Source organism: Pseudorhodoferax sp. Leaf274 (assembly GCF_001422445.1).
Classification (GTDB): domain Bacteria; phylum Pseudomonadota; class Gammaproteobacteria; order Burkholderiales; family Burkholderiaceae_C; genus Pseudorhodoferax.
In genome coordinates, this window is the sequence record NZ_LMNA01000008.1 from 1 (window position 1) to 113,021 (window position 113,021).

The window sequence follows — 113,021 nt, forward strand, 5'->3', positions numbered from 1 at the left end:
GTGGTTGGCCACCTTGACCTTGTACAGGTCCTTGAGCAGCGCGCTCATCAGCGACAGGTTGTCCGGCGTGTCGTCCACGACCAGCACGGTGGGCTTGGCCAGCCCCGGGGAAGCAGTTTCCATGGATCGTCCAGACGCGCCTACAGGATCAGCAGGGCGCGAAAATCGTTGACATTGGTGTGCGTGGGCCCGGTCACCACCAGGTCGCCCAGCGCGTCGAAATAGCCGTAGGCATCGTTGCGGTCCAGGTGGGCCGCCACCTTGAGGCCGGCCGCCTCGGCACGCGCCAGCGTATCCGGTTGCACGCACGCGCCCGCGTTGTCTTCCACGCCGTCGATGCCGTCGGTGTCGGCCGCCAGCGCAAACACGTCCGGCTGTCCTTGCAAAGCCTGGGCCAGGCCCAGGCAGAACTCGCCGGCCCGGCCGCCCCGCCCGCGCGGCGTGCCCTCGGGCTGGCGCCGCACGGTGACCGTGGTCTCGCCGCCCGACAGGATGACGCAGGGCCGCGCGAACGGCTGGCCGCGCTGGGCCACGGCGCGCGCCAGCGCCGCATGCACCTTGCCGACCTCGCGCGACTCGCCCTCGATCTCGTCCGACAGGATGTGCGGCGTGACACCGGCCGCGCGCGCCGCGGCGGCCGCGGCCTCCAGCGATTGCTGCGGCGTGGCGATCATGCGCACGGCATGGCCCTCGAAGCGGGCGTCGCCGGGCTTGGGTGTCTCAAGCAGGCCGGCGCGCAATGCGGCGGCAATGGAATCCGGCACGGCGATGCCATAGCGCGCCAGGATCGCCAGCGCGTCTGCGCAGGTCGTCGCGTCAGGCACGGTCGGCCCGCTGCCGATGACGGAGGGGTCGTCGCCCGGCACGTCGCTGATGGTCAGCGTCAGCACCTGGGCCGGCGCGCAGGCCGCGGCCAGCCGCCCACCCTTGATGCGCGAGAGGTGCTTGCGCACGCAGTTCATCTCGTGGATGCCGGCGCCCGAGGCCAGCAGCTCGCGGTTGATGCGCTGCTTGTCCTCCAGCGCCAGGCCCTCGGCCGGCAAGGTCAGCAGAGCCGACGCGCCGCCGGACATCAGGCACAGCACGAGGTCGTCGGCCGTCAGGCCTTCGGTCAGCGCCAGCATGCGCTGCGCGGCCGCCAGGCCAGCCGCATCGGGCACGGGATGCGCGGCCTCCACCACCTCGATGCGCTGGGCAAGGCCTGCGGGCCGCGGCGGAATGTGGTGGTAGCGCGTGACCACCAGGCCCTCCAGCGGCGCGTCGGCCGGCCACAGTGCTTCCAGCGCCTGCGCCATGGCGCCGCCGGCCTTGCCTGCGCCCAGCACCAGCGTGCGGCCACGCGGCGGCGCGGGCAGGTGCGCGGCCATGTTGTGCAGCGGCAAGGCGCGCTCCACCGCGGCACGGTACAGGTGCAGCAGGAAGTCGCGCGGTGCCCGCGCGGGATCGGGTGCGGCGGTGGCGGTCATGTGCAAGGGTCTCCGGCGCGCATTGTGCCGCCCCTGCGCAGACATTCCGCGCCACAACGCGTGCCGCAACGCGCGTCCTTCGCCGCGCCCGGCACCAGTGGCACTCAGGTCTGGCCCAGGAAGTCCCGCTTGCCGATCGCCACGCCCTGGTGGCGCAGGATGTCGTAGGCCGTCGTCACGTGGAAGAAGAAGTTGGGCAGCACGAAGCCCAGCAGGTAGGGCTGGCCTTCGAACGGCATCTCGCGGCCGCCCACCTTGAGCACGATGGCCCTGCTTTCGCTGCCGTCGATCTGCTCGGGCCGCACCGTGGCCAGGAACTCCAGCGTTTTGGCGATGCGCGCCTGCAGCTCGTCGAACGTGGCCTCGTTGTCCTCGAAGCGCGGCGGCACGATGCCGCCAAGCCGGGCGGCGCCGAACTTGGCCGCGTCGCTGGCGCTCTGCACCTGGCCGGTCAAGGGAAACATGTCTGGCGCCAGCCGCGCCTGCAGCAACACGGCCGGATCCTGGCCCTGAGCCTGCGCATGGGCCAGGCCCTTGTGCAGCAGTTGGGACAGCACGCCAAGCTGGCGCTGGAACACCGGCACCGAGGCCTGGTACATGGATAAAGGCATGGGACGTCTCGCTCCTGGTGAACCCGCAAAGGGGAGCGCGACGATACGCCAAAGCCCGCTGGCCTGCTGGCCAGCTGGTGCCTTCAGTTCGTCTTGGCGCCGTCCTGGAACCAGCGGCCGATCAGTGCGCGGTCGGCCTCGGTCATGCCGGTGGCGTTGCCCATGGGCATGATCTTGGTCACAGAGACCTGCTGGTAGATCGCCTGGGCATGCTTGGCGATCAGTTCGGGCGAATCGAGCCGCACGTTCTTCATCTGCACCTGCGCACCGTGGCAGGCCAGGCAGTGCTGCTGCACCAGCGGCTGCACCTGCGCGAAGCTCACGGCCGGCGCAGCCGCCACCGGGGCTGCGGGCTGCGGCTTCAGCATCACGATGACACCGACCAGGATCGCCACGCCGACCAGCGCGTACGGCAGCGGATGCGAGGCGCGGCCCAGCTTCCAGTGGTGGCGCACCACGAAGAACTGCCGGATCAGCGCGCCGCCCAGCATGATGGCCACGAGCACCATCCAGTTCTGCGGATGCGTGTAGGTGAAGCTGTAGTGCCCGCTCAGCATGGCGAACAGCACCGGCAGCGTGAAGTAGGTGTTGTGCACGCTGCGCTGCTTGCCGCGGATGCCATGGACCGGATCGACCGGCTGGCCCGCACGCAGCGCCGCCACGTTCTTGCGCTGGCCGGGGATGATCCAGAAGAACACGTTGGCGCTCATCGTGGTGGCCAGCATGGCGCCGACCAGCAGGAAGGCTGCGCGCCCGGCGAACCAGTGGCAGGCCAGCCACGACGCGAAGCAGATGAACACGAACAGCAGGAAGCCGACGATGGCGTCGCCGTTCTTGCGCCGGCCGAACAGCTGGCAGATGGCGTCGTAGACCATCCAGAACACGACGAAGAAGGCCAGCGCCACGCCGATGGCGGCACCGGGTGACCAATCCATCTTGGACTTGTCGATCAGGTAGGTGCTGGCGTTCCAGAGATAGGACACCGAGAACAGCGCGAAGCCGCTGAGCCAGGTGGAGTAGCTCTCCCAGTACGACCAATGCAGGTGGTCGGGCAGCTTCTTGGGGGAGACGGTGTACTTCTGCGCGTTGTAGAAGCCGCCGCCGTGCACGGCCCATTGTTCGCCGCCCACGCCCTTGTCCAGCGATTCCTGGTCCTTGGGTTTTTCGAGGCTGCTGTCCAGCATCACGAAGTAGAACGATGCGCCGATCCAGGCGATCGCGGTGATGACATGCAGCCAACGCAGCAGCAGGTTGGCCCAATCCAGGTAGTAGCTTTCCATCTCAAACCTCGGGGTGCGCGATGGCACCGTGGGGAAAGCTGCTCACCACTGCGGGCGCTCTGAGCAAGCGGGGGGCCGCGCTGAGGTGTCCGTGAACCGGGCACCGCGCCGCTGCGACCGGGCGGGATTTTAGGCAGAAAGAATCGAACATGTCATGTGGCTTTCTCGTGCTTGTGGTCGCGTCGCCACGCGCCCGGACAGTGCTGGGATTTCGCAAGGAATATGCCGCCGCGGCTGCGCATGGCGCCCTTCGGTAGACTCCGCCGCTCTTTCCAGCTTCGTGAGCAGACATGCCCTTGTCCACCCTGCAGCGCCGTTTGTGGACGAGCGCCCTTGTGGGCGCTTCGGCCGCCTTGTTGATCGGCTGTGCGCCGCTGGCCACACCACCGGCCGCATCGGCCTCGCCGGCCGCGCAACCCGGTGCGCCCGACGGCGGCAGCCGTCCCGGCCCGTCGGGCAGCGCGCCCGGCCCGGCCAGCCGCCCCGCCGCGCCGCGCGTGTCCAGCGCAGGCACGCCACGCGACTACCGCCAGGACGCCGCCACCCACCTGTACGCCGCCAATGCCGAGCGCATCTACGCTGGCCGGCTGCCACCCAACCTGTACGCCATCGGCGTGCTGGAGGTCGAACTGGACCGCCAGGGCCAGGTACAGCGTCTGCACTGGATGCGCGCGCCCAGCCACGCGCCCGAAGTGGTGCGCGAGATCGAGCGCACCGTGCGCGCTGCGGCGCCGTTCCCGCAGCCGGCCAGGCTCGGCCGCGTGCGCTACGTGGACACCTGGCTGTGGGACCGCAGCGGGCGCTTCCAGCTGGACACGTTGTCGGAGGGACAGGACTGACGCATTCTTCGTTCACAAATGAAACACTTGTGTATACGAATACGAATGCAGCTATGATGGTGCAATGGACAATACCGGCACCAACACCACAACCATCGTCGACGCGCTCACAAAAGCCATCGTGGAGCATCGACTGCATCCCGGCACAAAGCTGGCGGAGCAGAAACTGGCCGACCACTTCGGTGTCTCGCGCACCCTGGTGCGCCAGGCGCTGTTCCAGCTCTCGCAGAACCGCCTGATCCGGCTCGAGCCGGCGCGTGGCGCCTTCGTGGCCGCACCTTCGGTGAACGAGGCGCGCCAGGTGTTCGCGGTGCGCCGCATGCTGGAGGCCGAGATGACGCGCGCCTTCGTGCGCGAGGCCACGCCGTCGCGCATCAAGTCGCTGCGCGAGCACCTGGCGCGGCAGAAGGCCGTGATCAAGGACAGCAAGGATGCGGCCCAGCGCATCGAACTGGCTGGTGACTTCCACCTGCAGATGGCGCGCTTGCTCGACAACGAGGTGCTGGCGCAGATGATGGTCGAGCTGCTGTCGCGCTGCTCGCTGATCACGCTGATGTACCAAAAGGACACCGGCCCCGAGTTCGCCGAGGACGAGCACGAGGCCCTGCTCGACGCGATCTCCGCACGCGAGGAAGACCGCGCCGTTCAGCTGATGGACCAGCACCTGCAGCGCCTGGAGTCTTCGCTGACCTTCGACCGCAAGATCCCGAGCAACGACATCTCGATGGCCCTGGCCTGACGACCGGCTACTTTGGCGCCTGCTCCACCGCCTCTCAGGCGGTGAAGACATGCTCCACCAGCCGGTCGTCGCCCAGCACGATCAGCGCGAACAGCAGTTCTTCCAGGCTGTCGGCCAGCGCGGTCTTGCGCGCCAGCAGCGGCGTGGCCGCGGGGTTCAGCACCACGAAGTCCGCCTCCGTGCCGGCCTGCAGCGTGCCCACCACGCCTTCCAGGCCCAGGGCCTGGGCCGCACCGCCCGTGTGGTTCCACCACAGGCGCGACGGCGCCAGGCTCAGCCCGGGCTTGGTCTGGCCCTCGCGCCCCACGTAGTAGGCCGCCAGCATGGTCTGGAAGGGGCTGAAGCTCGTGCCGCCGCCCACGTCGCTGGCCAGGCCGTGGCGCATGCCGATGCGCTCAGCCCCTTCGTAGTCGAAGAAGCCGCTGCCCAGGAACAGGTTGCTGGTCGGGCTCACCGCGGCCGCCGTCTTGGTCTCCCGCATCAACGCGCGGTCGGCATCGTCGAAGTGGATGCAGTGCGCATAGACGGCACGCTCGCGCATCAGGCCGAAGCCCGTGTAGACATCCAGGTAGGAGCGCGCCTTGGGAAACAGTTCGCGCGCCCACTTCACCTCGTCCTTGTTCTCGGCCACATGCGAGTGGATCCAGGTGTCGGGATACCTGGCCGCCAGTTCGCCGGCGCCGCGCAGCTGCGCATCGGTGCTGGTGGGCGCGAAGCGCGGCGTGATGGCATAGCCCAGGCGGCCGCTGTTGTGCCACTTGCGGATCAACGCCTCGGAGTCGATGAGGCTCTGCTCCGTCTCGTCGCGCACGCCGTCGGGCGAATGCCGGTCCTGCAGCACCTTGCCGCCCATCATGCGCAGGCCACGGTGCTGCGCCTCGCCGAAGAACGCGTCGACCGAGGCCGGGTGCGAGGTGCAGAAGGTCAGCGCCGTGGTCACGCCGTTGCGCTGCAGCTCGTCGAAGAAGAAGGCCGCGACCTCGGCGGCATGCGCGGCGTCGGCAAAGCGCGTCTCGGCCGGGAAGGTGTAGTTCTCCAGCCAGGGCAGGAGGCCTTCGGCTGGCGCACCGATGATGTCGGTCTGCGGGAAATGCACATGCATGTCCAGGAAGCCCGGCGCGATGATGCGGTCGGGCCAGCACGTGACCGGCACCTGCGCATGGCGCGCGGCCAGGTCGCGGTACGGGCCGGCATCGTGCACGCGCTGCACGCCATCGGCGTCGGTGCCGACCACCAGCAGGCCGTCCTCCTCGAACAGGGCCTCGCCCTCGGGCGAGAAACGCAGCAGGCGCGCGCGGTAGGCTTTCGTGGACGCAGTCATGTGGCTCAATGGCCTCCGATGTAGATGAACTTGAACAGGAACACACCGCCGATCACCCACACCATCCAGTGCACGTCGCGCGCGCGGCCGGTGAACAGCTTGAGCGCAGCGTAGGTGATGAAGCCGAAGGCCAGGCCGTTGGCGATGGAATAGGTGAAGGGCATGGTCAGCGCAGTGACCGCGGCCGGGATCACCTCGGTGGTGTCGTCCCAGTCCAGCTCGGTCAGCTCGCGCAGCATCAGGCAGGCGACGAAGAACAGCGCCGGCGCCGTGGCGTAGGCCGGCACCACGCCGGCCAGCGGCGCGATGAACAGGCAGGCCAGGAACAGCACGGCCACGGTCACCGCCGTGAGGCCCGTGCGGCCGCCGGCCTGCACGCCAGCCGCGCTCTCCACGTAGGCGGTGGTGCTGGAGGTGCCCAGCAGCGAGCCCGCGAAGATGGCGCCGCTGTCGGCCAGCAGCGACTTGTTGAGGCGGTCCATCTTGCCCGGCACCAGCAGGCCGGCGCGCTTGGCCACGCCCATCAGCGTGCCGGTGGCGTCGAACAGCTCGACCAGGAAGAACACCATCACCACGTTCAGCAGCCCGCCCGTCAGCGCGCCCTTGATGTCCAGCTGCAGGAAGGTCGGGGCGATCGAGGGCGGCGCCGAGAAGACACCGCGGAACTGGTTGCCGCCGAAGAAGAACGAGGCCACCGTCACCGCCACGATGCCGATCAGGATGGCCCCCGGCACCCTGAGCTTGTCCAGCACCACGATCAGCACGAAGCCGATCACGGCCAGCACCACCGGCGCCGTGTGCAGGTCGCCCAGCGTCACGAAGGTGGCCGGCGAGGCCGCCACGATGCCCGCGCTCTTGAGCGCGATGAGTGCCAGGAACAGCCCGATGCCCACGGTGATGGCATAGCGCAGCGACAGCGGGATGCCGCGGATGATCAGCCCACGCAGTCCGAACAGCGTGACCAGCAGGAACAGGCAGCCCGAGACGAACACCGCGCCCAGCGCGGCCTGCCAGGTGAAGCCCATCTTGAGCACCACCACGTAGGCGAAATAGGCGTTCAGCCCCATGCCCGGCGCCAGCGCGATCGGGTAGTTGGCGTACAGGCCCATGATGGTGGTGCCCAGTGCCGCGATCAGGCAGGTGGCGACGAACACCGCGTCCTTGGGCATGCCGGCATCGCCCAGGATCGAGGGGTTCACGAAGATGATGTAGGCCATCGTCAGGAAGGTGGTGAGCCCGGCCATCAGCTCGGTGCGCACCGTGGTCTCGTGTTCCTTCAGCTTGAACACGCGTTCTGTCCAGTTCATGGGGTCTCCGCTCTCTCGGTTGGATGTTGTGTTGGGAATTCAGCGGTCGGCGGACATGCGCAGCGCGGCAGCGACGTCCTTGGTGCGCGCACGCAGCCAGCGTGCGGCGATGGAACTGTGGCTGCGCGCATGCCAGAGCTGGTAGTACAGCAGGCGCGGCAACGCGGCGGGGCATTCGAGGATCGCCAGCGGCAGCCGCATGGCCGCGCGCTCGCAGTACTGGCGGCCGGTGGTCAGCACCAGCAGGCTGTTGGCCACCATGTCGGGGATCAGGCCGAAGTAGGCGCAGCGGGCCACCACGTTGCGCCGGTGGCCCTGGTGGTCCAGCATCTGGTCGATGATGCCGCGCGCGCCCGGGTGCGTGGGCATGGGCGCGATGTGCTCGGCCGCCAGCCAGGTGTCCAGGTCCCAGCCGCGCCGCGCCGCCGGATGGTCGCGGCTGACCATGGACACCACCTCGTCGCCGAACAGCCGGGCCATGTGCAGGTCCTCGGGCGGCTCCATCCAGTTGCCGATCACGAGGTCCACATGGCCCTGGGCCAGGTGGGCCTGGTAGTCGGAATCGGCCGACAGCGTGTGGATCTCGATCTGCACGCCAGGCGCCTGGCGCTTGATGTCGGCCACCAGCGTGGGCAGGAACAGCGGGTCCAGGTAGTCGCTCGCGGCGACGCGGAAGGTGTCGGTGGCGGTCTGCGGGTCGAAGCTGCGCGCGTCGGCGAACAGCATCTCGGCGGCCCGCAGGATGCTGGCCGCCGGCTCCACCATGCGCAGCGCGGCATCAGTGGGCACCATGCGCCCGCCAGTGCGCACCAGCAGCGGGTCGCCGGACAGCACGCGCAGCCGCTTGAGCGACGCCGACACCGCCGGCTGGTGCATGCCCAGCCGGATCGCCGCGCGCGACACGCTGCGCTCGGTCAGCACCACGTGCAGCACGCGGATCAGGTGCAGGTCGATGCGGTCGAACAGCGCCTGGCCGGGCGCTGCAGCGCCCTTGGCCGTGCCACCGGGCGCGGCAGCCCTCTGGATCGGAACGACGTCGGCCATGGCCTGCCTCCGGTGGGTCGGGCCTCAGGCGGCCTGCACGGCGCCCAGCGCGCGCAGGATGGACTCGCCCGTGGCGGGCGCGGTCAGCGGCGGATCGGTGCGGTGGCCGCCCGCGGCCGAGACCGCATCGCGGATCGCGAAGAACACCGAGAACGGCAGCAGCAGCGGCGGCTCGCCCACCGCCTTGCTGCGGTGGATGGAGTCCTCCACGTTCTCGCGGTCGAACAGCCGCACGTTGAACACCGGCGGGCAATCGTTGGCCGTGGGGATCTTGTAGGTGCTGGGCGCGTGCGTGGTCAGCTTGCCGCTCTCGGGGTGCCAGACCAGCTCCTCGGTCGTGAGCCAGCCCATGCCCTGGATGAAGGCGCCCTCGACCTGGCCGATGTCCACGGCCGGGTTCAGCGACTTGCCGGCGTCGTGCAGGATGTCGGCCTGCAGCAGCTTCCATTCGCCCGTCAAGGTGTCGATGACGACCTCGGCAACTGCCGCGCCGTAGGCGAAGTAGTAGAAGGGCCGACCGGTCATGGTCTCGCGGTCCCAGGACAGGCCCGGCGTGGCGTAGAACCCGTCGGACCACAACTGCACGCGGTCCAGGTAGGCCTCGCCGACCACCACGTCGAAGCCGAGCTCGCGTCCGTTGACGAACACCTTGTCGTTGGCAAAGCGCACCTGCTCGGCCGTGCCGCCGTGGCGTGCGGCGGCGCAGGCGGCCAGCCGCTCGCGGATCTGGCGCGCCGCGTCCTGCGCGGCCTTGCCGTTCAGGTCGGCGCCCGTGGACGCCGCCGTGGCCGAGGTGTTGGCCACCTTGGTGGTGTCGGTGGCCGTGGCGCGCACGCGCTCGAAGGCCACGCCCAGCTCGTGCGCCACGACCTGGCAGACCTTGGTGTTCAGGCCCTGGCCCATCTCGGTGCCGCCGTGGTTCACGAGGATGGAACCGTCGGTGTAGACATGGACCAGCGCACCGGCCTGGTTGAAGTGCTTGACGTTGAAGCTGATGCCGAACTTGAGCGGTGTCAGCGCCAGGCCGCGCTTGAGCACCGGGCTCGCGGCGTTGTAGGCCGCCACGGCGGCGCGCCGCGCGGCGTAGTCGCTGCTGGCCTCCAGTTCGCCGACCAATGCCTCCAGGATGTTGTCCTGCACGGTCTGCTGGTAAGGCGTGACGTTGCGCTCTTCGACGCCGTAGAAGTTGGCGCGGCGCACGGCCAGTGGATCGCGGCCGAGCCGGCGCGCGATGCTGTCCAGGATGTTCTCGATGGCGATGGCACCCTGCGGGCCGCCGAAGCCGCGGAACGCGGTGTTGCTTTGCGTGTTGGTGCGGCCGGAGTAGCCGTGCATGGCCACTTCGGGCAGCCAGTAGGCGTTGTCGAAGTGGCACAGCGCGCGTGTCATCACGGGCGCCGACAGGTCGGCCGAATGGCCGGCCCGCGAGACCATGCTGATCTCCGCGCCCAGAATGCGGCCTTCGTCGTCGTAGCCGATGTCGTACTCGTACCAGAAGCAGTGGCGCCGGCCCGTGACCATGAAGTCGTCGTCGCGGTCCAGCCGCAGCTTGACGGGCTTGCGCAGCGCGCGCGCCGCCACCGCCGCGACGCAGGCGAACAGGCCCGACTGCGACTCCTTGCCGCCGAAGCCGCCGCCCATGCGCCGGCACTCCACGTGCACCGCATGGGCCGGCAGGTGCAGCGCATGCGCCACCAGGTGCTGCATCTCGCTGGGGTGCTGCGTGGAGCAGTGCACGTGCACAGCCCCGCCCTCCTTCGGGATCGCGTAGCTGATCTGGCCTTCGAGGTAGAACTGCTCCTGGCCGCCCACGTCCAGGCTGTCGGTCAGGCGGTGCGGCGCGGCCGCGATGGCGGCGCGGATGCCCTCGGCATCGCGCCCGCTGGCGCTGCGCACCAGGTGCATGGGCGGCACCACGTAGTGCCCGCCCGCATGGGCGTCGCGCGGCGTCAGCACGGGCTTGGCCGGCTCGACCTGCAGCACCTTCTTGGCCAATGCCGCGGCACGGCGTGCGGCGTCACGCGTGCTGGCCACCACGGCGAACACGGGCTGGCCGAGGTAGCGGATCTCGCCGTCGCACAGGATCGGGTCGTCGTGCACGATGGAGCCGCAATCGTTGCTGCCCGGGATGTCGGCGGCCACCAGCACGCGCACCACGCCCGGCATGGCTTGCACCGCCGCGAGGTCGATGCCCAGCAGCCGGCCGGCCGCCACCGGCGACAGCCCGAGCGCGCAGTGCAGCGTGCCGGCCAGCTCGGGGATGTCGTCGATGTAGGTGGCGCCACCTGCCACGTGCAGCGCGGCCGATTCGTGCGGGCGGCTGATGCCCACGCGCGCGCCGGCATCGTGCGCACGCGCCTCGGCCGCGGGATCGATGCGCGCGGCGGTGTTGTCCTGGTAGCTGGCGAAGGCCGTGGCCGCCTCCAGCAGATGCTCGGGGATGGGCTTGTTCATCGTGGGCTCCTGTCCTGGTGTGCCGGTGTCGGTCAGGCGGCAGCGTGCGGCAGCACGCTGAACACGCTGGTGGCGCTGGCCGGCAGCGGATCGCCTGGCCGGGTTTCCAGCCACAGGCGCTGCAGCAGGTTCTGCGCGACCTGCAGGCGGAAGGCCGCGCTCGCACGCATGTCCGACAGCGGCTTGAAGTCCAGCGCCAGCGCGGCCTGCGCGGCGCGCACCGTGGCCTGCGTCCAGGGCTTGCCCAGCAGCGCGGCCTCGGCCTGGGCCGCCCGCCTGACGGTGGCGGCCATGCCGCCGTAGGCCAGGCGCACGCTGGCCACCGTGTCGCCGTCCAATGCGATGGCCATGCCGGCGCACAGGGCCGAGATGTCGCAGTCGAAGCGCTTGCTGATCTTGTAGCCGCGCACCTGGCGCGCGAACGCGGCCAGCGGCACCGCCAGGCCCTGCACGAACTCGCCGGGCTCCAGCGCGTTCTTCATGTAGTCGAGGTAGAACTCGGTGAGCGGCATGCGCCGCACGCGGGCGCCGCGGCGCAGCTCGATCTCGGCGTCCAGCGCCATCAGGATCGGCGGCGCATCTCCGATCGGCGAGCCGTTGGCCACGTTGCCGCCCATGGTGCCGGCATGGCGGATCGGCGGCGAGGCGAAGCGCAGCCAGACATCAGCCAAGGCCGGCGCGCGCTGCACGAGCGCGCGCCAGGCGTCTTCCAGCAAGGCGCCGGCGCCGATGTAGAGCTGGTCGCCGCGCTGCTCGACGCGGCGCAATTCCGCCACGCCGCCCAGGTAGATCAGCTCGCCGACATCGCGGAACTGCTTGTTGACCCACAGCCCGATGTCGGTGGAGCCGGCCAGCAGGCGCGCCTGCGGTCTCGCCTCGCGCAGCGCCGCCAGCGCCTCCAGCGTGGCGGGGGCGTGGAAATGGTCCAGCCGCGGGCCTTCCGGCAGCGCCACGGGCGCGGCGTACGCCAAGCCCTGCGCGCGGCGCAGGCCCTGCAGCGCCTGCACTACGGCCGCGCGGTCCAGCCGCACGGCCGGCAGGTCGAACATGCGCTGGCCGGCGTCCAGGATGGGCCGGTAGCCCGTGCAGCGGCACAGGTTGCCCGACAGGTCGTCGGCCAGCTGCTGGCGCGAGGGCCGCGTGCCGGCCTGCTGGTGCAGCTCGTAGCTGGACCACAGCGACATCACGAAGCCCGGCGTGCAGAAGCCGCATTGCGAGCCGTGGCACTCCACCATGGCCTGCTGCACCGGGTGCAGCGCCGCATCGCCGTGCTTGGTGCAGGCCGTGGCGCACTGCGGCTGCAGGTCTTCCACGGTGAACAGCGCCTTGCCGTCCAGCGTCGGCAGGAACTGGATGCAGGCATTGACGCTGGCCAGCTGCAGCGCGCCCTGGCCGTCGAGTTCGCCGATGACCACCGTGCAGGCGCCGCAGTCGCCCTCGTTGCAGCCTTCCTTGGTGCCGGTACAGTGCGCGTCCTCGCGCAGCCAGTCCAGCACCGATCGCGTGGTGCGCACGCCGTCGACCGAGACGACCTCGCCGCGGTGGTAAAAGCGGATCGGCTCGCTGGGGGCCTGCTGCGCGCTGTGGGGGCTGTTCATGTGCATGCTCGTGGGATGGTTTCGGCGGCAATCGTCGCTGGCATTGGCCGGTACAGGATGGTCACGGTTCATACGCGTTGCGGCATACCAACATCACCATAGTGCATATGCGCAGCGCGTTATGAACGCCCCGGGTAAACCCTGGAAGCCCGCTGCAACACTTGTGCCAATGCCAGAACGGGCCCCCGCGCCCAACTTGTGAGAACCATGCAAGCACTCCTCGACGCCATCGCACGGATGGCGCCCTGCACCGATGTCCAGCGCATCTTCCACGGCCGCGGAGCACGCCAGCCGGGCTGCGAGCACCTGGTGCTCGACGCCTACCCGCCCGTGCTGCTGCTGACCAGCTTCGCGCCGCTGCCGCAGTTCGACGTGGACACCATCGGCGACGCGCTGGCGCAGCGCTGGCGCGCCATCGCACCCGACCAGCCCCTCAACTGGGTGCTGCAGATCCGCCCGTCCAGCGGCCCGGCCGAGACCCAGCGCATGGCCGGCGCGGTGCCGCAGCCCCATGTCGTCACCGAAGACGGCGCGCGCTACCTCGTGCACCTGCTGCGCGGGCAGAACCATGGCCTGTTTCCCGACATGGCCGCCGGCCGCGCCTGGGTGCGCCGCACCGTGGCCGCGCACGCGCAGCCGCAGCGCATGCGCGTGCTGAACCTGTTCGCCTACACCTGCGCGTTCTCGGTGGTGGCGCGGCTGGCGGGCGCCGGGCAGGTGCTCAACATGGACATGAGCCGCGCTGCGCTGGCCATCGGCCAGCAGAACCACCAGCTCAACGGCGTGGCGGCCGGCGCCAGCTTTGCGGCGCACGACGTCTTCAGCAGCTGGGGCAAGATCAACCGGGGCGGCGCCTACGAGCTCATCATCGTCGACCCGCCGAGCTACCAGAAGGGCAGCTTCGTGGCGACCAAGGACTACGCGCGCGTGATGCGCCGGCTGCCCGAGTTGCTGATGCCGGGCGGCCATGCGCTGCTGTGCCTGAACGCACCGGAACTGGGCGTGGACTTCCTGACCGGCCACATGGCCGAGCAGGCGCCTGCACTGCAGCTGGTGGAACGCGTGGCCAATCCGCCGGCCTTCGCCGATGCCGACGAACAGCGCAGCCTCAAGGTGCTGGCCTACCGCGCGCCGGCCACCTGAACCGGCCCACCGGCCGGCGGCACGGCCAGCGGCGGCGCCACCTGCAGCAGTTGCGCCGCCACGGCCACCGCGATCACCTCGGGCTCCTTGCCCGTGATGCCGGGCACGCCGATGGGGCAGGTGATGCGTGCCAGCTCGTCGGCCGTGAAGCCGCGTGCCTCCAGGCGGCGCCGGAACGTGGCCCACTTGGTCTTGCTGCCGATCAGGCCCACGAACGGCAGGTCGCCGCGGGCGCGCAGGCGCTGCAGGCAGGCGACCACGATGTCCAGGTCCTCGGCATGGCTGAAGCTCATGACGAGCACGCGCGCGCCCGTGGGCAGCGTGGCAACGGCATCCTGCACGGGCTCGCTGTGCTCGGTCTCCACCTGGGCCGGCAGTGCCGGCGGGAAGACACCGTCGCGGCTGTCGATCCAGCGCACCGCATAGGGCAGGCCGGACAGCAGGCGCACGATGGCGCCGCCCACGTGCCCGCCGCCGAACAGCGCCACGGGCGCCAGTGCCGCGGTCAGCTCGGCGCGCAAGGCGGGCGCGTCGGCGGCCGCGATGCGCCGGTAGCGCAGGAAGACCACGCCGCCGCAGCACTGCCCCAGCGTCGGCCCCAGCGGATAGCGCACCACTGCGCCATGCGCGGGCGAGCCGGCCTCGCCAGCCAGCAGCGCACGTGCGGCGGCGACGGCCTGGTACTCCAGCTGGCCGCCGCCGATGGTGCCGGTCAACGCACCGCGCCACACCGCCATCCAGGTGCCGGCCTCGCGCGGCGCCGAACCCTGGGTGCCGGTCACCTGCACCAGCACGCCGCCCTCGCCCGCCAGGCGGGCCAGGGCATCGTCGAGTGCGGGCATCGTGTGCATGCGGTGCATTCTGCACGGCGCCACGCCGCGCGCCATCACGCTGCGCATATAGGGTCAACTGGTAATTCCCTATAACGCGGCGCCTGCAGCGGCGCGCGCTAGGGGTAGGCTAGCCCCCCGCGTACCGGCAGGACACCGCGCCCCGGCACCGGCCAGTGTGATCCATCGAGGAGTTGTCCGTGAGCAAAGAACTGTCCCCTGCCGAGCAGGCCCTGCGCGACGCCGCGCGTGAATACCACCGCGCCCCGACCAAGGGCAAGATCTCGGTCACGCCCACCAAGCCGTTGCTGAACCAGCGCGACCTGTCGCTGGCCTACTCGCCCGGCGTGGCCTATCCCTGCCTGGACATCGAGGCCGACCCCAGCCTGGCGGCCGAGTACACCTCGCGCGGCAACCTGGTCGGCGTGATCACCAACGGCACGGCCGTGCTGGGCCTGGGCGACATCGGTCCGCTGGCCTCCAAGCCGGTCATGGAAGGCAAGGGCTGCCTGTTCAAGAAGTTCGCCGGCGTCGATGTGTTCGACATCGAGCTGGCCGAGCGCGACCCCGACAAGATCGTCGAGATCGTCGCCGCGCTGGAGCCCACGCTGGGCGGCGTGAACCTGGAGGACATCAAGGCGCCCGAGTGCTTCTACATCGAGAAGAAGCTGCGCGAGCGCATGAACATCCCGGTGTTCCACGACGACCAGCACGGCACGGCCATCATCTCGGCCGCGGCCCTGCTCAACGGCCTGGAACTGGTGGGCAAGGACATCGGCAAGGTCAAGATCGCGGTGTCGGGCGCCGGCGCCGCCGCCATCGCCTGCCTGGACGTGATGGTGGGCTTGGGCGTCAAGCGCGAGAACGTCTACGCGGTCGACTCCAAGGGCGTGATCTACCAGGGCCGCCCGGGCGGCTTCGACGCCTCCAAGGCCACCTACGCGCAGGACACCTCCGCCCGCACGCTGGCCGACGTGGTCGATGGTGCCGACGTGTTCCTGGGCTGCTCGGCCGCCGGCGTGCTCACGCAGGACATGGTCAAGACCATGGCCGACAAGCCCATCATCCTGGCGCTGGCCAACCCCGAGCCCGAGATCCGACCCGAGCTGGCCAAGGCCGTGCGGCCCGACGTGATCATCGCCACCGGCCGTTCGGACTACCCGAACCAGGTCAACAACGTCCTCTGTTTCCCCTACATCTTCCGCGGCGCGCTCGACTGTGGCGCGACCAAGATCACCGAGGAGATGAAGCTGGCCTGCGTGCGCGAGATCGCCGAACTCGCCAAGGCCGACATCAGCGAGGAAGTGGCCACGGCCTATGCCGGCAAGGAACTCTCGTTCGGCCCCGACTACATCATCCCCACCCCGTTCGACTCGCGCCTGATCCTGCGCATCGCGCCGGCCGTGGCCAAGGCCGCCGCCGCGTCCGGCGTGGCCACGCGCCCCATCGAGGACCTGGAGGCCTACGCCCAGCACCTGCAGCGCTTCGTCTACCACACGGGCATGTTCATGCGCCCGGTGTTCACGGCCGCCAAGCTGGCCACGAAGAAGCGCGTGGCCTATGCCGAGGGCGAAGACGACCGCGTGCTGCGCGCCGCCCAGCTGGCGGTGGACGAAGGCCTGGCCAAGCCCATCCTGATCGGCCGCCCGGACATCATCGCCAGCCGCGTGAAGAAGGCCGGCCTGCACCTGGACCTGGCGCGCGACGCCGAGATCGTCGACCCCGAGAACGACCCGCGCTTCCGCCAGTACTGGGAGGCCTACCACGCGCTGATGGGCCGGCGCGGCATCACGCCCGAGGCCGCGAAGGCCATGGTGCGCCGCTCCAACACCACCATCGCCGCGCTCATGGTGCACCTGGGCGACGCCGACGCCATGCTGTGCGGCCTGGTCGGCCGTTTCGACAGCCACTTGAAGATCCTCGAGCAGCTGCTGGGCACACAGAAGGGCGGCCCGGGCTTCGCCACCGTCAACGCGCTCACGCTGGACAAGTACACCCTCTTCGTGGCGGACACCAGCGTGCACGACGACCCCACGGCCGAGCAGCTGGCCCACATCGCGCTGATGGCCGCCGAAGAGGTGCGCCGCTTCGGCCTGCCGCCCAAGGTGGCCTTCCTGTCGCACTCGAACTTCGGCACCTCCGAGCGCGCCTCGGCGCGCAAGATGCGCGAGGCGCGCGAGCTGTTCGCCAAGCTGGCACCGGACATCGAGTCCGAAGGCGAGATGCATGGCGACTCGGCCCTGTCCGAAGAGGTGCGCCGCAACGTGCTGCCCGACAGCAAGCTGACCGGCGAAGCCAATCTGCTGATCTGCCCGAACCTGGATGCGGCCAACATCCTGTTCAACGTGCTCAAGATGACCGGCGCCAATGGCGTGACGGTGGGCCCGATCCTGCTGGGCGCCGCCAAGCCCGCGCACGTGCTGACGCCCTCGGCCACGGTGCGCCGCGTGGTCAACATGACGGCGCTGGCCGTCGCTGACGCCAACATCGACAAGTAACGCACCACCACGGCGCACGACGCCCCACCATGGGACCCCATGGTGGGGCGTTTGCATTGGCGAGCTCCGGAATGGCACCAATGGCGTGCAGGCACCCAACTTGCTTAAATCCCGGACTTTTCACTCCGAGACACCGATGAACAAGCGCCACCTGCTCCAGTCCTTCCTCGCCGCCTCCGCCCTCGCGTTCGGCCTTCCGGCCGCACAGGCGCAGACCACGCCGATCAAGTTCCAGCTCGACTGGCGCTTCGAGGGACCGGCCGCGCTGTTCCTGCAGCCCGCTGCCAAGGGTTACTTCAAGGCCGCCGGCCTGGACGTGAGCATCGACGCCGGCAACGGCTCGGGCGGCACCGTCACGCGCGTGGCCTCGGGCGCGTACGACATGGGCTTCGCCGACCTGGCCGCGCTCATGGAATTCCACGCCAACAACCCCGACGCGCCGAACAAGCCGGTCGCGGTGATGATGGTCTACAACGACACGCCGGCCTCGGTCATGGCGCTCAAGAAGAGCGGCATCAAGACCCCGGCCGACCTGACCGGCAAGAAGCTGGGCGCGCCCGTGTTCGACGCCGGCCGCCGCGCCTTCCCGATCTTCGCCAAGGCCAACAACGTGGGCAACGTGCAGTGGACCGCGATGGACCCGCCGCTGCGCGAGACCATGCTGGTGCGCGGCGACATCGACGCCATCACGGGCTTCACCTTCACGTCGCTGTTGAACCTGGAGGCGCGCGGCGCCAAGGTCGAGGACGTGGTGGTGCTGCCCTACCCGCAGTACGGCGTGAAGCTGTACGGCAACGTCGTCATCGCCTCGCCCAAGATGGTCAAGGAGAACCCGGCCGCCATCAAGGCGTTCCTCGTGGCCTTCGCCAAGGGCGCCAAGGAGGTCATGGCCAACCCGCCCGCCGCCATCGAGTACGTGAAGGCGCGCGACGGCATCGTCAACGTGGCGCTGGAAACGCGCCGCCTGCAGCTGGCCATCGACACCGTGGTCGCCAGCCCCAACGCGCGGGCCGAAGGCTTCGGCCAGGTCAACCCGGGCCGGCTGTCGCTGATGGCCTCGCAGGTGTCGGACGCCTTCGGCACCAAGACCCGCGTGAACCCCGAGGCGGTGTGGAACGGCAGCTTCCTGCCCAGCGCCGCCGAACTCAACGTGCTGCCTCCCGCGAAGAAGTGATGGCAGAAGAGACCCCCTTCGTCGACTTCCGCGACGTCTGGCTCGCCTACAACGAGCAGCTGCTGCGCGAGAACCACTTTGCCGTCGAGGCCATCGACCTGAAGGTGCGCAAGGGCGAGTTCATCGCCATCGTCGGGCCCTCGGGCTGCGGCAAGTCGACCTTCATGAAGCTGACCACGGGCCTGAAGATGCCCTCCATGGGCAAGATCTTCATCGATGGCCAGCCCGTCACGGGGCCGCTCAAGATCTCGGGCATGGCCTTCCAGGCTTCGTCGCTGCTGCCCTGGCGCACCACGGTGGACAACGTGCTGCTGCCGCTGGAGATCGTCGAGCCCTACCGCTCCACCTTCAAGCAAAAGCGCAAGGAGTACGAGGAACGCGCGCGCCGGCTGCTGCAGAAGGTCGGCCTGGCGGGCTACGAGGACAAGTACCCCTGGCAGCTGTCGGGCGGCATGCAGCAGCGCGCGAGCATCTGCCGTGCGCTGATCCACGAGCCCAAGATGCTGCTGCTCGACGAGCCCTTCGGCGCGCTCGACGCGTTCACGCGCGAGGAGCTGTGGTGCATCCTGCGCGACCTGTGGACCGAGCAGCAGTTCAACGTGATCCTGGTCACGCACGACCTGCGCGAGTCGGTGTTCCTGGCCGACACGGTCTACGTGATGAGCAAGAGCCCGGGCCGCTTCGTGATCAAGCGCGAGATCGAATTGCCGCGCCCGCGCGAGCTCGAGGTGACCTACACCAAGGAATTCACCGACATCGTGCTGGAACTGCGCAGCCACATCGGCGCCATCCGCAATCCCAACGCGGGGAGCGCCGCCAAACCATCCGAGAACGCCCTGCCGCAATGAACAAGAAATACGTCGAAGCCTGGTCGCCCTGGCTGCTGCTGTTCGTCGTCATCGCGCTGTGGCAGATCCTCTGCGCGGCCTTCAACGTGTCCGAGTTCATCTTCCCGAGCCCGATGCGGATCTGGGAGCAGTTCTGGGAGTTCAAGGCCATCATCGCCGGCCACGCCTGGCGCACCTTCTGGGTCACGATGGCGGGCTTTGGCATCGCCATCGTGGTCGGCGTGCTGCTGGGCTTCGTGATCGGCTCCTCGCGCCTGGCGTATGCGGCGGTCTACCCGCTCATGACGGCCTTCAACGCGCTGCCCAAGGCCGCCTTCGTGCCCATCCTCGTGGTGTGGTTCGGCATCGGCATCGGGCCGGCGATCCTCACGGCCTTCCTGATCAGCTTCTTCCCCATCATGGTCAACATCGCCACCGGCCTGGCGACGCTGGAGCCCGAGCTGGAGGATGTGCTGCGCGTGCTGGGCGCCAAGCGCTGGGACGTGCTGGTCAAGGTCGGCCTGCCGCGCTCGCTGCCGTACTTCTACGGCTCGCTCAAGGTCGCGATCACGCTGGCCTTCGTCGGCACCACGGTGTCGGAGATGACGGCCGCCAACGAGGGCATCGGCTACCTGCTGATCTCGGCCGGCTCGTCCATGCAGATGGGCCTGGCCTTCGCCGGGCTGCTGGTGGTGGGCGCGATGGCCATGGTCATGTACGAGTTGTTCAGCTTCATCGAGAAGCACACGACGGGCTGGGCGCACCGCGGCAGCCAGAACGCGTGAACACCGACCAGGCGATCCGCCAACTGCGCCGCGCCGACCAGGTCGCGCGGCGCGCCATGGCCATGGGCCGGCACCCCTTCGGCGCGCTGCTGGTGGCGCCCGACGGCGAGACCGTGCTGGCCGAGCAGGGCAACATCGACACCGTGAACCACGCCGAGTCCACGCTCGCGCGGCACGCGGCGGCGAACTACCCCGGCGCCTACCTCGCGCAGTGCACGCTGGTCACCACCTTCGAGCCCTGCGCCATGTGCGCGGGCACGGTCTACTGGGCCGGCATCGGCCAGGTGGTCTACGGCGCAGAGGAAACCGACCTGCTCGCACTGACCGGCGACCATCCCGAGAATCCCACGCTGGCCCTGCCCTGCCGCGAGGTCTTCGCGCGCGGGCAGCGCCCGGTCGTGGTGACCGGTCCGGTCCCCGAGGTCGCGGCAGAGATGGTGGCCACGCACCAGGGTTTCTGGCAGCAGCGCTGAGCCGGACGTTGCCGCATTTGCACCATGGTTTAGCCAAGTGTCCGGCAGGGTCGTTACACAAAATAATCCCGGGGCGGGGACTGCCTCGCCACAATGAGCTGACGTCGTGCTTACGGAGTAACCCATGCCGCTGGACTATCTCGCCCGGCTCGAGCGGGCCCGCTTCCCTTTGCTGGTGCGCAAGGCCAGCGATGTCGACAAGGTGCGCGTGCTCAAGGCGGCCGAATACATCACCGCCTCGGTGCCGCTCGGGCCTTTGAACACGGCCTTCGGCGACGACGGCGAGGCTGTCATCTTCGGCCTGACCGAGCGCGGCGAGTCGGCCCTGCGCAGTGCCGCGCCACCGCCCGAGGCCCCGCTGCAGCGCGGCCGCCGCGACACTCTCGAAGACTGACCGGCCGCTGTGCCATAGTCGGTCGCCGGCCGTGTGGCCGGTCCAACGCGGGAGGCATGCATGGCAATGGAAGGATGGTTCGTGGTGGCATTGGCCGTGGTCGCGGCCCTGTGGGCCGGCCGGGTCTACAACCGGCTCGTGCAGAACCGCAACCGCATCGCCAACGCCTTCGGCCAGATCGATGTGCAGCTCAAGCGCCGCCACGATCTGGTGCCCAACCTCGTCGAGGTGGCCAGGCGCTACCTGGCCCATGAAGCGGCCACGCTGCAGGCCGTCACGCAGGCCCGCGGCGCTGCACTGGGCGCCGCAGACGCGGCACGCGCCGCGCCCACCAGCGCCGCCGCCATCGGCGCGCTGACGGCCGCCGAGCAGGCCCTGGGCGGCAGCCTGGGCCGGTTGTTCGTGGTGGCCGAGGACTACCCCGACCTCAAGGCCGACGCCAGCATGCGCGCGCTCAGCGAGGAACTGACCAGCACCGAGAACCGCATCGGCTTCGCGCGCCAGGCCTACAACGACCAGGTGCTGGCCTTCAACGACGCGGCCACGCGCTTTCCAGACCTGCTGGTGGCACGGCTGACGGGCTTTGCGCCGGCCGAGATGCTGCTGTCCACCCAATCGGCGGCCGAGCGCGCCGCACCCAAGGTCGCGTTCTAGACCGGCGCGCGCGTGCGCTTCTTCGAGCACCAGGACGAGGCCAGGCGCGCCACGCGCAAGCTGGTCGCCGGCTTCGTGCTCGCGGTGCTGGCCACCGTGGCCGGCGTGCACACCGCGCTGGCCCTGGGCTGGCTCGCGCTGCGCCTGCTGCTGGGCGGCGACCTGCCCTTCCCGGCCTACTTCTTCAGCGTCAACGTAGGCGTCACGCTGCTGCTGGTGCTGGGCGGCTGGTGGATCGAGACCTCCAGCCTGCACGCAGCCGGCGCGGCCCAGCGCCTGGCGCGCCGCGCCGGTGCGCGCGAGGCCCGGCCCGGCCTCTCGCATGCCGAGCAACGCCTGTGCAACGTGGTCGACGAGATGGCGATCGCCGCCAGCATGCCGCGCCCGCAGGCCATGGTGCTCACGCGTGCGCAAGGCATCAACGCCTTCGCCACGGGCTGGCACGAGGACGACGCCGTCGTCGCCGTGACGCAGGGCGCGCTGGACAAGCTCACGCGCGAGGAACTGCAGGGCATGGTGGCGCACGAGTGCAGCCACATCCACGAGGGCGACACGCACCTGAACATGCAGCTGGCCGGCATGGTCGGCGGGCTGGAACTTGTGCACCACTTCGGCATGACCCTGTGCGAGCACGGCGGGCTCGGGCAGTTGGTCGGCTGGCCCGTGCGGCTGATGGGCTCCTCCGGCTGGCTGGCCGGCCGCATGCTGCAGGCCGCCGTGTCGCGCCAGCGCGAATTCCTGGCCGACGCACGCACGGTGCAGTGGACACGCAGCCGCGACGGCCTGGGCGGCGTGCTGCGCAAGGCCATGACCGAGCAGCGCCTGGCCCGCGAACAGCGCGAGCGCCAGCGCCCGCTGCATCCGGCGCTGCACCACCTGCTGCTGGTCAGCGATGGCGGCCGCGGGTCGATGTGGTTGGACGCGCACCCGCCGCTGGCCGAACGCGTGCGGCGCATCTACGGCCGTCCGATGCCGGCGATGCCGCTGGCCTGCATCGACGAGGGGCCCGAGCCTGCCGCCGCGCACTGTCCCGCGCCACACGTCGAAGGACCGTTCACGTTGGTGTAGGCGCAGGCCGGCACTGTCCGTCTCCCAATGGCCCATGTGGGGCAGGCCCTTGGGACAGGCCTTGCGGCTCCGGTACATTCGGCCCGATGTTGCACCGCAGAACCCTTCTGACCGCCGGCGGCACCACCGCCGCGCTGGCCGCACTGGGGCTGTCGCCCCAAGCCATGGCGCAAGCCGGCCTGAAGCTTGGCCCGGCCACGCCGTTCTCCTTCGAAGACCTGGTCACGCGTGCCCGGGCACTGGCCGCCAAGCCTCATGCGCCGCCGCCGCCCCTGCCCAGCGATGTGCTCGAGCGCATCGACTACGACGCGCACGGCAAGCTCAAGTACAAGACCGATTTCGCGCTGTTCAAGGACGGGCCCGGGCCGTTCCCGGTGACCTTCTTCCACATGGGCCGCTATTTCCAGACGCCCGTGCACATGCATGTGCTGAACAAGGCCGGCAATGGCGCGCAGGGCCGCGAGATCCTCTACGACCCGGCCTACTTCGAGATGCCGGCCGACAGCCCGGCCAAGGCACTGCCGCAGGGCGCCGGCTTCGCGGGCTTCCGCTTCCAGGAGAGCCGGCTCGGCGACCAGGCCAAGCTGCCCTGGCAGGGCAACGACTGGGTGGCCTTCCTGGGCGCCTCGTACTTCCGCGCCATCGGCGGCCTGTACCAGTACGGGCTGTCGGCGCGCGGCGTGGCGCTGGACGTGGCCGTGAACGGCAAGAACGAAGAGTTCCCCGCGTTCACGCAGGTCTGGTTCGAACCGCCGGCCGACGGCGGCGACACCGTGGTGGTCTACGCGCTGCTCGAAGGCCCCAGCATCGCCGGCGCCTACCGCTTCGCGATGCGGCGCGACCAGGCCGTGACGATGGACATCGACTGCAAGCTCTTCCTGCGCCAGGACGTGGCACGCCTGGGGCTGGTGCCACTGACCTCGATGTACTGGTACTCGGACAAGCTCAAGCCGACCGGCATCGACTGGCGGCCCGAGGTGCACGACTCCGACGGCCTGGCGCTGTGGACGGGCGGCGGCGAACGCATCTGGCGTCCGCTCAACAACCCCGCGTTCACGGGCATCTCGGCCTTCGGCGACAAGTCGCCCAAGGGCTTCGGCCTGATGCAGCGCGACCGCAACTTCGACCACTACCTGGACGGCGTGAACTACGACAAGCGGCCCAGCCTGTGGGTGGAGCCGCTCACCGATTTCGGCGAGGGCGCGGTCGAGCTCGTCGAGATCCCGACCGACGACGAGATCCACGACAACATCGGCGCCTTCTGGGTGCCCAAGGCCCCCGCCAAGGCCGGCGCCAGCTACGACCTGCGCTACCGGCTGCACTGGGTGGCCGACGAACCTTTCCCCTCGCCGCTGGCGCGCTGCGTGGCCACGCGCATCGGCCGCGGCGGCGTGCCGGGCCAGCCGCGGCCGCAGGGCGTGCGCAAGTTCATGGTCGAGTTCCTGGGCGGGCCGCTGGCCAACCTGCCCTTCGGCGTGAAGCCCGAGGCGGTGCTGAGCGCGTCGCGCGGCAGCTTCTCGTACGTGTTCACCGAGGCCGTGCCCAACAACGTGGCGGGCCACTGGCGCGCCCAGTTCGACTACACGCCCGAGGGCAACGGCCCGGTCGATCTGCGGCTGTTCCTGAAGAACGGCAACGAGACCCTGTCCGAGACCTGGCTCTACCAACTGCTGCTGTAGCGCCATGGCCTGGCATGCCAGCCTGGCGCTGGACTACCGCCTCGAAGCGGGCCGCAGCGTGGCGCGCCACCGCCACCAGGGTCCGCTGCGGGTGCTGCAGAGCCTGTACCCCGAGAGCGAGGGCATCTGCCACAACGTGCTCGTGCACCCGCCCGGCGGGCTGGTGGGCGGCGACGTGCTGGACATCCGCGTCGACGTGGGCGAAGGCGCGCACGGCCTCGTGACCACGCCCGGCGCCGCGCGCTTTTACCGCAGCGCGGGCGAGACCGCCGCACAGCACACGCAGCTGGCGCTAGCCCCGGGCGCGCGCTTCGAATGGCTGCCGGCCGAGACGCTGTGCTATGACCAATGCCTGGCCGAGAACCGGCTGAGCCTGCAGCTGGCGCCCGGTGCCGAACTCATCGGCTGGGACATCACGGCACTGGGCCTGCCGCACGCCGGCAAGCCCTTCACGCAAGGCACGCTGCGCCAGCACCTGGAGTTGCCCGGCGTGTGGCTGGAGCGCGCGCGCATCGCGGCCGACGACGCACTGCTGCTGGACGGTCCGCTCGGCATGGCCGGCCAGCGCTGCATCGCCACGCTGTTCTTCGCCTGCGGCGACCGGCTCCCCCGGGGCCGGCGCGAGCAGGTGCTGGACGCCGCGCGCGCTGTGGTCGACAGCCATGCGCTGCGCGCCACGGCCGGCGCCACCAGCCCCCACGCGCAGGTCGTCGTGGTGCGCGCACTGGCGCCCGTGGTGGAGCCGGCCATGGCCCTCATGAAGCAGGTCTGGGCCGCCTGGCGCGGCGCCTGCTGGCAGCTGCCGGCCACGCCGCCACGCATCTGGGCCATGTAGCGCGGGCCGGCTGAAAACCCGGAGGGCATGCGCGGGGCGACCGTCTCAAAATGGTCCATCGCAACACTGGAGACATGCATGCCCTTCACCCGCGCCATCCCTGCCCTGGCCACCACCGCCCTGGCCGTCGCAGCCATCGCGGCGACCGCCGGCGCCGCCCAGGCCCAGGGCGTCGTCAACGCGCTGTGCAGCACCGACGCCCCCTGGTGCGAGGCCGCGGCGGCCGAGTTCACGCGCCAGACCGGCATCAAGGTGAACCAGGCGCACAAGGGCACGGGCGAGATCGGGGCCCAGTTGCGCGCCGAGGCGCAGAACCCCAAGACCGACATCTGGTGGGGCGGCACGGGCGACCCCTTCCTGCAGGCCGCCGAGGCCGGCCTGCTGGACGCCTACCGGCCGGCCTACATCAACGACCTGCACGAATGGGCCGTGCGCCAGTACGCCATGAGCGGCAACCAGGTCGGCGGCTTCTACACCAGCACCATCGGCTTCGGCTACAACACCGAACTGCTCAAGAAGAAGGGCCTGCCAGAGCCCAGGTGCTGGGCCGACCTCGTCAAGCCCGCATACAAGGGCGAGATCGAGATCTCGCACCCGGCCTCCAGCGGCACGGCCTACACCGTGATCGCCGGCCTGGTGCAGCAGATGGGCGAGGACGCCGCCTTCGACTACCTCAAGAAGCTGCACCGCAACGTGACCCAGTACACGCGCAGCGGCCAGGCGCAGGCGCCCAACGTGGCCAAGGGCGAGGTGGCCATCGGCGTGACCTTCGCCTTCAACTTCGAGAAATGGAAGCTCGACAAATACCCCGTGAAGACCGCCGCGCCCTGCGAAGGCACGAGCTACGAGATCGGCGGCATCGCGCTCGTGAAGGGTGCGCGCAACAAGGCCAATGCGCAGAAGTACTACGACTGGCTCATGGGCCCGGCCGGCCAGGCCGTGGGCGCCCAGGTCGGCAGCTACCAGACGCCGGCCAACCGCACCTTCAAGCCCGACCCGCGCATCCCGGCCATCGACAGCGTCAAGCTGATCAAGTACGACTTCGAGAAGTACGGCAAGTCGGCCGAGCGCAGGCGGCTGATCGACCGCTGGACGAAGGAGGTGGAAGCCCTGCCGAAGTGAGGGGCGGGACCGGAACGACGCACCGGGCGGTGATGGCGGGTCGCGATCTTGGGAGCAGCAGGCCTGGGTTGGTCGGCGAAGGGCCGACGCTCTCGGCCGGCAGCGGACCTTCGCAAGTGACCGCTTGGTGCACGTCCATGGACGGCGCGCGTCAGTAGCTCAGCTCCAGCACCGACACGTGGTTGTCGGCCAGCGGCCAGCTGCGTCCGACGACACGTTCGCCGTTGAATTCGGCCACCAGGGTACGCGGCAGCCCGACGGGCTTGATGCGCGACACCGCGACCCCCGCGCCCAGCACCGCGCCCGGCGGTGGCGACTGGCCGTCGAAGGCCATCTTGTCGCGCCCTGGATCCAGGTAGCCGCGTGGCCGCGTCATCAGGGCAAGCGTTGGCGCGTTCCTGTCGGCCTCGGGCACGCGCTCGGGCCGCAGATGGAGCACCGTGGTCGAGCGCGGGAACGGGCTGCGGTAGAAGTGCGTGGTGGCATAGCCAGGCGCGCTGACCACGAACTCGTGGCGCGCCTGCGGGTCGGTCGCCAGGGGGCCCCAGTCCCCTCCAGCGGACACCACCGCGGTGTAGAGGGCCGGGCCAAGACGCTCGCCCGTGAGGGGGTCGATGGTGAAGACCTCGATGCGTGCGCCTGCCAAGCCGATGTTGGTGCCAGCGCCACTCACCTTGCCGGCCAACGACACACGCGGCTCGGGGGCGATGTCGCTGCGCGCGGGTGCGCGCCCGGTGATGAAGCGGTAAGCCGCCTCGAAGGCTGCAGCGGAGAACGAGGTCTCCCGGTGGTCGATGCGCGGGATGACGAGGTTGGTGGCGCCTTTCAGTTCGGGTCCAGCCGCCGTGACGCCGGTGGCCACTCCGCGCTTGCCGATCCACAGGCCATCCGGTTGGGCGAACTTGTCGTTGCCGTCGGAGCGGACCGTCATCCAGCGCACCGGGCCGGTGACCTCGTCGCCATCGGCGTTCTTGGGCGCGTTCAGCGCGCGGAGAAAGGGGCCGTGGCCCGCGAACTCGCTGCGGTCCGACAGGCCCTCGATCGGAACGGCCCAGACACCGTGGTTGGGGGTGCCACCCAGGATGGCGTGCGAGACCGTTCTCTCGCCACCGCCATTGGCGATGTAGTTGCGGATGGCGTTGCCGCCGCGCGAGTTGCCCATCAACACGACCTGACGCGCGCCGGTGCGGGCCAGCACCTTGTCGACCTCTGCGCGCAGGTAGTCCCGGTGCTCGGCGGTGGACGAGCGACCGGGCTGTTCGCGCGCGTCGTCGTCGCGCGCGGTGGGCAGCGGCATGTCGATGGCGTGCAGCCGCTCGCGCGGCCAGCCGTTGGACTCGAAGCGCCACATCGTCGTCAACCACACCCCGGCGTTGTCGCCGTTGCCGTGCACGAAGACGATGGGGGGGCGTGTGTCGGCGTCGTTGGGGGCAGGGGCGGTGGCGCAGGAGGACAGCAGCACCGCCGCTGCGGCCAGCACGAGGCGCCGGGTCAGATGGGACATCGAATCTCCAGGAACGCTTGAGGTGAGGGACGGGACTTCAGCGGGCTGAGGAGGATACGCTGCCGAGGCAGTGTCCGTACCAGGGACGTGTCCCATGCGGCACGCGATGGATCGAGGTGGGGGCTGGCCGCGCGCGTGGATGGCGATCGCAATCGGCGGCCAGGCAGCCGCACCGCTGCCCGCAGACTCAAATCCGCTCCGGCACCGGCAGCGCCACCCCCACCCCCGAGCACTTGCCGTCGAAAGCCTGCAGGAACACGCGCCCATGCAGGCGCCGCGCGATCTGCGCGACGATGGCCAGGCCCAGCCCGCAGTGGCCGATGCCCACGCGCCCGGCCTGCAGCCGCACGAAGGGCTGCTGTGCCTCCTCGAAGCGCTCGGCGCTGATGCCCTGCCCGCAGTCCAGCACCAGCAGCTGGCATTCGCGCGCCACGCTGCGGATGCGCAGCACCACCGGCGCCACGCCGTGGGCGGCGGCGTTGTCGATGAGGTTGGTCAGCACACGGTGCAGCGCGATGTCGGGCACCTGCAGTTCGCCGGCCGCGGTGTCCTCGATCTCGACCTGCACCCTGCCCTCGCCATGGCTGCGCGCGATGCGCTGCGCCAGCACGCCCAGCGGCTCGGGCGAGCCGGGCGCCACGTCGGCCTCGCCCTGGGCATAGGCCAGGAACTGGTCGACGATGTGGGCCAGCGCCTGGAAGTCGTGCTCCATGCTTTCCAGCTGGTCGTCGGGGCACATGCATTCCATGCGCAGGCGCAGCCGCGCCAGCGGCGTGCGCAGGTCGTGCGACAGGCCGGCCAGCAGCTGCTGGCGCGTGGCGTCGGCCGTGGTCACGGCGCCGACCAGGCCGTTGAAGGCCTCCACCAGCGGGCGCAGTTCGGCCGCCACGGGCTGGGCATGGTCGATGGGCCGCAGCTCGCGCTGGCGCGCCGCCACCTCGTCGGCCAGCCGCGCCATGGGCCGCGTGATCCAGCGCACGCCCGCCACGGTCGCCACGGCGGCGGCCAGCCCCACGCCCACCATCAGCAGCAACGCCAGCAGCAGCGGCGCGATGGGCGGACGGCCGCCACCCACCAGGTCGATGACCCAGCCATCCTGGTCGACGACGAAGCCCACCCGCAACAGGGCCGGCCCCGGCTCGGCCGGGTGCAGCCAGGTCATGGTGATGTGGAAGTCGAGCTTGCTGCGCAGTTGCTCGGGCCAGGTGAGCCGTGCCGGCGGCGGGCCTTCGCGCAACGGCCCGGGGCCCGGGCCGTGCCAGCCGTCCGGCCGGGGCCGGCCACCGTCGACCCAGGGCCCGGGTGCCCGCGGCGGGCCGAACATGGGGGGGCCGTCGCGCATCGACGGCTGGCTCAGGAAGGGCAGCGGGTCGAACGGCGGCTGCGCCTGCGTCAGCGGCGGCGCGTTCGCGGCGCGGTGCACCATGAAGCCGCCGAACCGCAAGGCCTTGGCCATGGCGTCGCGCTGGCCCGCGGGCGCCTGCTGCAAGGCCGTGCGCACCAGCAGGATGCTGCGCGCCAGCGTGCTGGCCAGCTGCGCGTTCAGCGGCTGGGTGGCCCGCACGAACAGGTAGGCGTTCAGGCACAGGATCAGCAGGCTGACCATCACCACCAGGATGGTCAGCCGCCGGACGATGGAGAACGGGCGGCGCACGGAGGGGTCAGGCGAGCAGCGCGTCCATCGGCACGAACATGTAGCCGTGGCTGCGCACGGTCTGGATGAAGCGCGGCGAGGCCGGCTCGGGCTCGATCAGCTTGCGCAGCCGCATGATGGCGGCGTCCACCGCGCGCAGCATGACCTCGTCGCCGCGGCTGTGCGAGACGGCCAGCAGGCGCTCGCGCGAGACCGGCACCGAGGGGTTGGCCGTGAGCTCGGCCAGCAGCGCGTACTCCACCGTGTTGAGCACGCGCACCTCGTCGCCGCGGTGCAGGCTGCGCGAGTCCAGCGCGAAGAGGAAGGGGCCCACGCGCACGGTGCGGCGCGCCTCGATCGGCGCACCGGGGATGAACGAGGCCCGCCGCATCACGGCATTGATGCGGGCCAGCAGCTCGCGCGCGGAGAACGGCTTGCCCAGGTAGTCGTCGGCGCCCATCTCCAGGCCGATGATGCGGTCGACCTCTTCGCTGAAGGCGGTCAGCAGGATGATGGGCACGCGGTCGCCCTCGGCGCGCATGCGCTGGCAGGCCTGCAGGCCCGACATGCCGGGCAGGCCCACGTCCAGCACGATGAGGTCGGGGCGCTGGCGGTGCATGCGCTGCAGCAGTTCTTCGGCACTGCGCATGGCGGTGACTTCCAGGCCGTGGCGGCCGAGGTAGCCGCACAGCATGTCGCGCAGCGCATCGTCGTCCTCCACGATGTAGGCATGGAAGGGCTTGGCGGACTCCACGGATGGCATGGGTTGGATCTGGGTGTGTTGTTCGGAATGGCGCCGGCCTGGCCCGCGAGGGCGGATTTTCGCGGAGCGCAGTCAGGCCATGCGGATCTTCGCCGCGGCGCTTGTCCCGTTGATGAAGCAGGCCACCCGTTGTGTGACGCCGCATGCGATTGGCGCCCCAAGCTCACACGGTGTCACGATTCTCCTGCCCGCGCGCAGCACCGAGAAAAGCGCCGCCCATTCTCCTGGACCGAATGGCCACAAAAATCCGCCGCGTCATTTCGGATCACGCCTGCATCACGTTGAACCATTGAAAATCAAATACATAGAAAATAAATATTCAAGACGGAATATGACAAAATATCGCGTCAAACGATAATCCCCAACTGGCGCCAATTCACACTCTTTATTCAAAAAAGAAAATCCAAGCACACGCCTAGCATTCATCCACTTCAAACCACTCGACCCAAGGAGTCACGGATGAATCCCATCACATCGGCCAAGGCGGCGGGCCTGGCGGCCCCGGCCCAGGCGGTACAGCGCGTCGGCAGCCAGCTTGCCAACGCCCGGCCCGTCGCGGCTGCCAGCACGGTCGTCTCGCTGAGCGCCCAGGGGCTCGACCGCCTGGGCAAGGAAGTCCAGGGCGCCGCCGGTGCGGCCCGCCAGCTTGCCGACAGCGCCGGCACCGCCGCCACGGCCGCGGTGCGCGGCGTGTCGGGCACGGTCGGCAGCGTGGTCGACAACGGCGTCTCCGTGGTGCACGCGGTGCAGGACGGGCTGCAAGCCGCCTGGGACGCCGGCGAGGACGCCGTCGAAGCCGTGGTCGACACCGTGGCCGATGCCGGCGCGGCCGTCTACGACGCGGCCGCCTCCGTGGTCAACGGTGTGGGCTCGGCCATCGGCAGCGCGGCCGACGCGGTGGGCGATGCCGCATCGGACGTGGCCAGCGGCATTTCCTCCACGGTCGGGCGGGTCGGCCTGTACGCCGCCCAGGGCATCAACGCCGTGCGCCGGGGCATCGATGAGATCGTCTGAGCCCCGCCGGCCCCGCGCGGCGTTGGCCTGCGCCTGCGCCGCGGCGCTGCTGGGTGGCTGCAGCATCATCAGCCCCTGGCCGGCCTGGGAGGTCGTCAAGGGCGCGGGGGCGGTGGCCAGCCTGGCCCTCGAGCAGGCCGACAGCCAGGCCAGCAACACCGTCTACCACCTGCATGCGCCCACGCCGCAGCTGTGCATCGCGTTCAACCCGCAGGCCGAGGTCGCCGACCTGGTGCCGGCACTGCAGCTCTCGCTGCGCCGCCACCGCGTGGACAGCCGCGTCTACACCGACCTGCAGCAGGTGCCCGGCTGCAAGGTCTGGCTGCACTACGCGGCCTGGATCGATTGGGACACCCCGCCGCTGACGCCGGCGCCGCGGCCCTTCATCAGTGCCGCCGCGCTCACGCTGCGCACCAGCGAAGGCCAGGTGCTCTCGTCCAGCCACTACGTGATGGCCGACGGCATGCGCACCGACAAATGGGCCACGACGCGCGAGAAGATCGCGCCCGTCGTGACCGCCCTGGTCACCGGTGCAGAGAACGTCGGCTTCCTCAAATGCCTGAACGTCGCGCAGCGCGCGCAAGAGGAGTTCCCCCATGCACCGACCAACTGCTGAACGGCCGCGCGGGCCGGCCTGGGCCGCCCTGCTCTGCACCGCGCTGGCCCTGCCCGGCTGCGCGCTGTTCCAGGCGCTGCCGGCCACGCCGGTGCAGCCCAGCTACGCCGCGCCCATCCCCAAGCCGCCGAACGTGGAGCGCGTGAACAACGGTGCCATCTACCAGCTCGGCCAGCCCATGGTGTTCTCCTATGCCGGGCGGGCCAAGCCACGGCGCATCGGCGACACGCTCAAGGTCGACATCGCCGAGAACCTGGCCAGCACCAACAAGATCGCCAACAGCACCAGCCGCGAGAACGCGGTCGCCAGCAAGGGGCCGGGCACCAGCGACGACAGCTGGAGCATCCTCAAGGGCATCCTGAACCTGGACGTCACGGCCTCGGGCAGCGATTCGTACAAGGGCAGCGGCAGCGCCGAGAACAGCAGCAGCTTTACGGGCCAGCTGGCCGCCTCGGTCATCAACGTGCTGCCCAACGGCAACCTGCTGGTGGCCGGCGAGCGCAGCGTGCTGGTGCGCGGCGACTACACCATGCTGCGCTTCTCCGGCATCGTCGACCCCAAGGACCTGCGCGACGGCAACGTCGTGGCCTCGGTCGACGTGGCGCAGGCGCGCGTGGAGGTTGGCGGCAAGGGCGACATCTCCGAGGCGGCCTCGCGCAGCTGGCTGCAGCGCGTGCTCACGAGCACGCTGTCGGTCTGGTAGCCGCGCCGGGAGCACGACATGGCACTGCCCCGCTTTCGCAGGTTCCTGGCCACGGCCTGCGCCACGGCCGGCGCCATCGCCTGCCTGCCCGCGCTGCCGGCGGTCGACCTCGGCGACGTGACGCTGGAGGAATCGACCCAGGTCGGCGGCCACGACCTGAAGCTCAATGGCGCGGGCATCGGCAAACGGCTGGTGTTCAAGCTCTACGCCATGGGCCTGTACCTGCCCGCCCGCCAGCACCACGCCAACGAGGTGCTGGCCAGCGAGGGAGCGCGCCGCATGACCATCGTGCCGCTGCGCGACATCAGCGGCGACGATTTCTCCGATGCCGTGATGCGCGACCTGTCGCCCGAACGCTTCGCCAGCCCCGAGGTGCTGCAGCAATTGGTCGGCCTGGCCGACGCCATCGGCCAGCGGCCCGGCGGCCTGCGCCGTGGCGACGTGCTGACGCTGGACTGGGTGCCCGGCACCGGCGCCGTGGTGGCGCTCAACCGCAAGCCGCTGGCGCCGCCGATGCGCAACGTGGCCGTCTACAACGCGCTGCTCATGGTCTGGCTGGGCGAGAAGCCGACCGACCCGGCGCTCAAGGCCAAGCTGCTCGGCGGCGCGTCGGCTGACGTGCGCGAGGCGCGGCTGTAGGTCAGCCCGCTCCCACCAGCAGCTGCACGAACATCTGGATCTTGGCGTTGGTCTCCACGCCGATGTGCGTGAACTCCAGGCCGGCCAGCAGGCGGCCCTCCTCGTGCTTGACCTTGGTCACGCGGGCGCGCACGTCGCCCACGTGGTAGTCCACCAGCGTCAGGTCGAAGGCCAGGGCCACCTCGTCCTGGGGGGCCAGCGGGCGCTCCAACTCGAGCAGCAGGCCGTGGTAGCCGACGTCGCGGATCAGCGCGCGCTGCGCGTCGCCCAGGGGCTGCTCGCCGTCGAGCCGGCGCAGGGTGCAGGGCACACGCACTTCCACGCGGTGGCTGCGGCGGAATTCCTGGCGCGGCACCTTCAGCCGCCGCGCCGCGATGGCGATCAGTTCGCGCACCTTGACCGGCAGGCTCTTGCCGGCCACGAACACCTCCTTGGGCTCGGTGGCCGAGGCCACGCCGTTGCAGCGCGCGTAGGTGTTCTCGCTGATCAGCACCTGGCCGCGCAGGCTGAACGATTCGATGCGCGAGGCCAGGCTGACCTCGTTGCCGATGACGGCGTACTCCGAATAGGCCTGGCTGCCGAAGCGCCCGGCCATCACCATGCCGGTGTTCACGCCGATGCCCAGGTGCAGCTCGGGCATCTGGCGGCGCAGGTAGTGGTTGTTGAGGTCGCGCATGGCCAGCTGCATCTCCACCGCGCAGCACAGCGCGCGCAGCACGTCGTCCTCGCGCGCGGTGGGGGCGCCGAACAGCACGGTCAGCGAATCGCCGTTGAACTTGTCGATCACGCCCTCGTAGCGGAACACCACCTCCGAGAGCCTGGACAGGCACAGGTTCAGCATGGTCACGATGGTGCCGGCCGGCTGCGTGGCCGTCAGCGCCGTGAAGCCGCGCAGGTCGGCCACCAGGATGGTCACCTCGCGCTGTTCCACCGCCAGTTCGGTCGGCACGCCGCTGCGTTCGGCGCCGAGGATGGCGGCCAGTTCCGCCTGCACGGCCGGGGTCACCGGCGCCCGCGTCTCGCGCGCCAGCAGGGCCAGCACGCGGGCCAGTGCGGGGGGTTGTTCCGATGGGGTCATGCCGGGCCGTCCTTGCAGAGCTGCGTTGGGTGGCTCGCGGCAGGGCTGCCGGGCCGCGGCGCAGTATAGAGGCGCGACCGGCCGTTCCGCGCCCCCGCTTCACCCGGCCGCTGCGGGCGCGCGCCGCCGCTCTCCGACACCCGGCATAGGACGGGTCCTACACGAAGGCGGCGTGTCGATTTCTAGAATCACGGGCTTCATGCCTTCGATATCCCTCCTCCAACCGCGCCGCTCTTCCTCGCGTGCCCTCGCCGGCAGCGCAAGGCAACGGCCGTGACCGACATCCAGGCCCTCGGCGCGGCGCGCGCCCGGTCCCGCTGGCCCTTGCCGGTGCCCAGCATGGTGGGCTTCGGCGTTGCCATCGTCGCGGTGGCCCTGATCGCGTGGTTCTCGTTCCAGGCCATGGAGACGCGGGCCACCACCGCCGGCCGCGTGACCCAGGCCACGCAGGCCATCGAGCAGATCAACGCCCTGCTCTCGCACATGAAGGACGCCGAGACCGGCCAGCGCGGCTACCTCATCGTGGGCCAGGAGCCCTACCTGCGCCCCTACACCGATGCGCGCGTGAACCTGGCCGCCACCTTCGCGCAGCTGGAGAAACTCTTCGCCGACGCACCCCAGCAGCTCGAGCGCGTGCACCGGCTGCAGCGCTACGCCGACCTCAAGCTGGAAGAGCTGGCGCAGACGATCGCGCTGCGCCGCGCCGGCGACGGCCCCGGCGCGCTGGCCATCGTGGTCAGCGACCGCGGCAAGGACGCCATGGACGGCCTGCGCACGCTGGCCGAGGAAACCCTGCGCGAGGAACAGGCGCGCCGCGCCGCACGCCAGGCCGACTGGCAGGAGGCGGTGGACTACTCCTCTCACGTGCAGGGCGCGGGCGCCGCCACGCTGCTGGTGCTGATCCTGGTCTCGGCCGGCATCGCCGTGCGCGAGCACCGCTCGCGCGAGGACGAGATCTGGCTGCGTGCCGGCCAGGCCGGCATGGCCGAACGCGTGCAGGGCGAGCACCGCCTCGAAGCCCTGGGCGAGACCGTGCTGGGCTACCTGGCCCAGTACCTGGACGCCCAGGTCGGGGCGCTGTACCTGGCCGAGCGCGATGGCAGCTTCCGGCGCCTGGCAGCGTTCGCCGTGCCCGCCGGCAGCCCCCAGGTGCGGCCGGGCGAAGGCCTGCTGGGCCAGGCCGCCAAGGCGCGGCGCGCGCTGCGCGTGACCGAGGTGCCGGCCGGCTACCTGCCGATCAGTTCCACGCTGGGCAGTGCCGACCCGCGCGAGCTGGTGGTGGCACCGGCGCAGGTCGACGGGCGCGTGCACGCCCTGGTCGAACTTGGCTTTGCGCGCAAGCTGCAGCCGGTGGACGAGCTGCTGCTCTCGCGCATGTCCGAGACGCTGGCCATCGCCGTGCGCACCTCGCACGACCGCACCCGTCTGGAGGAACTGCTGGAGGAGACCCAGCGCCAGGCCGAGGAGCTGCAGGCCCAGCAGGAAGAGCTGCGCGTGTCCAACGAGGAGCTCGAGGAGCAAGGGCGCGCGCTGCGCGAATCGCAGGCGCAGCTGGAGGTGCAGCAGGCCGAGCTCGAGCAGAGCAACGCCCAGCTGGAGGAGCAGGCCCAGCAGATGGAAGTGCAGAAGGACGAGCTGGTGCGCTCCCAGGAAGTGCTCAGCACCAAGGCCGGCGAGCTGGAGCGCTCCAACCAGTACAAGAGCGAGTTCCTGGCCAACATGAGCCACGAGCTGCGCACGCCGCTGAACTCCACGCTGATCCTGGCCAAGCTGCTGGCCGACAACAAGGGTGGCAACCTCACGGACGAGCAGATCAAGTACGCGCAGACCATCTCGTCCGCCGGCAACGACCTGCTGACGCTGATCAACGACATCCTGGACCTGTCCAAGATCGAGGCCGGCAAGGTCGAGGTGCATGCCGAGACCGTGCGCCTGGCCGGCCTGCTCGAAGGCCTGGCCAAGAGCCTGCAGCCTGCGGCCGAGCAGAAGGGCCTGCGCCTGTCGGTGCACGTGGCACCGGACGCGCCACGCCAGATCCTGACCGACGCGCAGCGCCTGGGCCAGATCGTCAAGAACCTGCTGTCCAACGCCATCAAGTTCACCAACACCGGCGAGGTGCAGCTGCTGCTGGGCGCCGGTGCCGACGGCGGCGTGCAGCTGGCGGTGCGCGACACCGGCATCGGCATCGCGCCCGAGCAGCAGGAACTCATCTTCGAGGCCTTCCGCCAGGCCGACGGCAGCACCCACCGCCGCTACGGCGGCACGGGCCTGGGGCTGTCGATCTCGCGCGACCTGGCCCACCTGCTGGGCGGCACGCTCACCGTGCAGAGCCAGAGCGGCGAAGGCAGCACCTTCGTGCTGTCCCTGCCGGCCCGTCACATGCCGCGCAACACTGCACAGGCCGCACCCACGCCGGAGCCAGCACCCGTGCCCGCGTTGGCGCCGCAGCGCGTGCAGCGCAGCGTGGCACCGGCCCCCGCGCCGGTGGCCGTCAAGGCACACCAGCCGCTCGAAGACGACCGCGACGTGCTGCGCCCCGGCGCGCGGCTGATCCTCGTGGTCGAGGACGACCACCGCTTCGCCGCCATCCTGCGCGACCTCGCGCACGAGATGCAGTTCCAGTGCGTGCTGACCCACACCGCATCGGACGGCCTGGCCGCCGCGCTGCAGTACCGGCCCAGCGCCATCCTGCTCGACATGAACCTGCCCGACCACTCGGGCCTGGGCGTGCTGGACCAGCTCAAGCACGATGGGCGCACGCGCCACATCCCGGTGCACGTGGTCTCGGTGGCCGACTACACGCAAGAAGCCATGGAGCGCGGTGCCGTGGGCTACGACCTGAAGCCCGTCAAGCGCACCCAGCTGGTCGATGCGCTGCAGCGGCTGGAGGCCAAGTTCTCGCAGGGCATCCGCCGCGTGCTGGTGGTCGAGGACGATGCGCGCCAGCGCGAAAGCATCGGCCAGCTGCTGGCCGGGCCCGACGTGGAGATCCGCGGCGCCGCCAACGCGGCCGACGCACTGCAGGCGCTGGCCGGCCAGACCTTCGACTGCATGATCATGGACCTGAACCTGCCCGACCTGTCCGGCTACGAGCTGCTCGAACAGATGTCCGCGCAGGAGGGCACGGCCTTCCCGCCCGTGATCGTCTACACCGGCCGCTCGCTCACGCATGCCGAGGAGCAGCAGCTGCGGCGCTTCTCCAAGTCCATCATCATCAAGGACGCCCGCTCGCCCGAGCGGCTGCTCGACGAGGTCACGCTGTTCCTGCACCAGGTGGAGTCGCAGCTGCCAGCCGAAGCCCAGCGCCTGCTGCGTTTGGCGCGCGACCGCGACGCCACGCTGGAAGGCCGCCGCATCCTGGTGGTGGAAGACGACGTGCGCAACATCTTCGCGCTGACCAGCGTGCTGGAGCCCAAGGGGGCGCAGATCGTGCTGGCGCGCAACGGCCTGGAGGCGCTGGCCGCGCTGGACCGCGCCCGCGCCAGCGACGATGCGCGCGTCGACCTGGTGCTGATGGACATCATGATGCCGGAGATGGACGGCCTGACCGCCATGCGCGAGATCCGCAAGCAGCCCGACTGGAAGAAGCTGCCCATCATCGCGCTCACCGCCAAGGCCATGCGCGACGACCAGGAGAAGTGCCTGGCCGCCGGCGCCAACGACTACATCGCCAAGCCGCTGGACGTGGAGCGCCTCTTGTCGCTCCTGCGCGTCTGGATGCCGAAGTGACCCATGTCCGACAGCACCTTCGACATCGAGATGGGCCTGCTCGTGGACGCCATCTACCTGCGTTGGCACTTCGACTTCCGCGGCTACGCGCAGGCCTCGCTCCGGCGCCGGCTCAAGGCGGCGATGGGGCGCTTCTCGTGCACCACGCTGTCGCAGCTGCAGGACAAGGTGCTGCACGAGCCGGAATTCTTCCCCGCGCTGATGGACTACCTCACGGTGCAGGTCAGCGAGATGTTCCGCGACCCGGACTACTTCCTCGCGCTGCGGCGCGAGGTGGTGCCGCTGCTGCGCACCTACCCTTCGCTCAAGGTCTGGGTGGCCGGCTGCAGCACGGGCGAGGAGGTGTACTCGCTGGCCATCCTGCTGCGCGAGGAAGGACTGCTCGAACGCACGCTGATCTACGCCACCGACATCAACCCGCAGGCGCTGCAGCAGGCCGAGGCCGGCGTGTACGAGCAGGACCGCATCGCGGGCTTCACGCTCAACCACCAGCGCGCCGGCGGCAAGACATCGCTGTCGGACTACTACACGGCCGCCTACGGCCGCGCGGTGTTCGACAAGAGCCTGCGCCGCAACGTGGTGTTCTCCGACCACAGCCTGGCGACGGACTCGGTGTTCGCCGAGATGCAGCTGGTCTCGTGCCGCAACGTGCTGATCTACTTCGACCGCGCGCTGCAGGACCGTGCGCTCGGCCTGTTCCGCGACGCGCTGTGCCGCAAGGGCTTCCTCGGCCTGGGCAGCAAGGAGTCGCTGCGCTTCTCGGCCTGCGCCAGCGCGTTCACGGACTTCGTGCGCGAGCAGCGCATCTTCCAGAAGATCGGCGGATGATGGACTCCCTGGCCCAACGTGTGGACGCCGTCGTCATCGGCGCCTCTGCCGGCGGCATCGAGGCGCTGTCGATCCTGTTGCCTGCGCTGCCGCCCGGCCTGCGCGCCGCGGTGTTCGTGGTGCAGCACCTGCCGCGCGACCGCGCCAGCCTGCTGGTCGACATCTTCGCGCCACGCTGCGCGGTGACGTTGCAGGAGGCGCAGGACAAGCTGCCCATCGAGCCCGGCAACGTCTACTTCGCGCCGCCCGACTACCACCTGCTGCTGGACGCCGGCCCGCAGCTCGCGCTGTCCGTGGACGCGCCGGTGCACTACTCGCGCCCGGCCATCGACGTGCTGTTCCAGTCGGCCGCGGAACTGTATGGCCCGCGCCTGCTGGGCATCGTGCTGACGGGCGGCAACCAGGATGGCGCCGAGGGCCTGGCCGCCGTGCGCGCGGCCGGCGGCCTCACGGCCGTGCAGGACCCGGCCGATGCCCAGATGCCGCTGATGCCCGAATGCGCGCTGGCCAAGGGCCCGGCCGACTTCGTGCTGCCGCTGCGCGCGCTGGCCCACCTGCTGGGTACGCTGGACGCCGCCTCGCGCCAGGCCACCTCCGCGCGGAGCGCCGCATGAACCCGCCCCGCCCCTTCGCCGCCCGCGACGCGCACCCGGCCGAGCGCGCGGAGCCGATCAAGTGCCTGATCGTCGACGACCTCGACGAGAACCTGCTCGCGCTGGCCGCGCTGCTGCAGAGCGAGGACGTCGAGGTGCTGCAGGCCCGCTCGGGCACCGAGGCACTGGAGCTGCTGCTGCAGCACGAGGTGGCGCTGGCGCTGGTCGACGTGCAGATGCCCGAGATGGATGGCTTCGAGCTGGCCGAGATGATGCGCGGCATCGAGCGCACGCGGCACGTGCCCATCATCTTCGTGACCGCCGGCACGCGCGATGCGCAGCGCATGTTCCGCGGCTACGAGGCCGGCGCGGTGGACTTCCTCTACAAGCCGGTGGAGCCGCACGTGCTGTGCGGCAAGGCCGGCGTGTTCTTCCAGCTCTACCGGCAAAAGCAGCAGCTGGCCCGCCACCTGCAGGAACGCACCGAGACGCTGCGCCTGCAGGAGCTGTTCACCGCCGTGCTGGGGCATGACCTGCGCGGCCCGCTGTCGGCCATCACCACCGCGGCCGAGCTGCTCATGCGCCGGCCCGATGAGGCCACGCGCACGGTGGCCCAGCGCCTGTTCCGCAGCGGCCAGTGGATGGGCCGCATGATCGAAGACATGCTGGACCTCACGCGCACGCGCCAGGGCGGCGGCATGCCCATGGACAGCGAGCGCTTCGACCTCGGCGCGCTGGCCGAACGCGTGGTGCAGGAGCGCCAGAGCACCTGGCCCGACAAGCAGGTGCTGCTGGAGCGCCAGGGCGACCTGCAAGGCGACTGGGACGAGGACCGGCTCACGCAGGTGCTGTCCAACCTGGTCGGCAACGCGCTGCGCCATGGCAACGATGCGCCCGTGCAGGTGGAGCTCGACGGCCGCCAAGCCACCAGCGTGCGCCTGTCGGTGCGCAACGGCGGCGAGATCCCGGCCGACGTGCTGCCGCACATCTTCGACCCCTTCCGCAGCGGCCGTGCGCGTGCCGAGGAAGCCCCCTCGCGGCGCGCCGGCACGCGCAACGAAGGCCTGGGGCTGGGCCTGTACATCGTGCGCGAGATCGTGCGCGCGCATGGCGGGCAGCTGCAGGTGGAATCGTCCGCGGGCCGCACCAGCTTCAACGTGGCCCTGCCGCGCGCACCGCAGGCCGTGGCCAGCGCACCCGGGCTGGGCACGCTGCCCTAGCAGGCCGGCGGCCTGCCGTGCGCAGGCCGGCCCCACGCCGGCAGGACGCGGCGCGCCTGTCCTACAGCGCGCAGCGCGTGCGGCCCCAAGCTTGGAGGCTTCACCCAATCGGAGACACCATGACCCTGTTCCGCCACCGCCACGGCCTGCATGCCGCAGGCGCCATCGCCCTCGTCGCCCTGCTGGCCGCCTGCCAGCGCAACGAAGCGCCCACTCCGGGCGTGTCGGGCAACACCGCCAATCCACCCGCCACCAGCGCGAGCGCGCCGCCGGCCATGCCCAGCGCACCCGACAGCACCAGCGGCACGGGCAAGAGCCCGGGCATGGACACGCCATCGGGCAGCAGCGGCGCGGGCGGCACCATGCCCGCACCCACGCCGGACGCCGCGCAGAGCCCGGCTTCGGCCATGCCGGCCATCCCGCCGGCCAGCGCGCCGGGCACCTCGGCACCCATGCCGTCCGCCTCGACGCCAGGGGGCTGAAGCCGGTCGGAAGCGTCCTACCGGTGCTTGGCGCCGATGCCGGCCCGCAGCGCGCGGCCGGCGCCGCAACCTGATGTCCACGGCCCCGGCAGTTGAAAAGCGCGCAGCACGCACTGCCGGTTTCCTCCACCGCAATGCACAGGAGCACAGCAAGATGGCAAACCGCGACCAACGCCACCGCCAGCAGGATGCGTGGCATGACGACAACCGCAGCGACAACCGCAGCCAGATGGGACAGTACGCCGACCCGCAGCGCCAGTTCGGCAGCGAGCGCGACCAGGACAGCCGGCACGATGCCCGCCACTGGGGCGCCCGCCATGAGGGGAGCGACCTGCACCGCCACGACCCGGCGCAGGCCAGCTACGGCCGGGCCGGCGCGCCCGATGTGCACGGCGGCCCGAGCGGCGGCTACCAGCGCGACTGGCGCGCCGACCCGGGCTACAACCAGCCCGGCTACATGCGCAACCCGAGCCACCAGGGCTATGGCAGCCGCGACGAACGCGGCGCCGGCGAATACGGCGGTTACCGGGGCGATGGCGGCTACGGCAGCCACGGCCAGCGCGACGACGGCTACCGCAACCAGAGCTACCGCGACGGGGGCTACGACCCGGGCCGCGATTGGAACCGCGGCTACCGCGGCGACGACGAGCGCCAGGGCCATGCGCCTTCGCACGAGCGTTTCCAGGGCGGCGCGGGCGGCTACCGCTCCAACACCGGGCCCTACGCGGGCAGCCAGACCTACGGCGGCTATGGCGACCAGCTCGGCTACGGCTCCTACCAGGGCGGCCGCGAGCAGCACCACGACCCCGACTACCAACAGTGGCGCGAGCAGCAGCTGCGCAGCCTGGACGACGACTACCACTCGTGGCGTGGCGAGCGCTACAAGAAGTTCTCCGAAGAGTTCGACAGCTGGCGCAAGAACCGCCAGGGCGCCGAGCAGAAGAACGACCTTCCTGGCAGCGCAGGCAACGCGGGCAACACCGGCAAGGCCAGCGGCACGAAGTGATGCCGCCGGATGGAACAAGGGCGCCGCAAGGCGCCCTTTGTCCGTCTACAGCGCCAGCGTGGCAGACAGGCCCACGAGCCAGTTGCGGCCCGGCGCAGGCTCGAAGAAACGGCTGTTGCCCTCGTTGACGATGACCGAGCCGGCGTAGCGCTTGTCCAGCAGGTTGTCGACACGCACGAAGCCTTCGAGCTGCCAGCCGCCCAGGCGCGCGGCGTAGCCCGTGTACAGCCCCAGCACACCGTAGCCCGCAGCGGCGTCGCTGTTGGCGTCGTTGACATACACGCGGCTCAGCACGCGCCAGTCGGCGCCCGCGCGCCAGCCCTGCGGCGGCACCCAGCCGGCGCTGGCATAGACACTGGTCTTCGCCAGGCCCGGCATGCGCGCCCCGGCGCTGGCGCCGTCGCGGTAGCGTGCGTCGAGCACGGTGGCCGCCACCTGCGTGCGCAGGTGCTGCAGGTGCCGCTGCTCCCAGGACAGTTCCAGGCCATTGCGGCGGGTGCGTCCGGCGTTGCTGGCGGTGGAGCGGCCGTTGATGGTGCTGGTGACGATCTCGTCCTCCGTGCCGGTGCGGAACACCGCAGCCGTCCATTCGCCCCAGCCCGCGCTGCGGTGCTTCAGGCCCGCCTCCACGCTCTTGCTGCGCGCGGGGTTGAGGCCGAAGTTCAGGCCCGGCAGCTGGTCCGGGCGGTACGACAGCTCGTTGAGCGTGGGCGTCTCGAAGCCCTTGCCCGCCGAGGCGTACACGCGCAGGCTCTCGGTGATGGCGAAGCTGGCGCCGACCACCGGCAAGGTGGCACCGTAGCGCGCCTGGCCGCTATCGTCTGGGTTCACGCCCACGATATAGCGGTCCTGCGAATCGAAGCGCACCTGGCTGTGGCGCAAGCCGGCGTTCAGCGTCCAGCGTTGGGTGACGCGCCAGTCGGCCTGCAGGTACTGGTCGAAGCTGTTCACGCGGTTGCGCTCGTCGCGGCGCAGCGCGCCCTGCACGCCCAGCGTGCGGCTGGCGGCAGGCCCCACGAAGTTCTCGTAGCCGCGCCGGTCCTCGCGCAGGCCGTCGTAGGCCAAACCGGCGACCACGGTCAACGGGGCGCCGGCCAGCGCGGTGCGCCAGGTCCAGCGCAGGTCGGCGCCAGCGTAGTCGCGGTCCAGGTCGATCACGCCGCCGGGATGGCGCGGATTGTTTTGCACCGCGACCGGGATCGACTGGAACTGCGTGGTGCCGCGCTGGCCGCCGTACAGCGTGGCCTGCAGGGCATGGGCCTCGCTCAGGAAGTGCTCGTAGACCAGGCCCGCCTGGGTCTGGTCCATGTTCTTGCGCGTGTCGAAGCCCAAAGCGGCGGGGTCGACGCCGCGCGGGTTGGCCTGCCACTGCGCACGCGAGAGCCCCAGCGGATCGTCGGCCTTGGGCAGCACCACCCGGTTCGCCACCAGCGTGAGCTTGCCGTCCTCGTGCGGCCGCAGCGTGAGCTTGGCATTGGCCAGCGTGCGCCGCGCCGCGCTGTGCTCGCGGTAGCCGTCGGTGGCGAAGCGGCTGGCCGAGACCACGTAGCCCACGCCGCTGTCGTTGGCGCCCGTGTTGCCGCTGGCCTTGGCGCCGAAGCGCAGCAGGTCGTCGCTGCCGGCGGCCGTGTCCAGCCGCAGCTGCGGCGCGCCGCGCCCCTCCTCGGTGAACACCTGCAGCACGCCTCCGGAGGAGTTGCCGTACAGGGCGGAGAACGGGCCGCGCATCACCTCGATGCGTTCGGCCGAGGCCAAATCCACGTGCGACAGCTGGCCCTGGCCGTCGGGCTGCGTGGCGGGGATGCCGTCCACGTACAGGCGCAGGCCGCGGATGCCGAAGGTGGCGCGCGTGCCAAAGCCGCGCATGGAGATCTGCACGTCCTGCGCGTAGTTCTGGCGCTCGCGGGCCTGCAGGCCCGGGACGCTGCCCAGGGCCTCGGAGATGTTCACCTGGGCACGGCCCTGGCGCAGCTGGTCGCCGGCCACGCTGCTGATCGAAGCCGGCACGTCCTGCGGATCGGCCTCGGTGCGCGTGGCGGTGACCACCACGGCGCCCAGCGCTGCCGGTGCGGTGGTCTGGGCGATCGACGGCAGGCCACTGGCACACCAGGCCAGCAGGGGCAGCAAACGCAAGGAGGGATTCATGCAGCACGCCTTGGGCAAAAAGAGCCGGCCATTGTCACCATTTGCAGTCTGCGCTGTAGGACGACTGCGCGAACGGTGTCGCGCCGCCGCGTCGCCCTGCCCGCCACGCCGCCGGGCACGGCGATGGCGGGTATAACCCCCGCCATCGCCCCGACCACGCAACGCCGGAGAAAACCGTGCCAGATCTGTCCCCGCCCGCCCCCGACGCGACCGACCCCGTACTGCAGATCGGCGTGCCCGGCCTGGACGACGTTCTGGGCGGCGGCCTCACCGCCAACCGGCTGTACCTGCTCGAAGGCACGCCCGGCGCGGGCAAGACCACGATTGCGATGCAGTTCCTGACCGAGGGCGCGCGGCGCGGCGAATCGGTGATGTACGTGACGCTGTCGGAAACCGCGAACGAACTGGCCGGCGTGGCGCGCTCGCATGGTTGGGACCTGAGCGGCGTGCACGTGCGCGAGATGCTGCCCAACAACGATGCGCTCGAGCCCGAGGAGCAATACACCATGTTCCACCCCTCCGAGGTGGAACTCAGCGAGACCACGCTGAAGATCCTGGCCGACGTGGAGCAGCTGCGCCCGAACCGCGTGGTGTTCGACTCGCTGTCGGAGCTACGGCTGCTGGCCGGCAACTCGCTGCGCTACCGGCGCCAGATCCTCGCGCTCAAGCAGTTCTTCGCGGGGCGCAACTGCACCGTGCTGCTGCTGGACGACATGACGGCCATGGAACACGACCTGCAGGTGCAGAGCATCTCGCACGCGGTGATCCGGCTCGACCAGCTCAACTCCGATTTCGGCTCCACGCGCCGGCGCCTGATCGTCACCAAGTACCGCGGCAAGCACTTCCGCACCGGCTACCACGACTACACGATCGCCCACGGCGGCCTGCAGGTGTTCCCGCGCCTGGTGGCGTCGGAGCATGTCATGCCGCTGGAGCAGGTGCGCATGCCCAGCGGCCTGCCGGCACTGGACGCGCTGCTGGGCGGCGGCATCGAGCGCGGCACCAGCACCCTGTTCGTGGGCGCGCCCGGCACCGGCAAGTCCACGCTGGGCGTGCAGTTCGCGCTGGCGGCGGCGCAGCGCGGCGAGCGGTCGGCGCTGTTCGTGTTCGACGAGAGCATCAACACGCTGCGCACGCGCTGCGCCGGCATGGGCATGGAGCTGGGGCCCTTCATCGACCAGGGGCTGATCCGCCTGCGCCAGGTCGACCCGGCCGAACTCTCGCCGGGCGAGTTCGTGCACCTGGTGCGCGAGGCGGTCACCGTGCACGAGGCCAAGGTGCTGCTCATCGACAGCCTGAACGGCTACCTGAACGCCATGCCGGACGAGCGCTTCCTGATCGTGCAGCTGCACGAGCTGCTGACCTACCTGGGCCAGCACGGCGTGGCCACGCTGATGGTGGGCGCGCACCATGGCCTGATCGGCGGCAACATGACCTCGGCCGTGGACGCCAGCTACCTGGCCGATGCGGTGGTGCTGCTGCGCTACTTCGAGCTGGCCGGCGAGGTGCGCCAGGCCATCTCGGTCGTCAAGAAGCGCGGCGGCCAGCACGAGCGCACCATCCGCGACTTCTCGCTGACCGAGGACGGCATCCAGATCGGCGAGCCGCTGCGCCACTTCCGCGGCATCCTCACCGGCGTGCCGGTGCCCATCGAAGTCGGACAAGGCACGGCGTGAGCGACAGCACCGCCGCCCTGCAGCGGCGCATCCTCCTGCGCGCCGCCACGGCGAAGGACGCGCTGATGGCCAGCGCCGTGCTCGACCGCGCCGGCGTGCCGGTGCACACCTGCACGACGCTGGACGCGCTGGTGCAGGAGATGGCCCGGGGCGCCGGCGCCATCGTGCTGGCCGAGGAGGCGCTCGTCGGTCCGGCCGCCTCGCTGCTGACGCAGGCGCTGCAGGCGCAGCCGAGCTGGTCCGATCTGCCGGTGCTGGTGCTGGCGCGCCAGGGCGCCGATTCGCGCACCGTGGGCGAGGCCGTGGACAGCGTGGCCAACATGACCGTGATCGAGCGGCCCGTGCGCGTGGCCGCCTTCGTGAGTTCCGTGCGTTCGGCGCTGCGTGCGCGCGCACGCCAGTACGACCTGCGGGCCACGCTCGAGGGCCTGCGCCTGGCCGACCAGCGCAAGACCGAGTTCCTGGCCACGCTGGCGCACGAGCTGCGCAACCCGCTGGCGCCGCTGCAGACCGCGCTGACGCTGCTCAAGCGCAAGCGCCCGGGCCCCGACGAGGCCGCGCGCCACTACGACATGATGCGGCGCCAGATCGACCACATGGTGCGCCTGGTGAACGACCTCATGGAGATCTCGCGCATCACGCGCGGCAAGATCGAGCTGAACACCGCCGCCATCGACCTGCAGCAGGTGCTGCGCGATGCGCTGGAACTCAGCCGCCCGCTCGTCGACGCCTCCGAGCACCGGCTCGAGCTGCAGCTGCCCGAAGGCCCGCTGCCGGTGCAGGGCGACAGCGTGCGGCTGGCACAGGTGTTTTCCAACCTGCTGAACAACGCCGCCAAGTACACGCCGGGGCCGGGGCACATCGTGCTGTCCGCGCAGGTCGCCGGCGGCGATGTGGTGGTGACGGTGCGCGACAACGGCATCGGCATCGCGCCGGAGATGCTGGACACGGTGTTCGACATGTTCGTGCAGGCCAGCGGCGCGTCCAAGGCCGCGCAGGGCGGGCTGGGCATCGGTCTCACGCTGGCGCGCACCCTGGTCGAGCTGCAGGGCGGCAGCATCGCGGCGCACAGCGCGGGGCTGGGCCAGGGCAGCACCTTCACCGTCCGGCTGCCGTTGCAGGCACCGGCCGCCCCTGCGGCCCACAGCGACGTGCAGCTGCCCGAGGCCAGCGCGCTGAAGGCCCTGGTGGTGGACGACAACCGCGACGCCGCCGACAGCCTGGCCGAGTTCCTGCAGGAGCTGGGCATGGCCACGGGCGTGGCCTACAGCGGCGCGCAGGCGCTGGCGCTGCTGCCCACGCTCCAGCCCGACCTGGCGGTGCTGGACATCGGCATGCCGGGCATGGACGGCTACGAGCTCGCGCGCCGCCTGCGCGCGCACCCGGTGGCGCGCAACACCCTGCTGGTGGCGCTGACCGGCTGGGGCCAGCAGCGCGACCGCGAGGCCACGGCGGCGGCCGGCTTCGACCACCACCTCGTCAAGCCGCTGGACCCGGACCAGCTCATCGCCATCCTCGACGGCCTCAATCGCTGAGCAGTTCGCCGACGGGCTGCAGGTCTTCCACGTGGTCGCAGATGGCCTTGATGACCATCATGATCGGGATGCCCAGCAGCAGGCCGGGCACGCCCCACAGCCAGCCCCAGAAGATCACGCCCACGAACACGGCCACCGGGTTCATGCGGCTGGTGCGGCTGGTGAGCCAGGGCACCAGCAGCTGGCCCACCAGGGTATGGATGGCGAGCGAGCTGCCGGCGATCAGCAGGGCCATCTCGTAGCTGTCGAACTGCAGCAGCGCCAGCAGGCCGGCGCCCACCATCACCAGCAGCGAGCCGATGTAGGGGATCAGATTGGTGACGCCGGCCACGATGCCCCAGACCGCCGCGTTCTCCAGCCCGAAGGCCCAGAACGCCAGGCCCGTGGCCACGCCGACGACGACGCTGGTGAGGATCTGCACCAGCAGGTAGCGCTCGACATGGCCGACGATGTCGTCCAGCACCTGCACGGTGATCTTCTTCCTGCTGAACTTGGCGCCGCTGATGCGCACCAGCTTGCGCCGAAACATGGTGCCCGAGGCCAGCGCGAAGTAGGCCAGGAAGGTCACGAGCGTGAGCTGCAGCGCCATGCTGACCAGGCCCATGGTGCCGCTCCAGAGGTAGTCGCGCACGTTGAAGCGCGGCCGCTCGATGGTCACGCGCGTCACGCCGCGGCGCGGCGGCTCGGCCTCGCCCTCGGCCACCTGCTCCAGGTGCGCCGCCGCCTTCTGCACGGTGGTCAGCGCGCTCACGTCGCCGGCCCGGCGGCTGGCCTGCATGTGCAGCCGCAGTTTCTGCGCCGCCACCGGCAGCGCGTCGAGCAGCGCGCCGGCGTTGCCGGCCAGCCGGTAGCCCGTGAAGCCGATCGCGCCCAGCAGCGCCAGCAGCACGAGCGCCGCGCCGATCCAGCGCGACACGTGCCAGCGCGCCAGCCGCTCCACAGCCGGCGACAGCGCGTAGGTGAGCAGCAGGCTCATCATGAGCGGGATGAACACCGGTGCGGCCCAGCGCAGCGCGAACACGCTTGCCAGCACGGCGATGACGCCCAGCGCAGCGCTGCGCATGTCCACCGCACCGTCGGGCAGCGCATGGCCGCCCTCTGGCGCCGGTGCGGCGACAGCCGTGGCCGTGCTCCCCTCGGCCTCCTCGTGTGCATCCATGGACGCGTCCTTTTCTTGGTCTGTTCTCGGTCGGGGCCGCGCGGCTGGCCGCCTCGCGGGCGGACCGATGCTCCGGGCGAAGCGCAGCCGCGCCAGAAAGGCGGCGCGCCCCATCGGTGCAGGACAACGCCGCGTCTTGGGGTGCCCCCGCCGTATGCCCCTACGCCACCCCTAGAATTTGTGTGTCAACATCACTGGCGAGCCCCCCAGTGCGCCGCCGGCACTACAACAACTACCGAGGACCTCCATGGCTTCCCATGCCCAGACACTGCTTGCCCTGTTGCAGGACGAGCGCACCGCCCTGCTCAAGGCCTGGACGGCCGCCACCCACGGCGGGCGCGCCAGCACCGCCACGCGGCAGGAGGCCGAGGAACTGTTCGACGCGCTGCAGGAAGCCCTGCAGAGCGGCACGCCCGACGACATGCAGGCCGATGGCTGGGCCGGCGCGCGCCAGCTGCTCGAGGCGCTGTCGGCCTCGCGCGCCGCGCAGGGCCAGTCCGCCGGCGACACCAGCGCCTTCGTGCTGGCGCTCAAGCTGCCGATCTTCACCGCGCTGCAGCAGCGCCTGGGCAAGGACACCCAGACGCTGCTGGAAGCGGTGCTGAGCGTGACCACCAAGCTCGACACCATGGCGCAGTGGACGGCCACGGCCTTCCAGCGCACGCGCGAGGAGCTGATCAACCGCCAGCAGGAGGAGCTGCTGGAGCTGTCCACGCCGGTCATCAAGCTGTGGGAAGGCGTGCTGGCCGTGCCGATGATCGGCACGCTGGACTCCAGCCGCACGCAGATGGTGATGGAAGCGCTGCTGCAAAAGATCGTCGACACCGAATCGGAGCTGGCCATCATCGACATCACCGGCGTGCCGACCGTGGACACGCTGGTTGCGCAGCACCTGCTCAAGACCGTGACGGCAATCCGCCTGATGGGCGCGGACTGCATCATCAGCGGCGTGCGCCCGCAGATCGCGCAGACCATCGTGCACCTGGGCGTAGACCTGCAGGGCGTGACCACCAAGTCCAGCCTCGCGGCGGCGCTGGCGCTGGCGCTCAAGCGCGGCGGCTGGAACGTGGCGCGCACCGCCTAGGCCGCGCCATGTACCGCATCCCGATCCTGCAGATGGGCAGCGCGCTGCTGGTCACCATCCAGGTCGACCTGGAGGACCAGACCGCGCTGCAGCTGCAGGATGACCTGGCGTCCCGGATCGAGACGACCGGCGCCGACGGCGTGCTGATCGACATCTCGGCGCTGGAGATCGTCGACTCCTTCGTCGGCCGCATGCTGGCCTCGATCTCGGGCATCGCGCGCGTGCTCGACGCCAACACCGTCGTGGTGGGCATGCAGCCGGCCGTGGCCATCACGCTGGTGGAGCTGGGCCTGTCCCTGGACGGCGTGAAGACGGCGCTGAACGTGCGGCGCGGCATGCAGCTGCTGGCGCACGCCGTCGACGGAGACCAGCGTGACCCCGGTTGATCCGAGCGGCCTGCTGGCCCTGCGCAGCGAGCCTGACATCGTGGCCAGCCGCCAGCTGGTGCGCAAGCTCACGCAGCAGCTGGGCTTCTCGCTGGTCGACCAGACCAAGATGATCACGGCGGCCAGCGAGCTGTCGCGCAACACCGTGACCTACGGCGGCGGCGGCGAGATGGCCTGGGACATCGTGGAACAGGGCATCAAGCGCGGCCTGCGCCTGCGCTTCGTCGACCAGGGCCCGGGCATCGCCGACATCGCGCAGGCGCTGACCGACGGCTGGACATCGGGCAAGGGCATGGGCCTGGGCCTGTCGGGCAGCCGGCGGCTGGTGCACGAGTTCGACATCCAGTCCAGCGTGGGGGCGGGCACCTGCGTGAGCGTGACACGATGGAAGTGATCCAGGCCGGCACGCCGCATACCCTGTTCCCGATGGGCGACGCCAGCCGAGTCGGCGAGGCGCGCCGCCATGCGGCGCTGCTGGCGCAGCGCCTGGGCCTGGACGACACCGCGGCCGGCCGCCTCGCGCTGGTGGTCACCGAGATGGGCAACAACCTCGTGCGCCATGCCAAGGCCGGCCGGCTGCTGATCGCCCAGCGCCAGCAGGGCCAGCCCGAGGTCGAGGTGCTGGCACTGGACGACGGCCCCGGCATCGCCGACACGGCGCGCGCGCTGGCCGACGGCTTTTCCACCGGCGGCACGCCGGGCACGGGCCTGGGCGCCGTGCGGCGGCTGGCCAGCGACTTCGACCTGCACTCCGAGCCCGGCGTGGGCACCGTGGTGCTGGCGCGTGTGCGGCCCGAGGGGCTGCGGCGGCCGCCCGCGGCCTTCCGCTGGGGGGCGCTGACGCTGTGCGCGCCCGGCGAGCTGGTGTGCGGCGATGCCTGGGCGCTGGCGCTGGACGGCGCGCGCGCGGCCGTGCTGCTGGCCGATGGACTGGGCCACGGCCCCCATGCGGCCGAGGCGGCGCAGGCCGCGGTGGCGCAGTTCGCCAACGCGCCGTTCGCGGCGCTGGCGGGCCAGCTCGAACGAATGCACGCGGCACTGCGCATCACGCGCGGCGCCGCCGCCTCGCTGGCCTTGCTGGAGGCCGGCAGCCTGCAGCTGGCCGGCGCCGGCAACATCGCATCGAGGCTGGTCTCGGGCACGCACAGCAAGACCCTGGCGCCGCAGAACGGCACGCTGGGCGTGCAGGTGCGCCGCTTCGAGCCGGTGCGCGCCGACTGGCCACCGCACGCGGTGGCCGTGCTGCACAGCGACGGCCTGCAAACCCGCTGGCAGGCCGAGCCGCTGGCGCCGCTGGTGGCGCGCGACCCTTCGCTGATGGCCGGCTGGCTGCTGCGCGGCAACCTGCGCGGCCGCGACGATGCCACCGTGGTCGTGCTGCAAAGGAATACCCATGGCCGATGACGCCGACCTGGCCGGGCAGCTGGCCGCCGCGCAGGCGCAGGTGGCCCAGCTGTCCGAAGAGCTGGAAGAGACCAACCGCGGCGTGCTGGCGCTGTACGCCGAGCTGGACACCCAGGCCGAAGAACTGCGCCACGCCAACGAGCTCAAGAGCCGCTTCCTGGCCTACATGAGCCACGAGTTCCGCACGCCGCTGGGCGCGATCCAGAGCATGACGCGGCTGCTGCTGGACCGGCTGGACGGGCCGCTGACGACCGAGCAGGAACGCCAGGTGCAGTTCATCCACCAGAACGCGCAGGAGTTCTCCGAGATCGTCAACGACCTGCTGGACCTGGCCAAGGTGGAGGCCGGCCGGATCGACGTGTCGCCGGGCTGGTTCGACATGGTCGACCTGTTCGCGGCGCTGCGCGGCATGTTCAAGCCGGTGCTGACCAACCCCGCCGTCTCGCTGATCTTCGAGGACCCGGTGGACGTGCCGCAGATCTTCAGCGACGACCGCAAGCTGGCGCAGATCCTGCGCAACTACATCAGCAACGCGCTCAAGTTCACGCAGCGCGGCGAGGTGCGCGTGTCGGCGCAGCGCCTGGCGCACGACGGCCAGGACTGGGTGCAGTTCGCCGTGGCGGACACCGGCATCGGCATCGCCGCCGAGTACCACGGCGCCATCTTCCAGGACTTCTCGCAGATCGATTCGCCGATCCAGAAGAGCCTGCGCGGCACCGGCCTGGGCCTGTCGCTCTCCAAGCGGCTGGCCGAGCTGCTGGGCGGCAGCGTGGGCATGGAGAGCGCACCGGACCAGGGCTCGACCTTCCACGTGCGCATTCCGCTGGGGGCCGCGCCCCCGGCCGGCGACGCCTCTTCCTGAAGGAACGCTGCATGCACAAGCTCAGCAGCACCATCGACCGCGCCGAACACCTGGTGCTGGTGGTGGACGACACGCCCGCCACGCGCTATTCCACCTGCCGCATCCTGCACGCGGCGGGCTTCAAGACGGTGGAGGCGATGACCGGCGCAGAGGGCCTGGACCGGGCCCGCGCCGGCGGCATCTCGGCCGTGGTGCTGGACGTGCACCTGCCCGACATCGACGGCTTCACCGTCTGCCGCATGCTGCGCGAGTTGCCCGAGACGGTGGTGCTGCCGGTGCTGCACCTGTCGGCCACCTACGTCGAGAGTTCGGACAAGGTGGCGGGCCTGAACTCGGGCGCCGACGCCTACCTGGAGCACCCGGTGGAGCCGGCCATCCTGGTGGCCACGCTGCAGGCGCTGATCCGCGCGCGCATCGCCGAGGAGCAGCTGCGCGAGACCGAGCAGCGCTACAAGCAGCTGCTGCTGGAGCGCGAGCAGGTGGCGCGCGCCAACGCCGAGCGCCACAGCCGCACCAAGGACGACTTCGTCGCCGTGCTCTCGCACGAGCTGCGCAACCCGCTCAACGCGATCCTCATGAACGTGCACGTGCTGCTGCGCAAGGCGCAGGCGCCGGACATCGCCAAGGGGCTGGACGCGATCCGCCGCAACGCGCAGACGCAGGCGCGCATCATCTCGGACATCCTGGACGTCTCGCGCATCAACTCGGGCAAGCTGGCGCTGCAGCGCGAGGCGACCGACCCGGCCGCGCTGGTGCAGTCGTCCATCGACGCGATGCGCCAGCAGCTCGACAGCCGCCAGCTGCGGCTGGTGCTGGACGCGCAGGCCACCGGCCCGGTGCTGCTGGACCCGGCGCGCTTCCAACAGATCTTCTGGAACATCTTCAACAACGCGATCAAGTTCTCGCACCCGGGCGGCAGCGTGCGTGTGGCCCTGCAGCGCAACGCGGAGCTGCTGGAACTGACGGTGGAGGACACGGGCAGGGGCATCGCCCCGGCCTTCATCGACCGCGTGTTCGAGAAGTTCACGCAGAGCGAGGCCCCGGGCAAGCGTGCCAACGGCGGGCTGGGGCTGGGACTGTCCATCGTCAAGCACCTGGCCGAGCTGCATGGCGGCGGTGTCGCGCTGACCAGCCCGGGCCTGGACGCCGGGACCACGGTGCGCGTGTGGCTGCCGGTGGAAGTGCCGGCGGCCGAAGGCGAAGCCGCGCCCGATTCGATGCTCGGCGCGCTGGACGACGCCGCACTGGCCGGCCTGAGCGGCCGGCAGGTGCTGGTGGTGGAGGACGACCGCGACGCGGCCGAGATGCTGGGCCACATCCTGGAGGACCGCGGCGCCCAGGTGGCCATCGCCGGCGACTACGACAGCGGCCTGGCGGCACTGCAGGCGCACCGCCCCGACCTGCTGCTGAGCGACATCGGGCTGCCCGGCAAGGACGGCTACGCGCTGATCGGCCAGTGGCGCGCGCTGGAGGCCCGGCAGGACCTGCCACGGCTGCCCGCCATCGCGCTGACGGCCTTCGGCCGCCCGGACGACCGCGCCATGGCGCTGCAGGCCGGCTTCGACGTGCACGTGGCCAAGCCGTTCGAGCCGCAGGTGCTGCTCAACGCGATCCGCCGGCTGCTGGGCTGACCTGCGCGCGGCGGACTACAGCGCGCCTGCCTGCACACCGGCAGACCGCGGCGGGCGCAGCGGTGAACCTCGCGCCATGCCATCGTCTCACCACAACACCTTCACCCTGCCGGCGCCGCACCGGCGCGCCACCCTTCCTGCACTCTGCGCGATCGGCGCTCTGGCCCTGCTGACCGGCTGCGGCGAGACCTCGCGTCTGCCCGAGACCGGCGTGGCCGGCACCGCGCCGCAGTTGCCCACGCCCAGCACCAGCCTGATCCCCACCGTCAAGGTGGCACCGGTGCAGGGCTGGCCTGCAGACGCCACGCCCAAGCCGGCACCGGGCATGGTGGTCACCGCCTTCGCGCGGGGCCTGGACCACCCGCGCTGGATCACCACCCTGCCCAACGGCGACGTGCTGGTGGCCGAGAGCAACAAGCCCGCCAACGCAGGCGAAGGCAAGACGCCCTCCATCCGCGACTGGGTGCAGGGCCTGTTCATGAAACGCGCCGGCGCCGCCGTGCCCAGCGCCGACCGCATCACGCTGCTGCGCGATGCCGATGGCGACGGCGTGGCCGAGGTGCGCAGCGTGCTGCTGCAGGGCCTGACCTCGCCCTTCGGCATGGCGCTGGTGGGCGAGACGCTGTTCATCGCCAACGCCGATGCCGTGGTCAAGGTGCCCTACCAGCTGGGCCAGATGCAGATCACCGCCACGCCGACCCGGCTCGTCGAACTGCCCTCGAAGATCAACCACCACTGGACGAAGAACCTGATCGCCAGCGCCGACGGCAGCAAGCTCTACGTGACGGTGGGCTCGAACAGCAACATCGGCGAGAACGGCCTGGAGAACGAGGAAGGCCGCGCCGCCATCTGGGAGGTGGATGCCAGGACGGGCCAGCACCGCGTCTTCGCCTCCGGCCTGCGCAACCCGAACGGCCTGGCCTGGGAGCCCGGCAGCGGCAAGCTGTGGACCGTGGTGAACGAGCGCGACGAGCTGGGCAACGACCTGGTGCCCGACTACCTGACGTCGGTGGAAGATGGCGCCTTCTACGGCTGGCCCTGGAGCTACTTCGGCCAGCATGTGGACGAGCGCGTGCAACCGCCGCGGCCCGACATGGTGGCCAAGGCCAAGGCGCCCGACTACGCGATCGGCGCGCACGTGGCGCCGCTGGGGCTGGCCATGGCCGACAAGACCGCGCTGGCCGGCAACTTCGGCACCGGCGCCTTCATCGGCAACCACGGCTCGTGGAACCGCAAGCCGCCGAGCGGCTACAAGGTGGTCTTCGTGTCCTTCGTCGACGGCCGGCCGCAAGGGCTGCCACGCGACGTGCTGACGGGTTTCCTGAGCGCCGACGGCAAGGCGCTGGGGCGCCCGGTGGGGGTGGCGCTGGACCAGCGCGGCGGGCTGCTGGTGGCCGACGACGTGGGCAATGCGGTGTGGCGGGTGGGGGCGACGGGGCCCTGAACGCGCAGCCTGGGCCTGCCGGCGCGCGGCCGGCAGGTGAAGGGGCTCAGAAGTCGACCTGGGCCGACAGCATCAGCGTGCGAGGGGCGCCGACGGTGGCGTAACCCGTGGTGGTGACCCAGTAGGCCTTGTCCGCAACGTTTTCCAGGTTGGCGCGGAACACCACTGGCTTGTTGGCCAGCTTGGTCGCGTAGCGGGCGCCGATGTCCACGCGCGTCCAACCAGGCATGCGCAGCAGGTTGGCAGCGTCGTAGTACAGCGAAGACGTGTTGATCACCCGACCGTTCAGGCTCAGGCCCGGTACCCAGGGGGTGTCCCAGTCGAGTCCGAAGTTGAAGGTACGGTCCGGCACGCCGTTGGCGTCGTTGCCCTGGTTCAATCCACCCTGCGTCTTGGTGAGCTTGGCATCGTTGAACGATGCGCTGGCCATCGCACGCAGGCCCTTCAACACCTCGCCGTAGGCGGTGAGCTCCAGGCCACGGTTGCGTTGCTCGCCGCCAAAGCTGTAGACGTTGGTGACCGGATCGGTCACGGAGTTTGGCCGAGTGATCTGGTAGACCGCGACCTGCGTGAACAAACGGCCCCAGTCCGCCTTGGCGCCGACTTCGTACTGCTTGGACTTCTGTGGCGCGAAGACCTGGCCGGCATTGGCCGTGGATGCACCCGCAACGCCGCCGGGCTGCAGGCCGGCCGTGTAGTTGGCGTACACCGACACGTTCTGCTGAACCTTGAACACCAGGCCGACCAGCGGTGTGATGGCGCTCTCGTCATAGGTGGAGACGCCGGTGGCGCTCTTCTGGTTCACGTTCTGGTTGCGAACGCCCAGCGTGGCCAGGACGCGGTCGCCGAAGAACGCCATGGTGTCGGCGACCGCGAGGCTCGATTGCTCCAGTTCACCAGTTTTGCTCGGCGCGTTGCGCGGGAACGTGATCGTCGGCAGGGGCGACGGGTTGTAGATGTTGGAAGGAGCCGCGGTGGCGACGGGAGTCAGCTGGTAGAAGTAGCCGCTCTCGCGCTCCATGCGGTTGGCGGCCAGCACCAGCGTGTGGCCGACGGCGCCGGTCTTGAACCGCGTGCGCAGGCCGATGTCACCGGAGGTCGTCTTGTTGTATTCGTCGTAGTAGCCGTTGCGAACGGTGAAGTCACCCTGCGCGTTGATGCGCGATGCTGCGGTCGGGAAGTTTTGATCGCTGGACACATCGCTGTAGCCGATACCGGCATAGAACGTGGTGGTGTCGTTGATGTCGTAGTCGAGCCGCGAAATGACGGTCTTGGCCTTGTCTGTCAACTGCGCGCCCGGGTAGAAGCTCTGGCGCGCATCCGGGACGGACGGTACCTGCGTGATGCCTGCAAGGAACGCACTCTGCGGGCGGAACTCGTTGGTCCGGCCGCTGGTGGCCAGCGCGTCAAACGACCAACGCAGGCGCGAACCGGCGTAGTCGATCCCCAACGAGCCCAGGCCCAGGCGCTGGCGGCCGTCATCGATGTTGCCTTCGCCGTTGCGCCAGACGGCGTTGGCCCGTACGCCCCATTGGTTTTCTTCGCCAAAGCGTCGGCCCACGTCCAGGTGCGTACCGAACTGCGCCTTGCCCATGTAGGTGGCGGTCAGGCGTGTGAGCGGCACGTCGCCCGCGCGCTTGGTCACCACGTTGATTCCCCCGCCGATGCTGCCACTGGGGCCCGTGCCGTTCGTGAAGGCGCCAGGGCCCTTGAGCACCTCGACACGTTCGATCATTTCCAGCGGCATGCGGGTCGATGGCGACAGGCCGTAGAGGCCGTTCATGGCGACGTCGCGAACGGAGACGGAAAAACCGCGGATCTGGAAGTCATCGCCGTAACCGCCACGCGCCTGCAGCGTCCGCACCGAGGCGTCGTTCATGACGACGTCCGAGATGGTCAACGCCTGCTGGTTCTCGATCAGTTCCGACGTGTAATTCGTCGTGCTGAACGGCACGTTCATGAGGTCGGTGCGGCCCAGGATGCCCAGGTCGCCGCCGCGGGCCAGCTGCCCGCCGGAATAGGTCTTCTGCAGGTTGCCGATGGCCTGCGCCTGGTCGGTCACGGTCACCTGCTCCAGCGTCGAACCCGGTGTGGCCTGTGCAGCAGCGCCCACTGCGGCAATGGCAAAGCCAGCACCCACGCATTGACGGATCAGGCGGGCGAGAGGAGTGGGCGCGAAGCAATGCTCGGCGCGGGAGGAGCGACCAATGGAGGAGTACATGTTCACCGGAGAAGAAAAGACTGACCGCGAGAAGCGGTCGCGCTGCAAGAATCCTGGATCGCAAAAACAATGCGAACCATTCACATTTGCAATTTTGGCATGCCATCTGCGCATGCCCTGCGCATCGTGCCGAAAAAACAACGCTCTATTCGTTCTACCGGATGCAACGCGTTGCGCCCACCCGCTCAGTCCGCCCGCCGTGGCGGCCAGCGCCACCAGGCCCCGACCACCGCGAGCGCGAACACCGTGTAGGCCAGCGTGAACACCCAGGCGGGCGCGTCCCAGTACAGCAGCCGGTGCAGCCAATGCTGCAGGAAGCCGCCGGCATAGGCGTCCTGCCCGGCCGCCACGCGCAGTGCGATCTCCCAGGTCGTCAGCGGGCAGGTGATGCCCAGCCAGGCCTCGGCAACCACGAAAGCGATGGCGCCCAGGTGCAGCAGCCGCAGCCACCAGTGGTTGACCCAGCGCCAGCCCGCCAGGTTGCCGGCGACCACGAGCAGCAGCCCGCCGACCACGAACAGCACGATGGCCACGTGCAGCACCAGCACCGCATCTGCGAGCAGACCATAGCTCATAGGATCGCCCCGCTCATGGATGCATCTCGTCCACAGGCGCAGGCGCCCGGTGCGCCGAGATGCACGAGAGCACGGCGGCCGTCACCAGCACCATGGCGGCCCACTCCCAGGCCGTGGGCCAGCGCTTCTCCCACAGGAAGCCGTAGAGCAGCGCGAACAGCGTCTCGAACACCACCATCTGGCCGACCAGCGTGAGCGGCAGCAGCCGGCTGGCCTGGTTCCACAGCGCGTTGCCCAGCACCGAGGCCAGCAGCGCCACGCCGGCCGACACGCCGACGAAGCGCCACCACGCCGCGCCCGGCTGCAGCGCGAGGTCGGCCAGCACGAAGGCCGGCACCGCCAGCACCAGCGCCTGCGCGCCCGTGACCACGCCCGTCAACAGGCTCCAGTCGTGCGCCGACACGCCCTGCAGCCGCGCCAGCTGCCGGCTGTTGCCCACGGCGTAGCTGGACCACGACACCAGCGCGCCGACCGCGCAGGCGAAGCCCAGCCAGCGCTGCGCCTGCGGCACGTCCGACGCGCGCGCGAGCGATTCCCAGGCGATGCAGGCCACGCCCGCCAGGCCCAGCAACAAGGCCGGCGCCAGCCGCCGCAGCGCCACGGCATCGGGCCCGCGGCTGCCGACCCAGGTCACGGCCACGGGCAGGAAGCCGATCACCAGCGAGGTCATGGCCATGCCACCCAGCTGCACGGCGCTTGCCAGCAGCACGTAGTACAGGCTGTTGCCCAGCAGGCTCAGCCAGAACAGCGCACGCCAGTCGCGCCGGCCCACATGCGGGCGCAGCGCCGGCCAGCGCGGCAGCAGCAGCACGCCCGCGATCAGCCCGTAGGCCAGGTAGCGCGCAGCAGACAGCTGCAGCGGGTTGAATTCGGGCGCCAGCTCGGGCGCCAGGAACACCAGGCCCCAGGCGGCGCCAGCGGCCATGCCGCAGGCCACGCCGAGCCAGGTGCCCGTCAGGGACGGCATGCCAATGTCTCCATGGTTGCAGCTTGCAAAAGGATGCAGAGCTTAGCGGCTTGCCCCAGCGGCCATTGTTGTCGGCGCCGTCTGACAGCAGCTCCCGCCCTGCACTGCCGCGATGGCGCCGCCGGGGCCGCCGCCCGTGCAGGCGTGCGGGCCGTAGGCTAGTCCCCATGCGTGGTTTCTCTCCCGGTCGCGGCACGAAGATCCTGTTGGCCCTGCTGGGCGCGATCGTGGTGTTCGTGCTGCTGTTCGACTGGGACTGGCTGCGCGGGCCGATGAACCGCGCCATCACCGAGAAGACGCAGCGCCGCTTCGACAGTTCGCACCTGGACGTGAAGCTGGGCTGGAACCCGGTGATCCAGCTGGACGACGTGTACTTCGCCAACGCCGGATGGGCCGATGCCACGGGCGACAAGCCCATGGCGCGCATCGGCAGGCTGGAGTTTTCCGTGTCGCTGCGCGACCTGTGGGACGGCAAGGTGTTCGTTCCCCGCGTGGCGCTCGACCGGGCCGAATTGAACTTCGAGAAGGCCAAGGACGAGCGGCGCAACTGGGTGCTCACCGAGCCGTCGCAGGCCAGCGAGCCGAGCCGCCTGCGCATCTCCAGCCTGTCGGTCACCCAGGGCCAGCTGAAGTACGTGGACCGCGCCATCCCGCTGGAGCTGGGCATCGACGTGGACACCTTCGACCCCGCCGCCGCGGCCAAGGCCGACGACGCCAAGGCCCAGCCGCTCAGTTCCGGAACCGCCGGCAACGCGCGCTACACCACCCGCTACCGCTTTGCCGGCACCTACCACGACGCCAAGTTCAGCGGCCAGGCCCAGACCGGCGATGTGCTGAGCTTCCAGGAGTCCAACATCCCGTTCCCGATCCAGGGCCGGCTCGTGGCCGGCACCACGCGGCTGGATGTCGAGGGCACGGTCGCCGACGCCGCCAGCATCAGCGGCATCGACGTGCGGCTGAACATCGCCGGCAGCACGCTGGCCAACCTCTACCCCTTTCTGCTGCTGCCGTTGCCGGCCTCGCCGCCCTACCGGCTGTCGGGCCACCTGAAGCTCGAGGGCAACCGCTACGCCATGCAGGACATCCAGGGCCGCATCGGCAAGACCGACGTCGCCGGCGAAGCCGCCTACGTGCAGCGCGAACCCCGTCCGCTGTTGACGACCAAGCTGCACAGCAAGCTGCTGTACCTGCCCGACCTGGGCCCGCTGGTGGGCCTGACGACCAAGGAGACCAAGGACGCGCGCCCGCTCACGCAGGCCGAGACGCAGACGCGCGCCCAGGCCCAGGCCAAGGAGAAGCAGACCAGCGGCGGCCGCGCGCTGCCCACGGGCACGGTGCAGGGCGAGCGGCTGCTGCCCTCGGGCAAGTTCGAGGGCGGGCGCTTCAAGGCCATCGACGCCGAGGCCGAGTTGCGCGTGGACCACATCGACGCGCCCGACTTCATCGCGCTGCAGAACCTGCGCGTGGGCCTGAACCTGACGGACGCCGTGCTCAAGCTGCAGCCCTTCGACGTGGACCTGGCCGATGGCGAAGTGCGCTCGACCATGCTGCTCAACGCGCAGCAGCCCACGCTGCGTGCCGAGGTGGACATCACGGCGCGCCGGCTCAAGCTGGCGCGGCTGGTGCCGCCCTCGCCGCGGCTGGCGCCGTCCAGCGGCGCCATGGGCGCACGCGCCAAGCTCAGCGCCAGCGGCAACTCCATCGCCGACCTGGCCGCCAAGGCCGACGGCCAGGTGCAGGCAGCGCTGTCGCAGGGCCAGGTGTCCAACCTGCTCGACGCCGTCTCGGGCTTGAACGGCGGCAAGATCCTCACGCTGCTGATGGGCGGCGACAAGCCCATCCCGATCAACTGCGGCGCCGTCTCGTTCAACGTCAAGGACGGCCAGGGCAAGTCGGACGTGTTCGTGATCGACACGGCCGACACGCGCATCGAGGGCGACGGCACCTTCGACCTGGACCGCGAGCGCTTCGACCTGACCATCGCACCGAAGCCCAAGAAAGCCGGCATCCTGTCGCTGCGCACGCCGGTGCGCGTGTACGGCAGCCTGCGCTCGCCCGACTACGCGCTCGACAAGGCCGGCCTGGCCCTGCGCGGCGGCGGCGCCGTGGCGCTGGCGCTGGTCAACCCGCTGGCCGCCCTGCTACCCTTGATCGAGACCGGCCCGGGCCAGGACACCGACTGCCAGCAGCTGCTGGCCGCCGCCGGCCCGGCCGCCAAGGCTGCCGCACCGTCCACCCGCGCCAAGCCCTGAACACCTCCACGCGAGCACCCCCATGAGCACCGTTCCCAACGCCTCCCCTGCCACGCACCGCCCGGTGCCCGACCGTCCCATCCTGCCCACCTTCAAGCAATGGCTGGCGCTGTGCAAGCAGGCGGTGCAGTCCTGGTCCGACGACTATGCGCCCAGCATGGGGGCCGCCCTGTCGTACTACAGCGTGTTCTCGATGGCGCCGCTGCTGCTGATCGTGATCTCTGTAGCCGGACTCGTGTTCGGCGAGGAAGCCGCGCGCGGCGAGCTGTTCGGCCAGCTGGCCGGCCTCATGGGCGCGGACGCCGCCAAGACGCTGGAGACGCTGCTGGCCAGCGTCAACAAGCCCGCGCAGGGCATCGTCTCCACGCTGATCGGCCTGGGCGTGCTGCTGATCGGCGCCACCACCGTGTTCGGCGAGCTGCAGAACGCGCTCGACCGCATCTGGCGCGCGCCCGCGCGCAACGACTCGGGCGGCCTGTGGAACCTGCTGCACACGCGGCTGCTGTCCTTCGGCATGGTGCTGGGCATCGCTTTCCTGCTGATGGTCTCGCTGGTGCTGGGCGCCGTGGTCTCGGCGCTGGGCAAGTGGTGGGGCGATGCCTTCATGGGCTGGGAGGTGCTGGCCCAGCTCATCAACATCGTGCTGGGCTTCGCGCTCACCACGGGCGTGTTCGCGATGATCTACAAGATCATGCCGCGCGTGCACGTGCGCTGGTACGACGTGTGGATCGGCGCGGCCGCCACGGCGCTGCTGTTCACGGTCGGCCGCTTCCTGATCGGGCTGTACATCGGCAAGAGCGGCGTGGCGTCCAGCTTCGGCGCGGCCGGCTCGCTGATCGTGATCTTCGTCTGGGTCTACTACTCGGCCCAGGTGTTCCTGATGGGGGCCGAGTTCACCTGGCTGTACGCCAAGCAGTACGGCTCGATGCGCAACCTGCCGGGCTCGCCCACGGAGCCGGCCCCCACCTCGGTCAAGGGCTAGCCGGCGCCACCGCGGCACCCTGGATGCCGTGGCGCCGCAGCGCCTCGGCCACGAAGCCGCCGGCCTTCATCTCTTCCACGAAAGCCGCCAGCGTGGCCTGCGCCGCGGCGCCGCGGTCCGCCGGCACGCCCATGGCCTGCTGGATCACCATGAAGCAGCCGGGCAGCAGGCGCAGGCCGCCCAGCCGTGCGGCGTCGGCCTCGAGCTGCTGCTTCACGCCGGCCGCCACCTCGGCGTCCTCGTCCAGGAAGCTCTGCACCACGGCCGGCGAACTCGGTGCGCGCAGGATGGTCGCGGCCTTCAGCTCGCGCGTGAGGAACAGGTCGTAGGCGCTGCCCTTGCCCACCATGACGGTGCGGCCCGCTGCGTCCACCTCTTCGTTGCGCTGCAGTTCCGAGCCGGCGCGCACCAGGTAGCAGCCCTCGATCAGCACATAGGGCGCCGTGAAACGGATGCCCTCGCCGCGCAACGGGTCGATGGCGAAGAAGCCGATGTCGGCCTCGCCGGCCTTGACCGCATCGACCGACTTGCCGGCCGTGTCGAACACCATGAGGTCCAGCGCCACGCCCAGCCGCTGCGCGAACGCGCGTGCCAGGTCGACCGACACGCCCTTGGCCTGGCCTTCGGCGTCGCGGCCGGCCAGGATGGGATTGCCCAGGTTGATGGACGCGCGCAGGCGGCCGGTGGGGGTGAAGGCGCGGACGATGTCGGCGCCGGGGGCGGGATGGTTCATGGGCAGGGTCCTTCCAGAAGAATCACGGGGCCGGGCTGACGCAGGGGCCATGCCCGCGGTCCAAGGGCGCAAGCATGCCAGCACCGGCGGGGCGCCGGTCCAGCGGCACTGGCCTCGTGCCGGTGCCTGGGCGATACTGGCCCGGCCCCGCGCCGGACTCGGCGCCCCTGGGCGGGACAGCACATCGCACCCCATGGCCGTGTTGGTGCACCCCGCAACGCGCGTCCAGGCGTGCCGCGCAGCACAGACAGGAGGTGTTCCATTTCAGTCCTGGAGCCAGCGCTGTACCTGGTGACCGGCTTCTGCGCGTTCGGCGCGCTGAGCCACTTTGCCGAGAACAACCTGCCGCGCCTGCGGCTCGCGCAGTTCCTGCTGGCCTTGCTGTGCCTGTTCATCGTCGCCGGCAACTTGGGCTACGTCCGCATGGCGGCCTCGCGCGACGTGCAGTCCTTCCTGGCCGTGTCGCGCTTCAACCTGGCCATGGTCGGCGCGGTGTACCTGTGCCTGCTGTGGTTCATCGCCATCTACACCGGCGTGCGGCCGCGCTGGGTGCTGTGGCCCACCAGCGCCGTGTTCATCGCGTCCTGGTGCATGAACTGGGTGCAGCCCTACACCATCGTGCACTCGGCCCTGCCGGAGCTGCAGGACATGGTGCTGCCCTGGGGCGAGCGCTGGACACGGGCCGTCGGCCCGCCCAGCCTGTGGGCGCTGCCCGGCACGCTGGCGATCTTCGTCGTCGTCGGCTATGGCGCGTTCGCCCTGCGCAAGATGGAGCCGCGGCCCGGCGCGCCCTGGATCCGCCTGGGACTGGCGCTGTTCGCCTGCAGCACCGCGGTGGCCGTGCTCGCACGCTTCGGCACGCTGGACATCCCGCCACCGGGCGTGTTCGTGCTCCCGCTGATGCTCATGGTGTTCAGCCTGGGCGTGCAGACCGAGGCGCGGGCCTTGCTCAAGCTCAACCAGATGCTGATCGACCAGCTGCCCGCCACCGTCTACGCGCGCGACCTGGCCGGCCGCTTCATGTTCGTCAACCGCGCGTACGCGCGTGCGGTCGGCATGGCGCCCGGGCAGCTGCAGGGCAAGACACCCGCGCAGGTGTGGCCCGGCGCGGCGCCCGACCTGCTGCAGCAGGACCGCGATGTCATGGAGTCGCTGCAGCTGCGCGAGTCCGAGGAATCGCGCGATGCCGACGGGCGCACGCAGGTGCTGCTCACGCGGCGCTTCCCGATCCGCCGGCCCGATGGCAGCGTCGCGGGCGTGGCCAGCATCGCCAGCGACATCACCGAGCGCAAGGCCATGGAACAGGCGCTGCGCGAGCTGTCGGCGGACCTGGAGCGCCAGGTGGGCGAGCGCACCCGCGCACTGCACGAACAGGCGCACGCGCTGCGCCAGGCCAAGGAACGCGCGGAGGATGCCGCGGCCAGCAAGGGCCAGTTCCTGGCCAACATGAGCCACGAGATCCGCACGCCCATCAACGCCATCATGGGCATGGGCTACCTGGCCATGAAATCGGCGACCGACGCGCGCCAGCGCGAGCAACTGCACAAGGTCCAGGACGCGGCGCGGCACCTGCTCGGCATCCTCAACGACATCCTGGACTTCTCCAAGGTGGAGGCCGGCCAGCTGCGCATCGAGCACACCGATGTCGACCTCGACCAGGTCCTGCAGGACCTGTCCACCGTGGTGGGCGGCAAGGCGGCCGGCAAGGGCCTGGAGCTGGTCGTGGCGGTGGACCCGGACGTTCCGCTGCAGCTGCGCGGCGACCCGCTGCGCCTGGGCCAGGTGCTCATCAACTACACGACCAACGCCATCAAGTTCACCGAGCGCGGCGAGGTGCGCGTGCGCGTGCGGGTGGCCGAGCGGGGAGAAGGCCAGGTGTTGCTGCACTTCGACGTGCACGACACCGGCATCGGCCTCGCGCCGGCGCAGATCGCCCAGCTGTTCCAGAGTTTCTCGCAGGGGGACCAGTCGACCACGCGCCGCTTCGGCGGCACGGGGCTGGGCCTGGCCATCAGCAAGAGCCTGGCCGAACTCATGGGCGGTGCGGTCGGCGTCGAGAGCCTGCCGGGCGCCGGCTCGCGGTTCTGGTTCACGGCGCGGCTGGACGTGGGCACGCCACTTGCACCAGCCATCCCGCAGGCGCTGGCGCAGCGCTGCCGCGTGCTGCTGGTCGACGACAACGCGCACGCGCGCAGCGCGTTGCGCGACCGGCTGCACCGGCTGGGCTTCGTGGCCGACCCGGCCGGCAGCGGCCAGGCGGCGCTGGCGGCACTGCGCACGGCAGCCGCCGCGGGCGTTCCGTACGCCGTCGTGCTGGCGGACTGGCAGATGCCGCAGATGGACGGCCTGGCGCTGCTGCGCGCCATCGCGGGCCTGGACCTGCGGCCGCCACCGCACTGCGCGGTGCTGACCGACCATGACGACGACGGGGTGCAGGCCGCCGTGGCAGCCCTCGGTGTACACGAGATCCTGCACAAGCCCGTCGCCGGCTCCGCGTTGCAGGACACGATGCTGCGCCTGGTCGGCGGCCCCGCGCGAACCGCCGGCCGCCTCGATGCAGCCGATGCAGACGACGCGGCAGCCTTCGCGGCCCTGCGCAGCTTCCACGCGCTGCTGGCCGAGGACAACCCGCTGAACCAGGAGATCGCCTGCGCGCTGCTGCACGAGGTCGGCATGACGGTCGAGGTGGCACCGGACGGCCGGGCCGCCGTGGCGCTGGCCGCCACCGGGCGCTTCGACCTCGTGCTGATGGACATGCAGATGCCGGTGATGGACGGCATCGACGCCACGCGCGCGATCCGGTCGCTGCCCGCGCACGGCCGGCTGCCCATCGTCGCCATGACGGCCAACGCCATGGCCGCGGACCGCGCCAGCTGCATGGAAGCCGGCATGGACGATTTCCTGTCCAAGCCGATCCGCCCCGTCGACCTGTGGCGGTGCCTGCTGCGCTGGCTGGTCGGCCCGGGGGCGCGCGTGGCCGCCGCAGGCCAGGTGCTGCCGACGGCCGCCGCGGGCGAGGACGCCGCGCAGCCCAGCTTCGAGCAACTGGCCGCGCTGCTGGACAGGCGCGACAGCGCGGCCGTGGGTTATTTCGAGGCGCACCGCGCGGCACTGGAAGCCATGCTGGGGCAGGACCTCGGTGCACTGGGCCGCGACATCGCCGCGCACCGCTTCGACGCGGCGATCCGGACGCTGCGCCCGTGGCGGCAAGAGCGGCAATGGCAGGTCGCCGATCCGCGCACCGTGTGGTGACGGGCCGTCCGCACGGCCCGCGCAAGGCGGCGCACGGAGGCCGCGCGCCACAATGCGGCATGCCCGCCGCACACCGCCCCAGCGTCCTCTTCATCTGCACCGGCAACATCTGCCGCTCGCCCACGGCACAGGCGCTGCTGGTCCACAAGGCCGGCGCTGCCGGCCTGCAATTGGAGGTGGACAGCGCTGCCATTTCCGACGAGGAGCGCGGCAACCCGTTCGACCGCCGCGCCGCGGCGGAATTGAAGCGGCGCGGCGTGCCCGCCCATGCGCATTGCGCACGCCAGGTGCGGCGCGACGACTTCGCGCACTTCGACTGGATCGTCGGCATGACGCAGGCGCATTGCGCCGCGCTGCGCCGCCAGGCACCCGCCGGCGCGCATGCGCAGATCGCGCTGATGCTGGACTTCGCCGCGGGCCATGCGGGCGAGGACGTGCCCGACCCCTGGTATGGCGGCGCGCAGGACTTCGTCCACGCCTTCGACCTCATCGACCGCGGCGTGGACGGCCTGCTGGCGCGGATCAGCCGACCGAGCCCGTGATGGGCAGCACGATGCCGCTGATGTAGCTGGAGCAGCACGGCGCGGCCAGGAACACGAAGGCCGGCGAGATCTCCTCGGGCTGCGCCGGGCGGCCCATGTCGGTGCCGGCGCCGAACTGTTCGATCTCGTCGGCCGGCTTGTCGGCCGGGTTCAGCGGCGTCCACACCGGGCCCGGCGCCACCGCGTTCACGCGGATGCCCTTGTCCATGAGGTTGGCCGCCAGCGACATCGTGAACGCGTGGATCGCGCCCTTGGTCGCCGAATAGTCCAGCAGGTGCTTGCTGCCCTTGAGCCCCGTCACCGAGCCGCAGTTGACGATGCTGGCACCGCGCCGCAGGTGCGGCACGGCCGCCTTGGCCATGTGGAAGTAGCCATACACGTTGGTGCGCAGCGTCTCGTCGAAGCGCTCCTCGCTCAGGTCCTCGATGGCCAGCGCATGCTCCTGGAAGGCCGCGTTGTTGACCAGCACGTCGAGCTTGCCGAAGGCGTGCACGGTCTTGGCGACCGCGTCGCGGCAGAACTGCGGGTCCTTCACGTCGCCGGGGATCAGCAGGCAGCGCCCGCCCTCGGCCTCGACCAGTTGGCGCGTGCGCACGGCGTCATCGTGCTCGTTGAGGTAGACGATGGCCACGTCCGCGCCTTCGCGCGCGTACAGCACCGCCACGGCGCGGCCGATGCCCGAGTCGCCGCCCGTCACCAGCGTGGCGAAGCCAGACAGCTTGCCGCTGCCCTGGTAGTGCGGCGCATCGAAGCGCGGCTTTTGCGCCATCTCGGCCTCATGGCCGGGCTTGGCCAGGTGCTGGCGCGGCATGGGCGGCGCCGGTTCCTCGCGGTGCGGTCCGGGCGCCACGGCCTTGCGCTGCTTCGCCGCGCCGCTGGAGGGCTGGCCCTTGGCTTGCGCGCGCGCCTCGGCGTCGGCATGGTCCTGCTCGCGCTGGATGCGCTGCTGCTTGCGCGCGGTGTCGTCGGCTGGGCGGGCGTCGGTCTTGCGGGGCATGCGGTTCTCCTGTGGATGGGGTGGCTTGCTCCGATGCTGGCGTGGGCGGCGCGACGGCGGCTTCGGACGGCGCCGCGCGCGCCCGTCGGCCCAGGTGCCACCCCACAACGCCGTGCCCACAAGCCGCGCCCTTCCTACGTCCGCTCACGCCACCACCTACAGCGAGGCGCACCGGGCGGCACTAGGCTGTGGGCACGCAAACTAGGAGCAATACCATGGCACGCAGCAGCATCATGGGCGGAGAGACGCCCGCCACCCGACCCAGCGGCGCCGACGTCGACATGCTGGGCCCGAGCGACACGTCCGACAGCGGCAGCGATGTGCAGGGCGAACGCCCGATGGCCACGGGTGCCGACAACCCCGCCGAATGGGGCGCGGTGGTGACCGACCACGATTCCGACAGCGACTCGACCGGCACTGGCGAGCGCGCATCGGCCACCGGCGATGACGGCCGCGCCAACGCCGACATCCTGCCCGACCGCATCGTCACGCCCGGCCTGGGCGGCAGCCAGGATGCGCTGGACGAGGTGCCCACCCTGGCCGACGAGGACGGCGAGAGCGACGACGACCCCATCGAAGGCACCGGCGACGACGACGCCATCTGAAGAAGCGCCCTGCGCGCGCGGGCTCAGCCCTGCGGCGCCTCGCGCTGTGCATCCAGCTCGCGCAGCGCGCGCTTGAGCACCTTGCCGTAGCTGTTCTTGGGCAGCGCGTCGACGAAGACATAGCGCTTGGGCCGCTTGAACCGCGCGATGTGCGCCAGGCAGTGGGCGTCGAGCGCCGCCGCGTCCTGCGGCAGGCCAGGCGCCACGACGACATAGGCCACCACCACCTCGCCCCACTGCGCATCCGGCGCGCCGACCACGCAGGCCTCGGCCACGCCCGGGTGCGTGAGCAGCACCTCTTCCACCTCGCGCGGGTAGATGTTGGAGCCGCCGCTGATCACCACGTCCTTGGAACGGTCGCGCAGGCTGAGCCGGCCGCCGTGGTCCAGCACGCCGATGTCGCCCGTCCACAGCCAGCCGCCAGCGCCCTGCGGCAGCGCCTGTGCGGTGGCTTCGGGGTTGCGCCAGTAGCCGGCCATGACCGTGGCGCCACGCACGGCGATCTCGCCGGGCTCGCCGGCCGGCAGCGGCGCCCCCTGCGCACCGAGGATGGCCACCTCCGTGCCGCTGCGCGGCCAGCCGACCGAAGCCAGCTGCTGCGCGTCGGCGCTGCCGTGGTCTGCGCGCGTGAGGCCGGTGATGGTCATCGGCGTCTCGCCCTGGCCATAGATCTGCGCGAACACGGGGCCGAACGCGTCCATCGCGCGGCGCAACTCCTGCAGGTACATGGGCCCGCCGCCGTAGACGATGCAGCGCAGCTGCCGCGGCCGCCGGCCACCGCGCGCGGCCAGCGCCTCGCGCAGGCGCTGCACCATGGTCGGCGCCAGGAACGCGCCGCTGCCGGGGTGCGTGTCGCACAGGGCCAGGAACTCGTCGGGCTCGAAGCCATGGGACGCCGGCACCACCTGGCGCGCGCCGCGCGCCAGCGAGGGCAGCAGGTACAGGCCCGAGCCGTGCGACATCGGCGCGCCATGCAACTGGCTGCACTGCGGGCCGAGTTCGGGCTCGATGTCGGCCAGGTGCGCCACCGCCATGGCCAGGAGGTTGCCATGCGTGAGCATCGCGCCCTTGGACCGGCCGGTGGTGCCGCTGGTGTAGAACAGCCAGGCCAGCGCATCGGCCGCCACCGGCGCGATCTGCAGCGGGGCCGGCGCCAGCAGCGCGCGGTAGGCCGCGCCGTCCAGCGCGATCACCGGGCACGGCAGGGCCTGCTGCAGGTCCGGTGCCAGCCCGGGCGAGGCGAACGCCAGCGCGGCCCCGGCGTCCTCGACGATCTGCCGCACCTCGCGCGCATGCAGCTTGTAGTTGACGGGCACCGCCACCAGGCCTGCGGCCCAGATGCCGAACAGCAGCTCCACATACTCAGGCCGGTTCTCCGAACACAGCGCGATGCGCGCACCGGGCGCATGGTCGGCGCGCAGCGCCGCGGCGATCGCGCCCACGCGCGCATGCAACTGCGCGAAGGTCCACAGCGTCTCGGTGCCCAGGCACACGGCGGGCAGGCCGGCGTGGCGGGTGGCGGCTTGGTCGAGCAGGACGGCAAGGTTCATGGGCGGTCGGTCTCCGCCCGCGAGCATAGGGTCAATCCAGCCGGATGTTGGCCTCCTTGACCACCTGGCCCCAGCGCGCGAGGTCGGCCTTGACCTGCGCTGCGAACTCGGCGGGCGTGTTGCCCACGGGCTCGAAGCCGCCCTTGGCGTATTTCTCGCGGATCTCGGGCAGGGCCAGCACGGCGGCGACCTCGCGCTGCAGTTTCTCCACGATGGCCCGCGGCGTCTTCGCCGGTGCGAACAGGCCGTACCAGGACGCCACCGCGTAGCCCGGCGCGCCGGACTCGGCCGCGGTGGGCACGTCGGGCAGCACGCGCGACCGCGTGGCGCCGGCCACCACCACTGCCTCGAGCTTGCCGGTGCTGACGAAGGGCGCGATGGTCGGCAGCACCGTGAAGATCAGCGGAATCTGCCCGCCGACGACGTCGGTCACCGCCTGCCCGCCGCCCTTGTAGGGCACGTGGGTGAGCCGCATGCCGGTGCGCAGCGCCAGCAGCTCGCCGGCCAGGTGCGTGGTGGTGCCGGCGCCGGACGAGCCGAACTGCAAGCCGCCCGGCCGCGCCTTCGACAGGGCCACCAGCTCGGGCAGCGTCTTCGCGCCCACGGAGGGGTGGGCAGCCAGCACCAGCGTCGCATCGTTCAGCTTGGTGATGGGCGCGAAGTCGGCGAGCGTGTCGAACGGCGCCTTCAGCAGGTGCGGCGCCACCACCATCGCACCGTCGAAACCCATGAGGATGGTGTAGCCGTCCGGCGGCGCGGCGGCGACGAGCTGGGCGCCGATGAAGCCAGAAGCGCCGGGCCGGTTGTCGACGACGACCTGCTGGCCCAGCCGCTCGCCCAGCTTGTCGACGATGTTGCGCACCACGGCGTCGCCGCCGCCACCGGGCGAGAACGGCACGACGATGCGGATGGGCCGGGTGGGAAAGTCGGCCGCGTTGTCGGCCAGGGCCGTGCCCGCGAGCATGGCGGTGGCGCCGGCCAGGGCCGGCAGCAGGTAGCGCAACTGCATCTCGTGTCTCCTTGTTCTGGGTGTCCGGCCTGTCCTGCATCCGGCCGTGCATGGGACCGGATGCGCCTGCCCGCACCGACCACGCGGACCGCAGGGCCCGCACGGGTCGCGCAAGGCGCGGCTCAGCCCCAGACTTCGTCGGGCACCGGCAGGCCGGCCAGGTCGTCGTCGGTCAGCGGGCCGTCGGGCGCGATGCCGTAGCTCTCCAGCATCAGCATCAGCTGGCGCGCGTGCTGGGCACCGTGCCAGGCCGTGCGTTCGATCACGTCGTGGCAGCTGCGCCGGCCGTAGTAGGTGGGCACGGTGTAGGCCAGCGTGCGGTCGGTCTCGGCGGCCCACCAGGCGCGCACGCGCTCGCGCACCGACAGGCCCCAGTCGGCGATCTGCGCAGCCGTCCAGTCCGGCGGCGGCAGGTCGTTGAAGCCCTCGAACTCCAGCGGCACCTGCTGGGCGGCCTGCAGTCCCATCTCGGTCAGGCGGAACACGTGGAAGGCCGTGCCGGCCGGCGTGCGCTTGCGGTTGCGGAACTCCTCGTGCATGGCCTGCGGCGGGAACTGGCGCATGTAGCGCGCCGCGGCCGCCAGCACGCGGTCGATGCGCTCGACCAGTTGCGCCGGCGGCAGCGGGTCCATCAGCTTGGTCTTGAGGTCCAGGAACTTGACGACATCGCCGAACGACTGGCACAGCGTGTAGCGCTCGCCCAGCGAGACCACCGGCACGCTGCGCACGCCCAGCGCCTGCAGCTCGGCCATGCCCTCGGGATTGCCGTGCACGTTGATGGATTCGAACTCGATGCCCTGCTTGGTCAGGAACTCCTTGGTGCGCAGGCAGGACGTGCATCCCGGCTGCCAGAACACCTTGATGCGCGCGGGCGCCGTGGTCTGCATGCTCGATCTCTCCGTGGGGGTCGCGTTGTGGAACCCGCCGATTGTTGGAGGCCGTGCGCCCGCGGCATAGCAGTGCTTCGTGAGGCCGCCCTCGCGCCAGACGATGGCAGACTCGCCGCATGCAAAGGCTCGATCCGCAATCCCTTCGCCTGTTCGTGCGCGTCGTCGAGGAAGGCCGCATCGCGCTGGCCGCCGAGCGCGAGCACATCGCCGCTGCTGCCATCAGCAAGCGCATCAGCGACATGGAGGAGCTGGTCGGCACCGCGCTCCTGCTGCGCACCAACAAGGGCGTGGAGCCGACGGCCGCGGGGCTGGAGCTGCTCGCGCTGTCGCGCCGCGCGCTCCACGAGCTCGACCAGATCCTGGAGCAGATGCGCAGCTACTCCAGCGCCGTGCGCGGCCTCGTGCGGCTGTGCGCCAGCACCTCGGCCATCGCCGAGTTCCTCTCGCCGGAGATCAAGAGCTTCCTCGCGCTGTACCCGCAGGTGCGCGTGCAGGTGGAAGAGCGCATCAGCACGCGCGTGGTGCAGGCGGTGCTGGAGAACGTGGCCGACATCGGCATCTTCGCGCCGGTGCCGATGCCGCACCCCTTGCAGACGCATGCCTACCACGCCGACCGGCTGGTGCTGGTCGTGCCGCGCGGCCATGCGCTGGCGCGGCGGCGCCAGGTCGCTTTCGGCGACACGCTGGACCAGGACTTCGTGGGCCTGCACGCGGGCAGCGCCATCAACCTGCTGCTGCAGCAGGCGGCCAACGACGCCGGCCGCGCGTTGACGCTGCGCGTGCAGGTGACCAGCTTCGACGCGCTGTGCACGATGGTGGCCTCGGGCATGGGCATCGGGGTGCTGCCGCAGCTGCTGGCCGAGCGCTTCGCACCGGCCGCCGGGCTGCGCGTGGTGCCGCTCGTCGATGCCTGGGCGCACCGCGACTTCCTGCTGGGCGTGCGCTCGGCCGAGGCGCTGCCGACGGCGGCGCGCTCGCTGCTGGCACACCTGCGCGCGCAGGTGCGCCCGCCGCCGCAGGCCGGACTGTCACGCGGCTGACACATCGGGGGCGCAGCATGCCCGGTTGCCCGACGCCATGGACAGCGACCAACAGACCGAACCCACACGCTATGGCGCCGATGCGCACGGGCTGGTCTGCGGCTACCGCTTCGATGCCGACACCGCGGCCCAGCCGCTGGGCTCCGACGAGGCCGCGCAGTGGCTGGCCGATGCCGCGCAGGGCAGCGGTTTCGCATGGCTGCACTTCAACCTGGCCCATGCCGGCGCCGAGCGCTGGCTGCGCCGCCATGCCGGCCTGTCGGACGCCTTCTTCGAGGCGCTGCAGGGCGGGCTGCACTCCACGCGCATCGAGCGCGACGAGGACGCGCTGGTGGCCGTCATCAACGACGTGCAGTTCGACTTCGCCTTCGAATCCTCGGACATCGCCACGCTGTGGATCGCCGTGGACAAGCGCCTGGTGGTCACGGCGCGGCAGTCGGCGCTGCGGTCGGTCGACCAGCTGCGCCTGGCGATCCGGCGCGGCGACCCGATGCGCTCATCCGTCGAGCTGCTGGAGCGGCTGCTGCGCGCCCAGGCCGACGTGCTGGTGGACGTGGTGCGCGGCGTCACGCGGCGCATCGACGAAATCGAGGACGCCCTGCTCGCGGACCGGCTGCAGCACAAGCGCACGCGCCTGGGCGTGCTGCGACGGCTGCTGGTGCGGCTGCAGCGGCTGCTGGCGCCCGAGCCGGCCGCGCTGTTCCGGCTGCTGCAGCACCCGCCGGCCTGGATGGTGGAGCGCGACGTGGACGAGCTGCGCCAGGCCACCGAGGAGTTCTCGGTGGCGCTGCGCGACATGACGGCGCTGCAGGAGCGCACCAAGCTGCTGCAGGAAGAGATCGCCGCGGCCGTCAACGAGCGCACCAGCCGCAGCCTGTTCGTGCTGACCGTGGTCACGGTGCTGGCGCTGCCCATCAACATCCTGGCCGGCCTGTTCGGCATGAACGTGGGCGGCGTGCCGCTGGCCGAGAACCCGCACGGCTTCTGGATCCTGGTGGCGGTGGTGATCGCCTTCACGGCCGTGGCCGGCTGGCTGGCCTTCCGCGGCCGCAACGACCGCTAGCATCGGCGCCATGCCCTCCTCTTCGATGACCGAGATCGAACTCAAGTTCGACATCCCACGCGCCGCCCTGCCCGCCCTGGAGGCCGCGCTGCGCGGCCCGGGCAGCCGCCGCACGCACCTGCAGGCCCGCTACTTCGACACGCTGCAGGGCGACCTGGCCGCGCACGGCGTGGCCCTGCGCCTGCGCAAGGAGGGCCCGCGCTGGGTGCAGACGGCCAAGGCCCTGGGCGATGGCCCGGTGCAGCGGCTGGAGCACAACGTGGACCTGGGTCCGGCGCGCAAGTCGCAGGTGGCGCAGGCCGACCCTGCGCGCCACGCCGGCACGCCCGTGGGCCGGCGCCTGCAGCACGTGCTGCGCCAGGCCGGCACGCCGCTGGTGGAGGTCTACGGCACCGACATCTGGCGCGCCACGCAGGAGCTGCAGGTGGGCACCAGCCGCATCGAGCTCGCGCTGGACCAGGGCCGCGTGCTGGCCCCCTCGCCCGACGGCGGCCTGCCGCGCAGTGCCGTGGTCTGCGAGCTGGAACTCGAGCTGCTCGAGGGCGATGTGGGCGACCTGGCCGGCGTGGCCGCCGAATGGGCCGCGCGCCACGGGCTCACGCTGAGCACCGTGACCAAGTCCGAGCGCGGGCTGCGTCTGGCGCATGGCCAGTCCACGCGCGCAGCCGTCAAGGCCAGCGCGCCGCAGTGGACGGCGGGCAGCGGCTTTCCGGACGGCGCCACGGTGCAGCGCGCCGTGGTGGGCGCCTGTCTCGCGCAGATCCTGCCCAACGCGAGCGAGATCGCAGCCGGCAGCGAGGATGCCGAACAGATCCACCAGCTGCGCGTGGGCCTGCGCCGGCTGCGCACGGCGCTGCGCGAACTGGCGCCGCTGGGGCCGGGGCTGGATGCGGACTGGGAGACGGCGCTTGCGCAGGCCTTCCGCGCGCTGGGCGCCCGGCGCGACCGCCAGCAGCTGCAGGAGCGCATGCAGCCGCGCCTGTTGGCCGCGGGCGCGCCGCCCATCGTGCTGCCGCCGGCGCAGGACAGCGCGCCCTCGCCCGCCGAGGCCGTGCGCGACAGCGCCTTCCAAGCCACGCTGGTGGCACTGGTCGGTTTTGCCGCCGCACAGGCGGGCACCGGCTTGGCCCCGCGCGACACGCAGCGCCACCTGCGCAAGCGGCTGGACCGGCTGCAGCAGCGCGTGCGCGACGAGGGCGCCCGTTTCGAGGAGTTGGCGCCCGAGGCCCGTCACAGCCTGCGCAAGCGCCTCAAGCGGCTGCGCTACCTGGCCGAGTTCGTGGGGGCCTGCTTCGCGCCGCGGCGCGCTGCGCAGTTCACGCGCGCGCTGGAGCCGGCCCAGGACGCGCTGGGCGCCTACTACGACGAGGTGGTGGCGCTGGAAAGCTACCGCGCAGCGGCAGCGCAGGAGCCGCGCGCATGGTTCGCGGTGGGCTGGCTGCAGGCCCGGGCGCCGCACAGTGCGCACCAGGCCGGTCTTGCGCTCGAGGAACTGGCCGGGGTGGCCCGGCCGTTCTGGCGCAAGAAGAAGGACAAAAAGACAGGCTGACTCAGGAGGGGCTCTGCGCCGGCGTGTCGGCCGCGACGGTGGCCGATGGCTGCTGGGGTGCGGCAACCGCCTGGCCGGGCGCGTTCAAGGCGCTGGCCTGCACGGCGAAGTCGTACAGCTTGGCCTTGCCGGCGTAGTAACGGTCCAGGCGCCATTCCTTGATGATCTGCACGGCCAGGTCGAAGTCGCTCAAGTGCAGCGAATACAGGCGTTCCAGTTGGAAGGGCTCATGGGATTCGAGGGACAGGACCAAGTCCGCGAGGGTCTTGGCGGAAGGCTTGAAGGGGTCCTTGGCGATGAGTTTCTTGGCTTCTTTGATGGCGTTCAACTGGTTCTTCCTGGCGCGCGAGGGATTAGCGCAAACCCTGATTGGACACCGCCGACCCCAGAAAAATTGTGTCAGCTGAATGACCAATTCGTGACGGCATTGTCACGCAGCCAATTGCAGATGTCCCGGCATTGGTGCATTTTGAACCAATTTCGCCATCAAATCGGGCAATTCGAAGACAGATCGGTTCTGTAACAGGGCCACGCGTGCACGGTATTCGGGCATCTGCGCGCAAAGCGTACGGACGGCCGGGGCCACCCCCGCGAAGCCCGGCAGCACCAGGCCCAGGCGCTGCTCCTGCAGCCATTGGGTGTTGTAGCGCTCCTGGGGCATGGTGAACGCGTTGCGCGTGGTCAGCACGGGCAGGCCCATCAGCAGCGCCTCGCTCAGGCTGCCCGGGCCGGGCTTGCCGATGAAGAAGTCGGCCAGCGCCAGGTAGCGCCGCACCTCGCGCGTGAAGCCCAGCACCACGCGCGGCGCCGTGGCGGGCAGTGCGCGCAGGCGCTGCGCCAGCCGGCGGTGGTGGCCGCACAGCAGCACCAGCGGGGTGTCGGGCAGCAGCCGCGCGATGCGCTCCATCACCATGGAGCCGGCGCCGCCGAACATGACCACGCCGACCGGCGCGGCGCCGTCCGGGCCGGGCAGGCCCAGGGCACGGCGTTCGGCCGCGCGGTCCAGCGCCAGCGGCGCATAGAAATCCGGATGCACGGGCATGCCCGAGACCAGGTGCAGCCGGCGCATGTCGTGCCCGGCCGCGCGGGCCTGGGCCAGCGCATGCGGCGTGCCGCAGACCAGGTGCTGGTCCACCCCGTCTGCGCGCCAGAAATGCGGCGGGTGGTCGGCCATGTCGGTCATCACCGTCATGAAGGGCACGCCGGGCCGGGCCTGGGCCACGCTCTCGCCCAGCGCGCGGTTGAAGTTGGGGATCAGCGAGACCACCAGATCGGGCCGGCTCGTGCGCCAATGCGCGGCCAGCCGCTGGCACAGCTGGCCATGGGCCATGCGGATCAGGCCCTGCAGCAGCTTGAGCTCCTGCGCCAGCCCCAGGGTCCAGCCGCGCGCGAGCCGGGCGTTGTAGAGGTCTTCCGGCGCCATGCCGGTGCAGCGCTGGAACAGGCCCTGCGGGTCGACCACGTCGACGAGGTTCACGGCCTGCACGTCCCAGGGCCGCTGCTGCTGCGCGCAGGCGGCCTGCAGCGCCTGCGCCGCCGCGCGGTGGCCACCACCGGCGTTGAAGTAGACCAGCTGGACCTTCACGGCAGGCCGGCCACGGCGCGCGTGGCCGTGGCCGCGCGGATGCCGGCCGCGCCCTGGCGCGACAAGGTGTCGAAGGCCGATTCGAGCTCGCCCACGATCTGCGGCCAGGCCCGCGCCACGGCGGCGGCGCGGGCCTGCAGCCGCAACCGCTGCACCAGCGCGCCGTCGCGTGCCAGCCGCTCGGCCTGGGCGATGAACTGCGCCGGCTGCTCCAGCGGGGCCAGCAGGCCGTTCTCGCCCTCGTCGATGAGCTGTGCCGCTGCCGCATAGCCATAGGCCAGCACCGCCAGGCCGCTGGCCATGGCCTCGGGCGTGACGTTGCCGAAGGTCTCCGTCACGCTGGGGAACAGGAAGATGTCGCCGCTGGCGTAGTGCCGGGCCAGGTCCTCGCCCTGGCGCGCGCCGGCGAACACCACGTCCTGGCCGGCGCAATCGCGTTCCAGCTCGGCACGCAGCGGCCCGTCGCCGACCATCACCAGGCGCACGCGCGGGTCGATGCGGCGCATGGCCTGCACCGCCTGCAGCAGCAGGCCGAGGTTCTTCTCAGGCGCGAGGCGGCCGACATGCAGCACCACCGGCGTGTCGGGGCCGGCGCCCCATTGCGCGCGCAGGGCCTCGCTGCGGCGCGCCGGGTCGAAGCGCTGCGCGTCCACCCCGCGCGCCACCACGCGCAGGCGTTCCAGGCCCTGGCCTGCCAGCTGCTGGCGCAGCGCTTCGGTGGGCACCATGGTCAGGTCGCAGCGGTTGTGGAACTTGCGCAGGTAGGCCATCAGGGGCTTGTGCAGCCAGCCCAGGCCGTAGTGCTGGCCGTAGGCCTGGAAGTTGGTGCGGAAGTCCGAACTCACGGGCAGGCGCAGCTTGCGCGCGGCCTGCAGCGCCGACCAGCCCAGCGGGCCCTCGGTGACGATGTGCACCACATCGGGCCGCGCCAATGTCCACAGCCGCAGCAGCGCGCGCGTGGCCGGCAGGCCCATCTTGAGGTGCGGGTAGCGCGGGATCGGCAGGCCGCGCATCAGCACCTCGGCCGTGGGCGCCTCGGGCGCGTCGGCTGCATCCTGGCGCGGGCGCACCAGTTGCACCTGGTGGCCGCGCGCGCGCAGGCCCTGCACCACGCAGGCGATGGTGGCCGCCACGCCGTTGACCTCGGGAGGGTAGGTTTCGGTGACGAAGGCCAGACGCAGCACGCGCCGGGCCGGCGCGAACTCGTCCACGATGATGGGGGTGGGTTCGGCTTGCGGCATGCCGCCATGCTGCGAGCCGCGCAAGTCAGCGGCGTGACGCTGCCGTGGCAGTTCGGTGTCGCAGGGCTAGGAGCGCGGGCGGCAGAAATCCGGCCCCGCGTGCGGCCTGCAAGGGGGCGCAGGCTAGGCGCCGGACGAAGCGCAGGCTGGCCGCCTGCGCGAGGACGGCAACGACGCATGCGCCCCCTTGCAGGCCGCACCCTTCGGGCCGGGGCGATTGGCAGCGCCATCCTTCGTTGCCGGCTCGTTGTGTGGCAGGCCACACGGCCTCGCCGGCGCCTCGGCTGGCACCGCCACTCGCCCCGGCGCGGGGCCGGATTTCTGCCGCTCGCGCTCCTAGGCCCGCGCGGCCACCAGCCCGCGCGTGCCGAACGCCGCCACGAGCGCCAGCGCCAGCAGCACGGCGCCGTAGCCCAGCGCGGTGGCATGCAGGCCGAACCAGCCGGCCGCCAGCCCGGCCAGGATGGCCGGCACGCTGAACGCCAGATAGCTGCACACGAAGAAGCTGGCCATCAGGCCGGCGCGCTGCTGCGGCGAGGCCAGCGGCGCCAGCGTGCGCAGCGTGCCGCCGAAGCTGCAGCCCATGCTGAAGCCTGCCACCAGCGCGCCGCCGAAGAAGGCCACCGGCGCATGCCAATGGATGCCGGCCAGCGCCAGCACCATGCCCAGTGCCAGCCCGTTCGCGCCGAGCACCAGCGCCAGCGCCGATGGCCGGTGCTGCATGGCCACGCTGGCCAGCGCACCCGGCAACACCATGGCCGCGATCAGCGCGCCGCCGGTCAGCGGCGCGGCGTTGCCCGTCACCTGCCGCGCCAGCGTGGGCCCGAGGGAGAGGAAGAAACCCATCAGCGCCCAGCCCACGGTGTTGGCCGGCAACAGGCGCCGCAACGCGCCGCGTGCGGCGTGCGGCACGGCCATCTGCGGACGCAGCGAAGCCCAGGCCCCGGGCCGGTGCGGCACGGTGTCGGGCAGGCGCAGCGCCATCGCCAGCTGCACGGCCAGCATGACCAGCAGCACTTCGTAGACGAGCCGCGTGGGCATTGGTGCGAACTGCACCAGCGCCGCCGTGCCCAGCGCGCCCAGCGCCATGCCGATCATCGGCGCGACGCCGTTCATCATCGAGGCGCGCAAGGGGCTCAGGTCGAGCAGCATGGAACTCAGCGCGCTCGTGGCGATGCCGGTGGCCACGCCCTGCAGGATGCGCGCGGCCAGCAGCCAGGCGACCGATTCGGACTGCCAGAACAGCACGACGGAGACGAATTCCAGCACCAGCGCGCCGACGATCACGCGCCGCCGGCCCAGGTGGTCCGACAGCCGGCCGCACATCAGCAGGGCCGCCAGCAGCGCGAACGCGTAGCTGCCGAACACCCAGGTCAGCGTGAGCGCCGAGAAGCCCCAGGCCTCGCGGTACAGCGCGTACAGCGGCGATGGCGCGCTGGACGCGGCCAGGAAGGTGACCATCATCGCGGCCGTCCACCACAGCGCCGGCGTGGGCGCCAGCGGTTGGCGCGGCGAAGGTGTGGTGGCGGGGCTCGGGGTGGACATGCACTGGCTTCTCAAACGCAAAGAAATAGCGTTTGCGCCATTGTGCACCGGGCCGGCGCATAAAGCAAACGCTTTGCGTTAACATCGTTCCATGCCTCCACGCCCCACTCCACGGCCCGGCGGGCGCAGCGCGCGCGTGCAGGCCGCCGTGCACCAGGCCACGCGCGAACTCACCGAGCAGCATGGGCGCGATGCGCTGACGGTGCCGCTGATCGCGGCACGCGCCGGGGTCACGCCGTCCACCATCTACCGGCGCTGGGGCGATCTGGCGGAGCTGCTGGCCGATGTCTCGGTCGAGCGCATGCGGCCCGAGGGCGAACCGGCGGACACGGGCAGCTTCCGCGGCGACCTGATGCTGTGGGCCGACCAGTTCCACGAGGAAATGTCGTCCGAGGTCGGCCAGGCCATGCTGCGCGACGTGGTCGCCGCCGCCGGCCGCGGCGAGGCGGCAGGCACCTGCCAGTGCGCGCAGTTCACGGCCGGCGTGGTGTCGGTGCTGGTGCAGCGCGGCGCGGCGCGCGGCGACGCCGTGCCGACGGTGGAGGACGTCATGGACCGCCTGGTCGCGCCCATCATCTACCGCCTGCTGTTCGGCATGGTGCCGGCCAGCGCAGAGCAGGTCGCCGGCTGGGCCGAGGCCTGCGCGCCGGCGGCCGCAGACAAGCGTTCGCGCAGCCACTGAACCCTGTCATCAGTGCTTCATGCGCGCTCGTCACGATCGCGCCACATGACAACGGGGGTACCCATGCAAGACTTCTTCCAGACGGTCCAGGTCCAGCGCGACGACGACCACCGCTACTACCACCACAGCCGCATCAACCAGTCGTTGCACCTGCTCAGCGCCTGCACCTTCGTGGTGGCCTATGTGCTGCTGTTCATCGACCCGGCCGTGGCCGCACTGCTGGCCTGGACCGTGGCCATGGTCAGCCGCCAGGCCGGCCATTTCTTCTTCGAGCCCAAGGGCTACGACCATGTGAACCAGGCCACGCACGAGCACAAGGAAGAGATCAAGGTCGGCTACAACCTGCGCCGCAAGGTGGTGCTGATGCTGCTGTGGGTGGCCCTGCCGCTGCTGTTCTGGATGGAGCCCGGTCTGTTCGGCCTGATCGAGCCCGCCGCCACGCTGGAAGGCTGGGCGCGCCACGTGGGCCTGGCCTGGCTCGCGCTGGGCGTGGCCGCCGTGCTGACGCGCACCGTGCACCTGTTCTTCCTGCAGGGCGTGGTGGCCGGCCTGGCCTGGGCCACGAAGATCGTGACCGACCCCTTCCACGACATCAAGCTGTACTGGAAGAGCCCGCTGGCCCTGATGCGCGGCGAGCTGATCGACCCGATGCACGACGTGCAGGGCGCGGCCCGCTGAGCCACCGATCCGCGGCGCGACGCATCCGCACCGCATGCCCTGGACAGGCCTTCGGCCGCCGTGCACCTGGTTCGACCAGGCCGCCGGCGGCCTTTGCACTGGCGCTGCCGCACAGACGCCGGGCGGCCAGGCCGCCCGGCCCACCCGCTCAGGCCCTGCCGAACATCTCGCGCAGGATGCGGCGCTGGATGGTCTTCTTGCTCAGGCCCGCGTCCTGCCACCACCAGCCATCGGCCTGCATGGCCTGGCAGCCCGCGACGAAACGGCGTGCCACCTCGGCGAACTCGGCATCGCCGTAGTTCAGGCTGAAGATCAGCCGGCCCGTGCCGACCCAGCTCAGCGCCAGGCCCTGCGCGCGTAGGTAGTAGGGCAGCATCCAGTGGTAGCGCGAGGCCTGCGTGAAGCCCACCGCCCAGACCGTGGACATGCCGCCCACGCGCACCGGCAGGCCGGCGCCTTCGAGCAGGCCGTTGAGCTGCGCGGCGCGGCCTTCCCAGGTCACGTCCAGGTCCTGGTACATGGCCTGCACGGCGGGCGTGGCCAGGCGCTCCAGGAACACCTGCATCGCGCCCATCACGTAGGGGTGGGCATTGAAGGTGCCGCGCGCGAAGCAGATGTCCGCCGGCCGGTCTTCGCGCCAGCGCTGCATGAGCCGGTGCGGGCCGCAGACCACGCCCACCGGCAGGCCGCCACCCAGCGTCTTGCCGTAGGTGACCATGTCGGCCTGCACGCCGAAGTATTCCTGCGCGCCGCCGGGCGCCAGGCGAAAGCCCAGGAACACCTCGTCGAAGACCAGCACGATGCCGCGCGCGGTGCAGACGGCGCGCAGCTTGTGCAGCCAGGCGGTGTAGGCCGCGCGGTCGAAGGCCGGCGCGGCGCGGCCGGCGACCAGCGCCGAGTCCGATGGCGCGTTCGCGTTCGGGTGCAGCGCCTGCAGCGGGTTGACCAGCACGCAGGCGATGTCGCGCCGGCTTGCGAGCACGCGCAGCGTGCGCTCGTCCATGTCGCGCAGCGTGTAGGTGCGCTCGGCCGAGACCGGGTTGCCGATGCCGGGCTGCACGTCGTCCCACCAGCCGTGGTAGGCGCCGCAAAAGCGCACGATGTGCGTGCGCCGCGTGTGGTAGCGCGCCAGCCGCACGGCCTGCATCACGGCCTCGGTGCCGGACATGTGGAAGGACACCTCGTCCTTGCCCGAGATGGCGCGCAGCGCGCGCACGTTGTCGAGCACGGCCGGGTGGTAGCTGCCCAGCACCGGGCCCAGGTCCTGCACGCGCGCGCTGCCTTCGGCGATGCAGGACTTGTAGAAGTCCTGGCCGAACAGGTTCACGCCGTAGGAGCCGGCCAGGTCGTAGAAGGCATTGCCGTCCAGGTCCGTCACCTGCACGCCCCTGCTTTCCTGCACGAAGGCGCCCATCTTGAGGCTCTCGCGCAGCACCCGGCTGTACTGGAAGGGCACGCGGTAGCGGCTCGTGAACTGCAGGTCGGCGATGCCCTCGCGCGCGGCCTCGGTCATGGCCAGCGTCTTCGGGAAGCGCTGCGCGAACACCGCCGCCAGGCGCGCCATGCCCGCCTCGCGCTGAGCCGCCACGGCGGCGGGTGCGCCATCCGAGTCGAAGAAGCGATCGCGCCCGAAATCGTAGAACGGCAGCTTGCGCGCCACGCGGCGCGACAGCTTGGAATGCCCGGCCAGCGAACGGTGCTTGGCGCGCGACAGCGCCAGGCGTTGGCTGGCCGCCGGCAACAGGGCCAGCACGGCCGCGGCACCGAAGCCGCCAAGGAATGTGAGTTCGTTCATGGGATCCGAGGAAATGGCGATCCCCCATTGGTAACCCTTTCATTTGTCAACACGATGACGCAGACCACCGCCCCGACCCATCCGTCCGCCCTCGCCCGCCTGCGCGACCGCCTGCTGCTGCAGGAAGACCTCAACTTCCTGCTGACCAACCGCGTGCCGCGCCTGGCGCTGACGCGCTTCATGGGCTGGTTCAGCAAGATCGAGAACCCACTCGTGCGCGAAGCCTCCATCGCCATCTGGCGCGCCTGCACCGACATCGACCTGTCGGACGCGCAGGAGCAGCGCTTCAAGAGCCTGCACGCCATGTTCACGCGGGCCTTGAAGCCCGGCGCGCGGCCCGTGGTGATGGACCCAGATGTGCTGGCCAGCCCCTGCGAAGGCATCGTCGGTGCTTGCGGCGCGGTGGACGGCACGCGGCTGTTCCAGGCCAAGGGCTTTCCGTACGAGATCGGCGAGCTGTTCGGCGACGAGGAGGCCGCCCGCCCCTGGCACGGCGGCCAGTACGTGACGCTGCGGCTGACCTCGGCCATGTACCACCGCTTCCACGCGCCGCACGACGGCACGGTGGAGCAGCTGCGCTACCTCTCGGGCGACACCTGGAACGTGAACCCGATCGCGCTCAAGCGCGTCGAGCGGCTGTTCTGCCGCAACGAACGCGCCGTGCTGCGCATGCGGCTGGCTGGCGGCCAGCCGATTGCACTGGTGCCGGTGGCGGCGATCCTGGTGGCCAGCATCCGGCTGCACTTCATGGACACTCTGCTGCACCTGCGCACGCTGGGCGCGCAACCGGTGGACTGCGCGGCGCCTTTCGCCAAGGGGCAGGAGATGGGCTGGTTCGAGCACGGCTCGACCATCATCGTGCTCGCGCCCAAGGGCTTCGCGCTGGCCGAGGGCATCGCCGAGGGCGCGCGCATCCGGATGGGGCAGGCGCTGATGCAGGTGGGCTCCACGGCACCCTGCGCTTGATCGGCAGGTGATGCCCGGGCGACGCGTTCGCCCGCACCGACCCCGCGTTCTCGTCCTGCTGCGTCAGGGCGCGAGCGCGCACGCCCTGTAGCGCCCCCCGTCCGCAGGCCGCGCCCCACACGGCGCCGTGTGCTCGCCACCCTGCGGGCCCAAACGCACACGCACACGCACACGTACAGGGCAGACCGCACCAAACCGCTGCGCCATGCGCGTCACAACCGGGCGCGGCGCCGCTCGACGCCCCTTTTTTTGCGCCCTGGCTGCTGGCATCAAACCTGCTTTGTCTCATTGGCAAACCAGTGATTCACCAGTAAAACATATAAACCTGGGGTTTCTACTGATTTCAAGCGCACGCATCGATCGATAATTCGACCTAAGCGTTCCATTAGTAAATCCATGTTTCACCAACGAAACAAACAACAACCATGACGAGCCTGATCCGCAAGTTGTTCCTGGCCGGCGCCGTCGGTGCGCTGGCATTGTCGGCAGCCGCCGAAGGCTATCCGGCCAAGCCCATCACCATCGTCGTCGCCTACCCGGCCGGCGGCGACACCGACGCGCTGGCGCGCGTGTTCGCCGAGAAGCTCTCCGCCCGTGTGAAGCAGCCCGTGGTGGTCGACAACCGGGCGGGCGCCAGCGGCGTGATCGGCAGCAGCTACGTGTCCAAGGCGCCGGCCGACGGCTACACACTGCTGATGGCGCCCAGCACGTTCTCCATCGCCCAGCTGGTGCTCAAGACCGGTTCCGGCAGCGGCTACGACGTGGTGAACGGCTTCACGCCGATCTTCCAGCTCGGCACGCAGCCGCTGTTCCTGGCCGCCGGCCCGGCCGGCAAGGCCGCCACGCTCAAGGACGTGCTGGCCGCCTCCAAGGCAGCGCCCATGGCCTACGCCAGCCCCGGCAGCGGCTCGCCCATGCACATCCTGGGCGAGATGTTCAACAAGGCCTCGGGTGCGGGCCTGCGCCATGTGCCCTACAAGGGCATCGCCCCCGGCATCACCGACGTGGTCGGCGGACACGTGCCGTTGACCTGGGTGACCTACGGGCCGGCCGCTCCATACCTGGCCGACGGCAAGATGCGGCTGCTGGCCGTGGCGCAGGGCGCGCGCTCGCCGCTGGCGCCCGAGGTGCCCACGCTGGCCGAGCTGGGCTACAAGGATGTCGAGGTCGTGGCCTGGAACGGGCTGTTCGGTCCCAAGGGCCTGCCGGCCGACATCGTGCAGCAGCTCAACGGCCACTTCAACGAGATCCTCAAGATGCCCGACGTGCTGGACCGCATGAAGACGCTGGGCACGCTGCCCGTGGGCGGTGCACCGGCCCAGCTGGCCAAGACCAATGCGGCGGACCTGGAGCGCTTCACCCGCATCGTCAAGGAACTGAACATCCTGCCCGACTGACGTCCGGACCCCTCCACCTGTGATCCGCCCCACCATGACACAAGCACACGGCATTGCCGACCCCCGCAGCCTCGACGGCCTGCTCGCCGAACTGCCGCGCGACCTGCTGCGGGGCCGCCGCGTGCTGGTCACCGGCGCCGCGCGCGGCCTGGGGCTGGCGTTCGCCAAGAGCATCGCCCAGGCCGGCGGCCGCGTGGTCCTGGCCGACGTGCTGGCCGAACTGGCGCAGGCCGAAGCCACCGCCATGCGCGGCGCCGGCCTCGATGCGCAGGCGCTGGCCGTCGACCTGCTCGACCCCGAATCCATCCAGCGATGCGCCGAGCAGACGCTGCAGCGGCTGGGCGGCCTGGACGGGCTCGTGAACAACGCCGCCATCACCAACTCCGGCGGCCGCGACGCCCACGCGCTCGACGTGGCCACCTGGGACCGCGTGATGGACGTGAACGTGCGCGGCACCTGGCTCACGAGCCGCGCCTGCCAGCCGGCGCTGGCGGCCAGCGGCCACGGCGCCATCGTGAACCTGGCGTCCGACACCGCGCTGTGGGGCGCGCCCAACCTGCTGGCCTATGCGTCGAGCAAGGGTGCCGTCATTGCGATGACGCGCTCGCTGGCCCGCGAATGGGGCGGCGACGGCATCACCGTCAACGCGATTGCGCCCGGCCTCACGCTGGTCGAGGCCACCGAATACGTGCCCCAGGCGCGCCACGACAAGTACCTGGAAGGCCGCGCCCTGCCGCGCGAGCAGCAGGCCGTGGACGTCTGCGGCGCCGTGCTGTTCGCCCTGTCGCCGCTGGCGCGCTTCGTCAGCGGCCAGCTGCTTGCCGTCAACGGCGGCTTCGTGATGCATTGACCGAACCGGATCGCCACCCCACCCCAAGGAGTTCCCCATGACCGACCTCTCCGAACAACAGAAGATCGACGACGCCGCCCCGAGCTGGGCCCGCCCCGAAGGCGCCAGCCTGGAGGACTGGATGGGCGCGCGCATCGCGCGGTATTCGACGCGCAAGTACGACTGGAACGCGCTGAAGTTCCAGGCCGACGTCGACCCCAAGTTCCGCCGCGCGCAGATGCGCTACGTGGGCACCGGCGGCACCGGCGTGATGGCCGACGTCAACACCGTGCCGGCCGAGCACTTCACGTTTTCCACCATGGTGATCCCGGCCGGCCACGAAGGCCCGCCGCACCTGCACATCGACGTGGAAGAAGTGTTCTTCCTGATCCGCGGCAAGCTCAAGGTGGTGCTGACCACGCCGGAGGGCGAGCGCTTCGAGACCATCCTGACCGACCGCGACCTGATCTCGGTGCCGCCAGGCGTGTACCGCGAGGAGATCAACGTCGGCGACGAGGACGCGCTGATGTGCGTCATGCTGGGCGCCAAGAAGCCCATCACGCCGACCTATCCGGCCGACCACCCGCTGGCCAGGATCAAGCGCTGAGCGCCCTGCCGCTGCCCTGCCTCGCCGCCATGACACCCTCCACGCTGCCCCCGTTGCCTGCCGCGGAACTGGAATTGCTGGACCAGCATTTCCCCGAACGCACGCTGGCCCTGGCCCATGGCCGGCAGGCCGTGCGCGAGGCCGGCGCGGCGGACGCGCCCGCGCTGGTCTGCCTGCACGGCATCGGCTCGGGCGCGGCGTCCTGGCTGGGCGTGGCGCGCACGCTGGCGCCGCAGGCACGGCTGATCGCCTGGGACGCACCCGGCTATGGCGTCTCCAGCCCGCTGCTGGCCAGCGCGCCGCGCGCCGCGGACTATGCGGCGCGGCTGGCCGAGCTGCTGCAGGCCCTGGACATCCGGCGCTGCGTGCTCGTGGGCCACTCGCTGGGCGCGCTGGTCGCCGGCGCGGCGGCGCGACCGGACAGCGCGCTGCGCGAGCGCATCGCGCGGCTCGTGCTGGTCAGCCCGGCCCGCGGCTACGGCGGCGCCGGCCGCGAGCCGCAAGCCCGGCAAGTGCGCACCCAGCGCCTGGCCGCGCTGGCCGAGGGCGGCATCGCCGGCATGGCCGGCCAGCGCGCGGACCGGCTGCTGTCCGCCGATGCGGACGCCACCGCGCGCCAATGGGTGCGCTGGAACATGGGCCGGCTCAACGAAGGCGGCTACCGCCAGGCCATCGAGCTGCTGTGCGGCGACGACCTGCTCGCGGCGTTGCCGCCCGCCATGCCGGTGCGCGTGCTGTGCGGGGCCGAGGACGTCGTGACCCCGCCCGCCGCCTGCCGCGACGTGGCCGCGGCCTGCGGCGTGGGCCTGGAAGAATTGCCCGGCGCCGGCCACGCCTGCTATGTCGAACAGCCCGGGACCGTGGCCCGCGCGCTCCTGCAAGAACTTCACAAGGCCACCGCATGACCAATGACGACACCCTGCCGACCACGGACGAGGGCGGCGACCGCTACAACGTGCCCGCGCTCGAGCGCGGCCTGCGCATCCTGTCCGAATTCGGCCACGACGCGCGCACGCTGTCGGCGCCCGAACTGGCGCGCCGCTTCGACCTGCCGCGCTCCACCGTGTTCCGCCTGCTCACCACGCTGGAGAACATGGGCTTTCTCGAACGCACCGAGGGCGGCCGCGAATACCGCCTGGGCCTGGCCGTGCTGCGCCTGGGCTTCGAGTACCTCGCGTCGCTGGAACTGACCGAGCTCGGCATGCCGGTGCTCAACCGCCTGAGCGAAGACGTGGGCCACATCTGCCACCTCGTGGTGCGCGACGGCCGCTCCATCGTCTACGTGGCCAAGACCGCCTTCTACTCGCCGTTCCGCAGCACCGTCAGCGTCGGCACGCGGCTGCCGGCCCACGCCACGGTGCTGGGCCACGCCATGCTGGAAGACATGACGCTGCCCGAGCTGCGCGCGCTGTACCCCGAAGACAAGCTGGAGCGCTTCACGAGCCAGACACCCGCCACCGTCCACGCGCTGTTCGACATGGTGCAGGCCGGCCGCGAACGGGGCTACACGGTCAGCGAGAGCTTCTACGAGCCCAACATCTCCACCGTGGCCACCTCCGTGCGCGACCGCGCCGGCCATGTCGTGGCGGCGCTGGGTGTCACGGTCAACGCCGGGACCCTCGAGCCGGCCGAGGTCGAACTGCTGTCGGCCCGCGTCTGCAGCGCGTCCGCCGAGATCTCCGAGCTGCTGTACGGCGTGCGCCCCGCCCTGGCCCGCAAGGTCGTGCCGCTGCGCGGCGGCGCCTGATCCCTTTCGCCCACCACACCACCATGACCACCCCCTCCAGCCCCTCCTTCCTGGCCGCCGACGCGCTGGCCGGCCGCACCGCCGTCGTGACCGGTGGCTCCTCCGGCATCGGCCTGGCCACCGTGCAGGTGCTGCTGGCCTGCGGCGCGGCCGTGGCCCTGTGCGGCCGCGACGGCGCACGGCTGGACCGGGCGGTCACGCAGCTGCGCCAGGAGTTCCCGCGCGCCCGGCTGTTCGCCCAGCGCTGCGACGTGCTGGACGCGGCCTCGGTGCAGGCCTTCGCCAGCGCCAGCCAGGCCGCGCTCGGCCCGGCGTCCATGCTGGTCAACAACGCCGGCCAGGGCCGCGTCTCCACCTTCGCCGACACCGCGGACCAGGCCTGGGTCGACGAGCTGCAACTCAAGTTCTTCTCGGTCATCCACCCCACGCGCGCCTTCCTGCCGCAGCTGGCGGCCGAGCGCCAGCGCCTGGGCGACGCGGCCATCACGTGTGCCAACTCGCTGCTGGCACGCCAGCCCGAGCCGCACATGGTCGCCACCTCGGCCGCGCGGGCCGGCGTGCTGAACCTCGTGCGCTCCATGGCCGCCGAGTTCGCGCCGCAGGGCGTGCGCGTGAACGGCATCCTGATCGGGCTCGTGGAATCGGGCCAATGGCGCCGCCGCTTCGACGCACGCGACGACACCTCGCAGGACTGGGCCGCCTGGAGCGGCCAGCTCGCCAGCGACAAGCACATCCCGCTGGGCCGCCTGGGGCTTCCACTGGAAGCCGCACGCGCGCTCGTTTTCCTGTCCTCGCCGTTCGCCTCGTACACGACCGGCAGCCACATCGACATCTCCGGAGGCCTGTCCCGCCATGCTTAAGCCCGTCACTTCCACCGCCTCCACCACCCAGGCGCAGCAGGCCACCGTCGGCGCCGTGGTCGCCGCCTTCCTCGAACAGTGCGGCGTGCAGGCCGCGTTCGGGGTGATCTCCATCCACAACATGCCGATCCTGGACGCCTTCGCGCAGCGCGGCAGGACGCGCTTCGTGATGGCGCGCGGCGAGGCCGGCGCCGGCAACATGGCCGACGCCTACGCGCGCTCCACCTCCAGCCTGGGCGTGTGCATCACCAGCACCGGGCCCGCGGCCGGCAACATCGCCGGCAGCCTGGTGGAGGCCCGCACCGCCGGCACGCCGCTGCTGCACATCACGGGCCAGATCGAGACCCGGTACCTGGACCAGAACCTCTCGTACATCCACGAGGCGCCGGACCAGCTGACCATGCTGGGCGCCGTCTCCAAGGCCGCGTTCCGCGTGCGCAGCGTGGAGACCGTGCTGTCCACCCTGAAGAAGGCCGTGCAGCTCGCGCTGACCGCGCCCACCGGCCCGGTCAGCGTGGAGATCCCGATCGACATCCAGCAGGCCGTGGTCGCCATGCCGGCCGATCTGTCGCCGCTGCCGGTCGTCCAGGCCGCCCCCGGCGCGGACGCGCTGGACGCGCTGGCCGACGCACTGGCCCGGGCCCGCCGCCCGCTGCTGTGGCTGGGCGGCGGCGCCCGCCACGCCGGCCGCGCCGTGCAGCGCCTGAAGGCCCTGGGCTTCGGCATCGTCACCACCGTGCAGGGCCGCGGCATCGTGGCCGAAGACGACCCGGCCTCGCTGGGCGCCTACAACATCCACAAGCCGGTCGAAGCCTTCTACCAGCGCTGCGACGCCATGCTGGCCGTGGGCACGCGCCTGCGCAGCAACGAGACGCTGAAGTACGAGCTGAAGCTGCCGCGCCCGCTGTACCGCGTGGACGTGGACGCCGCGCAGTCCGGCCGCTGCTACGCCGACGACGGCTTCGTCTGCGGCGACGCGGCCCTGGTGCTGGCCGGCCTGGCCGACCGCCTGGAGGCGCGCGGCTACCGGGCCGACCCGGAGCTGCTGGCCGACCTGCGCCACACGCACCAGGAAGTGGTCGCCTCGCTGCACGACGGCCTGGGCGTCTACAGCCAGCTGGTGCAGCAGCTGCAGAAGGTGGCCGGCCGCAACTTCAACTGGGTGCGCGACGTGACGGTGTCCAACAGCACCTGGGGCAACCGCGAACTGCGCTTCTTCCAGGCCGACGCGGGCGTGCACGCCACCGGCGGCGGCATCGGCATGGGCATGCCCATGGCGATCGGCGCGGCGGTCGGCGCGGCGGCCACGGGCTCTGGCCGCAAGACGCTGGGCCTGGCCGGCGACGGCGGCTTCATCCTGAACCTGGGCGAGCTGGCCACGCTGGTGCAGGAACAATGCGACGCCCTGATCGTGCTGATGAACGACCAGCGCTACGGCGTGATCCAGAACATCCAGGATGCGTCGTACGGCGGACGCCGCTGCTACGTGGAGCTGCACACGCCGGACTACGCGCAGCTGTGCGCCTCGATCCAGCTGCCGCACGCCCGCGTCCAGAGCCTGGACGCCCTGTCGGCACAGCTGGAGGCGGCCTGGCGCCAGCCGGGCCCCTTCCTGCTCGAGATCGACATGCGCGCCATCGGCAGCTTCAAGACCAGCTTCTCCGGCCCGCCGGTGAACAAGCTGGACCAGATCCCGGCGCTGCAGCCCGCCGCCTGAGGACATGCGCACCATGCCTACCATGCCCACCTTGCCCACATTGCAAGTGGCCCTGATCGGCTGCGGCGCCATCGGCACCGCGCTGCTGGAACTCGTGCAGCACGACACCGGCCTCGCAGTGGCCGCCATCGTGGTGCCGCAGGCCGGCGTCGAAGCCGCGCAGGCCGTGGCCCGGCGGCTGGCCCCTGCGGCCCGCGTCTGCGACAGCGTGCCGCACGACGGCATCGCGCTGGTGGTGGAAGCCGCCGGCCATGCCGCCATCGCACAGCACGTGCTGCCCGCCTTGCGTCGCGGCGTGCCCTGCATCGTGGCCTCGGTCGGCGCGCTGTCGGCCGCCGACCTGGCCGAACAGCTGGAAATGGCCGCCCACGCCGGCGGCACGCAGGCCCAGCTGATCGCCGGGGCCATCGGTGCCATCGATGCGCTGGCCGCCGCGCGCATCGGCGGGCTGGACAGCGTGCGCTACACCGGCCGCAAGCCGCCGCAGGCCTGGAAGGACACGCCGGCCGAGGCCGGCCGCGACCTCGCCAGCCTGGCCACGGCCACCGTCATCTTCGAAGGCTCGGCCCGCGAGGCCGCCCGGCTCTACCCCAAGAACGCCAACGTGGCGGCCACCGTGTCGCTGGCCGGCCTGGGCCTGGACCACACCATGGTGCGCCTGGTGGCCGACCCCGGCGTGACCGAGAACGTGCACCAGGTCGAGGCCGCGGGCGCGTTCGGCAGCTTCGAGCTGACCATGCGCAACCAGCCCCTGGCCGCCAACCCCAAGACCTCGGCGCTCACGGTCTACAGCGCCGCGCGCGCACTGCGCAACCGCACGGCCGCCGTGTCGATCTGAACTCCCTCGCCCCTGCAAGGCCCCAAGATGCCCTCCCTGGAAATTCTCCCGATCAACGTTGCCGGCGTCTGGCGCCTGGGCGGCGGCGATGTCTACGACAGCCTGTACCCCGCCACGGGCGAGCCCATCGCCCGCCTGCGCGCGGCCAGCCTGGCCGATGTCGAGGAAGCCATTGCGCGTGCCGACCACGCCTTCCGCACCAGCGGCTGGGCGCAGATGCTGCCGCACCTGCGCGCCGCCGTGCTGCACCGCGTGGCGGCCCTCATCCGCGAGCGCGCCGAGCCGCTGGCCCAGCAGCAGCGGCTGGACAACGGCAAGCCCATCAACGAGACGCGCGCGCTGGTGGCCAGCGCCGCGGCCACCTTCCAGTTCTTCGCCGCCGCGCTGGAGACGCTGGAGGACACCATCACGCCGTCGCGCGGCGACTTCGTGACCATGAGCGTGCACGAGCCGATGGGCGTGGTGGCGACCATCACGCCGTGGAACTCGCCGATCGCGAGCGAGGCGCAGAAGCTTGCGCCGGCCCTGGCCGCGGGCAATGCCGTGGTCGTGAAACCGGCCGAGGTCACGCCGCTGATGGCGCTGGAGCTGGCCAGGATCTGCGAAGAGGCCGGCGTGCCGAAGGGCATCGTCAGCGTGCTGCCGGGCAAGGGCTCGGTCATCGGCGATGCGATCACCAAGCACCCGCTGGTCAAGCGCGTGTCGTTCACGGGCGGCACCACCACAGGCAAGCACATCGCCCACATCGCGGCCGACAAGATGATGCCGGTCTCGCTGGAACTGGGCGGCAAGTCGCCCACCATGGTGCTGGAAGACGCGGACCTGGACCATGCCGTGGCCGGCGTGCTCTACGGCATCTTCAGCAGCTCGGGCGAGTCGTGCATCGCCGGCTCGCGCCTGTTCGTGGCGCGCCCGATCTACGACGAGTTCGTGACGCGCGTGGCCGCGGCCGCCAAGGCGCTGCGCGTGGGCGACCCCGCGAGCGAACGCACGCAGATGGGCCCGCTGATCACGGCCAGGCACCGCGAAGGCATCGAGCGCTACGTGGACCTGGGCATCAGCGAAGGCGGCCGCATCCGCACGGGCGGCGTGCGCCCGCACGGCGCCGGCTTCGACAACGGCTACTTCTACATGCCCACCATCCTCGAAGGCCTGAGCAACCGCGCGCGCATCGTGCAGGAAGAGATCTTCGGCCCGGTGCTGGTGGCCATGCCGTTCGACAACGAGGAAGAACTCATCGCGCAGGCCAACGACAGCATCTACGCCCTGGCCGCCGGCGTCTGGAGCCGCGACTTCAAGCGCGCCTGGCGCCTGGGCCGCGCGGTGCAGGCCGGCACGGTCTGGGTCAACACCTACAAGCAGTTCTCGGTCTCCACGCCGTTCGGCGGCTGGCGCGACTCGGGCCTGGGCCGCGAGAAGGGCCGCGAAGGCATCTTCCAGTACATGGAGCAAAAGAGCATGTACTGGGGCACCAATGCACAGCCCCTGCCCTGGGCGAACTGAACCACTGGAGCACCCGACATGAGCGTTCTCGGCATCGACCAGATCACCTACGGCACGGACGACCTTGCGTTGTCGCGCCGCTTCTTCCAGGACTGGGGCCTGACCCTGGCGCACGAGAGCGCCGACACGCTGGTGTTCACCTGCCTCAATGGCTGCCGCGTGGTCGTGGCCGCCATGGACCACCCCGGCCTGCCGCCGGCCATCGAACCAGGCCCGACGCTGCGCGAAGTGGTGTGGGGCGTGGAGCGCGCGGAAGACCTCGCGCGCTATGCCGATGCGATCCGCCACGACCCGGGCTTCGTCGACACCGAGGTCGACGGCGCGCGCCGCATCGGCTGCACCGACCCCAACGGCCTGGCCGTGCGGCTGCAGGTCACGAGGAAGCGCGACATCGCGCTGCAGAGCGCCGCCATGAACACCTGGAGCGACAAGCCGCGCATCAACCAGCCCAGCCCGGTCTACGAGCGCGCCACGCCGATCGAGGTCGGCCATGTGGTGTTCTTCGCGGCCGACGTGCCGGCCTGCGAGGCCTTCTACGCCAGCCGCTTCGGCTTCGTCTCGTCCGACCGCTACCCGGGCCGCGGCGCCTTCATGCGCTGCGCGCCGAGCGGCGGCCACCACGACCTGTTCCTGTTGCAGCTGCCTTCGGGCAAGCGCGGCATCAACCACGTGGCGTTCACCGTGCGCGACATCCACGAGGTGTTCGGCGGCGGCCTGCACTTCTCGCGCTGCGGCTGGGAGACGCAGCTCGGCCCGGGCCGGCACCCGGTGTCGTCGGCCTATTTCTGGTACTTCAAGAACCCGGCCGGCGGCCTGATCGAGTACTACGCCGACGAGGACCAGCTGACCGCCGACTGGCAGCCGCGCGAGTTCGAACCCGGCCCCACGGTGTTCGCCGAGTGGGCCGTGGACGGCGGGCTGGACGGCCACACGCGCCGGCAAAAGGGCGTGGACGCCGGTGGCAAGTTCCTGACCGAGAAGAAGTGAGCACCATGCAACGCAAGACCTTCCTCGCGGCCCTGCTCGGCGTGGTGGCGGCCACGGGCGCCATCGCCCAACCGGCCGACGCGGCCAGGTCGCTGGCCGCCGAGCGCTTCACCATCGTCTCGCCGTTCCCGGCGGGCGGCCCGGTCGACACGCTGGCACGCATCCTGGCCGACGGGCTGGCCAAGCGCTATGGCCAGGCGGCCGTGGTCGAGAACACCGCGGGCGCGGCCGGCAACATCGGCATCGACAAGGTCAAGCGCGCCAAGGGCGACGGCCACACGCTGCTCGTGGTGCCGGCCGGCAACCTCACGATCAACCCGACGCTGATGCCGAACTTCCCGTTCGACATCGCGAAGGACTTCGTCGCCGTCACCATGCTGGCCAAGGCGCCGAACGTGATCGTGGCCACGCCGGCCTCGGGGCTCAAGACCGCGCGCGACCTGGTGGCGCAGGCCAAGGCCAGTCCGGGCACGCTGTCGTACGCCTCGCCGGGCGTGGGCAGCGGGCTGCACCTGGCCGGCGAGCTGTTCAAGCAACAGGCGGGCGTGGACATGCTGCACGTGGCCTACAAGGGCACGCCGCCGGCGCTGAACGACGTGCTGGGCGGCGTCGTGCCGCTGATGTTCACCAACCTGCCGACGGCGCTGCCCTACCTGAAGAGCGGCAAGCTCGTGGCGCTGGGCGTGACCGAGGCCAGCCGCACGCCGGTCGCGCCCGAGATCCCCACGCTGGCCGAGCAGGGGATCGCCGGTGTCAACGTGACCTCGTGGTACGGCCTGCTGGCGCCGGCCGGCACGCCGCCCGCGGTGGCCGAGCAACTGGCCCGCGACGCGGCCGATTTCCTGTCGCAGCCCGAGGTCCGCACGCGGCTTGCCGCGCAGGGGATGGCCCAGGCCACGATGGCGCCGGCCGCGTTCGCCCAGGCCATGCGCGAGGAAACGGCGACCTGGGCGCAGGTCATCAAGGCCCGCAACATCCGCGCCGAGTGATCCGCACCGGCGCCCACCGATCCATTCCAACGCAACCCCACGGAGGTTCACGATGCCACAAGACCGCTACCTGCAACCGCACCAGGCGCGCCAGCGCCCCGCGACCACCTACGAAGACCTGCTGGGCGACGCGATCGAGCGCGCGTTCGGTGCGGGTGCGCACGACCTGGCCAGCCTGGTCCAGGCCCTGAACGCCAGCGGACTGGCCAGCCCCAGCGGCAAGGCCTGGACCGAAGCGGTCTACCGCACCGAGATCGCCGCGCTGGCCGCCTGAGGAGAACCACGATGACGATTGCCATCCACCCGGTCGCCGCCGACCCGGTCGACCACCTGCTCGAGATCGGCCTGAAGGACCTCTGGTACCCGATCTGCCCCTCGCACTTCATCCAGGAGAACCCGGTCTCGCTGCGCCGCCTGGGCCGCAAGCTCGCGCTGTGGCGCGACGGCGACGGCGTGCTGCACGCGCTGGAAGACCGCTGCCCGCACCGCGGTGCGCCGCTGTCGCAGGGCGTGATCCTGGGTGACCGGCTGTCCTGCCCCTACCACGGCGTGGAAGTGCGCCACGACGGCACGGTCACGCGCGTGCCCGGCAGCCCGGGCTGCAAGCTGGAAGGCTCGCGCGCCACGCGCCACTTCCACGTGCAGGAGCGCGCGGGCGCCGTGTTCCTCTACAACAGCAAGGAGCCGGTCGACACGCCGCCGCCGCTGGTGCTGCCCGAGCAGCTGACCGACGACGCCGAGTACGCGAGCTTCCTGTGCTACACCGAGTGGAAGGGCGACTACCGCTACGTGCTGGACAACGTGATGGACCCGATGCACGGCACCTTCCTGCACAAGCAGTCGCACTCGATGGCCGAGGGCGATTCGACGGCCAAGTTCGGCATCCGCCCGACCGACACCGGCTTCGTGTTCGAGAAGGAAGGCCAGCGCAACGTCAACTTCGACTGGACCGAGTGGGCCGATACGGGCATCCACTGGACGCGGCTGGAGATCCCCTATCCGAAGACCGGCGGCCCCGGCGGCAACTTCATCATCGTGGGCGCGTTCGCCCCCATCGTGAAGGGCATGACGGCCACCTTCTTCTGGCGCGTGCGCAAGCTGGCCCCGGGCTGGGAGCGCGACACCTGGCGCTTCCTGTACAGGAACCGCCTGGAGGCGCGCCACTGGCATGTGCTCGAGCAGGACCGCGTGATGCTCGAGGACATGGAGGCCGACGCCAACCAGCACGAGAACCTGTACCAGCACGACCTGGGCATCGTGCGGCTGCGCCGGCACATGCGCAACCTGGCGCAGCAACAGCTGCAGGGCGAAACCGCCGCCGCCTGAACGCGCCGCACGCCGACCGACCACCGCCGAATCCCCGAGGCCCCGCCATGTCCGCTCCCACGTTGAACGCCCTGGTGCACACGATGCGCCACGAGGCCGACGGCATCGTCAGCGTCGAATTCCGTCCTGCCACCGCGGACGTGGAATTCCCCGCGTTCGAGGCCGGCTCGCACATCGACCTGCACCTGCCCAACAGCCTGGTGCGCAGCTACTCGCTGTGCAACCCCAGCAGCGACCGGGGGCGCTACGTGGTCGGCGTGCTGCACGACCGCGCCAGCCGCGGCGGTTCGCGCTACGTGCACCAGCAGCTGCGCGTGGGCAGCACGGTCCAGATCTCCGCCCCGCGCAACAACTTCGCGCTGCACGAGGACGCGCCGCGCAGCGTGCTGGTGTCCGGCGGCATTGGCGTAACGCCCATCTGGTGCATGTTGCAGCGCCTGGTGGCGCTGGGCCGGCCGGTGGAGCTGTTCTATTGCGCCCGCACGCGCAAGGAGGCCGCGTTCATCGCCGCCATCGAGGCGCTGGCCGAACAGGCGCCGGCGAAGGTGCAGGTGCACTGGCACTTCAACGACGAGCGCGGCGGACCGCCCGACCTGGCCGCGCTGCTGGCCGGCCGCGGCGCCGACAGCCACTACTACTGCTGCGGCCCCACGCCGATGCTGGATGCGTTCGAGAAGACCTGCGAGCAGCTGGGCTACGCGAACGCCCACATCGAGCGCTTTGCGGCCGTGGCCGTGCCGCAGACGCTGGCCGACAGCGGCTTCGAGGTGGTCTGCCGCAAGAGCGACAAGACCGTGGAAGTGCCGGCCGGCAAGTCCATCCTGGACGCGCTGATCGACGCCGGCCTGAACCCGGACCACAGCTGCAAGGAAGGCGTCTGCGGCGCCTGCGAGACCGCCGTGCTCGGTGGCGAGGTCGACCACCACGACGGCATCCTGTCCAAGGCCGAACGCGCGGCCAACAAGACCATGATGATCTGCGTCTCGCGCTGCAAGCGCGGGCCGCTGGTCCTCGACATCTAGCCCCCCTTTTTCAACCGCCTGTGCCGCAGGCCCCGTGTGCGGGGCCGTGGCCGGCCGTTGCCCGGATTTCCCCTCAGCACCACCCCCAACCCATGAAAACCATTCGCACCACCCTTGCCGTCGCGGCCGCCGCCTGCTGCGGCACCGCCGCCCTGGCCCAGTCCTCGGTCACGGTCTTCGGCACCGTCGATCTGGGCCTCACGCACCTGCGCGCCTCCGAGGGCTCGCAGACCGGCATGTCGCACAGCAACGCCAACATCAGCCGCATCGGCTTTCGCGGCGTGGAAGATCTGGGCGGCGGCCTGTCCGCGCACTTCTGGCTGGAGGGCGGCTTCTCGCCCGACACCGGCGCCGGCCCGGGCCCGACGGGGCTGACCAGCCTGTCCTTCAACCGGCGCGCCACCGTCGCGCTGCAGAGCGGCCTGGGCGAGCTGCGCCTGGGCCGCGACGACTCGGCGACCTTCCTCAACACGCTGGTGTTCGACCCGTTCCTGACCAACGGCGTCGGCGGCACCAACGCGTTCGTCATGAACGGCGCGCCGATCCAGATCAGCAACGCCATCAGCTACCTGACGCCGGCCGGCCTGGGCGGCTTCTACGGCCAGTTGCAATACGCACCCGACGAGACGGTGGCCTCGGCCGCCGGCAAATACACCGGCGCGCGCGTGGGCTGGCGCCAGGGCCCGGCCCATGTGGCAGCCTCGGCCGGCACCTTCAAGGGCGCGACCGAGGCGCAGGACGTGCGCATCCGCAATGCCGCGGCCAGCTACGACTTCGGCATGGTCCAGCCCATGCTGCTGTGGGCCACCGAGAAGCGCAACGGCGTGGAACTGCGCGCGCTGCAGCTGGGCGTGAAGGTGCCGATCGGCGTGGCCGAGATCCGCGCGCAGGTGAGCCGCTACGACACCTCCAACAGCAATGCCGACTGGCGCAAGTTCGCGATCGGCTACGGCTACAACCTGTCCAAGCGCACGCAGGTCTACGCCACCTACGCGCACATCGCCAACTCGGACCGCTCGCAGCGCAGCGTGGGTGCCCAGGGCGTGGTGGCACCCGCCAACAGCCTGGGCGCGGGCTCGTCGGGCTACGAAGTCGGCCTGCGCCACTTCTTCTGAACATCGCGGCCCGCGCCCACAGCACCCGAGGACAGCCCATGCAGAACGGTCGCTCCCTACGCTGGGCAGGTGTGTTCACCCTGCTCGTCATCGTCGCCATCTCGTACGTGGACCGGATCAACATCTCGATCCTGATCACGGACCCGGGCTTCCTCGCGCACGTGGGCCTGTCGCCGCAGGACCGCACGCGCCAGGGCCTGCTGGCCACCGCGTTCATGGTGGGCTATGGCGTCTCGGCCTTCGTGTTCACGCCCTTCTGCGCGGCGCTGTTCGGCGTGCGCCGCAGCCTCATGTACGGGCTGGCGCTGTGGGGCGTGGTGACCTTCCTGTCGCCGCTGCTGCACAGCTATGGGCTGCTGCTGGCCTCGCGCATCCTGCTCGGCGTTTCCGAAGGCCCGCTGTTCGCGCTGGCGGCCGGCTACATCAAGGCGCATTTCGACAGCCGCGAGAACGGCAAGCCCAATTCGCTCGTCAACATGGGCACCGGGCTGGGCCTGGCGCTGGGCTACCCGTTCGTCGGCTTCCTGGTCGGCAGCTACGACTGGGAGACCTCGTTCCATGTGCTGGGCCTGTTGAACCTGGCGCTGGGCATTCCGCTGGTGCTGGCCTTCGTGCACATGCCGCAGCCCGAAAGCGGCCTGCCGCGCCCGCGCTCGCTGGCCGAGGCCGTGGAGCAGGTCGGCAAGATCGTGCGCGGCGCGCTGCACACGCGCTACCTGCTGCTGGTCACGGTGTTGACCGCGGCGTTCCTGGCCTACCTGTGGGGCAGCAGCAACTGGCTGCCGGCCTACCTGAAGGAAGCGCGCGGTTTCTCGCTGCGCGAGATGGGCTGGCTGGCCGCGCTGCCGCAGTACGCGACCATGCTGGCCGTGCTGCTGGGCGGCGTGCTGATCGACCGCGTCGCGCGCCGCCACGTGCCGCTGGTGTTCGTCGCGGGCAGCCTGGGCGTGGCGGCGGCGGTGTGGCTGGCCGTGCACGTGGAAGACCGCTACGCCGCGGCGTATTGCCTCATCGCGGCGAACTTCTTCTGGGGTCTCATGAGCCCTGCGATTCCGAGCACGGTGCAGCACTTCGCGCGGCCGGAACACACAGCCAGCGCCTACGGCGTGGTGAACGGCGCGGGCAGCCTGGTGGCGGGCTTCATGCCGGCGCTGATGGGCGCGGTGATCGGCTGGACCTCGGGCAGCCAGGGTGGCGGCTTCCTGGCCGGGTTCAGCCTGCTGGTGGGATCGCAGCTCGTGGTGCTGGCCTGCGGCGGGCTGCTCTGGTGGCACGAGCGCCGCCCGGCCGCCCCCAGGCAGTCGGCACCGCAGCACGCGGTGCGCAGGTAGCCGGGCGCCGCGGCCGTCCCGGCCAGGCACGGCCTGCGCCGAGGCTACGGCGCGACAGGCTCGGCCGCGCCCACCCGGCGCGGCTGGTGCTGGTGCGCGCCGTGCCACTGCACGAGCTCGAGCCGGCCATCGTGGTGTTCGACCAGCGCGGTCAGGCTCTCGACCCAGTCGCCGTCGTTGCAGTACAGCGTGCCTTCGATCTCGCGCATCTCGGCGCGGTGGATGTGGCCGCAGACCACGCCCTGGTAGCCGCGCTTGCGCGCCTCGGCGGCGACCGCCTGCTCGAACGCCGTGACGTAGTTGAGCGCCTTTTTCACCTTGTGCTTGAGGTAGGCCGAGAGCGACCAGTACGGCAGGCCCATGCGCGCGCGCAGGCTGTTGAGGTGGCGGTTGAGCCGCAGCGTGAGCTCGTAGGCGTTGTCGCCCAGGTAGGCGAGCCACTTGGCGCACTGGATCACGGCATCGAAATCGTCGCCGTGCACGACCCACAGGCGCCGGCCGTCGGCCGTGGTGTGCACTGCCTCCTCGCGCACCTCGATGCCGCCGAAGTGGTGGCCGGCGAAGCCGCGCGCGAACTCGTCGTGGTTGCCGGGCACGAAGACCACCTTGCAGCCCTTGCGGGCACGGCGCAGCAGCTTCTGCACCACGTCGTTGTGGGCCTGCGGCCAGAACCAGCGCCGGCGCAGCTGCCAGCCATCGACGATGTCGCCGACCAAATACAGGGTCTGGCTCGGGTGGGCCTTGAGGAATTCCAGCAGCGGCTCGGCCTGGCAGCCGGGCGTGCCCAGGTGCAGGTCGGAAATGAAGACGGCGCGGTAACGCGGCGGGCCGTTGTCCTCGGCGTCCAGGTGGGCATGGTGGTCCGCCGCCTCGTGCGTGCCCTGCCAGAAGCCGGTGGCGTCGAAGGCCGCGCGCATCATCGGCTCCCGCCGAAATGGCGACGGTAGCGCGCGGGCATGTCGTGCAGGCGCATGAGCAGCGGCAGGTCGGCGGTGTTGAAGTCGGGGTCCCAGGCCGGCGGCCCCAGCAGCCTGGCGCCCAGGCGCAGGTAGCCCTTGACCAGCGGCGGCGCCTCGACCTGCAGGCTGTCGTCGAAGCGCTCGACAGGCAGGGGCAGGCGCGGCAGCACATGCTCGGTGATGGGGGCCAGGTGGTCCGTGCGCAGCCGGCGCCACAGGCTGGCGGCCACGGCCGGATTGAACACGCCCTGCTGCTGCAGCGGCACGCTGGCGCTGCCGATCACGAGGTCCAGCCCGTTGCGCTGCATGAAGGCGATCAGCGCGGTCCACAGGCTCATGATCACCCCACCCTGGCGGTGGTCCGGGTGCACGCAGCTGCGGCCCAGTTCCATCATGCGCGGGCGCAGCTGGCGCAGCCGGGTCAGGTCGAATTCGGTGTCGGCGTAGAAGCTGCCGATGCGGCATGCCTGCACCGGCGTCAGCACGCGGTAGGTGCCGACGACGGTGCCGCTGGTGGCTTCGCGCACGAGCAGGTGCTCGCAGTAGTCGTCGAACAGGTCGATGTCGTGGCCGGGCAGCGGCGTGGCCAGGCGCGCGCCCATCTCGCCGGCGAACACCGCATGGCGCAGGCGCTGCGCGGCGCGCACCTCGTCCTGGTGCTGCGCCCACTGCACCAGCAGGCCGCCGGCCACGGGCAGTGCCTGTGGCGCGGGACGCGGCCCCAGCGACAGCGGATAGGCCGGGGACGGCAACTCTCTCATGGTCTGGCTCCTGCGACACGGGCGCTCCACCAGGGAGCGCACGGGAGCCAGTGTGCGAAGCGGCCATGACCGGCGCGTGTCGCGCCGATGGCAAGTTCGTGACGGCCTGCGTCAGCGCAAGGTTGCCGCGATGCGTTCGGCGCAGCGGCGGGCCTGGGCGGCGTCGCGTGCCTCGACCATCACGCGCAGCACGGGCTCGGTGCCGCTCGCGCGGATCAGCACGCGGCCGTCGTCGCCGAGTTCGCGCTCGACCTCGGCCTGGGCCTGGGCCATGGCCTGGTTCGACTTCCAGTCCTGGCCCACGGCGAGCCGCACGTTGACCATGGTCTGCGGGAACAGCACGAGCTCGCCCAGCGCCTGGGCCAGGCTCTGGCCGTTGCGCACGCAGATCTGCAGCACCTGCAGTGCGCTGATGAGGCCATCGCCCGTGGTGTGCTTGTCCAGCGCCAGCAGGTGGCCCGAGCCCTCGCCACCCAACAGCCAGCCGCGCTTCTCGAGCTCCTCGAGCACGTAGCGGTCACCGACCTTGGCGCGCACCAGCGCCACGCCCTTGGCGCGCAGCGCCACCTCCACGGCCTTGTTGGTCATGAGCGTGCCGACCACGCCGTCGACGGCCTCGCCGGCGCGCTTGCTGCGTTGCGCGCCGCCGCGCGACAGGCGCTCGTTGACCATGATGTAGAGCAGTTCGTCGCCGTTGAACATGCGGCCGTCTCGGTCGACCATCTGCACGCGGTCGGCGTCGCCGTCCAGCGCCACGCCGAAGTCGGCCCGGTGCTTGTGCACGGCCTCCACCATGGCCTCGGGGTGGGTGGCGCCGACCTTCTCGTTGATGTTCAGGCCATCGGGCGCGCAGCCGATGCGGATGACTTCCGCACCGAGTTCATGGAACACCATGGGCGCAATCTGGTAGGCCGCGCCGTGCGCGCCATCGACCACGATGCGCAGCCCCTTGAGCGTGAGCGCGGTCGGGAAGGTGCTCTTGCAGAACTCGATGTAACGGCCGGCCGCGTCTTCCAGGCGCGTGGTCTTGCCCAGGCTGGCGGAATCGACCCATTGCGGCGGCAGTTCGAGTGCCGCCTCGACCGCGATCTCCCAGTCGTCGGGCAGCTTGGTGCCCTGGGCGCTGAAGAACTTGATGCCGTTGTCGGCAAAGGGGTTGTGGCTGGCGCTGATCACCACGCCCAGGCTGGCGCGCTGCGCCCGCGTGAGGTAGGCCACGCCGGGCGTGGGCAGCGGGCCCAGCAGCACGACATCCACGCCGGCCGAGTTGAAGCCCGATTCGAGCGCGCTTTCCAGCATGTAGCCAGAGATGCGCGTGTCCTTGCCGATCAACACCGTCGGCCGGGCATCGGCCTTGCGCAGCACGCGGCCCACCGCATGGGCCAGGCGCAGCACGAAGTCCGGCGTGATGGGGGCTTGGCCCACGGTGCCGCGGATGCCATCGGTGCCGAAGTAGCGACGGGTCATGGAACGATCCTTCTTATGGTGTCAGGGAAAAAGACGAGGGCGTGGCTGCGCGCCATACCCGCAGGGCGGCCACAGTGTCGCGCACGTCGTGCACGCGCACGATGCGCGCGCCGCGCTCCACGGCCAGCAGGGCGGCCGCCACGCTGGGCACGAGCCGCTCGCCGGCCGGGCGGTCGACGCCACCGGCCACCGCGGCAAGGGACGACTTGCGCGACCAGCCCGCCAGCAGCGCATGGCCCAGGTCGAGCAGGCCGGCCTGGTGCGCCAGCAAGTCGAAGTTCTGCGCCACGGTCTTGCCGAAGCCGATGCCGGGGTCGAGCACGATGCGCTCGGCCGCCACGCCGCGCGTGCGCAATTGCAGCGCCGCTTCGGCCAGGAAGGCGCGCACCTGGGCCGGCGCGTTACCCGCCATGGGCTGGCGTTGCATGGTGGCCGGCTCGCCATGCATGTGCATGAGGCAGACGCCGCAGGCCGGGTGGCCAGCCACCACGGCCTGGGCCGCATCCGGCGACTCGCCGGCCGCGGCATCGTGCCAGCGCAGGGCCCAGATGTCGTTCACGATGTCGGCACCCAGGTCGAGGGCGGCCTGCATCACGCGCGGCTTGTAGGTGTCGATGGACAGCGGCACGCCCAGCCGCACGGCCTCGCGCAGCACCGGCAGCAGGCGCGCCAGTTCCTCGTCGGCCGGCAGCACGGCGGCCCCCGGGCGCGAGGATTCCGCGCCCAGGTCGAGGATGTCGGCCCCCTCGGCCAGCAACTGCTCGCAGTGCCGCAGCGCCGCGGCCGGGCCGGCATGGCGGCCCCCATCGGAAAAGGAGTCGGGCGTCAGGTTCACGATGCCCATGACGCGGGCCTGGCGCAGGTCGATGCGGTGGCGGGAGGTCTGCCAGAACATGCTGGGGAATCGTTGGGACCGGAAAACAAAACGGGGCCGCGAGGCCCCGTATTGTGGTTCAGGCGTGGTGTCACGCCGCGGAAGGCGATGGCTCCGGATTGACCGCCGGCGCACCACCGCTGCCACCGCCGTTGCCGCCGGTCGGCGTGCGCGGCGTGAAGTCCTTCGGCGGACGCGGGTCGCGGCCCGCCATGATGTCGTCGATCTGCTCGGTGTCGATGGTTTCCCATTCGAGCAAGGCCTTGGCCATGGCGTGCATCTTGTCGCTGTTCTCTTCGATCAGGCGACGCGCCAGGTTGTACTGGTCGTCGATGATGCGGCGCACCTCGCCGTCGACCTTCTGCATGGTCTGCTCGCTCATATTGGTGGTCTTGGTGACCGAGCGGCCCAGGAACACCTCGCCTTCGTTCTCGGCATAGACCATCGGGCCCAGCGCATCGGTCATGCCGTAGCGCGTGACCATGTCGCGGGCGATGGAGGTCGCACGTTCGAAGTCGTTGCTGGCGCCGGTGGTCATCTGGTTCATGAACACTTCTTCGGCGATGCGGCCACCGAACAGCATGCTGATCTGGCTCAGCATGTATTCCTTGTCGTAGCTGTAGCGGTCCTGCGAGGGCAGGCTCATCGTCACGCCCAAGGCACGGCCGCGCGGGATCACGGTGACCTTATGCACGGGGTCGCACTTGGGCAACAGCTTGCCGATGAGCGCGTGGCCGGCCTCATGGTAAGCGGTGTTGCGCCGCTCTTCCTCGGGCATGACCATGCTCTTGCGCTCGGGGCCCATGATGATCTTGTCCTTGGCCTTCTCGAAGTCCTGCATCTCGACCACGCGCGCGTTGCGGCGCGCGGCCATCAGCGCGGCCTCGTTGCACAGGTTGGCCAGGTCGGCACCGGACATGCCGGGCGTGCCGCGCGCGATGATGCTGGGGCTCACGTCCTGGCCGATCGGCACCTTGCGCATGTGCACGTTGAGGATCTGTTCGCGGCCGCGGATGTCGGGCAGCGTGACGTAGACCTGGCGGTCGAAACGGCCCGGGCGCAGCAGCGCGGCGTCCAGGATGTCGGGGCGGTTGGTGGCGGCGACCACGATCACGCCCAGGTTGGTCTCGAAGCCGTCCATCTCGACCAGCATCTGGTTCAGCGTCTGCTCGCGCTCGTCGTTGCCGCCGCCCAGGCCAGCGCCACGCTGGCGGCCCACCGCGTCGATCTCGTCGATGAAGATGATGCAGGGCGCGTTCTTCTTGGCGTTCTCGAACATGTCGCGCACGCGGGCCGCGCCCACGCCGACGAACATCTCGACGAAGTCGGAGCCCGAGATGCTGAAGAACGGCACCTTGGCCTCGCCGGCGATCGACTTGGCCAGCAGCGTCTTGCCGGTGCCCGGAGGGCCGACCAGCAGCAGGCCGCGCGGGATGCGCCCGCCCAGCTTCTGGAACTTCTGCGGATCCTTCAGGAAGTCAACGACCTCCTTGACCTCTTCCTTGGCCTCGTCGCAACCGGCGACATCGGCGAAGGTGACGGTGTTGTTGTTCTCGTCCAGCATGCGCGCCTTGCTCTTGCCGAAGCTGAAGGCGCCGCCCTTGCCACCGCCCTGCATCTGGCGCATGAAGTAGACCCAGACGCCGATCAGCAGCAGCATCGGGCCCCAGCTGACCAGCAGCGTCATCAGCAGCGAGCCCTCTTCGCGCGGCTTGACGTCGAACTTGACGTTGTTGGCGATCAGGTCGCCGACCAACCCGCGGTCGAGGTAGGTGGCGGTGGTGCGCACGCGGCGGTCATCGGTCGTGATGGCCACGATCTCGGTACCGCCCTGCCCTTCCTGGATGGTGGCGGTCTTGATGCGTTTGTTGCGGACCTCCTCCAGGAAGTCAGAGTAGCCCACAAAGCCCGCGCCTGCCGTGGCACGGGTGTCGAACTGTTTGAACACCGTGAACAGCACCATGGCGATCACGAGCCAGACAGCAACTTTGGAAAACCAGGGATTCTTCAAGCGGGGACTCCGGTAAGCCGTACGACAGGCAACGGCGCTGGGGCGTACTTGCGTGCCATTTTAGGCATTTCAAGGGTGCTGCACGGGCGCCAAACCCGCGTCAGCCATAGCTGCAGCAAGGGTTTAAGCCGGTTTTTCGCCGGTTTGCCCCGCTTTGAGCCCGATGCCGACCAGGAAGGTCTCGGACGACTTGTCGCGCGAGGCCTTGGGCTTGATCGGTTTGACGACACGGAACTCGCTCCTGAAGAGCTTGACCAGCTCGGCGTAGCCGCTGCCATGGAAGAGCTTGACGACCAGCGCCCCTTCGGGCTTCAGGTAGGTCTGGCAGAACTCCACCGCCAGCTCCACCAGGTGGGAAATGCGGGCGGCGTCGGCAGATTCGATGCCCGAGAGGTTGGGCGCCATGTCGGAGACGACCACATCGGCCTGGCGGCCCCCCATGGCGGTGTGCAGTTGCTCCAGTACCTCGGGCTCGCGGAAGTCGCCCTGCAGGAACTGCACCCCTTCGATCGGCTCCATCGGCAGGATGTCCAGCGCGATGATGGTGCCATTGAGTTCACCCACGGCAGCGCCCTGGGGCGACAGGCGCCGCCGCGCGTACTGGCTCCAGGCCCCGGGCGTGGAACCCAGGTCCACCACCAAGTGGCCAGGCTGCAGCAGCTTGAGGCCCTCGTCGATCTCCTTGAGCTTGTAGGCCGCGCGCGCGCGGTAACCCTCCTTGGCGGCGAGCTTGACGTAAGGATCGTTGACATGGTCGTTCAACCATGCTTTGTTGACCTTCTTCGATTTGGTCTTGACTTTCATGCAACCGGGATAATACGGGGATGCCCCAAATTCAACTCACCCCCGCGCAACGCAAGGTCCACCGCGCCGAGGCCCACCATCTGGACCCCGTGGTCATGGTCGGCGGCGATGGCCTGACGCCCGCGGTGGTGCGCGAGACCGATCTCGCGCTCAACGCACACGGCCTGATCAAGGTGCGCGTGTTCTCCGACGACCGGGTCGCGCGCGAAGCCATGTACCAGCAACTCGCTGATGAGCTCAACGCCGCGCCCATCCAGCACATCGGCAAGCTGCTCGTGCTGTGGCGGCCCAAGCCCGAGGTCGCGCGCGAGCGCACCGAGGACGAAGACCGGATGCCCGGCCCGCGCGACGTGAAGATCCTCAAGTTCAGCAAGCGCGGCGGCCAGCGGCCCGAGGTCAAGACCCTGCGCGTGCTGGGCAACCAGCGCCTGACGGCGGGCGGCAAGGTCAAGCGGGCCAAGCCCGTCGTCAAGACCTCCGTCAAGAAGCGCAACCAGACCTGAACCTGGCGCGTCCTTTTCTCAGAGCACCTGGTCCAGCGCGCGGGCCAGGTGGCCCACCGTGCGGTCGACGTTGTGCCACTTCTCCAGGCCGAACAAGCCGATGCGGAAGGTGCGGAAATCCGCCGGTTCGTCGCACTGCAGCGGCACGCCCGAGGCGGTCTGCAGACCGGCCGCCAGGAACTTCTTGCCGTTCTGGATGTCCGGGTCGGTCGTGTAGCTCACCACCACGCCAGGCGCCTTGTAGCCCTCGGCTGCCACGCTGGGCAGGCCACGCGACTCCAGCAGCGCACGCACCTTGGTGCCCAGCTCCAGCTGCGCTGCGCGGACCTTGTCGAAACCCCATTCACGCGTTTCCAGCATCACGTCGCGCAGGCGCACCAGCGCGTCGGTCGGCATGGTCGTGTGGTAGGCGTGCTGGCCCTTCTCGTAACCCTCGGCGATCTGCATCCACTTCTTGAGGTCGCAGGAGAAGCTGCTGCTGGTGGTGCCGTCGATGGTTTCGCGCGCCCGCGCGCTCAGCATCACCATGGCGCAGCACGGCGAGCTGCTCCAGCCCTTCTGCGGCGCGGAGATCAGCACGTCGACACCGGTGGCCTGCATGTCCACCCACATCGCGCCGGAGGCCACGCAGTCGAGCACGAACAGCGCGCCGACCTCGTGCGCGGCGGCACTGACGGTGCGCAGGTAGTCGTCTGGAAGCAGGATGCCGCTGGCCGTCTCCACATGCGGGGCGAACACGACCTTGGGCTTTTCAGCACGGATCGCGGCGGCGACCTCCTCCGCCGGCGCCGGCTGCCAGGGCGCCTGCGGGCCATCGCCCACGCGGCGTGCCTTGCAGACCACCGCACCGCCCCCCAGGCCACCCGCGTCGAAGATCTGGCTCCAGCGGTAGCTGAACCAGCCGTTGCGCACGATCAGCACCTTCTCGCGGTTGGCGAACTGGCGTGCCACGGCCTCCATGCCGAAGGTGCCGCTGCCGGGCACCAGCACAGCGGTGTGCGCGCGGTACACCTGCTTGAGCGTGGCCAGGATGTCCTGCACCGCGCCCGTGAAGCGCTTGGACATGTGGTTCAGCGCGCGGTCGGTGTAGACCACCGAAAATTCCAGCAGGCCGTCCGGGTCGACATCGGGCAAGAGTCCGGGCATGGTCAGTCTCCTTCTTGGAATGGGGGCGCAGGGCGCGCCAGTTGCCACAGCGTGATGCTGGCACAGACCCATTGCAGCAGCAGCATGCCGCTGCCCAAGTTGTGCCACAGCTTGAGATTCTCACGCGCCACGATGCGCGGCGCGACCGCGAACTCCACCACCAGCGCCAGCAGCAGCCCGCCCAGCACCCAGGGCAGCACGGGCCGGGCCCAGGCTGCCGTACGGTCCGCATCGCGTGGGCGCGAGGCCATCAGGATCAGGAGGCAGCAGGCCAGCGTGGCCCAGGTCTGGGCACCGAACAACCGGGCCGCGGCGCCACCGGCCAGCGCCGGGCTCGGCAGCTGCATGAACAGCAGGGGCACGGTCCAGAACAGGGCGGTGAGACTGCCCCACCACAGGGCAGCGGCCAGCAGCGGCACGCGTGCGCGCATCGCCGGCGCCTCAGATGTAGCGAACGCTGACGACTTCGTAGTGCTTGAGGCCGCCGGGCGTCTGCACCTCGGCGCTGTCGCCCTCGCCCTTGCCGATCAGCGCACGCGCGATGGGGCTGGAGATGTTGATGCGGCCCAGCTTCAGGTCGGCCTCGTCCTCGCCGACGATCTGGTAGGTCACGGCCTGGCCGCTGTCCTCGTCTTCCAGGTCGACCGTGGCGCCGAACACCACCTTGCCGCCCGCGTTCAAGGCCGCCGGATCGATGACCGATGCCACCGACAGCTTGCCCTCGATCTCCTGGATGCGGCCTTCGATGAAGCCCTGGCGGTCCTTGGCGGCGTCGTAGTCGGCGTTCTCGGACAGGTCACCCTGCGCGCGCGCCTCGGCGATCGCGTTGATGATGAAGGGGCGGTCCACGGTCTTCAGGCGATGCAGTTCGGCCTTCAAGGCCTCGGCTCCGCGCCGGGTCACCGGAAAGGTGGTCGTCATGTTTCAGGTCTCCAAAAGCAAACCGCCGAACGTCGCCGTTCGGCGGTGTGAGGTGAGCGGGGTCAGACGAGGGTTCGTCCTGTCAGCCGGCTCAGAATCGCCAGCGGACTTGCGGCGGGATTGTATTGGCTCGCTGCTGGCAGATGCAGCGTCTGCTCGGCCATGAACTGGCCCGACATCACGGCGTGCGAGGTCTGGTCGGAGAAGCAGACCCAGACCGAGCCCGGTGGAAAAGGCACGGTCTCCTGCGCAGCGCCTTGCTGGTAGTCCAGGTCGGACTTCATGGCATCGTGCAGCTGCAGCATCAGGTGGTCGTATTCGCTGCGCAGCGACTTGGTCACGCGCAGGGTCCGCAAGGCCTTGGCCTGCCAGCGGGAATAGGGCTTGAGCCGCGGCAGGAAGCGCTGGGCCACGGCCTCGAACGGCTCGCCCACGCGCCATACGCGCGGTGCGCCATCCGGGTTCAGGTTGGTGAAGACGCGCAGGATGCGCTCGCCGTAGTTGGGCCGCGAAGGGAAGGCATCGACATGCAGGCGCTTGTCGTCCGCGCGCCAGGACTGCGTGCGGGTTTCGACCTGGGCCGGCCGGAAGCTGGTGGGCGCCATGCGCAGCGCCGTGCCGTAGCCCGGAAGCAGCCCGTCCACGAGCTGGCGGGCCTGGCTGCGAAAGCGCGCGACCATGGCGGCCACGGCCTGCTGCGTCCCGGCATCGCCGGCCGCACCTTTGAGCTTGCCCTGCCCATCCAGGCTGATGTTGCGAGAGCCCTCGGCCAGCAGCGCCGGATCGAGCAGGCGCCGCTCCTGCGGCAGCAGGTCGAAGCGCAGGCGCGGGAAATACAGCACCTTGCCCGCTTCCAGCGCGGCGATCCAGTCGTCGTCGGACCGGGCCCCGGCCCAATCGGCCAGATCCAGTTCCAGCAGTTGCGACGTCATCGGGCGGCCCTCACAGGCTCAGGCCAGTTGCGCGTGCATCTCCTGCACCGAGATCACGTCGAGCTGGTCCAGGTAGCGCATGCCCTCGACCGCGGCCTCGGCACCGGCAATCGTCGTGAACGTGGTCACACGGGCCAGCAGCGACGAGGTGCGGATGGCGCGGCTGTCGGTGATCGCGTTGCGGCGCTCTTCCACCGTGTTCACCACGAGCACGATCTCGTTGTTCTTGATCATGTCGACCACGTGCGGCCGGCCTTCGGTGACCTTGTTGACGGTCTTGACGGCGATGCCGGCGGCGGTGATGGCGGCCGCCGTGCCCTTGGTCGCGACCACGTCGAAGCCCAGCGCCACCAGCGCACGCGCCACTTCCACGGCGCGCGGCTTGTCGCTGTTCTTGACCGTCAGGAAGGCGGTGCCCGAACGCGGCAGCTTGGTGCCGGCGCCCAGCTGGCTCTTCACGAAGGCCTCGCCGAAGGTCTTGCCCACGCCCATGACCTCGCCCGTGGACTTCATTTCGGGGCCGAGGATGGTGTCCACGCCCGGGAACTTCACGAACGGGAAGACGGCTTCCTTGACGCTGAAGTAAGGCGGCGTGACTTCCGCGCCGATGCCCTGGGCGTCCAGCGACTGGCCGGCCATGCAGCGCGCGGCGACCTTGGCCAGCTGGATGCCGGTGGCCTTGGACACGAAGGGCACGGTGCGGCTGGCGCGCGGGTTGACTTCCAGCACGTAGATCACGTCCTGGCCCTCTTTTTCCTGGATCGCGAACTGCACGTTCATGAGGCCGACCACGTTCAGCCCCTCGGCCATGGCGGCGGTCTGGCGCTTGAGCTCGTCCACCGTGTCCTTGCGCAGGTAGTACGGCGGCAAGGAACAGGCCGAGTCGCCGCTGTGCACGCCGGCCTGCTCGATGTGCTCCATCACGCCACCGATGAACACGCGGCCCGTGGCATCGCGGATGGCGTCGACATCGCACTCGATGGCGTCGTTCAGGAAGCGGTCCAGCAGCACCGGGGAATCGTTGCTGACCTTGACGGCCTCGCGCATGTAGCGCTCCAGGTCGCGCTGCTCGTGCACGATCTCCATGGCGCGGCCGCCCAGCACGTAGCTCGGGCGCACCACCAGCGGGTAGCCCAGCGCGGCCGCCTTCTCCAGCGCCTCGGGCTCGGCGCGGGCGGTGGCGTTCGGCGGCTGGCGCAGGCCCAGGTCGTGCAGCAGCTTCTGGAAGCGCTCACGGTCTTCGGCCGCGTCGATCATGTCGGGCGAGGTGCCGATGATGGGCACGCCCGCAGCCTCCAGGCCCAGCGCGAGCTTGAGCGGCGTCTGGCCGCCGTACTGCACGATCACGCCCAGCGGCTTTTCCTTGTCGACGATCTCCAGCACGTCTTCCAGCGTCAGCGGCTCGAAGTACAAGCGGTCCGAGGTGTCGTAGTCGGTCGACACGGTCTCGGGGTTGCAGTTGACCATGATGGTCTCGTAGCCGTCCTCGCGCATGGCAAGTGCCGCGTGCACGCAGCAGTAGTCGAACTCGATGCCCTGGCCGATGCGGTTCGGGCCCCCGCCCAGCACCATGATCTTCTTCTTGCCGGTGGGCTCGGCCTCGCACTCGTCTTCATAGGTCGAGTACATGTAGGCGGTATCGGTCGAGAACTCGGCCGCGCAGGTGTCCACGCGCTTGTAGACGGGGCGCACGTTCTGTGCATGCCGCGCGGCGCGCACGGCGCTCTCGTCGGTCTTGAGCAGCTTGGCCAGGCGGCGGTCGGAGAAGCCCTTCTTCTTGAGCAGGCGCAGCTCGTCGGCCGTGACCTTGGACAGCGCCGCGGCGCCGTGCTCGTCGGTGTGCTTGTCCAGGTCGAGCTCGATGCGGATGATCTCCTCGATCTGCACCAGGAACCACTTGTCGATCTTGGTCAGCGCGTGCACCTCGTCCAGCGTCCAGCCGGAGGCGAAGGCATCGCCCACGTACCAGATGCGCTCGGGGCCAGGTTCGCCGAGTTCCTCTTCGAGCACCTCGCGGTCCTGGGTCTTCTGGTTCATGCCGTCCACGCCGACTTCCAGACCGCGCAGCGCCTTCTGGAAGCTCTCCTGGAAGGTGCGGCCCATGGCCATGACCTCGCCCACGCTCTTCATCTGCGTGGTCAGGTGGCTGTCGGCGGCCGGGAACTTCTCGAACGCGAAACGCGGGATCTTGGTCACCACGTAGTCGATGCTGGGCTCGAAGCTGGCGGGCGTGGCGCCGCCGGTGATCTCGTTGCGCAGCTCGTCCAGCGTGTAGCCGATGGCCAGCTTGGCCGCCACCTTGGCGATCGGGAAGCCCGTGGCCTTGGAGGCCAGTGCCGAGGAACGCGACACGCGCGGGTTCATCTCGATCACGATCATGC

The 113,021-nt window shown here is 70.6% G+C and carries 101 protein-coding genes (1 of these 101 running past the window's edge); 62 read left to right on the top strand and 39 right to left on the bottom strand.

Features of this window, described 5'->3' with window-relative positions:
* Positions 1–140 precede the first annotated feature (140 nt).
* From ASF44_RS11985 to ASF44_RS11995, 3 genes are all read right to left on the bottom strand, one after another.
* Positions 141–1,466: a glycerate kinase gene (locus ASF44_RS11985; RefSeq protein ID WP_056899464.1), complete on the bottom strand. Its 1,326-nt coding sequence runs from the start codon at positions 1,464–1,466 to the stop codon at positions 141–143.
* Between the two features lie 104 nt (positions 1,467–1,570).
* Positions 1,571–2,077 (bottom strand): DUF1993 family protein, encoded by a 507-nt coding sequence (locus ASF44_RS11990; RefSeq protein ID WP_056899465.1) that lies wholly within the window; start codon positions 2,075–2,077, stop codon positions 1,571–1,573.
* Between the two features lie 83 nt (positions 2,078–2,160).
* Positions 2,161–3,357 (bottom strand): urate hydroxylase PuuD, encoded by a 1,197-nt coding sequence (locus ASF44_RS11995; RefSeq protein WP_056899466.1) that lies wholly within the window; start codon positions 3,355–3,357, stop codon positions 2,161–2,163.
* A 290-nt stretch (positions 3,358–3,647) separates the two neighbouring features.
* Between ASF44_RS11995 and ASF44_RS12000 the strand changes: the two genes are divergently transcribed.
* On the top strand, positions 3,648–4,196 hold the full coding sequence (locus ASF44_RS12000; RefSeq protein ID WP_056899467.1) for a hypothetical protein: 549 nt from the start codon (positions 3,648–3,650) through the stop codon (positions 4,194–4,196).
* A 64-nt stretch (positions 4,197–4,260) separates the two neighbouring features.
* Positions 4,261–4,935: a GntR family transcriptional regulator gene (locus tag ASF44_RS12005; protein WP_056899468.1), complete on the top strand. Its 675-nt coding sequence runs from the start codon at positions 4,261–4,263 to the stop codon at positions 4,933–4,935.
* Between the two features lie 34 nt (positions 4,936–4,969).
* Here ASF44_RS12005 and guaD read toward each other — a convergent pair whose 3' ends face one another.
* Genes guaD through xdhA form a run of 5 tightly spaced genes read right to left on the bottom strand, consistent with a single transcriptional unit; the run spans position 4,970 to position 12,659 of the window.
* A complete protein-coding gene (guaD, locus tag ASF44_RS12010; RefSeq protein WP_056899469.1) occupies positions 4,970–6,256 on the bottom strand; it encodes a guanine deaminase in 1,287 nt (428 codons plus the stop codon).
* A 5-nt stretch (positions 6,257–6,261) separates the two neighbouring features.
* Positions 6,262–7,563 (bottom strand): NCS2 family permease, encoded by a 1,302-nt coding sequence (locus ASF44_RS12015; RefSeq protein ID WP_056899470.1) that lies wholly within the window; start codon positions 7,561–7,563, stop codon positions 6,262–6,264.
* Between the two features lie 39 nt (positions 7,564–7,602).
* On the bottom strand, positions 7,603–8,607 hold the full coding sequence (locus tag ASF44_RS12020; RefSeq protein ID WP_082524718.1) for a LysR family transcriptional regulator: 1,005 nt from the start codon (positions 8,605–8,607) through the stop codon (positions 7,603–7,605).
* Between the two features lie 24 nt (positions 8,608–8,631).
* Positions 8,632–11,061, bottom strand: coding sequence for a xanthine dehydrogenase molybdopterin binding subunit (gene xdhB / locus ASF44_RS12025; RefSeq protein WP_056899471.1), 2,430 nt, complete (start codon positions 11,059–11,061; stop codon positions 8,632–8,634).
* A gap of 32 nt (positions 11,062–11,093) precedes the next feature.
* Positions 11,094–12,659 (bottom strand): xanthine dehydrogenase small subunit, encoded by a 1,566-nt coding sequence (gene xdhA, locus ASF44_RS12030; protein ID WP_156374466.1) that lies wholly within the window; start codon positions 12,657–12,659, stop codon positions 11,094–11,096.
* A 207-nt stretch (positions 12,660–12,866) separates the two neighbouring features.
* On the opposite strand from xdhA, the gene ASF44_RS12035 reads away from it, so the two are divergent.
* Positions 12,867–13,802 carry a class I SAM-dependent methyltransferase gene (locus ASF44_RS12035; protein ID WP_056899473.1) on the top strand — a complete coding sequence of 312 codons (936 nt, stop codon included), beginning with the start codon at positions 12,867–12,869 and terminating at the stop codon, positions 13,800–13,802.
* Here ASF44_RS12035 and xdhC read toward each other — a convergent pair.
* Entirely contained in the window at positions 13,781–14,644 is an 864-nt protein-coding gene (gene xdhC, locus ASF44_RS12040; protein WP_056899579.1) for a xanthine dehydrogenase accessory protein XdhC, read from the bottom strand. The genes ASF44_RS12035 and xdhC overlap by 22 nt on opposite strands.
* 188 nt (positions 14,645–14,832) lie before the next feature.
* On the opposite strand from xdhC, the gene ASF44_RS12045 reads away from it, so the two are divergent.
* The 11 genes from ASF44_RS12045 to ASF44_RS12095 all read left to right on the top strand — a co-directional run bounded on the left by ASF44_RS12045 (position 14,833) and on the right by ASF44_RS12095 (position 26,141).
* Complete coding sequence (locus ASF44_RS12045; RefSeq protein WP_056899474.1) at positions 14,833–17,130, top strand: NADP-dependent malic enzyme; 2,298 nt, start codon at positions 14,833–14,835, stop codon at positions 17,128–17,130.
* A 136-nt stretch (positions 17,131–17,266) separates the two neighbouring features.
* A complete protein-coding gene (locus tag ASF44_RS12050; RefSeq protein WP_056899475.1) occupies positions 17,267–18,304 on the top strand; it encodes an ABC transporter substrate-binding protein in 1,038 nt (345 codons plus the stop codon).
* Entirely contained in the window at positions 18,304–19,152 is an 849-nt protein-coding gene (locus ASF44_RS12055) for an ABC transporter ATP-binding protein (RefSeq protein WP_369820919.1), read from the top strand. Before ASF44_RS12050 ends, ASF44_RS12055 begins: the two co-directional genes overlap by 1 nt.
* Complete coding sequence (locus tag ASF44_RS12060; protein WP_056899477.1) at positions 19,149–19,916, top strand: ABC transporter permease; 768 nt, start codon at positions 19,149–19,151, stop codon at positions 19,914–19,916. Before ASF44_RS12055 ends, ASF44_RS12060 begins: the two co-directional genes overlap by 4 nt.
* On the top strand, positions 19,913–20,389 hold the full coding sequence (locus ASF44_RS12065) for a nucleoside deaminase (RefSeq protein WP_082524719.1): 477 nt from the start codon (positions 19,913–19,915) through the stop codon (positions 20,387–20,389). Before ASF44_RS12060 ends, ASF44_RS12065 begins: the two co-directional genes overlap by 4 nt.
* Before the next feature lie 124 nt (positions 20,390–20,513).
* Complete coding sequence (locus tag ASF44_RS12070) at positions 20,514–20,783, top strand: hypothetical protein (protein ID WP_056899478.1); 270 nt, start codon at positions 20,514–20,516, stop codon at positions 20,781–20,783.
* Between the two features lie 66 nt (positions 20,784–20,849).
* A complete protein-coding gene (locus ASF44_RS12075) occupies positions 20,850–21,437 on the top strand; it encodes a LemA family protein (RefSeq protein ID WP_235579207.1) in 588 nt (195 codons plus the stop codon).
* A gap of 12 nt (positions 21,438–21,449) precedes the next feature.
* The gene (locus tag ASF44_RS12080; protein WP_056899480.1) at positions 21,450–22,505 is read left to right on the top strand and encodes a M48 family metalloprotease; all 1,056 of its coding nucleotides are present in this window, start codon (positions 21,450–21,452) and stop codon (positions 22,503–22,505) included.
* A gap of 86 nt (positions 22,506–22,591) precedes the next feature.
* The gene (locus ASF44_RS12085) at positions 22,592–24,184 is read left to right on the top strand and encodes a glucan biosynthesis protein (RefSeq protein ID WP_056899481.1); all 1,593 of its coding nucleotides are present in this window, start codon (positions 22,592–22,594) and stop codon (positions 24,182–24,184) included.
* Positions 24,185–24,188: 4 nt separating this feature from the next.
* The gene (locus ASF44_RS12090; protein ID WP_056899482.1) at positions 24,189–25,019 is read left to right on the top strand and encodes an urease accessory protein UreD; all 831 of its coding nucleotides are present in this window, start codon (positions 24,189–24,191) and stop codon (positions 25,017–25,019) included.
* Between the two features lie 78 nt (positions 25,020–25,097).
* A complete protein-coding gene (locus tag ASF44_RS12095; RefSeq protein ID WP_056899483.1) occupies positions 25,098–26,141 on the top strand; it encodes an ABC transporter substrate-binding protein in 1,044 nt (347 codons plus the stop codon).
* Positions 26,142–26,292: 151 nt separating this feature from the next.
* Here ASF44_RS12095 and ASF44_RS12100 read toward each other — a convergent pair whose 3' ends face one another.
* The 3 genes from ASF44_RS12100 to ASF44_RS12110 form a co-directional block, all read right to left on the bottom strand.
* Complete coding sequence (locus ASF44_RS12100; RefSeq protein WP_056899484.1) at positions 26,293–27,645, bottom strand: alpha/beta fold hydrolase; 1,353 nt, start codon at positions 27,643–27,645, stop codon at positions 26,293–26,295.
* Between the two features lie 187 nt (positions 27,646–27,832).
* Positions 27,833–29,299 carry a HAMP domain-containing sensor histidine kinase gene (locus ASF44_RS12105; RefSeq protein ID WP_056899485.1) on the bottom strand — a complete coding sequence of 489 codons (1,467 nt, stop codon included), beginning with the start codon at positions 29,297–29,299 and terminating at the stop codon, positions 27,833–27,835.
* A gap of 7 nt (positions 29,300–29,306) precedes the next feature.
* A complete protein-coding gene (locus ASF44_RS12110) occupies positions 29,307–30,041 on the bottom strand; it encodes a response regulator (RefSeq protein WP_056899486.1) in 735 nt (244 codons plus the stop codon).
* Between the two features lie 79 nt (positions 30,042–30,120).
* On the opposite strand from ASF44_RS12110, the gene ASF44_RS31735 reads away from it, so the two are divergent.
* The 5 genes from ASF44_RS31735 to ASF44_RS12130 all read left to right on the top strand — a co-directional run bounded on the left by ASF44_RS31735 (position 30,121) and on the right by ASF44_RS12130 (position 33,013).
* Positions 30,121–30,399, top strand: a complete 279-nt coding sequence (locus tag ASF44_RS31735; RefSeq protein ID WP_156374468.1) for a hypothetical protein — start codon at positions 30,121–30,123, stop codon at positions 30,397–30,399.
* A 101-nt stretch (positions 30,400–30,500) separates the two neighbouring features.
* Positions 30,501–31,055 (top strand): hypothetical protein, encoded by a 555-nt coding sequence (locus ASF44_RS12115; protein WP_056899487.1) that lies wholly within the window; start codon positions 30,501–30,503, stop codon positions 31,053–31,055.
* On the top strand, positions 31,042–31,671 hold the full coding sequence (locus ASF44_RS12120; protein ID WP_156374469.1) for a cell division protein FtsI: 630 nt from the start codon (positions 31,042–31,044) through the stop codon (positions 31,669–31,671). The genes ASF44_RS12115 and ASF44_RS12120 overlap by 14 nt, the downstream gene beginning before the upstream one ends.
* Positions 31,652–32,374, top strand: coding sequence for a flagellar basal body L-ring protein FlgH (locus tag ASF44_RS12125; RefSeq protein WP_082524720.1), 723 nt, complete (start codon positions 31,652–31,654; stop codon positions 32,372–32,374). Before ASF44_RS12120 ends, ASF44_RS12125 begins: the two co-directional genes overlap by 20 nt.
* Before the next feature lie 18 nt (positions 32,375–32,392).
* Positions 32,393–33,013 carry a chalcone isomerase family protein gene (locus ASF44_RS12130; RefSeq protein WP_056899489.1) on the top strand — a complete coding sequence of 207 codons (621 nt, stop codon included), beginning with the start codon at positions 32,393–32,395 and terminating at the stop codon, positions 33,011–33,013.
* A gap of 1 nt (position 33,014) precedes the next feature.
* Here ASF44_RS12130 and ASF44_RS12135 read toward each other — a convergent pair whose 3' ends face one another.
* Positions 33,015–34,091 (bottom strand): adenylate/guanylate cyclase domain-containing protein, encoded by a 1,077-nt coding sequence (locus ASF44_RS12135; RefSeq protein ID WP_056899490.1) that lies wholly within the window; start codon positions 34,089–34,091, stop codon positions 33,015–33,017.
* Between the two features lie 339 nt (positions 34,092–34,430).
* Here ASF44_RS12135 and ASF44_RS12140 point away from each other — a divergent pair, with 339 nt between their 5' ends.
* The 6 genes from ASF44_RS12140 (at position 34,431) to ASF44_RS12165 (ending at position 41,949) form a co-directional block, all read left to right on the top strand.
* Positions 34,431–37,820 carry a response regulator gene (locus tag ASF44_RS12140; protein WP_056899582.1) on the top strand — a complete coding sequence of 1,130 codons (3,390 nt, stop codon included), beginning with the start codon at positions 34,431–34,433 and terminating at the stop codon, positions 37,818–37,820.
* Positions 37,821–37,823: 3 nt separating this feature from the next.
* The gene (locus ASF44_RS12145; RefSeq protein WP_056899491.1) at positions 37,824–38,648 is read left to right on the top strand and encodes a protein-glutamate O-methyltransferase CheR; all 825 of its coding nucleotides are present in this window, start codon (positions 37,824–37,826) and stop codon (positions 38,646–38,648) included.
* Positions 38,648–39,262, top strand: coding sequence for a chemotaxis protein CheB (locus tag ASF44_RS12150; protein WP_056899492.1), 615 nt, complete (start codon positions 38,648–38,650; stop codon positions 39,260–39,262). Before ASF44_RS12145 ends, ASF44_RS12150 begins: the two co-directional genes overlap by 1 nt.
* Positions 39,259–40,461 carry a hybrid sensor histidine kinase/response regulator gene (locus ASF44_RS12155; protein ID WP_056899493.1) on the top strand — a complete coding sequence of 401 codons (1,203 nt, stop codon included), beginning with the start codon at positions 39,259–39,261 and terminating at the stop codon, positions 40,459–40,461. Before ASF44_RS12150 ends, ASF44_RS12155 begins: the two co-directional genes overlap by 4 nt.
* A 119-nt stretch (positions 40,462–40,580) precedes the next feature.
* Positions 40,581–40,943: a hypothetical protein gene (locus ASF44_RS12160; RefSeq protein ID WP_056899494.1), complete on the top strand. Its 363-nt coding sequence runs from the start codon at positions 40,581–40,583 to the stop codon at positions 40,941–40,943.
* A gap of 154 nt (positions 40,944–41,097) precedes the next feature.
* Positions 41,098–41,949: a hypothetical protein gene (locus ASF44_RS12165; RefSeq protein ID WP_056899495.1), complete on the top strand. Its 852-nt coding sequence runs from the start codon at positions 41,098–41,100 to the stop codon at positions 41,947–41,949.
* A 45-nt stretch (positions 41,950–41,994) separates the two neighbouring features.
* Here the strand turns inward: ASF44_RS12165 and ASF44_RS12170 are convergent, their stop codons facing one another.
* Positions 41,995–44,094, bottom strand: coding sequence for a TonB-dependent receptor (locus ASF44_RS12170; protein WP_056899496.1), 2,100 nt, complete (start codon positions 44,092–44,094; stop codon positions 41,995–41,997).
* A 176-nt stretch (positions 44,095–44,270) separates the two neighbouring features.
* Between ASF44_RS12170 and ASF44_RS12175 the strand changes: the two genes are divergently transcribed.
* Together ASF44_RS12175 and ASF44_RS12180 are read left to right on the top strand one after the other, a co-directional pair.
* Positions 44,271–45,770 carry an ATPase domain-containing protein gene (locus ASF44_RS12175; protein ID WP_235579203.1) on the top strand — a complete coding sequence of 500 codons (1,500 nt, stop codon included), beginning with the start codon at positions 44,271–44,273 and terminating at the stop codon, positions 45,768–45,770.
* Complete coding sequence (locus ASF44_RS12180) at positions 45,767–47,305, top strand: ATP-binding protein (protein ID WP_056899497.1); 1,539 nt, start codon at positions 45,767–45,769, stop codon at positions 47,303–47,305. Before ASF44_RS12175 ends, ASF44_RS12180 begins: the two co-directional genes overlap by 4 nt.
* On the opposite strand, the gene ASF44_RS12185 is transcribed toward ASF44_RS12180, so the two are convergent.
* On the bottom strand, positions 47,295–48,578 hold the full coding sequence (locus ASF44_RS12185) for an AI-2E family transporter (protein WP_369820920.1): 1,284 nt from the start codon (positions 48,576–48,578) through the stop codon (positions 47,295–47,297). The genes ASF44_RS12180 and ASF44_RS12185 overlap by 11 nt on opposite strands.
* A gap of 133 nt (positions 48,579–48,711) precedes the next feature.
* Between ASF44_RS12185 and ASF44_RS12190 the strand changes: the two genes are divergently transcribed.
* The 7 genes from ASF44_RS12190 (at position 48,712) to ASF44_RS12220 (ending at position 55,275) form a co-directional block, all read left to right on the top strand.
* The gene (locus tag ASF44_RS12190) at positions 48,712–49,548 is read left to right on the top strand and encodes an STAS domain-containing protein (RefSeq protein WP_056899498.1); all 837 of its coding nucleotides are present in this window, start codon (positions 48,712–48,714) and stop codon (positions 49,546–49,548) included.
* A gap of 8 nt (positions 49,549–49,556) precedes the next feature.
* The gene (locus tag ASF44_RS12195) at positions 49,557–49,934 is read left to right on the top strand and encodes an STAS domain-containing protein (protein WP_056899499.1); all 378 of its coding nucleotides are present in this window, start codon (positions 49,557–49,559) and stop codon (positions 49,932–49,934) included.
* Positions 49,921–50,328 (top strand): anti-sigma regulatory factor, encoded by a 408-nt coding sequence (locus tag ASF44_RS12200; protein WP_056899500.1) that lies wholly within the window; start codon positions 49,921–49,923, stop codon positions 50,326–50,328. Before ASF44_RS12195 ends, ASF44_RS12200 begins: the two co-directional genes overlap by 14 nt.
* Positions 50,319–51,338 carry an ATP-binding protein gene (locus tag ASF44_RS12205; protein WP_056899501.1) on the top strand — a complete coding sequence of 340 codons (1,020 nt, stop codon included), beginning with the start codon at positions 50,319–50,321 and terminating at the stop codon, positions 51,336–51,338. The genes ASF44_RS12200 and ASF44_RS12205 overlap by 10 nt, the downstream gene beginning before the upstream one ends.
* Positions 51,328–52,200: a sensor histidine kinase KdpD gene (locus tag ASF44_RS12210; protein WP_056899502.1), complete on the top strand. Its 873-nt coding sequence runs from the start codon at positions 51,328–51,330 to the stop codon at positions 52,198–52,200. The genes ASF44_RS12205 and ASF44_RS12210 overlap by 11 nt, the downstream gene beginning before the upstream one ends.
* Before the next feature lie 11 nt (positions 52,201–52,211).
* A complete protein-coding gene (locus ASF44_RS12215; RefSeq protein ID WP_056899503.1) occupies positions 52,212–53,831 on the top strand; it encodes a response regulator in 1,620 nt (539 codons plus the stop codon).
* A gap of 76 nt (positions 53,832–53,907) precedes the next feature.
* Positions 53,908–55,275 carry a sorbosone dehydrogenase family protein gene (locus ASF44_RS12220; RefSeq protein ID WP_082524722.1) on the top strand — a complete coding sequence of 456 codons (1,368 nt, stop codon included), beginning with the start codon at positions 53,908–53,910 and terminating at the stop codon, positions 55,273–55,275.
* Between the two features lie 46 nt (positions 55,276–55,321).
* Here ASF44_RS12220 and ASF44_RS12225 read toward each other — a convergent pair whose 3' ends face one another.
* From ASF44_RS12225 to ASF44_RS12235, 3 genes are all read right to left on the bottom strand, one after another.
* A complete protein-coding gene (locus tag ASF44_RS12225) occupies positions 55,322–57,496 on the bottom strand; it encodes a TonB-dependent siderophore receptor (protein ID WP_056899504.1) in 2,175 nt (724 codons plus the stop codon).
* Positions 57,497–57,681: 185 nt separating this feature from the next.
* On the bottom strand, positions 57,682–58,071 hold the full coding sequence (locus ASF44_RS12230) for a DUF2784 domain-containing protein (RefSeq protein ID WP_056899505.1): 390 nt from the start codon (positions 58,069–58,071) through the stop codon (positions 57,682–57,684).
* A 13-nt stretch (positions 58,072–58,084) separates the two neighbouring features.
* On the bottom strand, positions 58,085–59,038 hold the full coding sequence (locus ASF44_RS12235) for a DMT family transporter (protein WP_056899506.1): 954 nt from the start codon (positions 59,036–59,038) through the stop codon (positions 58,085–58,087).
* Between the two features lie 167 nt (positions 59,039–59,205).
* Between ASF44_RS12235 and ASF44_RS12240 the strand changes: the two genes are divergently transcribed.
* A complete protein-coding gene (locus ASF44_RS12240) occupies positions 59,206–61,290 on the top strand; it encodes an AsmA family protein (protein ID WP_082524723.1) in 2,085 nt (694 codons plus the stop codon).
* Positions 61,291–61,312: 22 nt separating this feature from the next.
* Positions 61,313–62,272 (top strand): YihY/virulence factor BrkB family protein, encoded by a 960-nt coding sequence (locus tag ASF44_RS12245; RefSeq protein ID WP_082524724.1) that lies wholly within the window; start codon positions 61,313–61,315, stop codon positions 62,270–62,272.
* Here the strand turns inward: ASF44_RS12245 and ASF44_RS12250 are convergent.
* Positions 62,262–63,005, bottom strand: coding sequence for an ABC transporter substrate-binding protein (locus ASF44_RS12250; RefSeq protein ID WP_056899508.1), 744 nt, complete (start codon positions 63,003–63,005; stop codon positions 62,262–62,264). The genes ASF44_RS12245 and ASF44_RS12250 overlap by 11 nt on opposite strands.
* Before the next feature lie 291 nt (positions 63,006–63,296).
* Between ASF44_RS12250 and ASF44_RS12255 the strand changes: the two genes are divergently transcribed.
* Both ASF44_RS12255 and ASF44_RS12260 read left to right on the top strand, forming a co-directional pair.
* On the top strand, positions 63,297–66,257 hold the full coding sequence (locus ASF44_RS12255) for a response regulator (protein WP_056899509.1): 2,961 nt from the start codon (positions 63,297–63,299) through the stop codon (positions 66,255–66,257).
* A 59-nt stretch (positions 66,258–66,316) separates the two neighbouring features.
* Positions 66,317–66,799, top strand: coding sequence for a low molecular weight protein-tyrosine-phosphatase (locus tag ASF44_RS12260; protein WP_056899510.1), 483 nt, complete (start codon positions 66,317–66,319; stop codon positions 66,797–66,799).
* Here the strand turns inward: ASF44_RS12260 and ASF44_RS12265 are convergent.
* Entirely contained in the window at positions 66,780–67,796 is a 1,017-nt protein-coding gene (locus ASF44_RS12265; RefSeq protein WP_056899511.1) for an SDR family oxidoreductase, read from the bottom strand. The two genes, ASF44_RS12260 and ASF44_RS12265, sit on opposite strands and share 20 nt — an antisense overlap.
* A 215-nt stretch (positions 67,797–68,011) precedes the next feature.
* Here ASF44_RS12265 and ASF44_RS12270 point away from each other — a divergent pair, with 215 nt between their 5' ends.
* Positions 68,012–68,401, top strand: coding sequence for a hypothetical protein (locus tag ASF44_RS12270; protein ID WP_056899512.1), 390 nt, complete (start codon positions 68,012–68,014; stop codon positions 68,399–68,401).
* A gap of 23 nt (positions 68,402–68,424) precedes the next feature.
* Here ASF44_RS12270 and ASF44_RS12275 read toward each other — a convergent pair whose 3' ends face one another.
* The 3 genes from ASF44_RS12275 to ASF44_RS12285 all read right to left on the bottom strand — a co-directional run bounded on the left by ASF44_RS12275 (position 68,425) and on the right by ASF44_RS12285 (position 71,847).
* A complete protein-coding gene (locus tag ASF44_RS12275; RefSeq protein ID WP_056899513.1) occupies positions 68,425–69,951 on the bottom strand; it encodes an AMP-binding protein in 1,527 nt (508 codons plus the stop codon).
* 31 nt (positions 69,952–69,982) lie between these two features.
* On the bottom strand, positions 69,983–70,960 hold the full coding sequence (locus tag ASF44_RS12280; protein ID WP_056899514.1) for a tripartite tricarboxylate transporter substrate binding protein: 978 nt from the start codon (positions 70,958–70,960) through the stop codon (positions 69,983–69,985).
* A gap of 122 nt (positions 70,961–71,082) precedes the next feature.
* A complete protein-coding gene (locus ASF44_RS12285) occupies positions 71,083–71,847 on the bottom strand; it encodes a DinB family protein (protein ID WP_056899515.1) in 765 nt (254 codons plus the stop codon).
* A gap of 119 nt (positions 71,848–71,966) precedes the next feature.
* Here ASF44_RS12285 and ASF44_RS12290 point away from each other — a divergent pair, with 119 nt between their 5' ends.
* The 3 genes from ASF44_RS12290 to ASF44_RS12300 are packed head-to-tail and all read left to right on the top strand — an operon-like array spanning position 71,967 to position 75,502.
* A complete protein-coding gene (locus ASF44_RS12290; protein ID WP_056899516.1) occupies positions 71,967–72,890 on the top strand; it encodes a LysR substrate-binding domain-containing protein in 924 nt (307 codons plus the stop codon).
* Between the two features lie 37 nt (positions 72,891–72,927).
* Positions 72,928–73,953, top strand: coding sequence for a transporter (locus ASF44_RS12295; RefSeq protein WP_056899517.1), 1,026 nt, complete (start codon positions 72,928–72,930; stop codon positions 73,951–73,953).
* A gap of 10 nt (positions 73,954–73,963) precedes the next feature.
* Positions 73,964–75,502, top strand: a complete 1,539-nt coding sequence (locus ASF44_RS12300) for a CHAD domain-containing protein (protein ID WP_056899518.1) — start codon at positions 73,964–73,966, stop codon at positions 75,500–75,502.
* 1 nt (position 75,503) lies between these two features.
* On the opposite strand, the gene ASF44_RS12305 is transcribed toward ASF44_RS12300, so the two are convergent.
* The 4 genes from ASF44_RS12305 to ASF44_RS12320 form a co-directional block, all read right to left on the bottom strand.
* The gene (locus ASF44_RS12305; protein ID WP_235579205.1) at positions 75,504–75,830 is read right to left on the bottom strand and encodes a hypothetical protein; all 327 of its coding nucleotides are present in this window, start codon (positions 75,828–75,830) and stop codon (positions 75,504–75,506) included.
* A 102-nt stretch (positions 75,831–75,932) separates the two neighbouring features.
* Entirely contained in the window at positions 75,933–77,087 is a 1,155-nt protein-coding gene (locus ASF44_RS12310; protein ID WP_056899519.1) for a galactosyldiacylglycerol synthase, read from the bottom strand.
* On the bottom strand, positions 77,084–78,328 hold the full coding sequence (locus tag ASF44_RS12315; RefSeq protein ID WP_056899587.1) for a glycosyltransferase family 1 protein: 1,245 nt from the start codon (positions 78,326–78,328) through the stop codon (positions 77,084–77,086). The genes ASF44_RS12310 and ASF44_RS12315 overlap by 4 nt, the downstream gene beginning before the upstream one ends.
* Positions 78,329–78,664: 336 nt before the next feature.
* Complete coding sequence (locus ASF44_RS12320) at positions 78,665–79,873, bottom strand: MFS transporter (protein WP_056899520.1); 1,209 nt, start codon at positions 79,871–79,873, stop codon at positions 78,665–78,667.
* A gap of 91 nt (positions 79,874–79,964) precedes the next feature.
* Between ASF44_RS12320 and ASF44_RS12325 the strand changes: the two genes are divergently transcribed.
* Both ASF44_RS12325 and ASF44_RS12330 read left to right on the top strand, forming a co-directional pair.
* Positions 79,965–80,555 carry a TetR/AcrR family transcriptional regulator gene (locus ASF44_RS12325; protein ID WP_056899521.1) on the top strand — a complete coding sequence of 197 codons (591 nt, stop codon included), beginning with the start codon at positions 79,965–79,967 and terminating at the stop codon, positions 80,553–80,555.
* Between the two features lie 63 nt (positions 80,556–80,618).
* On the top strand, positions 80,619–81,233 hold the full coding sequence (locus ASF44_RS12330; RefSeq protein ID WP_056899522.1) for a hypothetical protein: 615 nt from the start codon (positions 80,619–80,621) through the stop codon (positions 81,231–81,233).
* A gap of 148 nt (positions 81,234–81,381) precedes the next feature.
* Here ASF44_RS12330 and ASF44_RS12335 read toward each other — a convergent pair whose 3' ends face one another.
* Positions 81,382–83,028 carry an aminotransferase class III-fold pyridoxal phosphate-dependent enzyme gene (locus ASF44_RS12335; RefSeq protein WP_056899523.1) on the bottom strand — a complete coding sequence of 549 codons (1,647 nt, stop codon included), beginning with the start codon at positions 83,026–83,028 and terminating at the stop codon, positions 81,382–81,384.
* Positions 83,029–83,082: 54 nt separating this feature from the next.
* Here ASF44_RS12335 and asd point away from each other — a divergent pair, with 54 nt between their 5' ends.
* The 17 genes from asd to ASF44_RS12420 all read left to right on the top strand — a co-directional run bounded on the left by asd (position 83,083) and on the right by ASF44_RS12420 (position 100,262).
* On the top strand, positions 83,083–83,994 hold the full coding sequence (gene asd, locus ASF44_RS12340) for an archaetidylserine decarboxylase (RefSeq protein WP_082524725.1): 912 nt from the start codon (positions 83,083–83,085) through the stop codon (positions 83,992–83,994).
* Between the two features lie 425 nt (positions 83,995–84,419).
* The gene (locus ASF44_RS12345; RefSeq protein ID WP_082524726.1) at positions 84,420–85,391 is read left to right on the top strand and encodes a tripartite tricarboxylate transporter substrate binding protein; all 972 of its coding nucleotides are present in this window, start codon (positions 84,420–84,422) and stop codon (positions 85,389–85,391) included.
* Between the two features lie 34 nt (positions 85,392–85,425).
* Positions 85,426–86,241 (top strand): SDR family oxidoreductase, encoded by an 816-nt coding sequence (locus tag ASF44_RS12350; protein ID WP_056899524.1) that lies wholly within the window; start codon positions 85,426–85,428, stop codon positions 86,239–86,241.
* A gap of 37 nt (positions 86,242–86,278) precedes the next feature.
* Positions 86,279–86,827 carry a cupin domain-containing protein gene (locus tag ASF44_RS12355; RefSeq protein ID WP_056899525.1) on the top strand — a complete coding sequence of 183 codons (549 nt, stop codon included), beginning with the start codon at positions 86,279–86,281 and terminating at the stop codon, positions 86,825–86,827.
* A 29-nt stretch (positions 86,828–86,856) separates the two neighbouring features.
* Positions 86,857–87,732, top strand: a complete 876-nt coding sequence (locus ASF44_RS12360) for an alpha/beta fold hydrolase (RefSeq protein WP_056899526.1) — start codon at positions 86,857–86,859, stop codon at positions 87,730–87,732.
* Entirely contained in the window at positions 87,729–88,574 is an 846-nt protein-coding gene (locus ASF44_RS12365) for an IclR family transcriptional regulator (RefSeq protein ID WP_056899527.1), read from the top strand. The genes ASF44_RS12360 and ASF44_RS12365 overlap by 4 nt, the downstream gene beginning before the upstream one ends.
* 23 nt (positions 88,575–88,597) lie before the next feature.
* Positions 88,598–89,434 carry an SDR family oxidoreductase gene (locus ASF44_RS12370; protein WP_156374471.1) on the top strand — a complete coding sequence of 279 codons (837 nt, stop codon included), beginning with the start codon at positions 88,598–88,600 and terminating at the stop codon, positions 89,432–89,434.
* A complete protein-coding gene (locus ASF44_RS12375) occupies positions 89,427–91,151 on the top strand; it encodes a thiamine pyrophosphate-binding protein (protein ID WP_056899528.1) in 1,725 nt (574 codons plus the stop codon). The genes ASF44_RS12370 and ASF44_RS12375 overlap by 8 nt, the downstream gene beginning before the upstream one ends.
* A 22-nt stretch (positions 91,152–91,173) precedes the next feature.
* Positions 91,174–91,989 (top strand): aspartate dehydrogenase, encoded by an 816-nt coding sequence (locus tag ASF44_RS12380; protein ID WP_056899591.1) that lies wholly within the window; start codon positions 91,174–91,176, stop codon positions 91,987–91,989.
* 27 nt (positions 91,990–92,016) lie between these two features.
* The gene (locus ASF44_RS12385) at positions 92,017–93,492 is read left to right on the top strand and encodes an aldehyde dehydrogenase (RefSeq protein WP_056899529.1); all 1,476 of its coding nucleotides are present in this window, start codon (positions 92,017–92,019) and stop codon (positions 93,490–93,492) included.
* An 18-nt stretch (positions 93,493–93,510) separates the two neighbouring features.
* A complete protein-coding gene (locus ASF44_RS12390) occupies positions 93,511–94,479 on the top strand; it encodes a VOC family protein (RefSeq protein WP_056899530.1) in 969 nt (322 codons plus the stop codon).
* A gap of 5 nt (positions 94,480–94,484) precedes the next feature.
* Entirely contained in the window at positions 94,485–95,468 is a 984-nt protein-coding gene (locus ASF44_RS12395) for a tripartite tricarboxylate transporter substrate binding protein (protein ID WP_056899592.1), read from the top strand.
* 52 nt (positions 95,469–95,520) lie between these two features.
* Positions 95,521–95,742 (top strand): recombinase-like helix-turn-helix domain-containing protein, encoded by a 222-nt coding sequence (locus tag ASF44_RS12400; RefSeq protein WP_056899531.1) that lies wholly within the window; start codon positions 95,521–95,523, stop codon positions 95,740–95,742.
* Between the two features lie 11 nt (positions 95,743–95,753).
* Positions 95,754–96,794 carry an aromatic ring-hydroxylating dioxygenase subunit alpha gene (locus ASF44_RS12405; RefSeq protein ID WP_056899532.1) on the top strand — a complete coding sequence of 347 codons (1,041 nt, stop codon included), beginning with the start codon at positions 95,754–95,756 and terminating at the stop codon, positions 96,792–96,794.
* A 47-nt stretch (positions 96,795–96,841) separates the two neighbouring features.
* Positions 96,842–97,816: a PDR/VanB family oxidoreductase gene (locus ASF44_RS12410; protein ID WP_056899533.1), complete on the top strand. Its 975-nt coding sequence runs from the start codon at positions 96,842–96,844 to the stop codon at positions 97,814–97,816.
* A 92-nt stretch (positions 97,817–97,908) separates the two neighbouring features.
* Entirely contained in the window at positions 97,909–98,931 is a 1,023-nt protein-coding gene (locus ASF44_RS12415) for a porin (RefSeq protein ID WP_056899534.1), read from the top strand.
* Positions 98,932–98,969: 38 nt separating this feature from the next.
* Positions 98,970–100,262 carry an MFS transporter gene (locus ASF44_RS12420; RefSeq protein ID WP_056899535.1) on the top strand — a complete coding sequence of 431 codons (1,293 nt, stop codon included), beginning with the start codon at positions 98,970–98,972 and terminating at the stop codon, positions 100,260–100,262.
* A gap of 44 nt (positions 100,263–100,306) precedes the next feature.
* On the opposite strand, the gene ASF44_RS12425 is transcribed toward ASF44_RS12420, so the two are convergent.
* From ASF44_RS12425 to ASF44_RS12450, 6 genes are all read right to left on the bottom strand, one after another.
* The gene (locus ASF44_RS12425) at positions 100,307–101,179 is read right to left on the bottom strand and encodes a UDP-2,3-diacylglucosamine diphosphatase (RefSeq protein WP_056899593.1); all 873 of its coding nucleotides are present in this window, start codon (positions 101,177–101,179) and stop codon (positions 100,307–100,309) included.
* Entirely contained in the window at positions 101,179–101,982 is an 804-nt protein-coding gene (locus ASF44_RS12430; RefSeq protein ID WP_056899536.1) for a GNAT family N-acetyltransferase, read from the bottom strand. Before ASF44_RS12430 ends, ASF44_RS12425 begins: the two co-directional genes overlap by 1 nt.
* A 111-nt stretch (positions 101,983–102,093) precedes the next feature.
* Positions 102,094–103,449 carry a phosphoglucosamine mutase gene (gene glmM, locus ASF44_RS12435; protein WP_056899537.1) on the bottom strand — a complete coding sequence of 452 codons (1,356 nt, stop codon included), beginning with the start codon at positions 103,447–103,449 and terminating at the stop codon, positions 102,094–102,096.
* A gap of 13 nt (positions 103,450–103,462) precedes the next feature.
* The gene (gene folP / locus ASF44_RS12440; RefSeq protein WP_056899538.1) at positions 103,463–104,344 is read right to left on the bottom strand and encodes a dihydropteroate synthase; all 882 of its coding nucleotides are present in this window, start codon (positions 104,342–104,344) and stop codon (positions 103,463–103,465) included.
* Between the two features lie 70 nt (positions 104,345–104,414).
* Complete coding sequence (gene ftsH, locus ASF44_RS12445) at positions 104,415–106,334, bottom strand: ATP-dependent zinc metalloprotease FtsH (protein ID WP_056899539.1); 1,920 nt, start codon at positions 106,332–106,334, stop codon at positions 104,415–104,417.
* 123 nt (positions 106,335–106,457) lie between these two features.
* On the bottom strand, positions 106,458–107,138 hold the full coding sequence (locus tag ASF44_RS12450; RefSeq protein WP_056899540.1) for an RlmE family RNA methyltransferase: 681 nt from the start codon (positions 107,136–107,138) through the stop codon (positions 106,458–106,460).
* Positions 107,139–107,158: 20 nt separating this feature from the next.
* On the opposite strand from ASF44_RS12450, the gene ASF44_RS12455 reads away from it, so the two are divergent.
* Positions 107,159–107,641: a YhbY family RNA-binding protein gene (locus tag ASF44_RS12455; RefSeq protein ID WP_056899541.1), complete on the top strand. Its 483-nt coding sequence runs from the start codon at positions 107,159–107,161 to the stop codon at positions 107,639–107,641.
* Positions 107,642–107,659: 18 nt separating this feature from the next.
* Here ASF44_RS12455 and ASF44_RS12460 read toward each other — a convergent pair whose 3' ends face one another.
* From ASF44_RS12460 to carB, 5 genes are all read right to left on the bottom strand, one after another.
* Positions 107,660–108,787 (bottom strand): aminotransferase class V-fold PLP-dependent enzyme, encoded by a 1,128-nt coding sequence (locus ASF44_RS12460; protein ID WP_056899542.1) that lies wholly within the window; start codon positions 108,785–108,787, stop codon positions 107,660–107,662.
* Between the two features lie 2 nt (positions 108,788–108,789).
* Positions 108,790–109,218, bottom strand: a complete 429-nt coding sequence (locus ASF44_RS12465) for a DUF4149 domain-containing protein (RefSeq protein WP_056899543.1) — start codon at positions 109,216–109,218, stop codon at positions 108,790–108,792.
* Positions 109,219–109,228: 10 nt separating this feature from the next.
* The gene (gene greA, locus ASF44_RS12470; RefSeq protein WP_056899544.1) at positions 109,229–109,708 is read right to left on the bottom strand and encodes a transcription elongation factor GreA; all 480 of its coding nucleotides are present in this window, start codon (positions 109,706–109,708) and stop codon (positions 109,229–109,231) included.
* A gap of 62 nt (positions 109,709–109,770) precedes the next feature.
* On the bottom strand, positions 109,771–110,640 hold the full coding sequence (locus ASF44_RS12475) for a Kdo hydroxylase family protein (protein WP_056899545.1): 870 nt from the start codon (positions 110,638–110,640) through the stop codon (positions 109,771–109,773).
* 18 nt (positions 110,641–110,658) lie between these two features.
* On the bottom strand, positions 110,659–113,021 hold the 3' portion of the coding sequence (gene carB, locus ASF44_RS12480) for a carbamoyl-phosphate synthase large subunit (protein ID WP_056899546.1). 880 nt of this gene lie beyond the right edge of the window; only the last 2,363 of its 3,243 coding nucleotides appear in the window; the start codon falls outside the window, past its right edge; it ends in the stop codon at positions 110,659–110,661.

Excerpts from the sequence above, each read along its gene's own strand:
- ASF44_RS12245 (WP_082524724.1), top strand. The coding sequence starts at position 61,313 with ATGAGCACCGTTCCCAACGCCTCCCCTGCCACGCACCGCCCGGTGCCC.
- ASF44_RS12140 (WP_056899582.1), top strand. The coding sequence starts at position 34,431 with ATGGTGGGCTTCGGCGTTGCCATCGTCGCGGTGGCCCTGATCGCGTGG.
- ASF44_RS12035 (WP_056899473.1), top strand. The coding sequence starts at position 12,867 with ATGCAAGCACTCCTCGACGCCATCGCACGGATGGCGCCCTGCACCGAT.
- ASF44_RS12320 (WP_056899520.1), bottom strand. The coding sequence starts at position 79,873 with ATGTCCACCCCGAGCCCCGCCACCACACCTTCGCCGCGCCAACCGCTG.
- xdhC (WP_056899579.1), bottom strand. The coding sequence starts at position 14,644 with ATGCCCGCACTCGACGATGCCCTGGCCCGCCTGGCGGGCGAGGGCGGC.
- ASF44_RS12235 (WP_056899506.1), bottom strand. The coding sequence starts at position 59,038 with ATGCCGTCCCTGACGGGCACCTGGCTCGGCGTGGCCTGCGGCATGGCC.
- ASF44_RS12295 (WP_056899517.1), top strand. The coding sequence starts at position 72,928 with ATGGACAGCGACCAACAGACCGAACCCACACGCTATGGCGCCGATGCG.
- xdhB (WP_056899471.1), bottom strand. The coding sequence starts at position 11,061 with ATGAACAAGCCCATCCCCGAGCATCTGCTGGAGGCGGCCACGGCCTTC.
- ASF44_RS12410 (WP_056899533.1), top strand. The coding sequence starts at position 96,842 with ATGTCCGCTCCCACGTTGAACGCCCTGGTGCACACGATGCGCCACGAG.
- ASF44_RS12250 (WP_056899508.1), bottom strand. The coding sequence starts at position 63,005 with ATGAACCATCCCGCCCCCGGCGCCGACATCGTCCGCGCCTTCACCCCC.
- ASF44_RS12365 (WP_056899527.1), top strand. The coding sequence starts at position 87,729 with ATGACCAATGACGACACCCTGCCGACCACGGACGAGGGCGGCGACCGC.
- ASF44_RS12260 (WP_056899510.1), top strand. The coding sequence starts at position 66,317 with ATGCCCGCCGCACACCGCCCCAGCGTCCTCTTCATCTGCACCGGCAAC.
- ASF44_RS12455 (WP_056899541.1), top strand. The coding sequence starts at position 107,159 with ATGCCCCAAATTCAACTCACCCCCGCGCAACGCAAGGTCCACCGCGCC.
- ASF44_RS12275 (WP_056899513.1), bottom strand. The coding sequence starts at position 69,951 with ATGAACCTTGCCGTCCTGCTCGACCAAGCCGCCACCCGCCACGCCGGC.
- ASF44_RS12225 (WP_056899504.1), bottom strand. The coding sequence starts at position 57,496 with ATGTACTCCTCCATTGGTCGCTCCTCCCGCGCCGAGCATTGCTTCGCG.
- ASF44_RS12190 (WP_056899498.1), top strand. The coding sequence starts at position 48,712 with ATGGCTTCCCATGCCCAGACACTGCTTGCCCTGTTGCAGGACGAGCGC.
- ASF44_RS12095 (WP_056899483.1), top strand. The coding sequence starts at position 25,098 with ATGCCCTTCACCCGCGCCATCCCTGCCCTGGCCACCACCGCCCTGGCC.
- ASF44_RS12160 (WP_056899494.1), top strand. The coding sequence starts at position 40,581 with ATGACCCTGTTCCGCCACCGCCACGGCCTGCATGCCGCAGGCGCCATC.
- ASF44_RS12430 (WP_056899536.1), bottom strand. The coding sequence starts at position 101,982 with ATGAGAGAGTTGCCGTCCCCGGCCTATCCGCTGTCGCTGGGGCCGCGT.
- ASF44_RS12075 (WP_235579207.1), top strand. The coding sequence starts at position 20,850 with ATGGAAGGATGGTTCGTGGTGGCATTGGCCGTGGTCGCGGCCCTGTGG.
- ASF44_RS12185 (WP_369820920.1), bottom strand. The coding sequence starts at position 48,578 with ATGGGGCGCGCCGCCTTTCTGGCGCGGCTGCGCTTCGCCCGGAGCATC.
- ASF44_RS12345 (WP_082524726.1), top strand. The coding sequence starts at position 84,420 with ATGACGAGCCTGATCCGCAAGTTGTTCCTGGCCGGCGCCGTCGGTGCG.
- ASF44_RS12100 (WP_056899484.1), bottom strand. The coding sequence starts at position 27,645 with ATGTCCCATCTGACCCGGCGCCTCGTGCTGGCCGCAGCGGCGGTGCTG.
- ASF44_RS12120 (WP_156374469.1), top strand. The coding sequence starts at position 31,042 with ATGAGATCGTCTGAGCCCCGCCGGCCCCGCGCGGCGTTGGCCTGCGCC.
- ASF44_RS12050 (WP_056899475.1), top strand. The coding sequence starts at position 17,267 with ATGAACAAGCGCCACCTGCTCCAGTCCTTCCTCGCCGCCTCCGCCCTC.
- ASF44_RS12475 (WP_056899545.1), bottom strand. The coding sequence starts at position 110,640 with ATGACGTCGCAACTGCTGGAACTGGATCTGGCCGATTGGGCCGGGGCC.
- ASF44_RS12375 (WP_056899528.1), top strand. The coding sequence starts at position 89,427 with ATGCTTAAGCCCGTCACTTCCACCGCCTCCACCACCCAGGCGCAGCAG.
- ASF44_RS12110 (WP_056899486.1), bottom strand. The coding sequence starts at position 30,041 with ATGCCATCCGTGGAGTCCGCCAAGCCCTTCCATGCCTACATCGTGGAG.
- ASF44_RS12405 (WP_056899532.1), top strand. The coding sequence starts at position 95,754 with ATGACGATTGCCATCCACCCGGTCGCCGCCGACCCGGTCGACCACCTG.
- ASF44_RS12415 (WP_056899534.1), top strand. The coding sequence starts at position 97,909 with ATGAAAACCATTCGCACCACCCTTGCCGTCGCGGCCGCCGCCTGCTGC.
- ASF44_RS12285 (WP_056899515.1), bottom strand. The coding sequence starts at position 71,847 with ATGCAGACCACGGCGCCCGCGCGCATCAAGGTGTTCTGGCAGCCGGGA.
- greA (WP_056899544.1), bottom strand. The coding sequence starts at position 109,708 with ATGACGACCACCTTTCCGGTGACCCGGCGCGGAGCCGAGGCCTTGAAG.
- ASF44_RS12015 (WP_056899470.1), bottom strand. The coding sequence starts at position 7,563 with ATGAACTGGACAGAACGCGTGTTCAAGCTGAAGGAACACGAGACCACG.
- ASF44_RS12360 (WP_056899526.1), top strand. The coding sequence starts at position 86,857 with ATGACACCCTCCACGCTGCCCCCGTTGCCTGCCGCGGAACTGGAATTG.
- ASF44_RS12390 (WP_056899530.1), top strand. The coding sequence starts at position 93,511 with ATGAGCGTTCTCGGCATCGACCAGATCACCTACGGCACGGACGACCTT.
- ASF44_RS12130 (WP_056899489.1), top strand. The coding sequence starts at position 32,393 with ATGGCACTGCCCCGCTTTCGCAGGTTCCTGGCCACGGCCTGCGCCACG.
- ASF44_RS12020 (WP_082524718.1), bottom strand. The coding sequence starts at position 8,607 with ATGGCCGACGTCGTTCCGATCCAGAGGGCTGCCGCGCCCGGTGGCACG.
- ASF44_RS12330 (WP_056899522.1), top strand. The coding sequence starts at position 80,619 with ATGCAAGACTTCTTCCAGACGGTCCAGGTCCAGCGCGACGACGACCAC.
- ASF44_RS12335 (WP_056899523.1), bottom strand. The coding sequence starts at position 83,028 with ATGAACGAACTCACATTCCTTGGCGGCTTCGGTGCCGCGGCCGTGCTG.
- ASF44_RS12370 (WP_156374471.1), top strand. The coding sequence starts at position 88,598 with ATGACCACCCCCTCCAGCCCCTCCTTCCTGGCCGCCGACGCGCTGGCC.
- ASF44_RS12085 (WP_056899481.1), top strand. The coding sequence starts at position 22,592 with ATGTTGCACCGCAGAACCCTTCTGACCGCCGGCGGCACCACCGCCGCG.
- glmM (WP_056899537.1), bottom strand. The coding sequence starts at position 103,449 with ATGACCCGTCGCTACTTCGGCACCGATGGCATCCGCGGCACCGTGGGC.
- ASF44_RS12220 (WP_082524722.1), top strand. The coding sequence starts at position 53,908 with ATGCCATCGTCTCACCACAACACCTTCACCCTGCCGGCGCCGCACCGG.
- ASF44_RS12000 (WP_056899467.1), top strand. The coding sequence starts at position 3,648 with ATGCCCTTGTCCACCCTGCAGCGCCGTTTGTGGACGAGCGCCCTTGTG.
- ASF44_RS12240 (WP_082524723.1), top strand. The coding sequence starts at position 59,206 with ATGCGTGGTTTCTCTCCCGGTCGCGGCACGAAGATCCTGTTGGCCCTG.
- ASF44_RS12265 (WP_056899511.1), bottom strand. The coding sequence starts at position 67,796 with ATGCCCCGCAAGACCGACGCCCGCCCAGCCGACGACACCGCGCGCAAG.
- xdhA (WP_156374466.1), bottom strand. The coding sequence starts at position 12,659 with ATGAACAGCCCCCACAGCGCGCAGCAGGCCCCCAGCGAGCCGATCCGC.
- ASF44_RS12450 (WP_056899540.1), bottom strand. The coding sequence starts at position 107,138 with ATGAAAGTCAAGACCAAATCGAAGAAGGTCAACAAAGCATGGTTGAAC.
- ASF44_RS12460 (WP_056899542.1), bottom strand. The coding sequence starts at position 108,787 with ATGCCCGGACTCTTGCCCGATGTCGACCCGGACGGCCTGCTGGAATTT.
- ASF44_RS12005 (WP_056899468.1), top strand. The coding sequence starts at position 4,261 with ATGGACAATACCGGCACCAACACCACAACCATCGTCGACGCGCTCACA.
- ASF44_RS12195 (WP_056899499.1), top strand. The coding sequence starts at position 49,557 with ATGTACCGCATCCCGATCCTGCAGATGGGCAGCGCGCTGCTGGTCACC.
- ASF44_RS12425 (WP_056899593.1), bottom strand. The coding sequence starts at position 101,179 with ATGCGCGCGGCCTTCGACGCCACCGGCTTCTGGCAGGGCACGCACGAG.
- ASF44_RS12215 (WP_056899503.1), top strand. The coding sequence starts at position 52,212 with ATGCACAAGCTCAGCAGCACCATCGACCGCGCCGAACACCTGGTGCTG.
- ASF44_RS12315 (WP_056899587.1), bottom strand. The coding sequence starts at position 78,328 with ATGCCGCAAGCCGAACCCACCCCCATCATCGTGGACGAGTTCGCGCCG.
- guaD (WP_056899469.1), bottom strand. The coding sequence starts at position 6,256 with ATGACTGCGTCCACGAAAGCCTACCGCGCGCGCCTGCTGCGTTTCTCG.
- ASF44_RS12230 (WP_056899505.1), bottom strand. The coding sequence starts at position 58,071 with ATGAGCTATGGTCTGCTCGCAGATGCGGTGCTGGTGCTGCACGTGGCC.
- ASF44_RS12385 (WP_056899529.1), top strand. The coding sequence starts at position 92,017 with ATGCCCTCCCTGGAAATTCTCCCGATCAACGTTGCCGGCGTCTGGCGC.
- ASF44_RS12420 (WP_056899535.1), top strand. The coding sequence starts at position 98,970 with ATGCAGAACGGTCGCTCCCTACGCTGGGCAGGTGTGTTCACCCTGCTC.
- ASF44_RS12155 (WP_056899493.1), top strand. The coding sequence starts at position 39,259 with ATGAACCCGCCCCGCCCCTTCGCCGCCCGCGACGCGCACCCGGCCGAG.
- ASF44_RS12355 (WP_056899525.1), top strand. The coding sequence starts at position 86,279 with ATGACCGACCTCTCCGAACAACAGAAGATCGACGACGCCGCCCCGAGC.
- ASF44_RS12135 (WP_056899490.1), bottom strand. The coding sequence starts at position 34,091 with ATGACCCCATCGGAACAACCCCCCGCACTGGCCCGCGTGCTGGCCCTG.
- ASF44_RS12165 (WP_056899495.1), top strand. The coding sequence starts at position 41,098 with ATGGCAAACCGCGACCAACGCCACCGCCAGCAGGATGCGTGGCATGAC.
- ASF44_RS12170 (WP_056899496.1), bottom strand. The coding sequence starts at position 44,094 with ATGAATCCCTCCTTGCGTTTGCTGCCCCTGCTGGCCTGGTGTGCCAGT.
- ASF44_RS12125 (WP_082524720.1), top strand. The coding sequence starts at position 31,652 with ATGCACCGACCAACTGCTGAACGGCCGCGCGGGCCGGCCTGGGCCGCC.
- ASF44_RS12210 (WP_056899502.1), top strand. The coding sequence starts at position 51,328 with ATGGCCGATGACGCCGACCTGGCCGGGCAGCTGGCCGCCGCGCAGGCG.
- ASF44_RS12290 (WP_056899516.1), top strand. The coding sequence starts at position 71,967 with ATGCAAAGGCTCGATCCGCAATCCCTTCGCCTGTTCGTGCGCGTCGTC.
- ASF44_RS12280 (WP_056899514.1), bottom strand. The coding sequence starts at position 70,960 with ATGCAGTTGCGCTACCTGCTGCCGGCCCTGGCCGGCGCCACCGCCATG.
- ASF44_RS12300 (WP_056899518.1), top strand. The coding sequence starts at position 73,964 with ATGCCCTCCTCTTCGATGACCGAGATCGAACTCAAGTTCGACATCCCA.
- ASF44_RS12465 (WP_056899543.1), bottom strand. The coding sequence starts at position 109,218 with ATGCGCGCACGCGTGCCGCTGCTGGCCGCTGCCCTGTGGTGGGGCAGT.
- ASF44_RS11990 (WP_056899465.1), bottom strand. The coding sequence starts at position 2,077 with ATGCCTTTATCCATGTACCAGGCCTCGGTGCCGGTGTTCCAGCGCCAG.
- ASF44_RS12060 (WP_056899477.1), top strand. The coding sequence starts at position 19,149 with ATGAACAAGAAATACGTCGAAGCCTGGTCGCCCTGGCTGCTGCTGTTC.
- ASF44_RS11995 (WP_056899466.1), bottom strand. The coding sequence starts at position 3,357 with ATGGAAAGCTACTACCTGGATTGGGCCAACCTGCTGCTGCGTTGGCTG.
- asd (WP_082524725.1), top strand. The coding sequence starts at position 83,083 with ATGACGCAGACCACCGCCCCGACCCATCCGTCCGCCCTCGCCCGCCTG.
- ASF44_RS12145 (WP_056899491.1), top strand. The coding sequence starts at position 37,824 with ATGTCCGACAGCACCTTCGACATCGAGATGGGCCTGCTCGTGGACGCC.
- ASF44_RS12205 (WP_056899501.1), top strand. The coding sequence starts at position 50,319 with ATGGAAGTGATCCAGGCCGGCACGCCGCATACCCTGTTCCCGATGGGC.
- folP (WP_056899538.1), bottom strand. The coding sequence starts at position 104,344 with ATGTTCTGGCAGACCTCCCGCCACCGCATCGACCTGCGCCAGGCCCGC.
- ASF44_RS12325 (WP_056899521.1), top strand. The coding sequence starts at position 79,965 with ATGCCTCCACGCCCCACTCCACGGCCCGGCGGGCGCAGCGCGCGCGTG.
- ASF44_RS12350 (WP_056899524.1), top strand. The coding sequence starts at position 85,426 with ATGACACAAGCACACGGCATTGCCGACCCCCGCAGCCTCGACGGCCTG.
- ASF44_RS11985 (WP_056899464.1), bottom strand. The coding sequence starts at position 1,466 with ATGACCGCCACCGCCGCACCCGATCCCGCGCGGGCACCGCGCGACTTC.
- ASF44_RS12270 (WP_056899512.1), top strand. The coding sequence starts at position 68,012 with ATGGCACGCAGCAGCATCATGGGCGGAGAGACGCCCGCCACCCGACCC.
- ASF44_RS12380 (WP_056899591.1), top strand. The coding sequence starts at position 91,174 with ATGCCCACCTTGCCCACATTGCAAGTGGCCCTGATCGGCTGCGGCGCC.
- ASF44_RS12400 (WP_056899531.1), top strand. The coding sequence starts at position 95,521 with ATGCCACAAGACCGCTACCTGCAACCGCACCAGGCGCGCCAGCGCCCC.
- ASF44_RS12055 (WP_369820919.1), top strand. The coding sequence starts at position 18,304 with ATGGCAGAAGAGACCCCCTTCGTCGACTTCCGCGACGTCTGGCTCGCC.
- ASF44_RS12395 (WP_056899592.1), top strand. The coding sequence starts at position 94,485 with ATGCAACGCAAGACCTTCCTCGCGGCCCTGCTCGGCGTGGTGGCGGCC.
- ASF44_RS12070 (WP_056899478.1), top strand. The coding sequence starts at position 20,514 with ATGCCGCTGGACTATCTCGCCCGGCTCGAGCGGGCCCGCTTCCCTTTG.
- ASF44_RS12150 (WP_056899492.1), top strand. The coding sequence starts at position 38,648 with ATGGACTCCCTGGCCCAACGTGTGGACGCCGTCGTCATCGGCGCCTCT.
- ASF44_RS12115 (WP_056899487.1), top strand. The coding sequence starts at position 30,501 with ATGAATCCCATCACATCGGCCAAGGCGGCGGGCCTGGCGGCCCCGGCC.
- ASF44_RS31735 (WP_156374468.1), top strand. The coding sequence starts at position 30,121 with ATGCGGATCTTCGCCGCGGCGCTTGTCCCGTTGATGAAGCAGGCCACC.
- ASF44_RS12090 (WP_056899482.1), top strand. The coding sequence starts at position 24,189 with ATGGCCTGGCATGCCAGCCTGGCGCTGGACTACCGCCTCGAAGCGGGC.